A 114117-nucleotide genomic window follows, 5' to 3' on the forward strand; every position below is an offset into this window, starting at 1 on the left:
ACCGGCGGTGGGGGCGTGGGCTGAGTCGCGGGTTCGGTGGTCGAGGCGCGGAGGGATCGAGACCGGGTCTCGATCCTTCGCTGGCGCTTCGGCCTCGACCAGCGGTGGGGGCGTGGGCTGAGTCGCGGGGTTCGGTGGTCGAGGCGCGGAGCGATCGAGACCGGGTCTCGATCCTCCGCTAGCGCTTCGGCCTCGACCAGCGGTGGGGGCGGGGTTGGCGCTTCGGCCTCGACCAGCGGTGGGGGCGTGGTTGGCGCTTCGGCCTCGACCAGCGGTGGGGGCGGGGGCTGAGTCGCGGGGTTCGGTGGTCGAGGCGCGGAGCGATCGAGACCGGGTCTCGATCCTCCGCTAGCGCTCCGGCCTCGACCAGCGAAGGGGGCGGGGTTGGCGCTTCGGCCTCGACCAGCGGTGGGGGCGTGGTTGGCGCTTCGGCCTCGACCAGCGGTGGGGGCGACGCTAGCGCTTCGGCCTCGACCAGCGGAGGGGGCGGGGCTGGCGCTCCGGCCTCGACCAGCGGAGGAGGCTAGCGCAGCACGGTCAGCACGTGCGCGACTTCAGCATCGCCGCCGAGTCGCACGTAGTTGTCCTCGCCCCAGTCGAACACCTGCCCTGTGAGCTCGTCGCGTACGGCGAAGCGTTCGCCCCAGCCGATCCCGAGCGCCGGCAGGTCGAGGTGCACGGTCGTCTCGTGCGCGACGTGCGGCTCGAGGTTCGCGACGACGATCACGGCGTCGTCCCGGTGTTCGGTCAGGTGTCGCCGCGAGTAGCAGAGCACCTGGTCGGCGTCGTTCTCGTGGACGCGCAGCCGGTGCAGCTGCTGGAGGGCGGGGTGCTCGCGACGGATCTCGTTGAGCCGTGCGATGAACGGGGCGATCGAGTGCTCGACGTCGAAGTCGCGGTGCCGCACCTCGTATTTCTCGGAGTCGAGGTACTCCTCGCTGCCAGGGCGCAGCGGTGTGTGCTCGAGGATCTCGAACCCGGAGTACATGCCCCAGGTCGGCGTGCCGGTGGCGGCGAGCACGGCGCGCAGCCGGAACATCGCAGGATCCCCGGCCTGCAGGTGCGTCGGGAGGATGTCGGGTGTGTTCACCCAGAACGCGGACCGCATCACGTGCGCCTTGCGGCCGGACACCTCCTCCAGGTACGAGGAGAGCTCGTCCTTGGTCTCGCGCCAGGTGAAGTACGTGTAGGACTGGTGGAACCCGACGGTGCCGAGCGCGCGCATCATCGCGGGGCGCGTGAACGCCTCGGCGAGGAACAGGACGTCCGGGTCGGTCCGGCGCACCTCGGCGAGCAACCGCTCCCAGAAGGGCACGGGCTTCGTGTGCGGGTTGTCGACGCGGAAGATCCGGATCCCGCGGTCCATCCAGTGCCGGACGACGCGCAGCACCTCCGCGTACAGGCCCTCGGGGTCGTTGTCGAAGTTCAGCGGATAGATGTCCTGGTACTTCTTGGGTGGGTTCTCGGCGTACGCGATCGTGCCGTCGGCGCGGGTCGTGAACCACTCGGGGTGGGCAGCGACCCACGGGTGGTCCGGGGCGCACTGGAGTGCGAGGTCCAGCGCGACCTCCATGCCCCGGTCGCGGGTCGCGGCCACGAACGCGGCGAGGTCGTCGTCCGTGCCGAGCTCGGGGTGGATCGCGTCGTGCCCGCCCTCGGCGGCGCCGATCGCCCACGGGGACCCGGGGTCGCCCGGCTCGGGGTGCAGCGAGTTGTTGCGGCCCTTGCGGTTCACCCGTCCGATCGGGTGGATCGGCGGCAGGTAGACGACGTCGAACCCCATCGCCGCGACCCGGTCGAGCTGGTCGATCGCGCCGCGCAGCCCGCCGTACGAGCGGGGGAACAGCTCGTACCAGGCGCCGCTCAGCGCCCGCTCGCGGTCGGCGAAGACGGGGTACGCCTGGGTGCTCTCGAGCAGGTCGCGCACCGGGTAGCGGCTCATGATCTCGAGCACGTCGGGCGCCGTCGCGGCATCGAGCCGTGCGGCCGCGTCGACGCGCCGGTCGCGCAATGCCTTGGCGGCGGCGCGCAGCGTCGTGCGCTCGGCCGTGCGACCACGGGGGAGGGCGGTCGCTGCACGCTCGAGCAGCAGGGCGCCCTCGATCGGCATCAGCTCGGTGTCGACGTCGGCGGCGACCTTGACCGGAGCGTCGTGCAGCCAGGTGCCGAACGGGTCGGACCACGTCTCGATGCGGTACGACCATGCCCCGACCGCGTCGAGGGTGACCCACACCTCGTGGTGGTCGTTGTCCAGGTGGGGGAGCGGGATCCAGGCACGCTCGCGCCGGTCGGGACCGGTCAGGACGACTCCCGCGCCGAGCGCGTCGTGCCCTTCGCGGAAGATGCGCGCCCGGATCGGGAACGGCTCGCCCACCGCAGCCTTGGCGGCGTACGCACCGTGCTCGACGACTGGGCACACGTCCATCACCGGGATACGCAGCATGCGCGCCACGCTATCCGAACGGGCGCCGTGCCTCAGGACGCCTCCAGCAGCACGACGAGGCTGTGCGCGGCGACCCGCACCGACGCGCCGGAGTCGTACGCCCCGTCGTGCCCGAGGTCGGCTGTGTCGAGCGCGACGGCGTACTTCCACGGCCACGGGCCGTCCGGCAGCATCCAGTCGACCGGCTCGTCGCCTGAGTTGAGGAGCACGACCGCGCACGAGGCGCCCTCGCCCGCCGCCAACCCGTCGAGCGAGGCTCCGTCGAGCGCCATGCCGATCGTGCGCAGCCCGTCGTCGTGCCAGTCGCCGTCGGCCCACGGACGCCCGTCGGGGTGCAGCCAGCGGAGGTCTTCGCGGCCGTTCTCCGCGGACACTGCGCCGGTGTAGAACCGCGTCGGCCGCAGCACGGGATGCTCGGCCCGCAGCGCCGTCGCCCGCGCGACGACCTCGCGGAGGTGCTCCCAGCCGACCTCGGCGATCGGAGGCAGCCAGGTGAGAGGCGAGTCGTGGCAGTACGCGTTGTTGTTGCCGTGCTGCGTCTGGCCGAGCTCGTCGCCGGCCCTGAGCATCGGCACGCCGGCGGCGAGCAGCGTCGTCGCGACGAGGTTGGCGGCCTGGCGTCGGCGCAGCCCCAGCACGTCGACGTCGTCGGTCTCGCCCTCGACGCCGCAGTTCCAGGAGCGGTTGCCGGAATGTCCGTCGCGGTTGTCCTCACCATTGGCTTCGTTGTGCTTGTCGTCGTACGAGACGAGGTCGCGCAGCGTGAACCCGTCGTGAGCGGTGACGAAGTTCACCGACGCCTGCGGGGGGCGTCCGCTCGGCTCGAACGTCGCCGACGAGCCCGCCAGCCGCATCGCGATGCCGGCGACGCCGCCACCGTGGCCGCGCCAGAAGTCGCGCACGTCGTCGCGGAACGTGTCGTTCCACTCGCTCCAGCCCTGCGGGTAGCCGCCGACGAGGTAGCCGTCCATGCTCGCGTCCCACGGCTCGGCGATCAGCTTGACGCCTCGCAGCACGGGGTCACGGCTGATCGTCTCGATCACCGACCGCGCGACGTCGACGCGGCCGCGCCCGGTGCGTGCGAGCGCGGACGTCAGGTCGAAGCGGAACCCGTCGACGTGCATCTCGCGCACCCAGTAGCGCAGCGACTCGATGATCAGCGCGGACGCCGGGGCCGAGTCGGCGCGCAGCGTGTTGCCGCAGCCGGTGACGTCGAAGTAGTGCCCCTGGGCGTGCCGGTAGTAGCCGGTGTCGTCCAGCGCCCGCAGGTGGATCCGCGGGCCGCCCTCGCCACCCTCGGCGGTGTGGTTGTAGACGACGTCGAGGATCACCTCGAGGCCCCGCGCGTGCAGGGCGCGCACCATCTCCTTGAACTCGCTGACCGGGTCGTCGGTCGCCGCGTACGGGGCGTGCGGGGCGAGGTAGGCGACGCTGTTGTAGCCCCAGTAGTTGACGAGGCCGCGGTCGGCGACCGTCGGCTCGGTGACGAAGTGGTGCACGGGCAGCAGCTCGACCGCGGTCACCCCGAGGTCGGCGAGGCGGTCGAGGACGGCGGGGTGCGCCAGCCCGGCGTACGTGCCGCGGATCTCCTCGGGGACGTCCGGGTGCTGCATCGTCAGGCCGCGCACGTGCGCCTCGTACACGACCGTGCGGTCCCACGGCGTCCGTGGTGGCTCGTCCCCGGACCAGTCGAACGCCGGGTCGGCGACGTACGAGCGCAGCCGGGACGTGTTGCCCTCGAGTCCGCCGACGACGTGCTTCGCGTACGGGTCGAGCACCCGCACCCCGTCGACCTCGAGCGCATACTCCTGGCCCGGGCCGATCCCGCGGACCTCCACGTGCCAGATCGAGCCGGTCCGGGACTCGAGCTCGTACGTCCCGACGCCGGGAAGCACCAGTCGCACCCGCCGGGCACGGGGCGCGTGGACGGCGAAGTTGGTGCCGGACACGACGGGTTGCGACCCGAGGGGGTACGGGGTGCCCGGTGCGCTGGGGTGGCGCTCGTACGCCCAGGTCTCGACCATCCCTCCATCATGGGGCACCGGGCCGACGTGCCAAGCCTGCGGTGTGTGGCGTTCGCTACCCTCGGACCACGCGTACGTCGACAGCACGACTGTCACGACGCCCGCACAGACCGAGGCTTCACGCCCGAAGGAAGGCAGCACTCATGGGTGAGTTCGTCAGGCTCGAGGTAGCCGACGGCGTCGGGACGATCCGTCTGGACCGTCCGAAGATGAACGCGATCGGCCTGCAGCTCCAGACCGAGCTCGCCGAGTGCGCCGCGGAGGCGACTGAGCGTGCCGACGTGGCCGCCGTCGTCGTGTACGGCGGAGAGCGCGTCTTCGCCGCCGGCGCGGACATCAAGGAGATGTCCGACCTCACCTATCGCGAGATGAACGTCCGTGGCCAGGCGCTCCAGACCGCGTTCAACGCCGTCGCCGCGATCCCGAAGCCGACGGTCTCGGCGATCACCGGGTACGCCCTCGGCGGCGGTTGCGAGCTCGCGATGTGCACCGACCTCCGCTTCGCGGCCGACAACGCCAAGCTCGGGCAGCCCGAGGTCCTCCTCGGCATCATCCCGGGCGCCGGCGGCACGCAGCGCCTCCCGCGCCTCGTCGGCCCGGCCAAGGCGAAGGACATCATGTTCACCGGCCGCATGGTCGACGCCGCCGAGGCGCTCGAGATCGGCCTCGTCGACCGGCTCTTCCCGGCGGAGTCGGTGTACGACGAGGCGCTCGCGTGGGCACGGCAGTTCGTCGGCGCCGCCTCCCTCGCGCTGCGCGGCATCAAGGAGGCCACCGACCGTGGCCTCGAGGTCGACCTCGCGACCGGGCTCGAGATCGAGCGTCACGTGTTCTCGGCGCTGTTCGCGACCGAGGACCAGAAGGCCGGCATGCGGTCGTTCATCGAGAACGGGCCTGGCAAGGCCACCTTCGAGGGGAAGTAGCACCATGACCACCGACGCCGCCCCCAACCCGCACGCGTCTGCGGACCAGGTCGAGGCCGCCTGGCACGACACCAAGCTCGCACAGGTCCTGTACCACGACTGGGAAGCCCAGACGTACGACGAGAAGTGGTCGATCTCGTTCGACGAGCGCTGCATCTCCTACGCCCGCGACCGGTTCGTCGCCGTCGCAGGCGAGAGCGGCTGGCCGTACGGTCGCAGCCTCGAGATCGGCGCCGGCACCGGCTTCTTCACGCTCAACCTGATGCTCGCCGGCGTGATCGACAAGGGCACGGTCACCGACATCTCGCCGGGGATGGTCGAGGTCGCCAAGCGCAACGCCGACGGTCTCGGCTTCGCGCTCGACGGGCAGGCTGCGGACGCGGAGGAGCTGCCGTTCCCCGACGAGTCGTTCGACCTCGTCATCGGCCACGCGGTGATCCACCACATCCCCGACGTCGAGAAGGCGTTCCGCGAGATGCTGCGCGTGCTGCGTCCCGGCGGCCGCATCGTCATCTGCGGCGAGCCGACCGCGCGCGGTGACTTCGTGGCACGTCGCCTGTCGCGCCTGACCTGGTGGGCGACCACCAACGCGACGAAGCTCGGTCCGCTGCGCGAGTGGTCGCGACCGGCCGAGGAGCTCGACGAGTCGTCACGGGCGGCTGCGCTCGAGGCGGTCGTCGACCTGCACACATTCGAGCCTTCGGCGCTCGAGCGTCTCGTGCTGCGCGCCGGCGGCGTGAACGTCCGTACGGCGACCGAGGAGCTGACGGCGTCCTGGTTCGGCTGGCCGGTCCGGACGTTCGAGGCGGCGGTTCCCGAGGAGAAGCTGGGGCTGCGCTGGCGCATGTTCGCGTACAAGTCGTGGCTGCGGCTGTCCGCGCTCGACAAGGCGCTGAGCCCGGTGGTGCCCAAGGGTCTCTACTACAACGTCTCGGTGGCGGCGACCAAGCCGTGACCGCACCCCGCCAGGCGCGGTTCCTGACGCTGGACTCGCTGCGGTGGGTGCGCCGCCATCGGGCCTGGACCTGGTACCACGTCGTCCGCTACTGGCGGTTCTGGCGGTTCAAGCGCCGCCACCCGGACGTCGTCACGGAGGGCTTCGTATTCCTCGGCCGCGGCGTCGTGATCGAGACGAAGCCGCCGTACGGCCGGGTGGTCCTGGGCAGGTTCGTGCACCTGGGCGACCGTACGGCGCTGCGCGCCCACAACGGCACGCTGCGGCTCGGTGACAAGGTCGTCATGGGGTCCGACAACACCGTCAACGCGCACCTCGACATCGAGATCGGTGCGGCGACGATCGTGTCGGACTGGACCTACATCTGCGACTTCGACCACGTGACGCTCGACCTGGCGAAGCCGATCAAGGACCAGGGGCTGGTGGTCTCGCCGGTCCGTATCGGCCCTCACTCGTGGATCGGCGTGAAGGCGACCGTCCTCCGCGGGACGCGGACCGGACGTGGCGTCGTCCTCGCCGCCCACACCGTGGCCCGCGGCGAGTATCCCGACTTCGCGATCGTCGCCGGGCTGCCCGGCCGCGTGGTCAAGAGCCGTCGCGACGACCTGGAGGACTGGGTGGAGCTCCAGCGCTACACCGCCGAGGTCGCGGGCGAGCAGGCGGAGGCGCGCAGGGAGAGCTGACCCACTTTCGCTGGTCGAGCCCTTCGATATGCGCTCGTTCCTCGCGCTACTCAGGACAAGTAGCCCGGAGCGCTGGCGGACGGTGTATCGAGGCCCGTTCTGCCCTCAGCGAAGACGCTGTCGCGCGACCGCCCGGCCGTCGTAGCCTCGGGCCATGGGAGACGTCGTACGCCTCGGCCCCCGCCCGGCCGCGCCGGCCCCGCGCGCGACCGAGCCGGAGCCCCTGTGGCGGGAGGTCGTCGGTCGACGCCTGCGGGCCGCGCGCCTCGCGAGCGGCAAGCGCCTCGTCGACACCGCGGCCGCCGCGGGCATCTCTCCGCAGTACCTCTCGGAGGTCGAGCGCGGACGCAAGGAGCCGTCGAGCGAGATCCTCGCCGCCGTGTCGGGCGCCCTCGGCCTCACGCTGCTCGACCTCACGGAGCATGTCAGCGGCGACCTCCGCCGTACGGCTTCGACGTCCGTCCCGCGGGGTCCGCAGGCGCTCGCGCGAGCCATCTGACCGCTCCCTCCTGACGACGCGTCACTGCTGCGACGGCGCCATCACCGCGTCGACGAGTCCGTACGCCCGCGCCGCCTCCGCGGAGAAGACCCGGTCGCGGTCGGTGTCGTGCCGCAGTGTTGCGACGGCCTGGCCGGTGTGCGCGGAAAGGATCGCTTCCATCTCGTTGCGCACCCGGACCACCTCGTCGGCCTGGAGGATGAGGTCCGGGACGGCGCCCTGTCCGCGCACCGCCGGCTGGTGCAGCACGAAGCGGGCGTGCGGGAGCGCCGCGCGCCGGCCGGGCTCGCCACCCGCGACGAGAACGGCGCCGGCCGCGATCGCCTGACCGACGCAGAACGTGGCGATGGGCGAGCGGACGTGCTGCATCGTGTCGTACACGGCCAGCATCGCCGTCTCGTCGCCGCCCTCGCAGTTCACGTACAGGTTGATCTCGGCGTCCGGGTTGTCCGCCTCGAGGTGCAGCAGCTGGGCGATGAGCGCGTTGGCGACGCCGGCGTCGATGGCGGTGCCGAGATAGACGATGCGCTCGGTGAGCAGGTGCGAGTAGACGTCCATGATCCGCTCGCCGCGCGGGTGGTTCGCGATGACGTTCGGGATCGCGTAGGTGCTGCTCATCGCGCGCCTCCGATCCCGACCGTGCGACGCCGGTTCGGCATCACCTGGTCGAAGGTGTCGACCACGTGGTCGACGAACCCGTACGCCTTCGCCTCCGCGGCGGTGTACCAGCGGTCGTGCAGCGAGTCCTCGAAGATCCGCTCGACCGGTTGCCCGGTGTCGTCGGCGATCAGAGCGAGAACCGTGTCGCGGGTGTGGCGGAGGTCGTCGGCCTGGACCTCGATCTCGACGGCCGTGCCGCCGATGCCCGCGGAGCCCTGGTGCATGAGGATCCGCGAGTGAGGCAGCGCGAACCGTTTGCCCGGTGTCCCCGCCGAGAGCAGGAACTGGCCCGCGCTGCACGCGATGCCGAGCGCGAGCGTCGAGACGTCGCACGGGACGAGTCGTAGGACGTCGCGCAGCGCGAGCATCGCCGGGACCGAGCCGCCGGGGGAGTGGATCCAGAGGGCGACGTCGGCGGCCGGGTCGTCGGCAGCGAGCGAGAGGAGCTGGGTGGCGAGGAGGGTGCCGTTGTCGTCGTCGAGGACGCCGTCGAGGACGAGGATCCGTCGCCCGAGCAGCTGCTGCCGGCTGATGGTGTCGAAGAGCGGTGGTGCGTTGTCGTGTGCCATGCCTCCACCGTGCGTCCGTGAAGGCTGCGCGATCCAGTGGATCAGCCCGGGGCGGATCTGCCCCTGGTTGATCCGCTGACAGCAGCGGCGTGGCGCGGGGTCAGACCCGCGCCGTCACCACCAGGTCGAGGGACTCTGCCAGGTCGGCGGCTTCCCCCTCGCGCACGTCGAAGTCGTCGGTCGACACCGAGCGGACGACGTCGGCGACGGTCGTCGGCCAGAGCTCGTACGGGCCGGCGATCTGCGCGTCGACCAGCGAGCCGTGCTCCACCTCCCAGTCCGCGAGCCGTGCGCCGTGGTGCAGACCGGCCAGCGTCGTGACCGTCGCGTGCGCGGCGACGAGGTCGCGCAGCTGTTCGGGCTCGAGCTCCTTGGGGTGGTAGATGTTCCCCGGCGGGAACGTCAGCGTGTTGGGCGTGCTGATCACGAGCGTGCCGCCTGGCCGCAGCACGCGGGCGCACTCGGCGACGAAGGCGTCCTGGTTCCACAGGTGCTCGATCGTCTGCAGGCTCACGACGACGTCGAACGACGCGTCGGCGTACGGCAGGGCGACGAGGTTGCCGCGCACCACGCGGACGTCGGGGTACGCCGTACGGACGTGGCCGGTGGCGTACGCGTCGTAGTCCAGCGCGACCAGCGACGCCGCGTCCTGCTGAAGCAGGTCGGCCCCGTAGCCCTCGCCGCAGCCCGCCTCGAGCACCGCTCGTCCACGCACTACGTCACGAAGGGACTCGTACACGACCTCGTGGCGACGGAACCAGTAGTTCTCGTGCCAGATGCCCGGCACCGTCCGCTCGCCGGTGATGATCATCTGCGGCGGCGTGCTGCCCTCGTCGCTGCTCACGCCCCGAAGCGTAGGTCCACGAGCAAGGGATCACGAGCCAGGGGTCAAGCGCCGGGGTCGCGGACCGCGCGGTCGGCGGTGCCGGAGACGAGGGACGCGATCACGATGACGATCAGGACTCCGACGGCGGCGCTCGCGACCTGCTCCTCGAGCTCGGCGTCGATGGTGAACGGCAGGACGCCGACGATGACGGTCACGAGCGTCATGATCCAGCCGAAGAAGAGCCGCGGCCGCGGGGTCGTCAGCAGCAGCAGGTGCATCAGCGCCGTGGCGAGGAGGGCGGCGCCGAACGCCAGGGCGGCGTACGGGATCGTCGAGGCGACGTCCCACCTGCCGCCGCCGGACGGCACGAGGACGGCGATGTCGAAGACACCCCGGCAGACGAGGAGGCCGACGACGGCGGCAAGACCTGCCACGACGGCGGTCGCGACACCGCCTGCCCAGAGCCTGCCGGCGTTGACCGACAGTCCGCTGGGGGTGTTGGACTCGGGTACAGGGTCGGGCTGGCCCATCGGGGGTTGCTGGTACGACATCACGCCTCCTGGCATGCCGGGTGCCCGTCACGCTACCGCGCCAGGGCCCCCGGTGGGGGTCGCCGCGGCTGGCTCGTCCGGTATGACCGGTTGTCCGTAGAACGGACCAGGCGGAAGGGCGTCTCGGAGCGTGCCCTACCCTCAGGGAGTGTGACGGCGAAGCCGTGTGACCCACGCCACCCGTCGCGATCTCGTCAGCGAGGTTACCTGTCGGTAACGTGGCGGTAGCGGGATCGTCCACGGTCCCGGCACACTCGCAGCCGCCCTCGGCTGCCGCGACGCGCGTCCCGTGCGAGCGCCGTGTACGGAAGTCGATTCCACAGGAGGGCCCGAGAAGGCCATGAACATCGTCGTCTGTGTGAAGTACGTACCGGACGCTACGGCGGACCGGTCCTTTGACTCGTCGGACAGCACCGTTGACCGTGAAGGCGTCGACGGACTGCTCTCCGAGCTCGACGAGTACGCCGTCGAGCAGGCCCTGCTGGCCGCCGAGGACGGCGATGGCGAGGTGACCGTGCTGACGGTCGGCCCGGCCGACGCTGCCGACGCCGTCCGCAAGGCCCTCCAGATGGGTGCCGACAAGGGCGTCCACGTCGAGGACGACGACATCGCCGGCTCCGACGCCGTCGCGACGTCGCTCATCCTCGCCAAGGCCCTGGGCACCCTCGAGTACGACCTCGTGTTCTTCGGCATGAGCTCGACCGACGGCACCATGGGCGTCGTCCCGACCATGGTCGCCGAGCGCCTCGGCCTTCCGGCCGTGACCTACGGCTCGGAGATCACCGTCGACGGCTCCACCGTGACCGTGCGCCGTGACGGCGACGTCGCCACCGAGACCATCACCGCCACCGCGCCTGCGGTCGTGTCGGTGACCGACCAGTCCGGCGAGCCGCGCTACCCGTCCTTCAAGGGCATCATGGCGGCCAAGAAGAAGCCGGTGGAGGACCTCACCCTGTCCGACCTCGGCATCGATGCGTCCGAGGTCGGTCTCGGCGCAGCCTGGACCAAGGTCCTCTCGTTCGCGCCGCGCCCGCCGCGCAGCGCCGGCGAGATCGTCACCGACGAGGGAGACGGCGGCACCAAGCTCGCCGAGTTCCTCGCGTCGAAGAAGTTCGTCTGAGGAGCAACGACTGATGAGTGAGATTTTCGTTCTCGTCGACCACGTCGACGGCACCGTCCGCAAGACCACCGGTGAGCTCCTGACGCTCGCCCGTCGTCTCGGCACCCCGTCGGCCGTGTTCATCGGCTCCGGCGCCGACTCGGCGCAGGCCTACCTCGCCAAGTTCGGCGCGGAGAAGGTCTATGTCCTCGACGCCCCCGAGCTCACCGAGTACCTCGTCGCCCCCAAGGCCGAGGCGCTCGCCGAGCTCGTCTCCAGCAAGCAGCCCGGCGCGGTGCTGATCTCGTCCTCTGCCGAGGGCAAGGAGATCGCCGGCCGTCTCGCGATCAAGACCGAGTCCGGTCTGATCACCGACGCGGTCGACGTGCGTGCGGGTGGCGACGGCGTGGAGACCACGCAGTCCGTCTTCGCCGGCAACTTCACCGTCGAGGCGACTGTCACCAAGGGCACTCCGATCGTCGCGGTCAAGCCGAACTCCGCCGCTCCCGAGGAGTCGCCGGCCGCCGGTGCCCTCGAGCCGGTCTCGGTCACGATCTCCGACGCCGCCAAGACGGCGAAGATCACCGACTCCAAGCCGCGTGCGGCCACGGGTCGTCCGGAGCTGACCGAGGCAGCGATCGTGGTCTCGGGTGGCCGTGGCACCGGTGGCGACTTCTCGCAGGTCGAGGCGTTCGCCGACTCGCTCGGTGCGGCCGTGGGCGCCTCGCGCGCCGCGGTCGACTCCGGCTGGTACCCGCACAGCTTCCAGGTCGGCCAGACCGGCAAGACGGTCTCGCCGCAGCTGTACGTCGCCAACGGCATCTCCGGGGCGATCCAGCACCGCGCCGGCATGCAGACCTCCAAGACGATCGTCGCCGTCAACAAGGACGAGGAGGCGCCCATCTTCGAGCTGGTCGACTTCGGCGTCGTCGGTGACCTCAAGGAGGTCCTCCCGCAGGCGACCGACGAGGTCAACAAGCGCAAGGGCTGATCTGTCTGCAGCCTGCTCGACGCCGTACGGCCCTCACGGGCCTCCCTGCGGCGCAAAGCCGCCACGTCTCCCGCGAGGGGGGCGTGGCGGTTCGGCGTTCCTGCCGGGATTCCCGGACCTCCGGGATGCCGCCCGCCCCCGCGTGGTGTCCGGTTTGAGACGGTCTGATAGAACTCTGTCACGATCACAGGGCCTCGTGGTTGTAACACTTCGGTAAGTGTCTGCGCCCTTCCCTGTTCTGGTCGATGATCCCGAGCAACCATGGGTCCGCGGAAGTATTTCTGCGAGTTCCCAACACAATCAGGAGGATTCCCATGCGACTCTCCCGGCGTACTCGCCTTGGAGGCGTGGCGCTGCTCGCCGCGATCGGACTGACACTGTCCGCGTGCGGCGGCGGCGGGGGAGATGATGACAACGAGTCGAGCTCCTCGACCGATGCCGTCATCACCGCTCGTACCACCGAGCCTCAGAACCCGCTGGTTCCGCAGGCCACCAACGAGGTCGGCGGCGGCAACGTCATCGATCTGCTCTACGCGGGTCTCATCACCTACAAGGACGATGGGTCGCAGGAGCTCGAGGTCGCGGAGTCGATCACGTCCGACGACAACCTGACCTGGACCGTCAAGCTCAAGGACTGGACGTTCAGCGACGGCACGCCGGTCACGGCGAAGTCCTTCGTCGACGCGTGGAACTACGGCGCGCTGAGCACGAACGCGCAGAACGCCTCGTACTTCTACTACCCGATCAAGGGTTACGAGGCTGTCCAGGAGGAGAACCCGACCGTCAAGACGATGGAGGGTCTGAAGGTCGTCGACGACAAGACCTTCACCATCGAGCTGAACCAGCCCGAGTCGGACTTCCCGCTGCGCCTCGGCTACTCGGCCTACTACCCGCTGCCGGAGTCGGCCTACGCCGACATGAAGGCCTACGGTGAGGCCCCGGTCGGCAACGGCCCGTACAAGCTCGACGCGTGGGAGCACAACAAGGAGCTGCGCCTCGTCCCGAACGGGGAGTATGACGGCGCTCGCAAGCCCCAGAACGGCGGCGTGACCTTCGTGGTCTACACCGACACCGACGCGGCTTACACCGATGTTCAGGCCGGCAACCTCGACGTCCTGGACACCGTCCCGGACAGCGCGCTGCAGACCTTCCAGGACGACGACTCGGTCCAGGCGATCACCGCTCCGGGCTCCGTCCTCGGTGCGTTCCAGTTCCCGAGCGACCTGCCGGGCTTCACCGGTGAGGCCGGCGCTCTGCGTCGCAAGGCCGTCTCGATGGCCCTCAACCGCGAAGAGCTGACCGAGAAGCTGTTCTTCGGCACCCGCACCCCGGCGAGCGACTTCAGCGCGCCGCCGATGCCGGGCTGGACCGACGAGATCCCGGGCAACGAGGTCCTCGAGTTCAACGCCGACGAGGCCAAGAAGCTCTGGGCCGAGGCCGAGGCCATCGAGCCGTGGGGCGACAAGAAGCTCCTGATCGCGACGAACACCGACGGTGCCGGCAACAAGGCCTCCGTCGACGCGATGTCGAACCAGATCAAGAACACCCTGGGCATCGACGCCGAGCCGAAGTACTACGCCACGTTCGACGAGTTCCTCGACGACCGTGACAACAACAAGACCGGTGCGCTGTTCCGCGCCGGCTGGCAGCCGGACTACCCGTCGATCTCGAACTACCTCGGCCCGATCTACGGCACCGGAGCGGCTTCGAACGACGGCAACTACTCCAACCCGGAGTTCGACGCCGCGCTGACCAAGGCTGCGGGCGCGACGTCCGACGAGGACCGTTACCAGGACTTCGTCGACGCGCAGGCGATCCTCATGGAGGACATGCCGGGTCTGCCGATGTGGTACACCGACGGGACGGGCGCCGCTGCAACGGGCGTCGAGAACGTCAAGTTCAACTGGCAGGGCGTGCCGATCTACCAGAACATCACCAAGTAGGTCGCACACCACCGCATGCAGGGCACGCGGGGTCAGCGCCGTCACGGCGCTGCCCCCGCGTGGCCCTGCGCGGGTCAACGGCACCCGACCGGTGCCCGAGGCCTGATACCTTTTAACCATCCCGTAGGAGGCCACTGATGTGGTGGTATGCCGCGCGGCGCATCTTGCAGACGATCCCCGTCATCCTCGGGTCGACGCTGCTCATCTACGCGCTCGTCTTCCTTCGTCCGGGTGACCCGATTCGTGCGATCTTCGGCGACAAGCCCGTCTCCGACTCCGTCATCGAACAGGTCCGGGCCCAGTACAACTTCGACCAGCCGTTCCTCCTCCAGTGGTTGCTCTTCCTCAAGGGCGCGATCACCTTGGACTTCGGCCAGTCGTTCACCGGTCGCGACGTGAGCGACCTGGTGGCCGAGGCGTTCCCGGTGACCATCAAGCTCGCTCTCATGGCCCTCGTGATCGAGGCCGTCCTCGGCATCGTCGCCGGCACGATCGCCGGCCTCCGCAAGGGCAAGCTCTTCGACTCGACGATGCTCGTCACGTCGCTGCTCGTGATCGCGGTCCCGATCTTCGTCTTCGGCTTCGTCATGCAGCTGATCTTCGGTGTGAAGCTGGGGTGGTTCCCCCCGACGGTGGGCGGCAACACCTCCTTCTACAACCTGTTGCTACCAGCGATCGTCCTCGCCCTGGTGTCCTTCGCCTACATCGTGCGGCTGACACGGACCTCGGTCGCGGGCAACCTCACCGCGGACCACGTCCGGACGGCGCGCGCCAAGGGCCTGTCCGAAGGCGTGGTCGTGCGACGGCACGTGCTGCGCAACTCGCTCATCCCGACCGTGACCTTCCTCGGCGCCGATCTCGGTGCCCTCATGGCGGGCGCGATCGTGACGGAGGGCATCTTCAACATCCCGGGGATCGGCAACCTCGCGTTCAACGCGATCAAGCGCGGCGAGACGCCGACCATCGTCTCGGTGGTGACGATCATGGTGCTCGTCTACGTGCTCACCTCGCTGATCGTCGACCTGCTGTACGCCTGGCTCGACCCAAGGATCCGTTATGCCTAAGCCCACGCTCCCGGGGCAGGAGCGCTACGTCGCCCCGATCGACGAGACGCCGCTCGCGGCGGTCGACTCCGTCCAGGTGGACGAGGCGCCGGCCAGCCAGTGGAAAGAGGCGTGGAAGCAGCTCCGCAAGAACCCGATGTTCTGGGTGTCCTCCGTGCTGCTCACGATCCTCACGATCATCATCATCGCGCCCGGCCTGTTCACCAACGCCGACCCGCGCTTCTGCGAGCTCAGCAACAGCCTGGGCCCCGCCGAGGCCGGCCACCCGTTCGGCTTCGACAAGCAAGGGTGCGACGTCTGGGCTCGGACGCTCTACGGAGCGCGAGCCTCGGTCGCCGTCGGCGTGCTGACGACGCTGGTCGTGGCGCTCCTCGGCGGTCTCACCGGCGCCCTCGCGGGCTTCAAGGGGGGTCTGTCCGACACGTTCATCTCCCGTGTCAGCGACATCTTCTTCGCTATCCCGCTGCTGCTGGCCGCGATCGTCTGCCTCTCGGCCGTCAACAACTGGTTCCCCGACCGTGGCTTCTGGGGCGGCGTGCTCGCGGTCGTCGCGGCGCTGGGACTCTTCGGCTGGCCGCAGATCACCCGCATCATGCGCGGGTCGGTCCTCGAGGTGAAGAACTACGAGTTCGTCGACGCGGCGCGAGCGATCGGTGCGAGCAACCAGCGCAACCTGTGGCGCCACATCGTCCCGAACGCGATCTCGCCGGTGATCGTGACGTCGACGGTCTCGCTCGGTATCTTCATCGTCGCCGAGGCGACGCTCTCGTTCCTCGGACTGGGGCTGCCGTTCTCGGTCGTCTCCTGGGGCAACGACATCAGCTCGGCGCAGGAGCTCGTTCGTTCGGGCACCTCGCTCAACGTGATGTTCGTCCCGGTCACCGCGCTCGTCCTCACCGTGCTCAGCTTCATCCTGCTCGGTGACTCCGTCCGCGATGCCCTGGACCCGAAGGCGAGGAAGCGATGAGCCTGCAGCCCCTCCTCGAGGTCCGTGACCTCGACGTCTCCTTCTACTCCGACAAGAAGGCCATCCCCGCCGTGCGCGGCGCGAACCTGACCGTCTACCCGGGTCAGACCGTTGCCATCGTCGGCGAGTCGGGGTCAGGCAAGTCGACGACCGCGCACGCGATCATCGGCCTGCTCCCCGGCACCGGCAAGATCGTCGGCGGCGAGATCATCTTCGACGGCAAGGACATCGCGCACTCGAGCAAGAAGGGCTTCCAAGCCCTGCGCGGTGACCAGATCGGCCTGGTCCCGCAGGACCCGATGACCAACCTGAACCCGCTCTGGCGGGTCGGGGACCAGATCAAGGAAGCACTGGTCGCCAACGACATCGCCAAGGGCAGCGATGCCGACCGTCGGGTGCTCGCCCTCCTCGAGGAGGCCGGTCTCGGCGATGTCGAGCGCCGTGCACGCCAGTACCCGCACGAGTTCTCCGGCGGTATGCGGCAGCGTGCCCTCATCGCGATGGGTCTGGCGGCGCGTCCGAAGCTCCTCATCGCCGACGAGCCCACCTCGGCGCTCGACGTGACGGTGCAGAAGCAGATCCTCGACCACCTCGACGGGCTCACCGACGAGCTCGGCACGGCGGTCCTGCTCATCACGCACGACCTCGGCCTCGCTGCCGAGCGTGCCGACCACATCGTCGTGATGTACCGAGGCTCGATCGTGGAGTCGGGTCCGGCGCTCGAGATCCTCAAGAACCCCGAGCACCCGTACACGAGGCGGCTCGTCTCGTCGGCCCCGTCGATCGCGTCCCAGCGGCTCTCGTCGGTCAAGGCGCGCGAAGAGGTCCGTCAGCAGGCGGTGCAGACCGCAGGCGAGATCGCGGCCGAGATCGCCACCGCAGAGGGTGTCGTCGGCAAGGGCGAGAACGAGATCATCGTCGTCGACGGCCTGACGAAGGTCTTCATGCTGCCGGGCGACCGGCCGTGGCGGAAGACCGAGCTCCGCGCTGTCGACGACGTCAGCTTCTCGCTGCGTCGCGGCACCACGACAGCCATCGTGGGCGAGTCCGGCTCGGGCAAGTCGACGGTTGCGCGGATGGTTCTCGGGCTCCTCAAGCCGACGGCCGGCACGGTCCTGTTCGACGGGTACGACACCGCGCAGCTGAAGGGGAAGCGCCAGATGGCGCTGCGTCGGCAGATGCAGCCGGTGTTCCAGAACCCGTACGCCTCGCTCGACCCGATGTACTCGATCTACAAGTCCATCGAGGAGCCGCTCGAGACGCACAAGATCGGTTCGGCGAAGGAGCGCGAGGCCAAGGTTCGCGACCTGCTCGACAAGGTGTCGCTGCCGACCTCCTTGATGCGCCGCTACCCCAACGAGCTGTCCGGTGGTCAGCGTCAGCGTGTCGCGATCGCGCGTGCTCTGGCGCTCGAGCCGGAGGTCGTGGTCCTCGACGAGGCCGTGTCCGCGCTCGACGTGCTGGTCCAGGCTCAGATCCTGGAGCTGCTCAACGACCTTCAGGCCGAGATGGGTCTGAGCTACCTGTTCATCACGCACGACCTCGCGGTGGTCCGCCAGATCGCCGACGACGTCCTCGTGATGCAGAACGGCAAGGTCGTGGAGGCTGCGAGCGTCAACGAGGTGTTCGACAACCCGGGCGAGAGCTACACGCGCAGGCTGCTCGACGCGATCCCAGGACGGGATCTGCTCACGACCGCCTGAGCGGAGCGACTGCCTCTGGGCGCCCCAGTCGTCACCCGGTTTCCTCCGGGTCGAGGGCTGGGGCGCCTCCGTCTCACGGGCTGACCTCGAGTTGACTGCTTCGAACATGTGTTCGAACATGGAGGAGTGACGCTTCTCGACCAGCTGGCCGCTCAAGTACGCGCGATGGAGGGTCCCACCCAGGTGCGGGACCACCTCCCCGCGCTGCCTGCACTGGCACAGGTGGTGCCCGGCGGGCTGCTGCGCGGCGCCGCGTACGAAGTCAACGGATCCCTCGCGCTGGCCCTGGCCGTGGCGGCTGGACCCTCCTCGAAGGGCGCCTGGTGCGCGGTGGTGGGCGTGCCCGAGATCGGGGCGGAGGCAGCGGAGGCGTTCGGCGTCGCGCTCGACCGTACGATCCTGGTCCCTGCACCCGGCGAGCACTGGCCGCACGTGGTCAGCACCCTTGCGGACGTCACGGACGTGATCGTCGTACGCCCGCCGGCGAGCGTCCGTGACGTCGAGGCACAGCGGATCGTGGCTCGGCTCCGCCAGCATGCGACCACCCTGCTTGCCCTGACTCCGGACGCCGGGGCGTGGCCGCGTCCTGCGGGGCGCCTCGAGGTCACCGAGAGCTCCTGGACAGGACTGGGAGCGGGGCACGGGCACCTGGGGCGGCGCCAGATCACCGTCACCGCGACCGGCCGGTGGGGGCGTCCGCACCGCACCCGCCTCTGGCTGGACGCGGGCGTCGAGCCGGCCGCTCCGTCGGACACGCTCGCTCCGGTCGCTTCGTCGGACACGCTCGCTCCGGTCGCTTCGTCGGACACGCTCGCTCCGGCCTTCCCGGCGGAGACTGTCCCCGCCCTCGATCTGGTCAGGGTGGCGAGCTGATGGCACGCACGCTCGTGGTGTGGTGCCCCGACTGGCCGGTCCGAGCCGTCCGGCACAGCGGCGTCGGCATCGATCTCCCGCAAGGGGCGCCGGTCGCCCTGTTCGAGCATGGCGAGGTGCGGGCCTGCTCGGCGTCGGCGCGACGCGACGGCGTACGCCGTGGGCAGCGGATGCGTGACGCGCAGGCGCGGTGCCCCGAGCTGGTGACGCTCGACTACGACCCAGGGCTCGACGTGCGGGCGTTCGAGCCGATCGTCGCGGCGATCGAGGAGATCGCGCCCGGGGTGCAGCCGCTGCGGCCCGGCACCTGCGCCGTACGCGTGGCGGGGCCGGGGCGCTACTTCGGGGGTGAGCAGCACGCCGCGGCCGTGCTCGCCGAGCGCCTCGTGGAGCACGGTGTCGACGACGTCCGTCTCGGCATCGCCGACGCGGTGTTCGCCGCGGAGCAGGCTGCGCGGCAGGCAGTCGTCCAGGACAGCGTGGTGGTGCCTCCGGGGGAGTCGGCTGCCTTCCTTGCCGACCTACCGGTGGGAGTCCTCGAACGCCCGGCGCTGGTGAGTCTGCTGCAACGGCTCGGACTGCGGACCCTCGGCGCGTTCGCTGCCCTGCGCCCGGCTGACGTCCTGACCCGGTTCGGTCCGGACGGCGCGCTGGCTCACCGGCTGGCCAGGGGTGTCGATGACCGGCCGTTCGCCGCGCGTCGGCCTCCGTCCGACCTCGAACGCGAGGTGACGTTCGAGCCTCCGCTGGAGGACGCCGAGGCGGTCGCGTTCAGCGTCCGTCGGACTGCTGAGGCGTTCGTCGCCGGTCTCGCCGAGCGACAGCTGGTCTGCACCAGCGTCTGGGTGGAGGTGCAGACCGACCGGGGGGAGACCACCGAGCGGCAGTGGCTGCACCCGCGCTGGTTCGATGCCGGTGATCTCGTCGACCGGGTCCGCTGGCAGCTGCAGGCGAGACCAGGAGCAGGTGGTGTCGTGTCTGCGGTGTCCGCACCGGTCAGCGGGGTGAAGCTGGTGCCTGCCGACGTCGCTCCGGTGAGCGACCATGCCGAAGGGCTGTGGGGGAGCGGGCCGGACGCCCGAGTCCACCGGGCGGCATCGAAGGTGCAGAGCATCCTCGGTCGCGAGGCCGTCGTGTCGGCCGTCGTCGGGGGTGGTCGTGGGCCTGCTGACCGTCGGACGCTGGTGCCGTGGGGCGATCCGCTCGTTCCAGAGCGGGCGGTGGCGCCGCCGTGGCCGGGTGGCCTGCCGGCGCCTGCTCCGGCGACGGTGTACGACCCGCCGCGGCCGGCGCGTGTGGTCGGGGCGTCGGGGCAGCCGGTCATGGTGAGCGACCGCGGGATGGTGACGGCGGCGCCGGCGCAGTTCGGGTCGATGGGACTTGATACGGCGCAGACGCTCCAGCCTGTCGCGGCGTGGGCGGGTCCGTGGCCGGTCGACGAGCGGTGGTGGGACACCGAGCAGGCGGTGCGTGCGGCGCGTTTCCAGGTGGTCGGCGTCGACGGGAGCGCCTGGCTGCTCCGGGTGAGCGACGGCGTCTGGTGCGTGGAAGCCAGGTATGACTGATGGGCGGAGCCGACTGATGGGTTTCAACAATCCGGACATGCCATGGTCGGAGCTGGAGCGCCGGCTGTCGGGCAGGCTCCTCCCGCACGAGCGCACCGAGGCCGAGCTGGACGGCGGCGACGGGCCGGGGCTGTCACGCAAGCGCGGCCCGTACACGCCGTCGACCGACGTCGAGGCACAGCCTGACGAGCCGTTCGTCCCGTACGCGGAGCTGCACGCCCACTCCGACTTCAGCTTCCTCGACGGTGGGAGCAGCCCGGAGGCGATGGTGGAGGAGGCGGTGCGGCTCCGGTTGGCGGCGTTGGCGCTGACCGACCACGACGGCTTCTACGGGGTCGTGCGCATGGCAGAGGCTGCTGCGATGCACGGGATGCCGACGGTGTTCGGGGCGGAGCTGTCGCTGGGGCTGTCAGGACCGCAGAACGGAGCCGCCGACCCCGAGGGCACTCACCTGCTCGTCCTGGCGCGCGGTCAGGAGGGTTATCACCGGCTCGCGGGTGCGCTCACCGCTGCTCACCTCGCCGGGGGCGAGAAGGGACGCCCGGCGTACGACGTCGACGCCCTCACCGATCGGCTCGGGGGACATGCGGTGGTGCTGACCGGCTGCCGCAAGGGTGCGGTGCGGCAGGCGCTGGTCGGTCCGACGGGGACGGAGGTCGACGACGCCGCCGCCGAGAAGGAGGTGCTGTGGCTCGTCGAGCGGTTCGGGGAGGACAACGTCCTGGTGGAGCTGACCGATCTCGGCGACCCGTACGACTCGGTCCGCAACGATGCGCTCGCCGCCGTCGCGTCGCGCCTCGGCCTGCCTGTCGTGGCGACCGGCAACGTGCACGCGGCGACACCTGCCGACCGGCGGCTCGCGGGTGCGGTGGCCGCAGTCCGGGCTCGGCGCAGCCTGGACGCGATGGACGGCTGGCTGCCCGCGGCGGGACCGCCGTACCTGCGTTCCGGCGCCGAGATGGCACGCCTGTTCGCCCGTTACCCGGGTGCGGTCGAGCGGACCGTGGACGTCGCGGCCGACCTCGCGTTCGAGCTGCGCCGGGCCAAGCCGCGGCTGCCCAAGCAGAAGGTCCCCGACGGGCACACTCCGATGACGTGGCTGCGTGAGCTGGTCCGCAAGGGCGCGGCGCGGGTCTACGCGGACGCGCCGACGTCGACGTACGAGCGGCTGGAGCGCGAGCTCGCGGTGATCGAGGAGCTGGACTTCCCGGGCTACTTCCTGATCGTCCACGACATCGTCGCGTACGCGAAGTCGCGCGGGATCCTCTGCCAGGGCCGAGGCTCTGCCGCGAACTCCGCGGTCTGCTACGCCCTGGGGATCACCGCGGTCGACTCGGTGAAGTTCGACCTGCCGTTCGAGCGGTTCCTGTCGGCGACCCGCGACGAGGAGCCGGACATCGACGTGGACTTCGACTCGGATCGGCGCGAGGAGGTGATCCAGTGGGTGTACGAGCAGTACGGACGCCACAATGCCGCGCAGGTCGCCAACGTCATCTCGTACCGGCCGAAGTCCGCCGTCCGTGACATGGCCAAGGCCCTCGGCTACTCCCAGGGGCAGCAGGACGCCTGGTCCAAGCAGATCGACCGCTGGAGCAGCCTGCCGCGTGACGAGGCGACCGAGGACGTGCCTGAGCCGGTTCTCGATCTGGCCGAGCAGCTCCTCAAGGCGCCGCGCCACCTCGGGATCCACTCCGGTGGCATGGTGCTCACCGACCGGCCGGTGGGGGAGGTGTGCCCGATCGAGCACGCCCGCATGGAGAACCGCACCGTCCTCCAGTGGGACAAGGACGACTGCGCATGGATGGGGCTGGTCAAGTTCGACCTGCTCGGGCTCGGCATGCTCGGCGCGATCCAGCACACGTTCGACATCGTCGCCGAGCACATCGGCGAGCGGTGGGACCTGGCGTCGATCCCGAAGGAGGAGGCCGGCGTCTACGACCAGCTGTGCCGCGGTGACTCGGTCGGGGTGTTCCAGGTGGAGAGTCGTGCCCAGATCGGGACGCTGCCGCGCCTGAAGCCGCGACGCTTCTACGACCTGGTGTGCGAGATCGCGCTGATCCGGCCCGGCCCGATCCAGGGCGGCGCGGTGCACCCGTTCATCCGCCGCCGGACGGGCGTCGAGGAGATCACCTACCTGCACCCGGCGCTGAAGCCGGTCCTGGAGCGGACCCTCGGTGTGCCGCTGTTCCAGGAGCAGCTGATGCAGATCGCGATGCAGATCGGCGGCTGCACCGGTGATGAGGCCGACCTGCTGCGACGTGCGATGGGGTCGAAGCGCGGGGTGGAGAAGATCGAGCGGTTGCGCTCGACCTTGTACGCCGGGATGGCCGCGCACGGCATCACCGGTGACCTGGCCGACGAGATCTATCTGCGGATCGAGGCGTTCGCGAGCTTCGGGTTCGCCGAGTCGCACTCGATCAGCTTCGCGCTGATCGTGTACGCGAGCACGTGGCTGCGGCTGCACTATCCAGGGGCGTTCCTCGCCGGGCTGCTGCGGGCGCAGCCGATGGGGTTCTACTCGCCGGCGAGCCTGGTCTCCGACGCACGACGTCATGGAGTGGAGGTGCTGCGCCCGGACGTGAACCGCTCGGGGGTAGGCGCCGATCTCGAGCGTGCGGGTTCCCCGCTGGGAGAGCGTGCGGGTTCCCCGCTGGTTGAGCAAGCGGCTTCCCCGCTGGTTGAGCGTGCGGCTTCCCCGCTGGTTGGGCGTGCGGCTTCCCCGCTGGTTGAGCGAGCGAAGCGAGTCGAAACCCTCCCCACCGGCCATGACGCCTGCTTGGAGCAGGACCAGCCGCCTGTCGGCGACTTCGATGCGAGCATCCCGTTCGATCACGCGTGGCACCGGCGCGACGGACGGTTCGTCGTACGACTTGGGCTGGCCGCGGTGACCTCGGTGGGCGAGGACGCCGCGGAGCGGATCGTCGCCGAACGCGCACACGGACCGTATGCGTCGATGACCGACCTCACCCGGCGCGTCGCCCTGACTCCAGCGCAGGTGGAGGCGCTGGCGACCGCAGGGGCGTTCGAGGGGTTCGGCCTGTCACGGCGCCAGGCGCTGTGGGCTGCAGGCCCCGCTGCGCAGGAGAGCCCGGACCAGCTCGAAGGAACGGCCGTGCTCGGCGATGCTCCGACGTTGCCAGGGATGAGCGAAGCAGAGACCACCATGGCGGACCTCTGGGCCACGGCGATCGCGCCCGACAGCCACCCGATGGACCACGTCCGGGAGGCGATGGGCGCACGCGGTGTGCTGCGTGTGTCGGATCTTGCTGCCGTGGAGCCAGGTCGCCGGATCGAGGCCGCAGGCCTGGTGACTCACCGGCAGCGCCCGGCGACAGCGGGTGGCGTCACCTTCCTGAACCTCGAGGACGAGACGGGCATGCTCAACGTGATCTGCACGGCGGGGCTGTGGTCGCGCTACCGACGGATCGCCCGTGACTCGAGCGCCTTGGTGGTCCGCGGGATCGTCGAACGACGCGACGGTGCGATCAACCTGCATGCCGACAGGTTGGAACGCCTGCCCATCACGATGCGGACGACTTCGCGTGACTTTCAGTGAGTGCGGGGTCTCGGACAGGTTCGTGCTGCGCCGGGCGCGAGGCCGTAGTGCACCCGGGGAGCGAGGCTGTGCCGCACCCCGGGGAGCGAGGCCGTGCCGCACCCCGGGGAGCGAGGCCGCGCTCATTGGCGGAGGCGACCGATGAGGTGTCGGAGCTGCTGCTCGGCGACGGACACCGGCTGCCGATGCGCGTGCGTGGGACGGGCCTTCACGACCTCGTCCGTAGTGGAGCGTGAGGGGGTTCGCGAGACGACGGCCTCGGGTCCTCGGACCCCGCCCGGACGCGAGCGGTGCCCGGTGTAGCTGTGACCTGTCGGCGTACGCCACGTGACGCGGTCCACCGTGCCGCTGCCGGCGTCGACAGTCGCGCTGACACCCCACCCACGCATCTCCTTGAGGAGGTTGTCGGTCTGGCAGAGGCCATCGCCGTTGTCGGCCGTGCTCGTCCCGCCCCGGGCGTGCGCGTGGACATGGTCGATGTCGCGGACGCCGCAGTCGCACGCAGGACGCAGACATGTGTCGTCGGCCGCACGGATCAGGCGGGCGATCGCCGCCGGGAAGGTCCGACGGCGGCTGTCGATAGACGTGAGGCGCTCGCCGCCCGGCGTCGTGAACAGCCGTCGGACCCAGGCGAGATCGCGAGACGCAGCCTCTGCGGCGATGCGTCGAGCGAGTCCAGCAGGGATGGGACCGTAGTCCTCGAGCACCGCCGGTGTGTCCTCCTGGCCGAACAACACCTCGGGTCGCATGAGGAGACCGATCTCGGCGCTGGGCGGCGTCGAGGCAGCGCCGGTCGTGTCGCCACACGCCTCGTGGTCGCCGTGGCGCAGGACGCGCAGCGCCCGGTCGCACGTGATCTGCCGGTGCGTCCGTCCGTCAGCCGCGCCCGACGCCTGGTCGGACAACGCCTGGCGGGTGAGGCGTCGCCATGCTGCAACCACCTCATCGGCCGGGCCGTACACGCGCAGTGTCGCCATCGCGTCGGCGTCACGTCGCAACCCGACAGATCGTCCGGCCCGGGCACGCTCTGCTCGGGCCTCGGCGCCGTGTGGATCCAACGCCAGCGCGAGACGCCGGGCCTCCGCGCCCGCCTGCCGGACGGTGAGCTCGGGGAGGAAGTCACCGAGCGCCGCGTCAAGTCGGCGCCGATCCACCGAGGGGAGCGCGGCCGACTCGCGACAGACCGCGGCCGCCACGGGCGTACTGATGATGCCGTCGGCGAGAAGCTCGCGGGTGCGCGGATGGTCGACGAGGGCGCGTGCGAGCTCGTGACTGTGCTGGGCCGCGCCACTCGACACCCTGCGCGCCATCGAGACCTCGGCCCGGACCGACCGCTCGACCGCACGAGCAGCACGATCGACAGCGACGGGATCGACCTGGTCGACGGGAGGATGAGTTGAGCGCCGCCGCGCATCGAGCTCGGCGATCGCCTCCAGCTGCACCGCATCGAGCATGTGCCGGATGCGCTCGCACGCTGCAACGATCTCAACCTCCTGAGCCCCCGCTGCGAGGTCGTCGGCAGACGCCGAAGCGATCCTCGCGTGCATGTCGCCGATGACCAGGCCGACCCGCGAGCGCAGGTCGTCCAACGACGTCGGGGGCGTGGAATCGAACATGTGATCGATGATATCGATGGGCGCTGACAGGAGGAGATGAGTCGTTCGGTGGTGTGGGTCATGGGCCGGGACGGGTGCCTGTGGAAACTCGTTCGCGCGGCGATGCGGGCGTCGGCATACTGGCGGTCCCGCGGGATCAGGAGGTCGACGGTCGTCACTGCTCGACACCTCCGAGTCGTACCCCGCGGGGACCGTCTTCGGAACGGTTCCAGGTGGCAAGGCTGCTGCGGTGGCCGGGGTTCGAGTCCCCACTCCGCGTACGGACCAGCGCGCCTCGGCGGGAAGGGTGCGGCAGGCCATGCGAGACCGGTGTCTCCCGTCGGCCGGACCCTGGTCCGTACGCGGACCGCAGCGAGCACGACCGCCAGAGCACGACCGCCAGGGCACGACCGCCAGAGCGCGACCGCGGATACACCAAGAACACACGAGAGGAGTGACACGACATGATCACTGTGAAGCCGTACGAGCGGGTGCTGCACTACCGCCGCGGAGCCTTCGAGCAGGTGCTCCAGCCGGGCCGCCACCGCGTGCGGGGCTTCGGCAACCAGCTGGTCCGCATCGGCGTGCGCTCCGAACTCCTTGCGGTGGCCGCGCAGTCGGTGCCCACCAGCGACGGTGTGACCGTGAAGGCAACCGGTTCGATGGTCTGGCGCGTCGACGATCCGAGGCAGTGGCACGAGGCGAGCGCGTATCCCGCCGACCTCCTGCACGACGCTCTCAAGGAGGCCGTCCGGGCGCGTGTCGCGAGGTTCACCGTCGACGAGCTCACGGCGGGGATTCCGGCCGACGACGCCGCCGGTGCGCCCGCTGCCCTCGTTGAGCGGGCGGGCGCGCTCGGTGTCGCCGTCGAACGGTTCGACGTGCGTGACGTGATTGCGCCGGCCGGCATCCGTCGGGCGCGGGAGGCCCTGGTCGAGGTGCGGGCGCAGGCGCTCGCCGACCTCGAGGAGGCGCGGGCGCAGACGGCCGTGCTGCGGCACCTCGCCAACGTGGCCGGTGTCCTCGAGGATCACCCCGCGCTCGCGACGCTGAGGCTGGCTGAGACGGCGGCGAGCGCCGGCGGCACCGTGGTCATCGAACGCCCGCGGGCCTGATCCGCACGCTCCTCCGGTTCTGCTCCCCGTGACCGAATTGGGGGCAGAACCGGAGGATCTCCCGGGATACCGCTCTCGGTCAGAAGAACGTCTGGCACACTAGGGCACGTGTCCAAGATCACAAAGGGTTCCGGCGCTGCTGCGGCCCCGCTCCCGTACGCCGTCATCGGCGCCGGCCCGTCCGGCCTCGCCGCGACCCGTGCCCTGACCCGCCGCGGCATCGCCGTCTCGGGGTACGAGCTGAACGCTGACGTCGGAGGCCTGTGGGACATCGACGGTCCGCGCAGCACGATGTACGAGTCGGCGCACCTCATCTCGTCCAAGACGACGACGCAGTTCTCCGAGATGCCGATGGGTGACGACGTCGCCGACTACCCGAGCCATCGCGAGCTGAAGAAGTACTTCCACGCGTACGCCGACCGGTTCGGGCTGCGGGAGCACTACCGGTTCGAGACCGAGGTCACGCGGGTCGAGCCGCACCCGGACGGGGGATGGGTGGTGTGGTCTCGATCGCTTCGCGCCTCGACCGGCGGGGAGGGGGAGGCCTGGACCGGCGGGGACGGGGAGGCCTCGACCGGCGGGGCGTCGGGCTCCGAGATCGGCGGGGACGGCGAGCGTACGGAGCGGGTCGCCGGCGTGATCATCGCCAACGGCACCCTGTCGGAGCCGAACATCCCGCTGCTCAAGGGCGACTTCGACGGCGAGATCTTCCACACGAGCGCCTACAAGTCGGCCACCGTCTTCGCCGGCAAGCGCGTCCTCATCATCGGCGCCGGCAACTCCGGCTGCGACATCGCCGTCGACGCGGTCCACCACGCCGAGTCCGTCGACATGAGCGTGCGGCGCGGCTACTACTTCGTCCCCAAGTACTTGTTCGGCAAGCCCGCCGACACCCTCAACCAGGGCAAGCCGCTGCCGCCGCGCATCAAGCAGGCGATCGACAGCCGCGTCCTCAAGCTGTTCACCGGCGACCCGGTCAAGCTCGGCTTCCCGAAGCCGGGCTACAAGATCTACGAGTCCCACCCGATCGTGAACTCGCTGATCCTGCACCACCTCGGCCACGGCGACCTGAGCATCCGGCCCGACGTCGATCACGTCGACGGGTCGACGGTCTTCTTCCGCGGCGGTGGGAGCGGTAGCGGAGACGGGCAGAGCCGGGACGTCACCAGCCGCGACTACGACACGATCGTGCTCGCCACCGGCTACACGCTGCACTACCCGTTCATCGACCCTGCGCTGCTGCAGTGGAACGGGTGGTCGCCGCAGCTGTACCTGAACATCTTCAGCCCGCAGCGTGACGATCTCTTCGTGATGGGCATGGTCGAGGCATCGGGGCTCGGCTGGCAGGGCCGCTACGAGCAGGCGGAGCTGATCGCGTCGTACCTCGAGGCAAAGACAGAACGCCCTGCCGACGCCGCTGCGTTCACCGCGAAGACGCGCGGGCCGCTGCCGGACCTGACAGGCGGATACCACTACCTCGGGCTGGAGCGCATGAGCTACTACGTGAACAAGGACGCCTACCGTACGGCGGTGCGCGCCGCGATCGAGGAGCTCTCGTGATCACAGCCTCCGACGTCGACGCCATCACCATCTCGTTCAACGAGAGCTCGCTGACGCTCCTCAAGATCGTCCTCGGCGCCATCCTTTTCGGCGTCGCCCTGGACACGCGGTTGGAGGACTTCCGCGCCGCCGTCCGCAAGCCGGTCGCGATGGCGGTGGGGATCGGCGGCCAGTTCCTGCTGCTGCCCGCGATCACCTTCTGTCTGACCCTGGTGCTCGGGGTCCGCGGGTCGATCGCTCTCGGCATGATTCTCGTGGCCTGCTGCCCGCCCGGCAACGTCTCCAACATCCTCACCCACCGGGCGCGCGGCGACGTCGCCCTGTCCGTGTCGATGACGTCGGTCGGCAACGTGCTGGCGATCTTCCTGATGCCGCTGAACTTCGCCTTCTGGGGCGGCCTCCACCCGACCGGCCAGGACTTCCTCACCGACATCGAGGTCGGGCCCTGGGCGATGCTGAGCGAGGTCCTCCTCGTCATCGGCATCCCGTTCGTGCTCGGCCTCACCGTCGCGCGCCTGTGGCCGAACGTCGCCGCCCGCTCGCACGGTCTCGTGAGCCGGGTCGCGTCGCTGGCCCTCGGCGCGATCATCATCGTCGGGATCACCGGCAACTGGGACGTCTTCGTCAACTACATCGGCGTCGTCCTGATCGCGGTGTTCCTCCACGACGCGCTGGCACTGCTGCTCGGCTACTCGATCGCCCGCGGCGCGCGCCTGTCCGACCGAAGCACGCGCGCGATGACGTTCGAGGTCGGGATCCGCAACGCAGGCTTCGGGTTGCTGCTCGTCTTCGAGTTCTTCGACGGCCTCGGCGGCATGGCGCTGGTCGCTGCCTGGTGGGGGATCTGGGACATCATCGCGGGCTTGTTCGTCGCCACCCTCTGGGCGCGGCGACCCGTGCGGGACGAGAAGGTCGAGGTCCCGGCATGAGCGCCGACGCCCGCCGTACGCCGGACGGCCGCGGCACGCCGGACGACGGCCGTACGCCTGACGACAGCGGTACGGCGTCCGCCGGGCGCCGCGTCCTGGTGACGGGCGGCTCGGGCTTCCTGGGTTCCTCGGTGGTCCCGGGCCTCGTCGCCGACCCGGGGATCGCCCTGGTCGTCAGCGGCGACATCCGGGATCCCGGTGAGCACGTCCGCTCATCCGCCCCGGACCATGCCGTCTACGTGTCGCTCGACGTCACCGACGCCGACGCGGTGTCGCGCACCGTCGCCGAGCACAGGATCGACACGATCGTGCATCTCGCATCGATCGTGAACCCGCCGCCGGGCATGACCGACGAGGTCGCGTACAAGGTCGACGTCGAGGGCACCTGCCACGTGCTCGCCGCGGCGCTCACCCACGGCGTACGACGCCTGATCGTGTCGTCCAGCGGAGCGGCGTACGGCTACCACGCCGACAACCCCGCGTGGATCACCGAGGACCAGCCCGCACGAGGCAACGACGCGTTCGCGTACAGCCGTCACAAGCGACTCGTCGAGGAGATGCTCGCCGTTGCCCGCCACGAGCATCCCGGGCTCGAGCAGACGGTGCTGCGGATCGGCACGATCCTGGGGGACCGGGTCGACAACCAGATCACCGACCTGTTCCGCAAGAAGCGTCTGCTGAAGATCGCGGGGTCTGACTCGCCGTTCGTGTTCGTGTGGGACACCGACCTCACCGAGATCGTGGTTCGCGCCGTGACCTCGGACGTCACCGGCATCTTCAACGTCGCCGGCGACGGCGCCCTGACGATCGACGAGATCGCCGCGCGACTCGGGCGCGGGACGCTGCCGATCCCGGAGATCGTCCTTCGTACGGCGCTGGCCGTGGCGAAGCCGCTGGGGCTGACGCAGTACGGGCCGGAGCAGACGAAGTTCCTCCAGTACCGGCCCGTTCTCGACAACACCCGGCTCACCACGGTGTTCGGCTACGAGCCGGCGTACACGTCCGCGCAGGCCTTCGACGCGTGGCGGGCCGCGCAGGGCCTCTGACGCGTCGTGCGTGGCTCGTCGTCCGGTGAGGCTCGTCGTACGGTGAAGCATGGCGCAGCGGCGCGCGGTGAAATCGGTGAGGGGCTCCGAGGAGTCTCTGGTCGCGGCGACGGGTGAGTCGTACGACATGTGGTTCGCGCGCCTGGACGAGCTCGGTGCCGCGGCGGGGACGGACGGCCCGACGTGGTCGCACACGCGGATCGCCGCGTGCCTGGTCGACCTGGGCGTCGACGGCTGGTGGGCACAGCACCTGGCGGTCGCCTACGAGCAGGCGCGCGGGCTGCGGTCCCCAGGGCAGCGTGCCGACGGGACGTTCAGCGCGAGCGTGTCGCGGACGCTCGACCTCGAGGTTCCGGCCGCCGTCGCACGGGTGGTGCCCGCGGTCGCCGATGCCCTTGCGCTCGCGCCGCCGGAGCTGAACCCCGCGGCCAAGAACCCGAGCGGACGGTTCCGGCTGGACGACGGCACGATCATCGTCATCGGCTTCAGCCCGCGCGGGGAGGGCCGGAGCGTGGTGTCGCTCGAGCACGCGCGGCTCGGCGCCGACGCCGACCTCGACGCCGTGAAGGCACGGCTCCGCGAGCTGCTGAAGGGTGTCGACACCCCGACCGCTTAGGGCGCTCAGCCGCCGGTGCCGCCGCCGGCCTCCAACAGCTCCAGCGTGTAGCCGTCCGGGTCCTTCGCCAAACCCACGACGGCGTCGTCGAGCGCGGCCTGCGGTGCCGGCTCCAGGACGATCGACCCGCCCGCTGCCTCGATGGCGCGTGCGGTCGCCGTCGGATCAGGCACGTAGAAGACGAGCTTCACGGGGTTGTCCTGGTAGTCGCGCTCGCGGCCGTCCGTGTAGTGCATCAGCACGACCGCCGCGCCCCGCGTCATGTCGTCGAACCCGAGGACGATCTCGTCCATGTAGCCCGGGATCTCGAACGCCCTCAGCTCGACCATGCCGAATGCCGATCGGTAGAACTGCGACGACGCCCTGAGGTCGGCCACACCGATGCCGGCCGCACCCACGCTCGTACGGTCGGTCGCGTCCGCGGTGGCAGCCTCCGTGACGGCGGTCGGTGAGGGCGTGCGCGCTCCGGCCGGGTCGTCATCCGAGCCTGCACAGGCGACGCTGACCGACAGGACAGCCGCCACGAGCGCCAGCCGCGCAGACCGTCTGTGCTCCACGGTGCATGCCTCCCGCATCGATGCCGCGTCGTCCGGTGCACCGTCCCACGCGGGTCAGCGCCGGAGGTAGTGAGACGGCATCTCATCTCGGCATGCCGACGCCGGCCGGCCTACAGCGTCGCGGCGGGCCCCACGACATGGTCGACGACGCCGCGGACGAACCCCACGAGATCGTCCTGCTCGGGCATCACGAAGACCTCGCTGAAACCCAGCTCGGCGTACGCCGCGAGCGTCTCCGTGAACGACCCGTCGAACGGCACCGGACCGTTCCACAGGATCGTCTTGCGGATCTCGTCGTACGGCCGTCCGACGTCCTCGCAGTGCTCACGCAGGACGGCCAGCTTGTGCGCGACGCCGTCCGTCCCGTAGCCCGGCTGCGCGAACACGTTGCACGCGTCGGCGTACTGCGCGACGAGCCGCAGCGTCTTGCGCTCGCCCCCGCCGCCGACCATCACCGGCAGCGGGCCGATCGGCTTCGGCGAGCAGAGCGTCTCCTCGAGCTGGTAGAAGCGCCCCGCGTACGGCCCGTCGTCCTCGCCGAACATCTGGGCGACGATCTGCAGCGTCTCCTCGAGCCGCGCGAGCCGTTCGCCGGCCGACCACAGCGGGACCCCGAGGCCGCGCTGCTCGCGCTCGTACCAGCCGGCGCCGATACCGAGCGTGGCTCGGCCGCCGCTGAGGACGTCGAGCGACGCGACGATCTTCGCGAGCAGGCCGGGGTGCCGGTACGGGACGCCGGTGACCAGCACCTGGAGCCCGACGCGCTCGGTGCGTCCGGCCAGGAAGCCGAGCGTCGTGTACGCCTCCAGCATCGGGTCCTGGGCACCGCCGGCGTAGTGCTCCATCTGGAAGAAGTGGTCCATCACCGACAGCGACCGGATCCCGCCCCCGTCCGCGAGCGCACCGACCTCGGCGTACGTCGGCGCGACTGCTGCTGCACCCCCGATCACGTCGAAGCGGGGGAGGTGGACCGAGACGTCCACGCTCAGGCCGCCGCGTCCAGCTCGGCGACGGTGTCCGCGTCGAGCGTGAGGTCGGCCGCGGCCATGTTCTCCTCGAGGTGCGCGACCGAGCCCGTGCCCGGGATCGGCAGCATCACCGGCGAGGTCTGCAGGAGCCACGCGAGCGCGACCTGCGCGGGCGTCGCGTCGTACCGCTTCGCGGCGCTGCCGACCGGCCCGTCCGGCGCGGTGAGGTCGCCGGCGTCGACCGGCGCCCACGGGATGAAACCGATGCCGTGCTCGGTGCAGTAGTCGAGCACGTCGGCCGACGAGCGGTCGACGAGGTTGTAGCGGTTCTGCACCGTCACCACGGGCACGTACTGCTGTGCCTCCTCGATGTCGGCGACGCTGACCTGCGACAGCCCGATCGCGCGGACCTTGCCGTCCTCGCGCAGCTGCGCGAGGGTCTCGAACTGCTCCTCGCGGGGAGTCCGGCCGTCGATGCGGTGCAGCTGGAGGAGGTCGAGCACGTCGGTGCGCAGGTAGCGCCGGCTCATCTCGACCTGCTGCTGGAGGTACTCGCGGCGCCCGAGTGGCCACCACTCGTCCGGCCCGGTGCGGACCAGGCCGGCCTTCGTCGCGATCTTCACGCCGTCCGCGTACGGCGCCAGCGCTTCGCCGATGATCTGCTCGCTGACGTCGGGCCCGTACGAGTCGGCCGTGTCGATGAAGTCGACGCCCAGCTCGACGGCCCGGCGCAGCACCGATCGGGCGACCTCCCGGTCGGCGGGCTCGCCCCAGATCCCAGGGCCCGTGATCCGCATCGCGCCGAACCCGAGCCGGTTCACGGCGCCCACTCCGTCGATCGTGAAGGTGCTGTCGTGCGTGGGGGACTTGCTCATGTCACTCCTCGGTGGGTGCGTCGTCGGCGGCGAGCGTCTCGTAGTACGCCCGTCCCGCAGGGTAGTAGTCCTCCCAAGCAGGCTCGTGCTCGCCGGCGACGCGGGCGGCCAGGACTCCGGCGAGGAAGTCGCCCCGCGGCCCGCGTTCACCGAGGTCGGCGAGGTCGACCCCGTGGACGACGAGCTGGAGGTCGGTGCTGTCCTCGTCGCGGACCCGCAGCCAGCCGTCGACCACGGTGCCGCTGTCCAGGCGCACGGTCAGGTGGTCCGGCTCGTCCTCGCTGACCACCGTCACCTCGATGCTGCCGAGGGGTGTGCCTCCGGTGAGCGTCTGCCACACATCGTCGCGTCCACGGGGCAGGACGCGGGTGTAGACGAGGTCCCGGTGCTCGTCGTGCAGACGCACGCGACCCGTCGGCAGGTGCTTCATCCCTCCAGCCTGGCAGGCGGCGCGCGCACGCACACATCAGGAGGGCGACTACGCTTGGTTGCGTCATGAGTCTCATCTCCGCCCCGATCACCTACCTCGACCATGCGGCGACCACGCCGATGGTCCCCGAGGCGATCGCAGCGATGAACGCGACGATGCTCGAGGGCGGCAACCCGTCGTCCCTGCACGCCTCCGGTCGGCGGGCTCGCCGACGCGTCGAGGAGGCCCGCGAGCTCGTCGCCCAGCGGGTCGGGGCGCGTCCCAGCGAGATCGTCTTCATGTCGGGTGGGACCGAGGCCGACAACCTGGCGGTGAAGGGCCTCTACTGGGCGCGCCACCACGCCGATCCTGCCCGTCGCCGCATCCTCGCCTCGGCCGTCGAGCACCACGCGCTGCTCGACCCGCTGACGTGGCTCGAGAAGGCGGAGGGGGCGGTCGCCGACCTGATCGAGGTCGATGCGTCGTGCCGCCTCGACGTCGACGCGCTCCGCGCGGCGCTCGAGCGCGATCCGTCCGACGTCGCGCTGATCAGCTGCATGTGGGCCAACAACGAGGTCGGCACGGTCCAGCCGCTCTCCGAGGTCGTGGCGCTCGCCGCCGAGCACGGGATCCCCGTCCACAGCGATGCCGTGCAGGCGCTCGGCCACGCGCCGGTCGACTTCGCCGACAGCGGTCTGGACGCGATGACGCTGTCGTCCCACAAGCTCGGGGGGCCGACCGGCGTCGGCGCCCTCGTCGTACGCCGTGAGCTCGACGCGGTGCCCCTGCTGCACGGAGGCGGGCAGGAGCGGGACCTGCGCTCCGGCACCCTCAATACCGCGGCGATCACCGCGTTCGCTGCCGCGGTCGACGTCGCGGTGACCCGGCGGGACGAGGAGTCGAGGCGGCTCGAGGCGCTGCGGGAGCGACTGGTCGCAGGCGTCCGTACGGCGGTGCCGGACGCGGTCGTCAACGGTGCCGGTGAGCCTGGTCCCACCCACCGGCTGCCGCACGTCGCGCACGTGACGTTCCCGGGGTGCGAGGGTGACTCGCTGCTCATGCTGCTCGACGCGCAGGGGATCGAGTGCTCGACGGGCTCGGCCTGCTCGGCCGGCGTGCCGCAGGCGAGCCACGTGCTCATCGCGATGGGGATGGACGAGCTCGCCGCACGCGGGTCGCTGCGCTTCAGCCTCGGCTGGACCAGCACCGAGGCCGACGTCGACCGGCTCCTCGCCGCGCTCCCGTCGGTGCACGAGCGTGCCCGGGCTGCAGCCAAGGCGGGGCGACGCTGATGCGTGTCCTCGCCGCCATGTCCGGGGGAGTGGACTCCGCCGTCGCCGCCGCGCGCGCCAAGGATGCCGGCCACGACGTGACCGGTGTCCACCTGGCGCTGTCGCGCAACCCGCAGTCGTACCGCACGGGCGCCCGAGGCTGCTGCTCGATCGAGGACAGCAACGACGCGCGCCGCGCCGCCGACGTGATCGGCATCCCGTTCTACGTGTGGGACATGAGCGACGAGTTCCACGCGGAGGTCGTCGAGGACTTCGTCGCCGAGTACACCGCCGGTCGCACCCCCAACCCGTGCCTGCGCTGCAACGAGAAGATCAAGTTCGCCGCGGTGCTCGACCGGGCGCTCGCGCTCGGCTTCGACGCCGTCGTCACCGGTCACTACGCCCGCCTGGAAGCCGCCGCTGACGGGACGGTTGCCATGCACCGTGCCGCCGACCACGCCAAGGACCAGTCGTACGTCCTCGGCGTCCTCACCGCTGACCAGATCGCGCACTCGCTGTTCCCGCTCGGCACCGACACCAAGGACCAGGTGCGCCTCGAGGCGGAGCGCCGCGGGCTCCAGGTCGCGAACAAGCCCGACAGCCACGACATCTGCTTCGTCGCCGACGGGGACACCCCGGGTTGGCTGCACGACAAGCTCGGCACGAAGCCCGGCGTCATCGTCGACGAGGCGGGCGAGGTGCTGCGCGAGCACGAGGGTGCGTTCGCGTTCACGATCGGGCAGCGCCGCGGGCTCCGGCTCGGGCGCCCCGCCGCTGACGGCAAGCCACGTTTCGTCCTCGACATCGAGCCGGTGTCGGGGACCGTCACGGTCGGCCCGCACGCGCACCTCGCGGTCGACGCGCTGGAGGGCATCCGCCCGCTGTGGTGCGGGACGCCGCCGGACGGAGAGATCACCTGCACGGTGCAGCTGCGGGCGCACGGCGACGAGCACCGCGCGACGGCGCGGATCGAGCGGCGTGAGGACGGCGACCGGGTCCTCGTCACCCTGCACGACCCCGCGCACGGGATCGCGCCGGGCCAGGCCGTGGTGCTGTACGACGGCACCCGCGTGGTCGGTTCGGCGACGATCGCCGCCACGAGCCGCGTCGAGGCCTCCACGCCTGTCGTGCACGCATGAGGGCGACCGGTGTCGGGTCGATGCCCGGAGACGACTTCCGCGGTGTCGTCCGGTTCGTCGTCGACGAGCTGAGCCTGCCTTTCCTGCCCGAGCTGCCCGCACGCGGTGACGGCGCCGGCATGGTCGGGAGGGCCGTCGCGCTCCTCGACGGGCTCGGCGCGGACCTCCAGCCCGCCGGGTGGCGCCTCACCGACCGTGCCGGCCTCGACCAGCGGCGCGCGCGCTCGCTCCTGTCGCACGACCTCGACGTGCTCGAGGAGGAGACCCAGGGCCTGGAGGGCGACCTCAAGATCCAGGTCACCGGACCCTGGACGCTGGTGGCTGCCATGGAGCGGCCCCGCGGAGACCGGGTGCTGTCGGACCACGGCGCCCGCCGGGAGGTCGCTCAGTCGCTGGCCTCAGGCGTTGCCGCGCACGTCGACGAGGTACGCCGCCGGGTGCCGGGCGCCTCGATCGTCGTGCAGGTCGACGAACCCGGGTTGCGGGCGGTCCTCGACGGGCAGATCCCGACCGCGAGCGGGATCGGCCGACACCGCCGTGTGCACGACCCGGATGCGGACGCGTCGCTGCGCGAGGTCACCACCGCCGTACGCGCCGCAGGTGCTCGACCCGTGGTCCACAGCTGTTCTGCGGACGTCCCCGTCACGCTGCTGTCCGGAGCAGGTTTCGAGGCGATCTCGTTCGACCTCGGGCTCGTCCGCCGCGCCCAGTACGACACGTACGCCGCCGTCCTGGAGGCCGGCGTCGACCTGTGGCCGGGGGCCACCGCCGAGGACCCGACCGCGCTGCGCCGGACGATCGACCGGTTCTTCGGCGACCTGGGCTTCGGTGAGGACGCCTGGTTCCCCCGCGCGGTGCTGTCGACCTCCTGCGGACTGGCCGGTGAGAGCCCGGCGGACGCCCGTGCTGTGCTGCGCCGTGGCGCGGAGGCGACACGCCTCTGATCCTGTCCCGAGTCGCGCCGCGACACAGGTCACGTACCCTGCCTGGGGAGTGCGAAGTGCCAAAGGGGGCAGGATGAAGACATCTCGGACAAAGACCGCGCTTGCCGTCCTGCCCACGATCGCGGTCGGTCTCGTGATCGCGCCCGTCGTCGCCTGGAACCAGACCGTGACGGTCGGTACGACGCCTGACCCGACCGCGTACGCCCTCGCGTCGTACGCGGTGGAGGCCGAAGAACCGAGCACCAAGCCTCCCGTCGAGGGTGCGCTCGCGCCTGACGGGACACCCGCCCCCGCGCCCGAGGAGGAGGTCGCGACCGCCGTCGACACGCCGGTGATCCCGACCGAGGACTTCCGCGTCGCCGGCGTGACCTGGGACCGCGGCTCGGTCGACGGTCAGGTCGTCGCCTACGTCCGCACGCGCGAGGACAGCGGCTGGACCGACTGGTACCGGCTGGAGGACACCACCGACGACGGCCCGGACCCCGGGACCCGCGAGGCAGCGAACGCGCGGGCCGGTACGGCGCCGTTGATCGTCGGCAGCTCCGACGCCGTCGAGGTCACGGTCGCCACGCCTGACGGCGTCGTCCCCGACGACGTGCAGGTCGACCTGCTCGACCTCGGGACGACGACGACCAAGCACGTCGAGCCGCTCGCCGCCGCCAGCGCCGCGACACCGATGCCGTCGATCAAGTCACGCGCCGCGTGGGGCGCCGACGAACGCATCCGCGACAAGGCCGCGCCGGACTACGGGAAGGTGCAGGGCGCCGTGGTCCACCACACGGCCGGCTCCAACTCGTACTCGAAGGCCGAGGTCCCCTCGGTGATCCGGGCGATCTACGCGTACCACGTGAAGGCGCTCAAGTGGCGCGACATCGGCTACAACGTCGTCGTCGACAAGTGGGGGCAGGCCTGGGAGGGGCGCTGGGGCGGTCTCACCCGCAACGTCGTCGGCGCCCACGCCCTCAACAACAACTCGACGACCTTCGGGATCTCGGTGCTCGGCAACTTCGAGTCGGCCGCGGCGTCGTCCGCCGTGGTCGAGACCGTCTCGCGCGTCATCGCCTGGAATTTCTCGCTCAACCACGTCGTCCCCACCGGCACCCGGACCTTCACCACGAACACCGGCAAGAAGGTCACCCGGACCAAGATCGTCGGGCACCGCGACGTCGGTCAGACCGCCTGCCCGGGACGGAACCTGTACGCCAAGATGCCGACGATCCGCACCCGCGTCGGCTCGCTCATGAAGAACGCCGGCATCACGCCCTCGATCGCCGTGTCAGCCGCGCCGCTGGCGTACACCGTCGGTGGCGACCGCGTCGACGCTGCCATCACCGTCACCGCCGCAGGACGCGTGCCGACGGGTACGGTCCAGGTCGTCGACACCGACCGCGGCGACGTGCTCGGCGAGGCCGCGCTGGACGCCGCCGGGAAGGCGTCGATCAAGCTCCCGAAGCTCATGTACGCCGGCACGCGCCGGCTCGCGGTCCTCTACAGCGGCGACGTCGCCGTCGCTTGGCGCCAGGGGGCGCCGTTCTCGGTGGCGGTCACGAAGGCCAGGACCTCCACCGTCGCCACGTACGACGCCACGTCCGTCACCTCCGGAGACCAGGTGACCGCGCGTGTGACGGTCGCAGGCGCGAACGTCGTCCCGCGCGGCACCGTCAGCATCCTGTCCGGCGCGACGCTGCTCGGCCGCGCCACGGTCTCGCAGGTCGGTGACCAGTCGGCTGCCGCGACCGTCCGGCTCCGGCGCGACCTGGCCGGCAAGACGCACAGCCTCGTCGCCCGCTACGACGGGCACTACGCGATCGCCAGCTCGTCCGCACCGGGCGCCAGGCTCGTCGTCGCGAAGGCGGCCAGCGCCCTCTCGGCCGGCTTCGTCGCCCCGCCGCGATGGCGCGACTGGCCGGTCCTGCGGGTCCGTGCCACCGCCCCCGGCCAGGCCCCGACCGGCACCGTCGTCGTCCGGGAGAACGGCGTGGTCGTCGGCTCTCGTGCGTTGTCGCGTGGCTACGCCGACGTCCGCCTGACCCAGAACCGCAGCAAGCGCCGTACGCTCACGATCTCCTACGCCGGCTCGGCCAACCTGCGGCCCGCCGCGACGATCTCGCGGTCGTCCCGGATCTACCGGGCGAAGCTGCGGGTCACCCGCAAGCTGAGCGCGAAGAAGGTCAAGCGGGGCAAGAAGGTGTGGCTCCGCGTGCGCGCGACGGCGCCCGGCTACAGCCGCATCACCGGGACGGTCTCGGTGTACCGGGGCAGCCGCATGATCCGCTCGGCCCAGCTGACGAAGAAGCTCAGCGGCCGCGTCTCGATCCGGATCCCGACCGGCACGAAGGGCACCCGCAAGCTCCGCGTACGGATCAGCCCGCGTGGATACGTCTACCCGTACCGCTCGAAGACGCTGACGCTCAAGGTGCGTTGACGGCGACGCCGACGGAGAGGGCAGCGAAGAACTTCGGCGCACCCTCCTCGTAGAAGACGTCGACCTCGGCGATCTCGAACCCTGCGCCGGCGATGCTGTCGACGATCTCGCGGGTGAGGTGGCATCCGCCGGCGACCCGCTTCTGGACCGGTTCCAGCCGGCGTTGCCAGCGGCGTACGGACTCGTCCGGGGCGAGACCGTGCTCGGCGAAGTGGAGCGTGCCGCCCGGACGCAGCACCCGCCGGAGCTCGGCGAGCGCGGCGTCGAGGTCGGGAATCGTGCACATCGTCCAGGTGCTCAGCGCGGCGTCCACCGAGTCGTCCTCCAGCGGCAACGACTCACCGACGAGGCCGACACGCCGGATCGGGACCGTCGACGCCTCCATCCGGGGCCTCGCCATCCGCCAGGCCAGGTCGGCCGGTTCGACGGCGGCGACCGAGCGGACCGCCGGCGGGTAGAAGCGGGTGTTGAGGCCGCTGCCGAACCCGATCTCGACGACGTCGCCCGACAGCCCCGCGCACGCGCGCTCGCGGGTGGCGTCGGTCTGCCGCGCGCCGCAGACCACGTCGACGATGCGCGGGACCACGTGCTCGCCGTACCAGCCCATGGGTGCCTCCTCCGGCCCCATTCTCGTCCTCACCCTGTCCGTGTCCAGGGGTAGATTGTCGCCCGTGCCCAGTCATGACGAGCCACTCTCTGACCAGTCGAGCCCTGAGCAGCCGCGCTCAGACGACTCCATCGAGAGCCCACCCGACGAGGCCGCTGCCCGCGGACGGCACGCCGAGCTGAGCGAGGTCATCGAGCAGGCCCGCACCCGCTACTTCGTCGACGACACCCCGACGATCTCCGACGCCGAGTACGACCGCCACATGGTCGAGCTGCGCGAGCTCGAGGACGCGTTCCCCCAGCTGCGCACCCCCGACTCGCCGACGCAGACCGTCGGCGGCACCGTCTCCGAGGCGTTCTCGGCCGTGCGTCATCGCCGCCGCATGGAGAGCCTCGACAACTGTTTCTCGTTCGACGAGCTCGCCGCGTGGGGGGCGCGCGTCGAGAAGGAGGCCGGCGCCGAGTCCGACTTCCTGGTCGAGCTCAAGGTCGACGGACTGGCGATCAACCTCACGTACGAGGCGGGGCGCCTGGTGCGTGCCGCGACGCGCGGTGACGGCACGGTCGGCGAGGACGTCACCGCCAACGTCCGCACCATCGAGGGCATCCCGCACCGGCTGACACCGTCCGACCAGTTCCCGACGCCGGCGCTGCTCGAGGTCCGGGGCGAGATCTACTTCCCGACGAAGGCGTTCGAGGAGTTCAACGCCGCCTGGAGCGAGGCCGGCAACACCCCGCTCTCCAACCCGCGCAACGCCGCGGCCGGGTCGCTGCGCCAGAAGGACCCGCGGGTCACGGCGAGCCGCCCGCTGCGGATGGTCTGCCACGGCATCGGTGACCGCGAGGGCTACGTCCCGGAGCGGCAGTCCGAAGCCTACGAAGCCCTCAAGGCCTGGGGTCTGCCGACCAGCGACCGTGTCCGGGTGCTGCCCACGATGGGCAAGGTCGAGGAGTTCATCACCTACTACGGCGAGCACCGTCACGACGTCGAGCACGACATCGACGGCATCGTCGTCAAGGTCGACCAGATCTCGCTCCAGCGGGCGCTCGGGTCGACCTCGCGCGCGCCGCGCTGGGCGATCGCCTTCAAGTACCCGCCCGAGGAGGTCAACACGGTCCTCCTCGACATCCGGGTCAACGTGGGCCGCACGGGCCGGGTCACCCCGTACGGCGTCATGCAGCCGGTCCTCGTCTCCGGCTCCACCGTGGAGATGGCCACCCTGCACAACGCGTCGGAGGTCGCCCGCAAGAACGTCCGCCCCGGTGACACCGTGGTCCTCCGCAAGGCGGGAGACGTCATCCCGGAGATCGTCGGGCCGGTGCTCGCGCTGCGCCCCGACGACGCCGAGGCGTGGGTCATGCCGACGCAGTGCCCGTCGTGCGGCACCACGCTCGCGCCGTCCAAGGAGGGCGACGCCGACCTCCGCTGCCCCAACACGCGCTCGTGCCCGGCACAGCTGCGCGAGCGCCTCTTCCACGTCGGGAGCCGAGGTGCGCTCGACATCGAGGTCCTCGGCTACGAAGCCGCCAGCGCGCTGCTCGACGCGGAGGTCCTCGCCGACGAGGGGGGCCTGTTCGCGCTCGGCGACGACGACCTGCTCCAGGTCCCGCTGTTCACCCGCGCCGCCAAGAAGGCCGAGAAGGAGGCCGGTGCCGGAGATCGCGTGATCTCCGCGAACGGCCGTCGCTTCCTCGACAACCTCGGCAAGGCCAAGGAGCAGCCGCTGTGGCGCGTGCTCGTCGCGCTGTCGATCCGGCACGTCGGACCGACGGCCGCGCGTGCGCTGGCCTCCGAGCTCGGGAGCGTCGAGGCGATCCGTGCTGCCGACCTCGAGTCGCTGGCCGCGGTGGAGGGCGTCGGCCCCACGATCGCGGCGTCGGTGGTCGAGTGGTTCGCGGTCGACTGGCACCGTGACATCGTCGAGCAGTGGGCCGCATCCGGGGTCCGGATGGCTGACGAGCGCGACGAGTCGATCGAGCGGACGCTCGAGGGCCTCACCCTCGTCGTCACGGGGTCGTTGCAGGGCTTCACCCGCGACGAGGCCCGAGAGGCGATCCTCGCCCGAGGCGGCAAGGCCTCGGGGTCGGTCTCCAAGAAGACGAGCTATGTCGTGGTCGGCGAGGCAGCCGGCTCGAAGGCCGCCAAGGCAGAGGAGCTCGGCGTGCCCGTCCTGGACGAGGACGGGTTTGCCGAGCTCCTGCGCGACGGACCACCCGCCGGCGCTGACGAGCCGGGCGCCGACGAGTAGGCCTGGTCGAGCAGCGGCGTCACGGCCTGCGGCGCCCCTGCTCGACCAGGCGGACGGATCAGCGCTTGACGACCTTCACGACGACCGTGCGCTTCGATGCCTTGAGCGTCTTGCTCCCGGAGTACACGACGCGGAGCTTGTGCTTGCCCGCCTTCAGCGCCTTCTTGCGCACCGTCAGGGTCGCGCGGCCGTCGCGGAGCACCTTGGTGCCGAGGAGCCGCTTCCCCTTGTAGACCCGCACCGTGCCGGTGGCGCCGGCCGACGGGCGTACGCGCACCTTGACCTTGCCTGCCTTGCCCCAGACGACCTTCTTCGCGGAGGCGTTGATCGCCGACGCCTTCAGGGTCGCCTTGACGGCCGGGGCCGGGGCCGGAGCAGGCGCAGGCGCCGGTGCTGGGCTGGCGGCTCCCGAGATCGGTCCGACCATGAGGTCGAGCGTGTTGCCCTCACCACCCATGAGCGTGTTGAGCGCCCAGCTGCTGAGCGGGATCCAGAGGAACGTCGGGCACCCGCTGATCTTGGGGATCGTGAAGGTGGCCTTCATCGGAAGGGCCTCGGTCAGACTGAAAGGCTTGGTGCTGGTCAGCGTCGTCGTGATGACGTCGGTCTTGCAGTCCGGGCCGCCGAGGTTGAGCTTGTCGGCAAGCGGCAGGTCGCTGCGCACCTCGGGCAGGGCGATCCGGAAGCTGGTCTCCGCCGTGACGATGCCGCCCTCGATCGTCCGTGCCTTGGTCTTGCCGACGGGCTCGAGGACCACGGTCGACGTGGTGTCGCCGAGCACGGGGATGTTGAGGGCGCGGACCTTCGCCGTGATCGGCGGGATGAGCATGTCGCCCTCGATCAAGGGGTCGCGCAGGAGATCGAGGTCGCCGACGAGCTTCGCGCCGGCGGGCATGGTGAGGACGGCGCCCCCGGCGAGGGGGTTGGCGAGCGACGTCGTGCCTGTGATCGGCAGGACGACCTGGGTGCCGGCGCTCGCGGCGGAGGCGCCGCCGAGTCCGGTGGTCACGAGTGCGGCGGCCGCGAGGGCGGCGACGACTGGTCTGCGCATCGGGGTTCCCTCCCAAGAACGAGTGCGAACGCGAGGTTACTGCCGGGTTGCACGAGTTGTCACCGGGTTGACACGAGCCCGGTGACATGCAGCGGACCGCCGTGGTCCACCATGAAGCCCCCTGATCCGGAGTACGCCCATGCCTGACACCGACCTCACACCTCGCCGATCGAGGCTGGTCATCACCCTGGCCGTCGCAGTCGCGACGGTCGTCGCCCTGACGGCGGCCGTGGTCGGCTCCGTGCTCGTCGGCGCAGCAGCCAGCTGGGTGCGCGATCCGGCAGGCGACGGCGTGAACGTGGATGCGCCGATGTCGTACGACAGCGTCACCACCCTGTGGAACTCCCTCCAGGAGGATCCGTGGTGGTGCTACGAGCCGGTGGCCACGGAGGTCGTCCGCTGCCACTGGCTCGTCCCCGGTGATGTGCCGGAGCGGGCGACGCTCCGCATCGACATGGCCGACGGTGGAGAGCGCGTGGCGCGGGTGACGCTCGACGCTGGCGAGGCGCCGGCCGATGTCCGTGAGGCCGCCGCCCGCCAGGTCGGGAACGCGCTGCTCGACAACCAGGGCGACACGGTCGCGGCGGCAGTCGTCGCTGGGCGCTCGCTCGGCGTGGCGGAGCTCGGGGTGCCCGTGCACATCGAGCCGACCGAGGATGGCTTCGAGCTGCGAGACCCGGCGTACGAGGGCCTGCACCACGACGCACCTGCGCCGCCCTCGGCGGCGAAGGTCACCGAGACCCTGCGGGAGCGCGAGTTCGCGTGCGACCCCGACGGGGCGGACTGCCGCAAGAGCGACGGCTATGTCGAGTTCCGCGTCGTCACCGACGGTGAAGGTGCCTCTGCGCGCTGGACCGTACAGGCCCGCGAGCGCGACGGGTTCGGGAACGACCCCAGCGAGCTCACGACCGAGCTCAGCGGCATCCTCCTCGTCCTCGGGTTGGTGGACGACGAGGGGTTCTCGTTCGTCGAGAGCGCCGAGGACGGCGAGGTCGGCGACCTCGCTGGCGTACGCCTCGAGGTCGGTCTCGACCCGGGCACCGCCGAGGTGCTCCCGGTCGCCTCGGTGACGGCGATCCCGCTCCGCTGAGGGGTCCGCCGGGGCGTGAACCACCGTCCTCCATAATGAAGCGCCACGCTTCCCCGGAGGACCTGATGTCGCACCCGCACGGCCCGCAGCCGCCCGTCCCGCCGCAGGGACCTCCGCCCGGACAGGGACCGTACGGGCCGCCGCCCGGACAAGGGCCGTACGGCGGGCCGCCGCAGGGGCCTCCTCCGGGTTGGGCACCCCCGCCGCAGCAGGGACCGCCGCCGGGTTGGGCGCCTCCGACGCAGCAGGGGCCTCCTCCGGGTTGGGCGCCTCCGCCGCAGCAGGGACCGCCTCCGCCGGGATGGGCACCGCAGCAGAACGGCCCGCAGTCGAACCCCGCGTACGGCCCGACCGGCCCGACCGGCCCGACCGGCCCCGGCGGCGGGAACCGCGGCCGTACCCTCGCGCTGGTGATCGGCGGTGTCGTCGTCGTCCTCGCACTGGTGGTCGCGATGGTCGTCGTCGGGCTGCGGATGACCGGTGACGATGGTGGGAGCGACGAACCCGACGCAGCGGACTCCTCGGAGGCGGCCGACACCCCCGACTCCGACACCCCCGACTCCGACGGCGCCGACGCGGGGCTCACCGCCGACGGAGTCGCCCTCCTGACGAAGTCGCTCGGGGAGCAGGAGAACTGGACCTGCTACAACACCGTGGAGGGCGTCCTTGCGCGGTGCCACTATTTCGTCGCGGGTGAGAGCGCACAGCGTGCGTCCCTGCGCATCGACCTCGCCGACGGCGCTGTCACGCACGTCACCTTCGCCGCCTACCTCGTGGACGATCCCGCGCCCGTGACCGCCGTCGCGGCCGAGGCCGTCGGCGAGACGCTGTTCGACGGAGCAGGTCGCGAGCTCGCCGACGCCGTCGCGGCGGAGGAGGGACTCGGCCCGGACGAGCTCGACGTCGACGCATCGTTCACGTCCTACGGCGACGGCTTCCAGATCCAGCGCACCGACGCGAGCGGGCAACCGCCCGCGCCGCCGTCGCCCGCCGACATCGCGACGATGAAGCCCAAGCTCGCCGCCGCCGGCTACACCTGCACGCCGACCGACGCGACCTCGCTCTCCTGCGAGCTCACGGACGGCCGCGTCACGGTGCGGGTGATCGGGATCGACCACGCGGAGTCGGCGGCCTGGAACGTGGCCGTCACCGGCGCGTCGTACGACGCCCCGCTCGACGAGGCGTCGGTGCGCCAGCGGCTCGGTGCCGAGCTGGTGAAGCTCGGGCTGACCGACGACGCCGGAGCGACGTTCGTCGGTGCGTCCACCGACCGGCAGTTCGGGGACTTCGCCGGGCTCCAGGTCGAGATGACGGTGTACGAGGGTGGTGCCGACGCGCACATCGCGGCGATGGTCACCCAGGTGCGGTGACCGCGGACGCACAGCACCCGGGACCGACGGCCTAGGATGGATCGGTAACCCCACCCACGCTCGAAGGGACTTTCCGTTGTCCGACGGGATCTCGCGTGCCGACGTCGCCCACCTCGCGAACCTCGCACGCATCGACCTCTCCGACGCCGAGCTCGACCGGTTGACGCCTGAGCTCACGGTCATCCTCGAGTCGGTCGCCCAGGTCGCCGCAATCGCGTCCGCCGACGTGCCGCCGACCTCCCACGCCGTGCCGCTCTCCAACGTGTTCCGCGAGGACGTCGTCACGCCCGGGCTCACCCCGGAGCAGGCGCTCGCCGGTGCGCCGGCAGTCGAGCAGCAGCGCTTCGCGGTGCCGCGGATCCTCGGGGAGGACGCATGAGCACGATCCGCCTGAGCGCCGCCGAGATCGCTGAGAAGCTGGCCGCGGGCGAGGTCTCGTCCGCCGAGGTCACGCAGGACCACCTCGACCGGATCGCCGCCGTCGACGGCGACGTCAACGCCTTCCTCGCGCTCGACGGGGAGGGGGCACTCGAGACCGCACGCGACGTCGACGCACGCCGCGCCGCGGGGGAGACCCTCCACCCGCTCGCCGGTGTGCCGATCGCCGTGAAGGACGTCGTCGCGACCGAGGGCATCGTCACCACGGCGGGGTCGCGGATCCTCGAGGGCTGGGTGCCGCCGTACGACGCGTTCCTGACCCGCCGCCTCCGCGCCGCGGGCCTCCCGATCCTCGGCAAGACCAACATGGACGAGTTCGCGATGGGGTCGTCGACGGAGCACTCCGCCTACGGCCCGACCCACAACCCGTGGGACCTCGACCGCATCCCCGGCGGTTCGGGGGGTGGCTCGGCCGCAGCGGTCGGAGCGTACGAGGCTCCGCTCGCGATCGGCACCGACACCGGCGGCTCGATCCGCCAGCCTGCGGCCGTCACCGGCACGGTCGGCGTGAAGCCGACGTACGGCGGGGTGTCCCGCTACGGCCTGATCGCTCTGGCCTCGTCGCTGGACCAGGCCGGTCCCGTCACCCGCTCCGTGCTCGACGCAGCGCTGCTGCACGAGCTGATCGGCGGCCACGACCCGCTCGACTCGACCAGCATCGACGCGCCGGTGCCGCCCGTCGTCGAGGCCGCCCGCCGGGCCGACGTGTCCGGGCTGCGCATCGGCATCGTGCGCGAGCTCGGCGGTGAGGGCTACCAGGCAGGTGTGCGCGCACGCTTCGACGAGGCCGTCACGCTGCTCACCAAGGCCGGCGCCGAGATCGTCGAGGTCTCGTGCCCCAGCTTCGAGTACGCCCTGTCGACGTACTACCTGATCCTGCCGGCCGAGGCGAGCAGCAATCTCGCGAAGTTCGACGCGATGCGCTACGGCCTGCGGGTCGGACCGCACGGCGTCGCCGACCCGAGCGCCGAGCAGGTGATGGCAGCAACGCGTGAGGCGGGCTTCGGCGACGAGGTCAAGCGCCGCATCATCATCGGCACGTACGCCCTGTCGAGCGGCTACTACGACGCCTACTACGGGTCCGCGCAGAAGGTCCGGACGCTCATCGCCCAGGACTTCGCCCGGGCGTTCGAGCAGGTCGACGTGCTGATCTCCCCGACGTCGCCGACCACGGCGTTCCGGCTGGGCAGCAAGCTCGACGACCCGATGTCGATGTACCTCCAGGACGTCGCGACCATCCCCGCGAACCTCGCCGGTATCCCCGGCCTGTCGCTCCCGGTCGGCGTGGCCGAGGAGGACGGGCTCCCTGTCGGGCTCCAGGTGCTGGCTCCCGCGATGGCCGACGACCGCCTCTACAACGTGGGCGCCGCGCTGGAGCGCCTGCTGCTCGAGCAGTGGGGCGCGCCCCTGCTGTCGAAGGCGCCCGAGCTTGCCACGAAGGAGGCAACCAAGTGACCGCCACGCGCACCGAGCTGGTCCCGTTCGACGCGGCGCTCGAGACGTACGACCCGGCGATGGGCCTCGAGGTCCACGTCGAGCTCAACACGGCGTCCAAGATGTTCTGCGGCTGCTCCACGGTCTTCGGCGCCGAGCCCAACACGCAGGTGTGCCCCACGTGCCTCGGCCTGCCGGGCGCGCTGCCGGTCGTCAACGGCAAGGCCGTCGAGTCGGCGATCCGCATCGGCCTGGCACTCAACTGCTCGATCGCGCCGTGGTCGCGGTTCGCCCGGAAGAACTACTTCTACCCGGACATGCCGAAGAACTTCCAGACGTCGCAGTACGACGAGCCGATCGCGTACGACGGCTGGACCGAGGTGACCGTCGAGACCGACGAGGGCCCGCGGGTCTTCCGGATCGACATCGAGCGCGCCCACATGGAGGAGGACACCGGCAAGTCGCTGCACGTCGGCGGCTCGACCGGACGCATCCACGGGGCCGACCACTCGCTGGTCGACTACAACCGTGCGGGCATCCCGCTGATCGAGGTCGTCACCAAGCCGATCCTCGGCGCCGGCAAGTACGCCCCGTTGGTGGCCCGCGCGTACGTCGCGTCGTTGCGCGAGCTCGTCAAGGCGCTCGACGTCTCCGACGCCCGCATGGAGCAGGGCTCGATGCGCTGCGACGTCAACCTGTCCCTCGCCCCGTCCGGCAGCGACGTCCTCGGCACCCGGTCGGAGACCAAGAACGTCAACTCGCTGCGTTCGGTCGAGCGGGCGGTGCGCTACGAGGTCGAGCGTCACGCCGGCATCCTGGACGCAGGCCAGAAGGTCGTCCAGGAGACGCGTCACTGGCACGAGGACACCGGCGTCACGACGTCGGGTCGCGAGAAGTCGGACGCCGAGGACTACCGCTACTTCCCCGAGCCTGACCTCGTTCCGGTCGCGCCTTCGGACGCGTGGGTCGAGGAGCTGCGTGCCACCCTTCCCGAGCCGCCGGCCGAGCGCCGCGCGCGCCTGCAGGCGGAGTGGGGCTACTCCGACCTGGAGATGCGCGACGTCGTCGGTGCGGGCGCGATCGACCTGATCGAGGCCACGATCTCCGCCGGCGCGACGCCGACCGCCGCGCGCAAGTGGTGGCTCGGCGATCTCGCCCGTCGCGCGAACGACACCGCGACGCCGATCGACGAGCTCGGCGTCACGCCGACGCAGGTCGCCGAGGTGCAGGCGCTGGTCGACGCGAAGCGGATCAACGACAAGCTCGCCCGCCAGGTCTTCGACGGCCTCGTTGCGGGTGAGGGCACGCCGGAGGAGATCGTGGCCGCGCGCGGGCTCGAGGTGGTCTCCGACGACGGTGCGCTCGCTGCGGCCGTCGACCGGGCCATCGAGGCCAACCCGGACGTCGCCGACAAGATCCGCGACGGCAAGGTGGCCGCCGCCGGTGCTCTGATCGGCGCGGTGATGAAGGACATGCGGGGGCAGGCCGATGCAGGCCGCGTCCGAGAGCTGATCATCGAGAAGCTCTCCTGAGCCCTTCCCCGGGTCACGGTCCGGTGCCGCTGGGTCACTGATTGGCGTTCCCGGGTCATTCACAGTGACCCGGGGACGCTGGAAGTGATCCCGCGAGGTTTAGACGATCGAGATGCCGATCGCGATCCCGCCGACGACGGCCAGCACCGCGACGACCGCGGTCAGCGCGCTCGTCATGGTCACGCTCGCGGCCCGTACGGCAGGAGTACGGCGCCCGAGCACGTTCACGCTGCCTGGTAGGCGCGACTTCCACTGCTGACGGGATCGCACTGACGGGTCGACGTCATACCCGCACTGTTGTGCGATCGCCATCAGCTGATCGTCGCGCCACACGTCGGTGTCGACACGGAGCACGCGGCGGTTGTCAGCGTCGACGATGATGAGCACCGGCGGCCCGCGCCTCCCGAACGAGCCGACGAGACCGCGTGTCTGCGCGACCTCGGCGACGACCCGCCACCCGGTGAACCGCGTGTACTGGAGCCGGCCGTCGACCACCTCGATCCGCGTTGTCCGGATCGTCAGGGCGGCGAGGGCGAGCGTGAACGCCCACACCGCGGCGACGCCGCCGAGCACGCTTACCAGCCCTTCCGACGCCGAGAACGGATCCAGTGCCCTCAGTGCGGCGACCAGCGCGATGGCGAACATCCGGCCATGGGCCCGGTTCCAGCATGTGCGGGCATCAGCCCGGAGGAGGAGCCGCTCCGGTCCGGATGGGTCGTGAGGCGGGTCCGACGGATCATCATGCACGGGCGAGATGATATAGAGTTCGGCCCAGCGGTCGCACCTGGGGCGCGCGTCCGCGGCCTTGCGACGAGGTAGCCTGCCTCAGTCGAGCAGTGCGAGCAGCTCGGCGTGGACCTCGTCCGGGTGCTCCAGCGCGACGAAGTGCGACGCGTTCAGCCGGACGTACCGTGCTCCCGGGATCCTCTCGGCGGCGCTGCGCATCTGCCGTGCGCCGGCGAGCACGTCCCACCGTCCGGCGACGAACGTCACGGGTTGGGTCACTCGCGACAGGCTCACGCGCTCGTGGCGGGACGCGTGGACAGCGAGGTGCATGTACCAGCGCCAGTCGACGTCGAGGAACGCCTGCACCGTCGCGGCCGCGGCAGTGCGGTCCGCGCGCGGGAGCATGAGGCCGCTGTGGCGGATGACGTCGGCCAGGTACGGCAGGTGGCGAAGGCGCTGGACCACCGGGGTGAGGACGGGGCCGGCGATCCCCACCGAGCGTGCGGCGGACACCGTCGCCGTACGCGCGATCGGCCCCGGAACGCGGGCCGGTCCGAGCATCGTCGCGAACGTGTCTCCAGGGACGCCCGCGACGGCGAGCACGGCGTCGACCTTCTCGGGTGAGCGTACGGCGAGCTCGAACGCGAGATTGACTCCGAGGGACCACCCGACGAGCGTCGCGCGGTCCAGCCCGGCCGCCTGCATGACCGCGTGCGCGTCCTCGAGGTGTGCGTCGACGTCGACACGCCGCGGATCGCCCGGACGCGCAGACCCGCCGATGCCGCGGTGGAACCACGAGACGACCCGCGCGCCGCAGTCGGGACGCAGCAGGGCGGGCCACGCGTACGGGCTGGTGCCGAGGCCGTTGCAGAGGAGCACCGGCGGGCCGTCTGCGTCGTTGGTCCAGGCGCGGATCCGCGTGCCGTCGCTGCTGATCACGTCGAAGTAGCGCACGACGGGACGTGAGGAGGTGGAGGACTTCACTGTGACATTGTCGCTGGCACAGTGAAGGTGTCAACGACGGCCCCTCATCTCGGCGTGCGATGCGGGCCCTAGGCTTCCCGTCATGACCGTGGTCCTCGCTCCCTTCGCCGCCGACGAGCTCACCCCGCCCGACGGGCTCACCGTGGTGCGGTTCTCCGGATCTGCTGAGGACCTGCCACCGGACGAGGTGCTGGAGCAGGTCGAGCTCTGGGTGCTGCCGTACTCGCTGGCGTTCCCGCTCGGCGAGCTCGCGGCACGGATGCCGAGGCTGCGGGTGATCCAGGCGCAGTCCGCCGGCACCGACGGCATCGTCGCGCAGGTGCCCGACGGGGTCGTGCTCTGCAACGCGCGCGGGGTTCACGACGCCGCGACCGCCGAGCTGGGTGTCGGGCTCATCATCGCGTCGCTGCGCGGCATCCCGTCCTTCGTCCGAGCGCAGGACGAGGGGCGGTGGGCGGCGTGGCAGTGGTGGCCCGCGTTGGCGGACCGGAGGGTCATGATCCTCGGATACGGCAGCATCGGCGAGGCGCTCGAGCGGCGGCTCGCCGGGTTCGAGACCGAGATCGTCCGGGTCGCGAGCCGTCCGCGCGACGGTGTGCACGGCGTCGCTGAGCTGCCCGACCTGCTGCCGGAGGTCGACGTGGTCGTCGTCCTCACGCCGCTCACCGACGCGACGCGGCACCTGGTCGGCACGGACTTCCTCGCCGCGATGAAGGATCACGCGCTTCTCGTGAACCTCGCCCGCGGGCCGGTCGTCGACACCGCCGCGCTGCTGGTCGAGCTGCAGTCCGGCCGGCTCCGTGCAGCGCTGGACGTCACCGATCCCGAGCCCTTGCCCGACGGTCACCCGCTGTTCAGTGCTCCGAACACGCTGATCACCCCGCACGTCGCAGGCGGCACCTCGGCGATGCGTCCGCGCGTCGTCGCTCTCGTGCGCGACCAGCTGCGCCGCTTCGTCGCCGGTGAGGACCTCGCCAACCGCGTGTCACGCTGACGGTCGCATCGCCCACCGGATCGTCCGGGTCGCCACCGCTCCCGCCGGCCGCAGGGCCACGGTCTCGGCGACCGGGAGCCAGGGCAGCCGTAGTGGCGTTCGCGCCCAGCGGGGGAGCAGCCCGACCGCGGCGCCCGCCAGCGCCGCGTACCCGGGACGGAGCGGCCAGTCGACGGGCGGCGTGAGAAGCAGGAACCGGGCAGTCCTCCGAGCCGCCTCGGTCGAGGCGAGCTCGGGCTGGTACGCCGCGAGCCGGGCGGCGAGACCGGCGGTGTCCGTCGGCGGGTCCTCCGCACCCAGTGCCACGGCCACCTCGGCGGCCTGCGCCACGTAGATGTCGCGCTCGTGCGTGCTCAGCGGTCGCACGCCGTACCGGTCGTGCGCCCGGAGGAAGCTGTCGACCTCGGCGACGTGGACCCAGGTGAGCAGGTGCGGGTCGTCGGCGGCGTACGGGCGCCCGTCCGGCGCCGTGCCGTGGACGCGCCCGTGGATCGCGCGGACGATCCGGACGGCCCGTTCGGCAGTCTCGACCGTCCCGAAGGTCGTCTCGGCGATGAATCCGCTGGTGCGCTGGAGGCGTCCCCACGGATCACCGCGGTAGCCGGAGTGCTGGTCGACCGCCGCCATCGCGAGCGGGTGCAACGACTGCAGGAGCAGCGCGCGGATCCCGCCGACGAACATCGACGCGTCGCCGTGCACCCGCTGGATCGGGTCGTCGGGCCCGAACCTGCGCCGGCCGTCAGCGCCGTGGATGCGTTCGCGGCGTCCAGCACCGTCGTCACCGGCCACGCGCGCGAACAGCACCTCTCCGAGCCGTTCGCGCACCCCCATGGTGCGAGCCTAGACCCGCCCGAGGGAGTTCACGGCAGAGGTGACGGCGGAGGCGAACCGCTCGGCCGCACCGTCGACGTACGGGAGGAACAGCGACGGCTCGGTGAGCTCGAGCTCGATGACCTGCGGTGCACCGTCGGGGCCTGCGACGAGGTCGACCCTGGCATAGAGGAGATCCAGCCCACCGCCCAGCGCCTCGCCTGCAGCCCGCAGCGCCCGGCGGGCGACGTCGACCTGAGCGTCGGAGGCGGTCGTCGGGGTGATCTTCTCGCGGGAGTCGCGGTCGTCCCGGATGCCCTCGCCCGGCGCGAGCATCGCTCCCTTGACGACAGCGTGGGACAGCTCGCCACCCACGAACAGCACCGCCGTCTCGCCGTGGGCGTCGACCGAGTCGACGTACGGCTGCAGCATCGCTGTCCGCCCGCTCTCGACCAGCGCCCGGCTGTGCGTGAGCGCGTCGTCGGTGTCGGTCCACCGCGCGGTGTCGCGCGATCCCGCGGAGACCGCCGGCTTCACGACCCACTCGGTCGCGTCGGCATCTACGCCCCAGGCCTCGGCGTGCTTCGCGAGCGTGTCCTGGTCGGTGACGTCCCAGGCGGTCGGGATGACCGGGCAGCCGAGGCGGGCGAGATCACGGAGGTAGGTCTTGTGGGTGTTCCAGGCGATGACGTCCGACCGGTTGCGCAGGCGCGGGACGCGGCGGGTCCACGCGAGGAACTCGTCGTGGTGGTCGGTGTAGTCCCAGGTCGTGCGGATGACCGTGAGCGCGAAGTCGTGCCAGTCCACGGCGTCGTCGTCCCACACCTCGACGGTGACGTCGTGCCCGAGGTTGCCCACTGCGCGGCGCAGGAGGTCGAGCTCGGAGTCGTCCACGTACGAGGCGGAGCTGGCGAGGGCGATTCGGGCCACGGGGTTCCCTTCGGTGGACGACGGCCGCTTCGACCGTACGCGACGCCGGATCACCCCTCGTCCGCGGCTCCACGCTCGCGGACGTCGGCCGCGACCGCGGACTCGTTCGCGAAGTAGGCGAGGCCCCAGTCGGCGACGGTCGCGGGCGAGCGCAGGCGGGGGTCGTCGCCGAGCATCTCGCGTACGGCGCGGAGGTCGGCGGTGCGTTGCTCGAGCTGCGCGATGTAGGTGTCGAGCCACCGCTGGACGTGCTCGGGGCCGACCATGTGGGCGAACATCAGTCGCAGCGCGACCGGGTGCTTCAGCACGGGGAACGCCGGCTCGGACGTCTCGAGCCAGGCCAGCAGCGCCGTACGCCCGGAGTCGCTGAGGGCGTAGCGCCGGGTGTTGCGTCGGCCGTTGGGTGCGTCCGTGGTGTCGACGAGGCCGAGGCGGGCGAGTCGGGCGAGCTCCGTGTAGACCTGGCTGGTCGCGGGGGAGACCCAGTAGTAGCGCATGGTGAGGTCGCAGCGCTGCTTCAGCTCGTAGCCGGTGAGGCCTTCCGGGGCGTCGGCCGGGTCGAGCGCGAGGAGGCCGAGAAGCGCGTACGAGGTCGTTGACAGGTCCGCCGTCATGTCCCTAGCGTAGCCAGTATTCCAGTTAGGAAGATTCCGCTTCAGGGATTATCGGATCGGGGAACGCCATGGACGCGATGCTGCTCATCGGGACGCGCAAGGGCCTGTGGATCGGCCGCTCGACCGACCGCACGTCGTGGAAGCTCACCGGTCCGATCTTTCCGATGACGGCCGTCTACTCGGCCTGCATCGACACGCGTGGGTCCTCGCCCCGGCTTCTCGTCGGCACCATGAGCGAGCACTGGGGTCCGCAGGTGAGCTGGTCCGACGACCTCGGCGAGACGTGGTCGGAGAAGCAGGGCGGTGGCATCCGCTTCCCGGAGGACGCCGGCGCCGCGGTCGAGCAGGTGTGGCAGCTGACCCCGGGGTCACGTCCCGACGAGGTGTGGGCAGGGACGCAGCCGTCGGCGCTGTTCCGCTCCACCGACCGCGGCGAGACCTTCGAGCTCGTCCGCCCGCTGTGGGACCACCCCCACCGCCCGAACTGGGACGCGGGCTACGGCGGTCAGGCGATCCACACGATCGTGCCGCACCCCACGGACCTCGAGCGCGTGACCGTCGCGATGTCGACCGGTGGCGTCTATCGCACCGAGGACGGCGGTGCCAGCTGGGCGCCGCACAACGTCGGCATCAAGGCGTACTTCTTCCCCGATCCGTGGCCCGAGTACGGCCAGTGCGTCCACAAGGTCGCGGCACACCCGGACCGGCCCGAGCAGATGTACGCCCAGAACCACCACGGCGTCTACCGGTCCGACGACGGCGGAGACAGCTGGACGTCGATCGCCGACGGGCTGCCGAGCGACTTCGGCTTCCCGATCGTCGTGCACCCCGCGAACCCGGACACGGTGTACGTGTTCCCGCTGGTCGCGGACTCCGACCGGATGCCCCCGGGTGCCCAGCCGCGGGTCTGGCGCTCCGACGACGCCGGACGGACCTGGCGCGACCTCGGCAAGGGTCTGCCCGACCCGTACTACGCCGCCGTCATGCGGGACGCGTTCCGCGCCGACGACGCCACGGCGTACGGGCAGCCCGCAGGGCTCTACCTCGGCGGCCGCGACGGCAGCGTCTTCGCGAGCGCGGACGAGGGGGAGACGTGGGACGAGGTGGCGACGCACCTCCCGGACGTCATGTGCGTCCGGGCTGCCATGGTGGGCTGACGTACATCAAGGCTCAATGCTTGACTTCTCGTACTCAGTGATGCAGCCTTGATTACAGGGAATCAGCCCTGAGGCCTTGATCGGGGGCGACGTCATGTACGTGATGACGCTCGACCAGCGACGCAGCCGCAGCGAGCCGGACGCCGTGCCGGAGCTGCTCACCGCCTTCGCCGCGCTCGTCGAGCCCGTCCGCGCGTTCGAGCGCACGGCCGGCGACGAGGTGCAGGGCCTGCTCGACGATCCCGAGCAGGTCACCGAGCTCACGGCGTACGCGCTGCGCGACGGCCGCTGGTGGATCGGGATCGGAGCCGGTGTCGTCGACGGGCCGCTGCCCGAGACGACCCGTGCCGGGCGCGGCGCCGCGTACGTCCACGCCCGAGAAGCCGTCGAGCGCGCGAAGGCCGAGCCCCAGCCCGTCTGCGTCCGAGCCGACGAGCGGCAGTCGGCCGACGACGCGGAGGCTGCGCTGTGGCTCTTGTCGAGCCTGCTGGCCCGCCGGACGGACGCCGGCTGGGAGGCCGTCGACGCGATGGCGAGCGGCGGCACCCAGCGCGCGGCGGCTGCCGACCTCAAGATCACCGCGCAGGCGATCAGCGGCCGGCTCGCCGTCGCAGGATGGACGGAGGAGCGTCGAGGTCGTACGCTCGCGGCGCACCTGCTGGCCGCCTGCGATCCCGAGCAGAAGGCCATCCCGAGCTGAAGGCGTGGAGATGACGACGTACGTCCTGGTGATCGCGGCCGCGTGCCTCGCCCTCGTCGGATCCGCGTTCGCGCGCAGCGACATCGCTCAGCGCATCGTCGGCGCGATCCTCGCAGTCGCTCTCGCGTTCTGCGTCGTCGCGACGATCTTCGAGGATCCGGTGACCGGGATGCAGCACGACGTCCTCGTCCTCTTCGCGCTCGTGCTCGCCGTCGCCGGCGGCGGCATCGTCACGAGCGCGGCGTTCGAGACGATCGACTCGTCCCGCACCGAGGACACCTACGGCCGTACGGTGACCGCTGCTGCCGCGGTCCTGCGCGGAGGCGCGTGGGTCGGGGCGCTCGAGCGGCTCGCGGTGTTCGGGGCACTCGCCGCACGCTGGCCCGAGGGAGTTGCCATCGTCCTCGCGGTCAAGGGGCTCGGTCGCTACCCGGAGCTCAAGATCCAGGGCAGCTCCGGCGCCGCCGAGCGCTTCATCATCGGCACGATGATCAGCGTCATCTGGGCCGTGGCGTGCGTCTACGTGGTGTTCGCCCCGTACATCGTCCCTGCGCGCTGAGTGGTGCGACGAGGCCGGGGCCTGCTCGGGCTGGCAGGTCCGGCGCCCCACGTACAGGCGCCGGACCCGTCCGTCACGCTGCGCCGAGCGAGCGCCAGTAGGCGTTCAGGGCGCCGTTGGTCTTGACGAACCACACGATGGGGCCGACCAGGATGATGCTTCCCGGGAAGTACCACAGGCCCGTCGCGCCGCCGACCGGCTTGCGCTGGCCGCGACGCTCGTACAGGCCGCCGACCTCGCTCGACGTGATGTAGGCCAGCACGAACGGCACGAAGATCGCGAGCAGGAGGGCGACGCCGCCGTCGACCCCGGTGCCGCTGTGGCGCTTGAGCTCGCTGTGGGTCTTGTACCACCACACCCAGGTGTAGATGCCGAACGTCACGACCGTCAGCAGGATGCAGACGCCGGTGGAGCGGATAGAGCCGGTCGGGCCGGTCGGGGCGAACTGGGTCGGGGCGGTCTGGCCGAACTGGGTCTGGGCGGCCGGGAAGCCGGCGGGGACGGCGCCCGCGGAGACGCCTCCGGCGGCGGTCGGGGGAGCGGGCGGGTACGCGTTCTGGGCAGGCTGGTCGTTCACTGTCGTCCTTCGTCGAGCTTCATGGTCGGACGGAGCATAGGGTCGAGCAGGGGGCGCGGGGGAGGGTTTTCCGCAGTGCGGGTTCTCGCGGAGTGGTCCCTGCCGTACGACGCGGCCGGCGCGGTCGTAATCTTGCACGCATGGCGTCCGAGACCCCCGACATCAAGCCCCGCAGCCGCGACGTGACCGATGGCCTGGAGAGCACCGCCTCGCGCGGCATGCTCCGTGCCGTCGGCATGGGCGACGACGACTGGGAGAAGCCCCAGATCGGCGTCGCGTCGAGCTGGAACGAGATCACGCCCTGCAACCTGTCGCTCGACCGGCTGTCGGACGCGGTGAAGAACGGCGTGCACGGCGCCGGCGGCTACCCGCTCGAGTTCGGGACGATCTCGGTCTCCGACGGCATCTCGATGGGCCACGAGGGCATGCACTACTCGCTGGTGTCGCGCGAGGTCATCGCCGACTCGGTGGAGACGGTGATGATGGCCGAGCGGCTCGACGGCTCGGTCCTGCTCGCCGGCTGCGACAAGAGCCTCCCGGGCATGCTGATGGCCGCTGCCCGGCTCGACCTGTCGAGCGTCTTCCTGTACGCGGGCTCCACGATGCCCGGCCAGGTCGACGGCAAGGACGTGACGATCATCGACGCCTTCGAGGCTGTCGGCGCATGCGTCAAGGGCCTGATCACGCGCGACGAGGTCGACCGCATCGAGCGTGCGATCTGTCCGGGAGAGGGCGCCTGCGGCGGCATGTACACCGCCAACACCATGGCCTCGGTCGCCGAGGCGCTCGGCATGTCGCTGCCCGGCTCGGCCGCGCCTCCGGCCGTCGACAGCCGACGTGACGGTTTCGCCCGCCGCTCCGGCGAGGCGGTCGTCAACCTGCTCCGCGAGGGCATCACCGCGCGCCAGATCATGACGAAGCCTGCCTTCGAGAACGCGATCGCGGTCGTCATGGCTCTCGGTGGCTCGACCAACGCGGTGCTCCACCTGCTCGCGATCGCGCGCGAGGCCGAGGTCGACCTGACGCTCGACGACTTCGTCCGCATCGGCGAGAAGGTTCCGCACCTCGGTGACCTCAAGCCGTTCGGTCGCTACGTCATGACCGACGTCGACAAGGTCGGCGGCATCCCGGTCATCATGAAGGCGCTTCTCGACGCAGGTCTGATGAACGGCGACACCCTCACCGTCACGGGCAAGACGATGGCAGAGAACCTCGACGCGCTGGTCAAGACCGCGGTCGACGGGGACGTCATCCGCAAGCTCGACAACCCGATCCACGCGACCGGTGGCCTCACGATCCTCGAGGGCACGCTGGCTCCGAAGGGCGCGGTCGTCAAGAGCGCGGGCTTCGACGAGTCGGTCTTCACCGGCACCGCGCGAGTCTTCGACGGCGAGCGTGCGGCGATGGACGCACTGGAGGACGGGACGGTCGTCGCCGGCGACGTCGTCGTCATCCGCTACGAGGGTCCGAAGGGCGGCCCGGGGATGCGCGAGATGCTCGCGATCACCGGTGCCATCAAGGGTGCGGGCCTCGGCAAGGACGTGCTGCTGCTGACCGACGGCCGATTCTCCGGCGGGACGACGGGCCTCTGCGTCGGGCACGTCGCGCCCGAGGCGGTCGACGGCGGTCCCATCGCGTTCGTGCGAGACGGCGACCCGATCACCCTCGACGTCGCCAACCGCCGCCTCGACGTCGAGATCGATCCCGAGGACCTCGAGCAGCGCAAGGTCGGCTGGCAGCCGAAGCTGCCGGTGGTGCCGCCGCGGGGCGTGCTCGCGAAGTACGCGAAGCTCGTCGGGTCTGCGGCCGACGGCGCCGTCCTCGGCTGACTTGTACGACGAAGCGTCGCGACGATGCGATTCGACCGTGCGCGGTTGGATCGCATCGTCGGCGGGGTTTGCGCCGCGATATGGGACGGCGGTCTCAGAATATGAGACTGGCTGGACCCTGGCTTGACCCCCGCCAGCGCGTCGCGCAGTCTTGACTCGTGCGCAACATTCTTCTCGTACGTCACTGACGCGCGACCGGCAGTCCGGTCCCGCGTCACCCCTCGAATGCCCAAGCGGGCCGAGGGGTTTTTTCTTGTACAGCACAACCCGGGCAGCCGCCCGACCCGAACGATCCGGCACCGCAGCCGGTCAGCATGAAGGGACAGTGATGAGCGAGCAGATCACGGGGGCCCAGAGCCTCGTCCGGTCGCTGGAGCACGCCGGCGTCGAGGTCGTGTTCGGCATTCCGGGCGGCGCGATCCTTCCGGCGTACGACCCGTTGATGGACTCCCAGAAGATCCGCCACATCCTCGTCCGTCACGAGCAGGGCGCCGGGCACGCCGCCCAGGGCTACGCGGTCGCGAGCGGGCGGGTCGGCGTGTGCATGGCAACCTCGGGCCCCGGTGCGACGAACCTCGTCACCGCGATCGCCGACGCCTACATGGACTCGGTCCCGATGGTCGCCGTCACCGGCCAGGTCGCCAGCAGGGCGATCGGCACGGACGCCTTCCAAGAGGCCGACATCCGCGGCATCACGATGCCGATCACCAAGCACAGCTACCTCGTGACCGATCCGGCGGAGATCCCCCGCGCCGTCGCCGAGGCCTTCCACATCGCCGCGACCGGCCGCCCCGGTCCGGTCCTCGTCGACGTCTCGAAGGACGCCCTCCAGGCGATGACCACGTTCTCGTGGCCGACCGACGTGCAGCTGCCGGGCTACCGCCCGACGACCAAGCCGCACGGCAAGCAGGTCCGCGAGGCCGCCCGCCTGATCGCCGAGTCGCAGCGGCCCGTCCTGTACGTCGGTGGCGGCGTCGTCAAGGCCAATGCGTCGACCGAGCTGCGGGTGCTCGCCGAGATGACGGGGATCCCGCTCGTGACCACGCTGATGGCACGCGGCGCGTTCCCGGACAGCCACGACCTGCACCTGGGCATGCCGGGGATGCACGGCACGGTTGCCGCGGTGGCCGCGCTCCAGAAGAGCGACCTCCTGATCTCGCTCGGCGCCCGCTTCGACGACCGGGTGACCGGTGAGCTCTCGTCGTTCGCGCCCGGCGCCAAGGTGATCCACGCCGACATCGACCCAGCCGAGATCTCCAAGAACCGTACGGCCGACGTGCCGATCGTCGGCGACTGCCGCGAGGTCATCGCTGACCTCGTGGTGGCGCTCCAGGCGCTCTACGCGCAGCAGCCCGGTGACGCCGACCGCCCGGACCACTCGGCGTGGCGCGAGCAGATGCAGGCGCTGCGGTCGCGCTACCCGCTCGGCTACGACGAGCCCGAGGACGGCACGCTGTCCCCGCAGCGCGTCATCCAGCGCATCAGCGAGGTCGCCGGACCCGACGCCACCTACACCGCCGGTGTCGGCCAGCACCAGATGTGGGCCGCGAACTTCATCCAGCACGAGCGTCCCGCCCGCTGGATCAACTCCGGCGGCATGGGCACGATGGGGTTCTCGGTCCCGGCGGCGATGGGGGCCCAGGTCGCCCGTGCCGGCGAGGTCGTGTGGGCGATCGACGGCGACGGCTGCTTCCAGATGACCAACCAGGAGCTCGCCACCTGTGCTCTGGAGGGCATCCCGATCAAGGTCGCCGTCATCAACAACTCGTCGCTCGGCATGGTCCGCCAATGGCAGACCCTGTTCTACGAGGGTCGCTACTCCAACACCGACCTGCAGACCGGCTCCGACGCGGCGCGCATCCCGGACTTCGTGAAGCTCGCCGACGCCTACGGCTGCGTCGGCCTGAGGTGCGAGCGTGTCGAGGACCTGGACGACGTGATCGCGAAGGCGATGTCGATCACCGACGTCCCGGTGGTCATCGACTTCGTGGTGCACCGCGACGCCATGGTGTGGCCGATGGTCCCCGCCGGCACCAGCAACGACATGATCCAGATCGCGCGCGACATGGCGCCCGACTTCGGTGACGAGGAGCTCTAGGTGGCCGCCAGCGAGCCACGCAGGATGCCCGAGCGAAAGGCACAGCACTCATGACGAAGCACACCCTGTCCGTCCTGGTCGAGAACACCCCCGGTGTCCTCGCGCGGGTCGCCAGCCTGTTCATGCGGCGCGGCTTCAACATCGAGTCGCTCGCGGTCGGCGAGACCGAGATCCCCGAGATCTCGCGGATGACGATCGTCGTGAACGTCGACGAGCTGCCCCTCGAGCAGGTCACCAAGCAGCTCAACAAGCTCGTCAACGTCCTCAAGATCGTCGAGCTCGAGCCGGCTCACGCCGTCGAGCGCGAGCTGATGCTCATCAAGGTGCGCGCCGACGCTCAGACCCGCGGCCAGGTCCTCGAGACCGTCCAGCTCTTCCGAGCGAAGGTCGTCGACGTCGCCGTCGATGCGGTCACGATCGAGGCCACCGGCGACCCGGGCAAGCTCGCGGCGATGCTGCGGGTCCTCGAGCCGTTCGGGATCCGCGAGATCGCCCAGTCCGGTCGTGTCGCGATCGGCCGCGGCGGTCGTTCGATCACCGACCGCACCCTCCGTACCGTCCCCGGATCTTCCACCCAGTCCGCCTGAGCGTACGGTCGTACACGGCCGCACCTCTTGCAAAACGGCACCACACCGGTGCCACTCGGCACCACGAGAAGGAGTAACCCCGTGCCTGAGCTGTTCTATGACGACGACGCCGACCTGAGCGTCATCCAGGGCCGCAGCGTGGCCGTCCTCGGCTACGGCAGCCAGGGCCACGCCCACGCGCTGTCGCTGCGCGACTCCGGCGTCGACGTCCGCGTCGGCCTGCCCGAGGGCTCGAAGAGCCGCGTCAAGGCCGAGAACGAGGGCCTTCGCGTGCTCACCCCGGCCGAGGCGTGCGCCGAGGCCGACGTCATCGTCGTCCTCGCTCCGGACCCGGCGCAGCGCTCGCTGTACGCCGAGGCGATCGAGCCGAACCTGAACGACGGCGACACGCTGATCTTCGGCCACGGCTTCAACATCCGCTACGGCTACGTGAAGCCGCCGGCCGGTGTCGACGTGGGCATGATCGCCCCCAAGGGCCCGGGTCACCTGGTCCGTCGCGAGTACGTCGAGGGTCGCGGTGTGCCGGTGCTCGTCGCCGTCGAGCAGGACGCGACCGGCAACGCCTGGCCGCTCGTCCTCTCGTACGCGAAGGCGATCGGTGGCCTGCGCGCCGGCGGCATCAAGACGACCTTCACCGAGGAGACCGAGACGGATCTCTTCGGCGAGCAGGCCGTCCTCTGCGGTGGCGTCTCGGCGCTCGTCCAGGCCGGTTTCGAGACCCTGACCGAGGCCGGCTACCAGCCCGAGGTCGCCTACTTCGAGTGCCTGCACGAGCTGAAGCTGATCGTCGACCTCATGTACGAGGGCGGCATCGCCAAGCAGCGCTGGTCGGTCTCCGACACCGCCGAGTACGGCGACTACGTCTCCGGCCCGCGGGTCGTCGACGCGCGCGTCAAGGAGAACATGCAGGCTGTCCTCAACGACATCCAGAACGGCGCGTTCGCCGAGCGCTTCATCGCCGACCAGGATGCCGGCGCGCCGGAGTTCAAGAAGCTCCGTGCCGAGGGCGAGCAGCACCCGATCGAGGAGACCGGTCGCGAGCTGCGCAAGCTCATGGCGTGGGTCAAGAGCTCGGACGACGACTACACCGAGGGCACGGCAGCACGCTGACCCTCGCACGACCCGACCGGCGGTGAGTCCGGTCCCACGATGCTTCGGCACGGTGGGACCAGGCTCACCGCCGTCGGCGTTCTACGGCGTACGGCGGTGGCGGCGGCTCACCGCCGTCGGCGTTCTACGGCGTACGGCGGTGGCTCAGGGCGCCTCGTCCCGCTTGCGCGGGGGGCGCGGGATCTCTCCGGGATAGACGAGCCGGGCGAGCCACCGGCGGGACGCGAGGTAGACCTCGCGAGCACCGCCTCGGCGGTAGGCGCGGCGGACGCGGCGAGCGCGGTGCATGGCGTACTCCTCGGGGGATGGAGCCGGGCCGGGTCCCCGCACCGTACCGGTCCCACGAGGGTCCCCGAAAGGCTTGACTTCGCTCTGTTATCGTCTCCAGCAACTGCACGGCCGGGGTGCCCACGAGGCTGAGAACACACCCGACGAACCTGATCCGGGTCATACCGGCGAGAGGGAGCCTGATGCTCGATCCACAGACTGCTGTCCACGTCCACGACCGGCTGCGGTCCAGCGGCCCGCTGGTGCAGGTCATCACGAACTACGTCTCGATGGACATCGCCGCCAACCTGCTCAACGCAGCGGGCGCGTCCCCGGCGATGGTCCACGACGCACGCGAGGCCGGTGAGTTCGCGGGGATCGCGCAGGCGGTCGTCGCCAACATCGGCACGCTGTCGCCGCCGTGGGTCGACGGGATGCTCGCCGCGGTCGAGGTCGCGAGCGCTGCCGGCAAGCCGTGGGTCCTGGACCCGGTCGCTGTCGGTGCCACCGCCTACCGTCGCGAGACGGCGGCGCTGCTCGTGGAGCACCGTCCGACCGTCATCCGCGGCAACGCGAGCGAGATCCTCTCGATCGCGACGTCGACCGGCGCCGGGCGCGGGGTCGACGCCGATGCGGACACGGCAGACGTTCGCGCGGACGCCGAGGCGCTCGCCTCGAAGCTCGACACGGTCGTCGCCATGACCGGTGTGGTCGACGTCGTGACCGACGGCACGCGTACGGCGCACGTCATCGGGGGTGACGACCGCGCGCCCATGATCACCGCGCTGGGCTGCTCGGCGAGCGCCCTCGTCGCCGCGTGCTGCGCGGTCCACGACGACGCGTTCGAGGCGTCGACGGCCGCACTCGCGATCCTCACCGCCGCCATCGAGCAGGCGGGCGCGCTCGCCGAGGGGCCGGGCTCGCTGCGGTGGCGCCTGATGGACGCGCTCTCGACGCTTCCGTCGTCGGCCGTCGCCGACGTCGTCGCGCGCCGATGACCGCAGGCCCCGGCGTGGGCGCCGACGCCGCAGGTCGCCCCGACCTCCGGCTCTACCTCGTCACGGGCGACGTGCCTGCAGGTGCGGACCTCGCGGACGTGGTCTCTGCCGCCGTCGAGGGGGGAGTGACGACCCTTCAGCTGCGCGACAAGTCCGGCACGCGCGACGATGTGATCCGCGTCGGCACGCGCCTCGTCGAGCGGCTCGCCGGCACCGGGGTCACGTTCATCGTCAACGACGACGTGGACGCCGCCCGAGCGATCCCCGGCGCCGGTCTGCACGTCGGTCCGGACGACCTCCACCCGGCCGACGCACGTTCCTCGCTCGGCGACGCCGCGGTGATCGGCTGGTCGATCCACGACGTCGCGCAGCTGGACGACGCGGCGGCGCTGGAGGCCTGCGACTACCTGGCGGTGAGCCCCGTGTGGCCGACACCGACGAAGCCCGACACCACCACGCCCTGGGGACTCGACGGCGTACGCCGTCTGCGCGACGCGGTGCCCGCACGGCTCCCGCTGGTCGCGATCGGCGGCATCACCGCGGCCAACGCGGCGTCGGTCGTCGGGGCCGGCGCGGATGGAGTGTGCGTCGTGTCCGCGATCTGCTCGGCGGCCGATCCGCAGGCGGCCGCCCACACGCTCCGCGCTCAGGTGGACGCGGCGCTCGGACGCGCACCAGGATGGTCGCCATGACCGATGTCCCTGTGATGCTGTCGATCGCCGGCTCGGACCCCTCCGGCGGCGCCGGGATCCAGGCCGACCTCAAGACGGCGACGGCGCTCGGAGCGTACGGCGCTGCTGTCATCACCGCGCTCACGGTGCAGAACACGCTCGGGGTGACCGGCATCCACGCCGTCCCGCCGGACTTCGTCGCTGCCCAGATCCGGTCGGTCCTCGACGACCTCGACGTCGGCGCCGTGAAGATCGGCATGCTCGGGACCGCGGACGCCGTGGTCGAGGTGGCGGTCGCGCTCGGGTCGGCGGACGTGCCGATCGTCCTCGACCCGGTGATGGTCGCGACGTCCGGCGACCGCCTCGTGCCGCCGGACGCGGTGGACGCGATCCGTACGATGCTGCTCCCGCTCGCGACGGTCGTCACCCCGAACGTCCCCGAGGCGGCGGTGCTCGTCGGCGCCGATCCTGCGAAGGACGTCGACGGGCTCGCGGAGGCGGCGTACGCGCTCCGCGGCATCGGTGCTTCGGCTGCGCTGGTGAAGGGCGGGCACCTCGGCGGCGACCTCAGCGTGGACGTGCTCGCCGACGCCGACGGCGTACGCACGTACGAGGCGCCGCGCGTCGCCACCGCCAACACGCACGGCACTGGCTGCACGCTCTCGTCGGCGATCGCCGCGGGCCTCGCGCTCGGGCTCCCGCTGCGCGACGCGGTCGCAGACGCGAAGGACTACCTCACGGGCGCCCTGCGCGGCGGCGCCGACCAGCACCTCGGGCACGGCAGCGGCCCGGTCGACCACCTCTGGAGACAGCGATCATGAAGGAATGCCGGTGACGAGCTTCTCGGAGGCAGCGTGGACGCACGTCGGCGACTGGTACGACGCGATCCTCGCCCACCCGTTCGTGACGGGACTGGCTGAGGGGACCCTCCCGCAGGAGGTGTTCGCCCGGTACCTCCTGGACGACGCCCACTACCTCGCCCAGTACGCGAGCACGCTCGCGATGCTGTCGGCGCGGGCCGGCGACCCGGCGCTGGCCGCAGAGCTCGCTCGCGCCGCTGCGGAGTCGGTCGAGGCCGAGCGGCTGCTGCACCAGGGCTTCCTCGGCCCGCTCGGGATCGATCCCGACGCCCCGGACGTCGCCGAGCCGACGCCGACCTGCCGGGCGTACGTCGGCACTCTCCTCGCCGATGCGGCGTACGCGCCCGTCGAGGTCGGGATCGCCGGCGTCCTGCCGTGCTTCCGCGTCTATCTCGAGGTCGGGCGTGCGATCGCCGCCCAGGCCGACGACCCTGCACACCCGTTCCGGACCTGGATCGACACGTACTCCGATCCCGCGTTCGACGCGGCCGTCACCCGGATGGAGACCTGGGTCGACCGCCTCGCCGACGAGGCCACGGAGGCGCGGCGCGACGCGATGCTGGAAGCGTACGCACGAGCGACGCGGTTCGAGTGGATGTTCTGGGACGCCTCGTGGCGCGGGGAGACCTGGCCGAAGCCCTGAGCGCTCGGCCCTGTCCACGCTGCGCGAGCGGCCCTGTCCGTGCGTCGGTGTCTCAGCGTCCACCGCGTCGCGGCTGGTGGACGCTGAGGCGCCGACGGGTGGCGTCGTTCGTCAGCGGCAGCCGAAGTGCTCTCGGGAGGTGACGGCGCTGCCGCCGGCGTCGATCTCGTCGGCGACCTGCCGCACGATGTCTGCGTACGCGCCCTCGGCGTCCATCGGCTTCAGCAGCGGCCAGTCACGTGCTCCGACGATCGCCCTTGTCGCCGTACGCCGAGCTGTCGCGTCGTCGTCGGACTCGGCGCGCTCCAGGGCACCGAGCCACCCGCACACCACCGCGTCGAGGATGTGGACGCTCGTCTGGTAGCGGTCGTTCGTCCCGGGGACGTCCAGGTCCTCCCGAGCGAGGCCAGGCGGGAGCGGTACGCCGGTGAGGAGTTCGTCGACCACCTGCGTCGTCTTCTCCGGGGTGACGATCTCCGGCGGCATGGCGGCGAGCCAGTCCTCGACCGATGCCGCCCGGATCGTCCGCAGGACGGCGACGATCTCGGCACGATCGCGCCATCCGCCGATGCCGGTCCGGATCTCGGCGAACGTGTTGCCCGACGGCCGGAGCATCACGGCGATGTCGTGGGACGAGTACTGGAACTCGCTCCCGTCCTGGCCGTCGATCGAGAACGGTCGCGGCGCCGAGACATCGCGACGGTCGACGAGGTATCCGTCGTACTGGTCGGCTGCGTACCAGTTGAACTCGAGCTGGCGCTTGCCCTTCTTGAACACGACGGTTCCTTCGTCCTCGGCGAATCCGTACACATTGGTCGCCCGCCAGCCGGGCTCGCCGATCAGCAGCCTCGGGTTGCGGCGCGCGGCGTCGACGACCGCCGACGCGTAGCGGATCGGAGCCTCGATCGTCGTCGGACCCGACGTCTCTGCGGACGGAGCGCGGTCGCGCGCGGTGTCGTCTGCACCGCTTCCGTCGGGCGGGGTGTCGCGCCAGGACGGGACGACCAGGGCGGCGACGAGCACCGCGAACGCAGCGGCGCCCAAGGTCAACGAGAGTCGTCGACGCACTGGTCGCCGTGCGGGGGTGGGCACCGGCACGGGGGGTGGGTCTTGCGGGGGCGTGGACACGATCTCCTCCAAGAGGTAGCGCTCAGCCCCGTGCAGGTCACCCACGAGTCCAGGCGCGCCGGGGTCGGCGGCTCGCAGCATGCGGGTGAGGTTGTCGTCGGTCATCGTCCCTCCTCGGGGCTGAGCTTCATGCGGATGCCCCTTTCATGTCCGGGTGCCACCACTTCGTCACCGGGCGATCCGTCGCCGAGCACGTCACGTAGCCGCCGTCGGGCCCGCAGGAGCCGAGTCCTCGCAGCGCTCGTACGGATGCCGAGGACCTCGGCGATCTCACGAGGTTCAAGGCCTTCCCATGCCGACAGCATGAGGAGCTCGCGGTCGGTGTCGCCCAGTCGTTGCAGCGCTTCGCGTACGACGGTCTGCGCGGTGACCTCTGTCGCGTGGTCGGGCACGACTCTCACCGACAGGTCCTCCCGGAGGCGCTCGCCGAGTCGTGCGCGGCGGCGCGCGCCTCGCTCGGCGTTCGCACGGACGTGGCGCGCCACCACGTACAGCCACAGCCGGCTCTCCTCTCCGGGCGTCAGCTCGTCGAGCCGGCGCCAGGCGACCAGGAACGTGTCGGCGACGAGGTCTGCCGCGTCGTCGGGATGGCGTGTGCGGCGCACGGCGTAGGCGAGCAGCGCGTCGAAGTGGGCGGTGTACAGCGCGCGGAAACGCTCCTCGCGATGCCGTTCTGGAGTCGTCACGTGGGAATCATGTCCGGCAACCGGCCGATCGTGACAGACCTGAGGTGCTGCGTATCGACACGTGACCGGACCCGCGCCGCACGGGAAGGCGCGGGCCTGCCCGGTCAGGCCGTGAGGGCCGGGCGGCGCCGCGTCGACGGTGGCGCGGCACGGCCTGCGACGACGGCATCCCATGCGAGCGCGAGACGGTCCACACCGTCCGCGAGGTGCTCGGCGCTGCGGGCGTAGGGCAGGCGCAGCGACGTCTCGCCTCCGCCGTCGGCGAAGAAGCGCGGTCCGGCGGTCAGGAGCAGGTCGTGCGCCTCCGCGGCGACCACGAGGCGGCTCGAGGCGCGTGCGGGCAGCCGGACCCACAGCGACAGGCCACCCACCGGCGCGTTGAGCCCCCAGTCCGGGAGCCGCTCTCGCAGGGCGACGACGAGCTCGTCGCGGCGTGCGCGGAGGCGCTCACGCCGTCCGTCGAGCACCTCGCGGCGGACGCGCAGCAGCTCGGCGACCGCCAGCTGCTCGAGGATCGGCGTGCCGATGTCGACGGTCTCGCGTGCTGCGACCAGGCGGGGTACGACCGCGTGCGGGGCGCGGATCCAGCCGATCCGCAGGCCGCCCCAGAACGTCTTGCTCGCCGACCCCAGCGTGATCGCGCCCGGGTGGTGCGCGGCGAGGGGGACCGGCATCGCCTGCTCGTCGACGTCGAGGCACAGCTCGGCCATCGTCTCGTCGACGATGGGCGTCGTCGTCGAGCGGCGCAGGATCGAGGCGACGTCGTGACGGGTCACGTCGTCCATCAGCGTGCCGGTCGGGTTCTGGAAGTCGGGGATGAGGTACGCCCAGGCGACCGGCGCAGCGCGGACGGAGGCGGCGAGCGCGTCGAGGTCCAGACGGTGGCCGTCGTGCGGGACGCCGAGCACGCGGAGACCGCTGCGGCGCAGAGCGTCGATCGCGTTCGGGTACGTCGGGCTCTCGACCGCGACCCGCTCACCGCGTGCGGCCAGGGTGCGGGCGAGGAGCGTGAGCGCGGACTGGGCCCCGGACGTGATGATGATCTGGTCGGGGTCGGTGGGAAGCCCGCGCTCGAGGTAGCGCTGCGCGACCAGCTCCCGCAGGACCGGCACGCCGGTGGTCTCGTACCCCGTCTCGTTGAGGTACTCGGGGAGCTGCTCCAGCGCGCGGCCGTACGCGAGCCCGACGCCCGGCGCGGCGTGCCCCGCGGCGATGGTCCATCCGACCATCGTCGACCCGGGAGCGGGCATGAACGGCGGACGGCTGCCGCGGGGGAGTGCGACGACGCTGCCGGAGCCGCGGCGCGAGACGAGCAGCCCGGCGTCGCGCAGCGTCGCGTACGCGCGAGTGACGGTCGTACGGCTGACCGGCAGCGCGGCGGTGAGGTCTCGTTCGCTGGGGAGGCGCGTGCCGGCAGGGATGCGCCCGTCGAGGACCAGGAGCCGGATCAGGTCCGCGAGCTCCCGGTAGCCCGGCGGATCGTCAGCCGAGACGTCGACCAGCGCGCGGAGTCGATCGGCAGACAGGACGGAAGTCGGGGCCATGTAGGCCACTATTCCACGATTGGCTATCGAAACGTAGTCCAATCGGCGGCAAACTAGGCTGTATGGCTCGCCCCGCATACACCCCTGTGTCTGTCTCTCCGGTCGCTCAGCTGCGGACCGGTCGACTCGTACGCCGCCTCCCGCAGCTCGTCTTCGGGCTCATGCTCTACGGATGGTCGATGGCGTTGATGGTCGAGGCCGGCCTCGGGCTCGATCCCTGGGACGTGTTCCACGAGGGGCTGACCAAGTACCTCCCGCTGACGTTCGGCCAGATCACCATGGTCGTCGGTGCGGTCGTGCTCATCCTCTGGATTCCGCTGCGGCAGTGGCCGGGGGTCGGGACGGTGCTGAACGTGCTGCTGATCGGTATCGCGGTGGACCAGGGGATCGCGCTGTTCGAGCAGCCGGACTCGCTGGTGCTGCGCGCGGTGATGCTGGTGTCGGGCGTCGTGCTCAACGGGCTCGCCGGCGCCCTGTACATCGGCGCGCACCTGGGCCCCGGGCCGCGCGACGGGCTCTTCCTCGGCCTCGTCCGGCGCACCGGCTACAGCGTCCGTCTGATGCGGACCTCGGTGGAGATCACCGTGCTCGCGCTCGGCTGGCTGCTCGGCGGCACCGTGGGTGTCGGGACCGTCCTGTACGCGTTGGCCATCGGCCCGATCGTGCAGGCATTCCTCCCGCTCGTCCAGGTGCGGCTGCCCGAGGCGGCGGCAGCGCCCGAGCCTGCGCCGGCCCCCTAGACACGTTGGTGCGTGGGTCGTCACCGTGCGGGGGTCGGTGACTACCCACGCACCAACGCGCGCGGTTGACTCAGACCCGCGTCGCGAGGATCACGGACGCGTCGGGCGCGACCATCACCTCGACGGCGACGAAGCGCTCGTCGGTGAGCCACTGCTCGCGCACCACGTCCACGCGGCCCTCGTAGATCGGGGGCCACGTGTACGACGGGGTGAAGTCGTCGAGCACCGCGATGCCCCCGTGCTCCATGAGGTCGGCGACGAGGTCGACGCTGCGCTTGACGTCGCGGACGTCCACGAACAGCAGCGAGAACGGGGCGTACCTCTCGAGCGCGCTCCAGTCTCCCGAGGTGACCTCGACCGAGGGCGTGTCCGAGAAGAGGTCCTGAACGGCTTCGGCGAGCTTCGGGTCGAGCTCGGCGCTGACGATGCGCGCGCCCTCGGCGACGCCGCTGGAGAGCCACGCGGAACCGACCCCGCACCCGGTCCCGAGCTCGGCCAGGGTGCCGGTGCGGGAGGCGGCGAGCGTCGCCAGGAGGCGGCCCGTCTCGTGGCGGGTCGCCGTGATGAAGCCGCGGCGCCGTGAGAGGTCGAGGGCTCGCGAGACGAGGGGCGGAACTTCGGTGGGGGCGCTCACGGCTCGAGTCTGTCACACCGCCACAGTCCGGACGTCGGTCTCAATCAGCGAGATCGATTGTCGAACCGGTAGCGCGATGCGGAATCGCGACGTACGGTCGACCCATCATGCGGATTAACGTCGTATTCCTCGACTGCCGCGGCGAGGCCTCTTAGGCCGACACCTCGCCGCGGAGCTTGGCGTTGGCCGACGACCCGCAGCGAGGATCCCGCACCGCACTTCTTCCTCCCGTCCGGAGACTCGGTCCGCCCGGTTCCACGGCTCGCCACAGGCATCCGTGAAGCAACCGATTCAAAGGACTGGACCGATGTACGAGATGAACTACTCCGAGTGGGGCCCGAGCCGCCACTGGAACGAGGACAGCCGCGACGAGGGGCCTCGCAACCCCATCCAGACAGCGCTGGACCTGCGCGACAACGGCGGCCCTCGACCGGACGACAACTGACGTCTCGACTCGCTTCGCCCGCTCGTCCGGGCGGCGTCGCGAATCCACCATCCGAGATCCCAGTATCAGATGCTGGGACGCCGTGAGTAGAGTACGAGCCATGACACGAAGCTTCTCCCTGGCCGTGATCCCTGGAGACGGGATCGGTCCCGAGGTCGTCGCCGAGGCGACCCGCGTCCTCGACGAGGTCGCACGCATCCACGACGTGACGTTCGAGCAGACGCCGTACGTCCTGGGTGCCGAGCACTACATCGAGACGGGAGAGGTCCTTCCCGACGCGACGCTGGCCGAGATCCGCGGCCACGACGCGATCCTTCTCGGAGCGATCGGCGGCAAGCCGGGCGATCCCCGCCTCCCCGCCGGACTCCTGGAGCGCAACCTCCTGCTGCGGCTGCGCTTCCAGCTCGACCACTACGTGAACCTGCGCCCCACCAAGACGTACCCGCAGGTCAACTCCCCGCTGCGTGATGCCGAGGGTGTCGACTTCGTGGTCGTCCGCGAGGGCACCGAAGGCCCGTACGTCGGCAACGGCGGTCGGCTGCGTGCCGACACACCGCACGAGGTCGCGACCGAGGTCAGCCTCAACACGGCCTTCGGCGTCGAGCGGGTCGTCCGCGACGCGTTCGCCCGCGCGCAGGCGCGTCGCAAGAAGCTCACCCTCGTCCACAAGACGAACGTCCTCGTCCACTCGGGTGCCGTCTGGTCGCGCATCGTCGACGCTGTCGCGCCGGAGTTCCCCGAGGTCACCGTCGACTACCTCCACGTCGACGCTGCCACGATCTTCCTGGTCACCGACCCGGCGCGGTTCGACGTGATCGTCACCGACAACCTGTTCGGCGACATCCTCACCGACCTCGCCGGCGCCATCTCCGGGGGCATCGGTCTGGCCGCGAGCGGCAACATCAACCCCGACCGTACGGCGCCGAGCATGTTCGAGCCCGTCCACGGCTCCGCGCCCGACATCGCCGGCCAGGGCATCGCAGACCCCACCGCCGCGATCGGCTCGGTCGCGCTGCTCCTCGAGCACCTCGGGCTGCCTGAGGCCGCCGCGCAGATCGACCGCGCGATCGCCGCCGACATCACTGCCCGCACGGGGCAGCGCACCACCAAGGAGGTGGGGGAGGCCATCGCGGCGCGCGTGGCCGGTGACGTAGGCGGGGCATGACTCAACCCCCCTCGTCTCCGTCCGAAAGGTCAAGTACCGTGCCCCTCATGACCACCTCTACCGACGCCTTCTCCTACGCGTTGGAGCCCAGCCCCGCTCCGGTCTCCGACGAGCGCCGCGCAGAGATCCTCGCCAACCCCGGCTTCGGGGTCCACTTCACCGACCACATGTTCACGTCGGAGTGGACGCCCGAGACAGGCTGGGCCGACCCGACGGTGAAGCCGTACGGTCCGCTCATGCTGGATCCGGCCACCGCGGTCCTGCACTACGCACAGGAGATCTTCGAGGGGCTGAAGGCGTACGCCCACGCCGACGGCTCGATCTGGACCTTCCGCCCCGACGCGAACGCCGCCCGTTTCCAGCGCTCCGCTCACCGCCTCGCGCTGCCGGAGCTGCCGGAGGACTGGTTCATCGGCTCGATCGACGCCCTGGTCACCACCGACCGGTCGTGGGTGCCGACCGGTGGTGAGACCAGCCTCTACCTGCGCCCCTTCATGTACGCGTCGGAGGCGTTCCTCGGTGTGCGCCCGAGCAAGCACGTCACCTACTGCGTGATCGCCTCGCCGGCGGGCGCCTACTTCGCCGGTGGCATGAAGCCGGTCAACATCTGGCTGTCCCGCGAGTACGCCCGCGCCGGCTCCGGCGGCACGGGTGCCGCGAAGTGCGGGGGCAACTACGCCTCCAGCCTCCTGCCGCAGCAGATCGCCGCCGAGCACGGCTGCGACCAGGTGGTCTTCCTCGACTCCGAGGAGCACCAGTGGATCGAAGAGCTCGGCGGCATGAACCTCTACTTCGTGCACGACGACGGCACGATCGTGACGCCGGCGAGCGACTCGATCCTCGAAGGCATCACGCGCGACGCGATCGGCACCATCGCCGGCGACCTCGGCTACAAGGTCGAGCAGCGGCGCTTCGGCATCGACGAGTGGATCGACGGAGTCGCCAGCGGCCACGTCACCGAGGTCTTCGCCTGCGGGACGGCTGCGGTCGTGACGCAGGTCGGTGCGCTGCGGTGGCCCGACGGTGAGGCCGTGACCGACGTCGATGGCGCCGGGTCGGTGACGATGGCGATCCGCGAGGCCCTGATCGACGTCCAGTACGGCCGTGCGGAGGACAAGCACGGCTGGATGCACCGCATCGCGTGACGCCCGCGGGGGCGTGACGCGTACGAGGCGCGGCCGCAGGGGCGTGACGCCCGCAGAGGTGTCCGTACGGCGCTCCCGTACGGCGGGTCGGCTCAGCTCCCGACGGTGACGACGACCTTCCCGCGGTTGTGGCCCGCCATCAGGCGCGCGAACGCAGCGGGAGCGGACGCGAGACCGACGTGGCGCTCCTCGTGCAGCGTGAGGGTGCCGTCGGCGATCAGCGCGGCGACCTCCTCGTGCTGGGCGCCTGCGAGGTCGCCGTGGTCGTACACGACCATGCCGTGCACCACCGCGCGCGCCATCATGACCGCGCCGACCGGGAGCATGGTGGGCGGGCCGTCGTTGTACTGGTCCATCAACCCGCACAGCGACACCCGTGCGCCGGGGGCGAGCAGACTGACGGCGGTGTGCAGCGTCGGCATGTCGCCCATGTGCAGGTAGCCGTCGATGCCGTCGGGACACGCCGCCGCCAGCGCCGCCTCCCAGCGGTCACGGCCACGGACCACGGCGGCCGCATAGCCGAGTCGCTGTGTCGCGTCCGCGGCCTTGTCGTCGTCGCCGACGATCGCGACGGTCCGTGCCCCGCGGTGCCGGAGCATGGCTCCGGCGACCGAGCCGACGCCGCCGGTGGCGGAGCCGACGACGACGGTCTCGCCCGGCCGCGGAACGAGCTGGCGGACGACGGCGGCGTACGCGGTGAGACCGGGCATCCCGAACGCCCCGAGCGCGGCCGAGGCGGGGATGCCCTCGGGTACACGCACGGGTGTGGCCGCCTTGGCCGGGATGACGGCCTCCGCGCGCCAGCCCGTCTCGGCGAGGACGAGGGTGCCGTCGGGTACGTCGGCGGCGCGCGACGCGACGACGCGACCGATCGCGCGACCCGGGACGACGTCGCCGATCGCCAGAGGGGCATCGCCGAGGTGACGACCGGCGAGGGTCGACCGCAGGTAGGGGTCGAGCGAGAGGTCGAGCACGGCGACGCGGACGTCGCCGTCGGCGAGCTCAGGCACCTCCACCTCGGCGAGGCCGAGGTCGTCGGGCTGGGGGAGCCCGCTCGGACGACGGCGGATCACGATGGCGGGGACGCGTGGCTGGGCGTTCATCGAGGGAGGGTCTCTTTCGCGTCGACAAGGGTGACGGCCATAATGGAACACCATTCCATCTCACGCGTCGGCGGGTCGACACCGTTCGGCGCACCGCGTCGGAAGGAGCGTCGGTGCCCCGCTCTGGCTCCCGCCTGTACGGTCCGCTCGTCTCGACCGGCGACCTCTCCGAACAGCGACGTCTCTTCGCCGCCCTCGGGATGGAGGTCCGCGGCGAAACTGTGCTTCAGCCCGGAGACGCCGAGGCGCTGCTCGGAGCAGGAGCGGGCGAGACGATGCTGCTCGCGCTGCAGACACCGGGAGTCGTCGCCGGGGCCGTCGTGTGCCGGTACGCCGAGCCGTCGGACCAGACGGTCCGCGACCTGGCGGCACCGCTGGACCGCGACGCCTTCAAGGTCGTGGACTTCCACGCGCCGGATCTCGTCGCCGCAGCCGCGGACGCCGCCGCAGCCGGGTTCGACGTGTCGACGCCGGACGGCGAGTACGACATGGCGGGCACCGGGCTGCGCGAGGCGCACATCCGAGGCGCGGACGGGCTGACGGTCGCACTGCTCGGGGGTGCGCCCGGCGCGCTCGACCCGTACGTGAGCGTGACCGACCGCGCCGTCAGCGAGGTGCTCGGCATCACCGCGCCCGTGACCGACGTCGAGGCGGCCGAGTCGTTCTACGCCGACGTCTTCGGGTGGAAGGTGGTGCACGAGTACGCGGTCGACGGTGCCTCCGTCGAGAACCTGGTCGGGGCCGGGACGCGCGTGCGGATGGCCGGACGCTGCATCGGGACGGCCGCCGACGAGCCGTACGTCGGTCTGGTCACCTACGAGGTCGAGGCCGGCGGCGCAGTCGGCAGCTCGCGGCTCGGGCGTACGGTGCCGCCGTACCGCGGGCTGCTCGGTGGGGTGGTCGTCACCGACGACCTCGACGGCGTCCGCGCTCGCGCGGCGACCGCTGCCGGGGACGCGGTGGCGTTGACTCTCGCACCGTTCGGCGCTGCGCGCGCCGCCGTCGTACGCCCGCCGTCCGGGATCCCGCACCTCGTCGTCGAGCCGGGGAAGGATTCGGCATGAGCGCCGCAGACGCGTACGACGTGGTCGTGGTGGGCGCGGGCACGGCCGGCATCCCGTGCGCGGTGAATGCCGCCGATGCCGGCGCCCGCGTGCTGCTCGTCGAGAAGGACTCCCGCATCGGCGGGACGCTCCACGTCAGCGGCGGGCACCTGGCCGCAGCCGGGACCCGTCGCCAGCGCGAGCGCGGCATCGAGGACTCGCCGCAGGCGCACCGTGCCGACATCGCCCGCATCAGCCACGGGACGGCACGCGACGACCTCGTCGACCTCCTCGTGGCCGAAGCCGCGACGACGATCGACTGGCTCGACGAGCGCGGGTTCGCCTTCGCGCCGGAGACACCGCGCATCGTGTACGGCCACGAGCCCTACACGACGGCGCGCACGTACTACGGCACGGACGAGGGCCTGTCCGTGCTCGAGGTGCTCCGCCCCGAGCTGGAGCGGGCGTGCGCCGAGCGCGACCTGACACTGTGGACGAACGCGCCGGTGACCGAGCTGCTGACCGGCGCCGACGGGACAGTCACGGGCATCAGCGTCTACCGGGACGGCCGCGAGACGACCGTCCGTGCGGACGCGGTCGTGCTCGCCACCGGCGGGTACGGAGCCGATCCCGACCTGTTCCTGGAGCTCGAGGGCGCACCGCTCGTCTCGGCAACCTCCCGCACCGCGACCGGCGACGGCCTGCACCTCGGCAGGTCGGTCGGCGCGCGTCTCCAGGGCGCGGGGAGCTCGCTGCCGACGTTCGGCGGGCTTCCCGACCCGCGGACGCCCGGCCGCGCGAACTGGTCCGACCGGCAGCGGCTGACCAGCGAGCGTCCGCCGTGGGAGATCTACGTGGACCGTGCCGGCAGCCGGTGGGTCGCCGAGGACGAGGACTCCATCGACGTGAAGGAGCGGGCACTCGCCGAGGTGACCGACCGTACCTTCTGGACGGTGTTCGACGACGCCGCGCTCACCCAGGCGACCGGGACGATGCGGCAGATGGTCGTCGGCCACGAGCCCGACGCCGTACGCGCGATGATGAACACCCGACCTGGCGTGCACTGCGCCGGGACGCTCGCCGGGCTCGCGGAGCTGGCCGGTATCGACGCGCCGGGCCTCGAGCGGACGGTCTCCGCGTACAACGGCGCCGTGGAGGCCGGCAGCGACCCCGCGTTCGGCCGGACGTTCCTGCCTGCGCCGATCGCCACGGCGCCGTTCTACGCGATCCGTAACCACGCGATCACGCTCGTGACGTTCCAGGGGCTGGACGTCGACGGCTCGTTCGCCGTACGCGACGAGGCGGGCCGGGCGATCACCGGACTCTACGCCGTCGGCGAGGTGATCGGTGCGGGAGCGACGAGCGGGAACAGCTTCTGCTCCGGCATGCTCGTCACCCCCGCCCTCACCTTCGGGCGCCTCCTCGGCGCCGCGCTCGGCACCGCAGCCAGGAAGGGCACCGCAGCCAGTGAGAGCGCGGAGGTCAGGGAGCGAACAGCGCCGTAGCCGGGTCGTCGTGCAACGTGACGGCGAGGCGGTCGGCGTCGGCGTCGTACGCGAGCGTGACGTCGATGCTGCGGGTCAGCGTCGGGTCGTCGCCGCCGGCGGACGCATCGCCGTACCCACGGGCGACGTCGCGCAGCGTGACCGTCGCCGGCCCGACCGGATCGTTGTCCGGCCACTCCTCGATCACGCGCTGGGCGATCCCCGTCAGCACCGCGTCGACCATCGGCAGCGCGGCGTCGCCCGTGTCGGCGACGTACAGCTCGGGAAGCCCGAAGCGTGCCAGACCGTGGGTCGCGGTGGTCGTCTCTTCGGGCCGCTCCAGCACGAACCACTCGCCGGCCCGCAGGACGTCGGGGTGCGGCCCCTGCGGACCGAGGAGGCGTGGCACCGCGGCGTCGACGACGACACCGACGTGCTCGGCCGCGAGCGCACGTGCTGCCGCCTGCGTCTGCCGCTGCAGCGTGAGCGCGTCGCTCAGGTCGCCCTCCGCCGACACCGCCGTCGCGTAGGTCAGAGACTCGGCGAAGCGTACGGCCTTGGGGCTCGACCCCCGAGCCAGCAGCAGGCTCGGCGGAGGCACCGGGGGAGCGGGCAGGTCGGACTCGATCGGCTCGTCGGTGAGGACGACGTACAGGGCGGCGACCGTGCGGGGCACCGGGACCGGGCGGGTCACGGGTTGGTCGGGTCCGCGCCGACCTGCACCACGAGCTTGCCGAAGTTCGTGCCGCGCAGCATGCCGAGGAATGCCTCGGGCGCCTTCTCGAGGCCGTCGACGACATCCTCGCGGTAGCGGACGCGGCCGTCGGCGATCCAACCCGCCATGTCATCCTGGAACTGGCGGTAGTGAGCCTTCACGAACTCGCGCTGGATGAAGCCGCGGACGGTGAGGCTGCGCGTGAGGATGCGGCTCAGCAGCGCGGGTGAGCGGTCCGGGCCGTCCGGGAGCCTGGTGGCGTTGTACTGGGAGATCAGGCCGCACAGCGGGATGCGGCCGAACTCGTTCATCCGGGGGAGGACCGCGTCGAAGACGGCGCCGCCGACGTTCTCGAAGTAGACGTCGATGCCCTCGGGCGTGGCCGCCGCCAGCTCGTCGACGAAGTCGGGGGAGCGGTGGTCGAGCGCGACGTCGAAGCCGAGCTCGTCCTTCACGTAGGCGACCTTCTCCGGGCCCCCGGCGATGCCGACGGCGCGGGCGCCCTTGATCTGCGCGATCTGCCCGACCGCGGAGCCGACCGGACCGGCAGCTGCCGCGACGACGACCGTCTCGGTCGGCTGAGGACGCCCGATCTCGAGCAGACCGGCGTACGCGGTGAAGCCAGGCATGCCGAGGACGCCGAGGGCCGTCGACAAGGGAGCGCGCGTCGGGTCCAAGCGGCGCACCGCCTTCGCGTGCACCACGGCGTACTCCTGCCACCCGGTAAGGGCGAGGACGACGTCGCCGACCGCGACGAGATCGCTGTTGGACGCCACCACCTCCGAGACGGTGCCGCCGGTCATCACACCGCCGACGGGGACGGGGGCGTCGTACGACTCGGCGTCCGACATGCGGCCACGCATGTAGGGGTCGAGGGACAGGTAGATGGTCCTCAGCAGGACCTCGTCCGGTCCGGGCTCCGGGACGGCGGTGCGCTCGAGGGTGAAGTTGTCGGGCGTCGGCTCGCCGTGCGGCCGGCTCGCCAGGAGGACGCTCAGGTGGGTCGTGGGGGCCGGGGCTGCGGTGGAAGTCATGGTCGGGCCAGTCTAAGGTGGGCGTATGCACCGCGTGACCGACGTCATCATTAGTCAGCGCGTCTGACCCACCTCCCGGGTCCGACGCGCCAGCCTCTCGTATCCCCGAGGGGCATTTTTTATGTCCGGGAGGACCCGACGCCGCACCCGAGCAGGAGATGACGATGACGACCGATCCGACCTTCCACGTGTACGACACCACGCTGCGCGACGGCGCGCAGCAGGAGGGGCTGAACCTCTCCGTCGCCGACAAGCTGGTGATCTCGCGCCACCTCGACGACCTCGGCGTCGGCTACATCGAGGGCGGCTGGCCGGGCTCCAACCCGAAGGACACCGAGTTCTTCGCCCGCGCCCGTACCGAGCTGACGCTGAAGCACGCGACCCTGGCGGCGTTCGGGGCCACGCGGCGGGCCGGCTCGAACGCCGCCGACGACCCGCTCGTCGCCGCGCTGCGCGACTCCGGGGCGTCGGTCGTCACCCTGGTCGCGAAGAGCCACGACCGCCACGTCGAGCTGGCGCTGCGGACCACGCTGGAGGAGAACCTCGCGATGGTCCGTGACACCGTCGAGTACCTGCGCGAGCACGGGCAGCGCGTGTTCGTGGACTGCGAGCACTTCTTCGACGGCTATCGCCGCAACCGTGACTACGCGCTCGACGTCGTCCGTACGGCCGCCGAGGCCGGAGCCGAGGTCGTCATCCTGTGCGACACCAACGGCGGGATGCTTCCGCACTGGGTCGGCGAGATCGTCGCCGACGTCGCCGCCTCCACCGGCGCACGCCTCGGCATCCACGCGCACAACGACACCGGCTGCGCGGTCGCCAACTCCGTCGCCGCCGTCCAGGCCGGTGCGACGCACCTTCAGGGATGCATCAACGGGTACGGCGAGCGCACCGGCAACGCCGACCTGATCGCCTGCGTCGCGAACCTCGAGCTGAAGCTGGGCCAGAAGGTGATGCCGACGGGCGCGCTGCGCGAGGCCAGCCGCATCGCGCACGCCGTCGCGGAGGTCACGAACTACCCGCCCGCCGCGCGGCAGCCGTACACCGGTGTCTCGGCCTTCGCGCACAAGGCCGGCCTGCACGCCAGCGCCATCCGGGTCGATCCCGACCTCTACCAGCACATCGATCCCGAGCTGGTCGGCAACGACATGCGGCTGCTCGTCTCCGAGATGGCGGGGCGGGCCACGATCGAGCTCAAGGGCAAGGAGCTCGGGTTCGACCTGAGCGGCGACGCCGAGACCCTCGCGCTGGTGACCGACGTGGTCAAGGAGCGCGAGCAGGCGGGCTACACGTTCGAGGCCGCCGACGCCTCGTTCGAGCTGCTGCTCGCCGAGATGGTCGAGGGCGAGCGGCCGTCGTACTTCGACGTCCAGTCGTGGCGTGTCATCACCGAGTCGAGCCAGGCCGCGGGCGAGGAAGCCCAGTCGGAGGCCACGCTGAAGATCGTGGCCGGAGGGCAGCGCTATGTCGTGACCGGTGAGGGCAACGGCCCGGTCTCGGCGCTCGACCACGCGCTTCGCCAGGCGATCGAGCGGGCGTTCCCGGACGTCGAGACCTTCGGCCTGAACGACTACCGGGTGCGGATCCTCAACGAGTCCGGCGGCACCGACGCCCGCATCAGAGTCATGATCGGCACGACCGACGGCGTCGACACGTGGACCACGGTCGGCGTCGGGCACAACATCGTCGAGGCGTCGTGGGAGGCGCTGCTCGACGCGTTCACCTACGGCCTCCGCCGCCACCGCCCCTGATGACGAAGGACTCGACATCCCCGTCGCCCGAGCGACGGGAATGTCGAGTCCTTCGTAGGGTCGAGGGGTACGTCACCAGTTGGTGGCGCCCCTGGGGAGCTTCTTGCCCGGAGGCCGGTAGAGGTACGAGACTCCGCCGGTCGAGTCCTGCCAGACCTTCTCGAAGTTCTCACGGGTGTAGACGTTGCGGACCGCGTCGTTGCTGCTCGACGCAGGGTCGTTGAGGATCGGGTCGCCGTCGGCGGTGAAGCCGATGATGACCATGAGGTGGCCGTCGGTGTCGTACCCCGCCTCGGGCATCTCCTCGAGGTCCCACGACAGCGAGGTGATCACCGGGATGCCGGCCGCGACCAGCTTCTCGGCCTCGGCGAGCGAGCGGAGACGAGTGACGAACGTGTCGAGCCCGAACGTGTGCGCGTACGCGGCGTTGAAGGGCCAGTTGCCGGCACCTTCGTACGTGTAGTCCCACGTCTTGATTGCCGCGTAGTCGACCTGCGGGTCACCGTTGGGAGCGACGATGTCGCGCAGCTCGCGCTGCGGCACCTCGTACTTCTTGCCCCAGTAGTACTGCACCATCGTCGTGGACGTGGGGGAGCACCAGACCTGACCGCCGCCGCCGAACTCCGGGTACTCGCCCTTGTGGATGTTCTGCGAGAACCGGGGGACGGCGAGCTCGACGTGGCGGCCGAGGGTGAACTCGCTGGTGACGCCGTCGTCGCCGGAGAGCAGCTCGTTGGTCATCGTCGTGACGCCGTCGAGCCGCGGGCTCTTGCGGGTGCCCTCGGGCCGGAGGAGCGTCACGCGGGTCTGGTACGCGACCGGCTCGTGCCCGGTGCGTGCCGAGAAGGTGTCGGTCCAGATGTTCGCGTTGGCGTCGCCCTGTCCGTCGAGCGACGTGCGGTGGATGTCGCCGGCGGCGAAGTCGTCGCCCGAGGCCCAGCGGCCCATCACGTACCACTTCGTCCAGGTCCCGTCGGCGAGCTTGCCGCGGAACGTGGTCTCGACGAACGTGCCGGTCGGCGTGCGTGCGTTCCACGACGTGATCGACTCGTCGATGGCGTAGCCCGGCGTCACGACCGGCGACGTCCAGCGGCCGTACGTGTACGACTTCTCCGTCCCGTCGCCGAACGGATCGGTGTACGTGGTGGTGCGCTTCGACAGCGGACTGATCACCAGGCTCCCGTCGAGCGCCGGGACGACGCCCTCCCACGAGCCGTGCGCGAAGTCGAGCAGGTTGTCCCAGTGCTTCACGCTGATGGCGGGTCCGGGCGGAGCGACGTCCTCCGCGGCTGAGGCGGTCGAGACCGGGGATGAGGCGACCGCGACGATGGAAAGACTTGCGATACCTATCAAGATCTGACGGAACATGCTGCTCCTCGGGCTAGTGGCTGCGAAGATCCTCTCGCACGGCCAGCCTGTCAGGGAACAGCACGTCTCGCCCCTCGGGAACACTCGTCATTGTGTCGAGGGTTGGTCGGTGAGATGCGTTACCTATCTGTCTCAGGCAGGTTGCAGCCTCGCTGTCGTCAGGTCGCCCGGCGCGCCCGACGTGCCCGACGTGCCCGGCGCGCCCGACGTGCCCGACGTGCCGGGCGTGACCGGCCGGGTTCGCGGACGACGGGTGCTCCGCGACCGACGCTGCTGCCGCTCGTGCCGCTCGAGGGCGCCGATCGGGTCCCGGTACAACGGGCCCAGCGCGATCGCCGTCGCCGCCGCAGCCTGCACCTCCGCGCCGAAGCGCGACAGCGTGATGGGCACCGGCCCGAGCCCGGTCGTACGGCGGAACGCCTCCAGCACGACCGACGCGGCCGGCGGGTAGGCGGTGAACGCCTGCCCTGCCAGGACGACCCGGTTCGGGTCGAGGAGGTCGCGCACGACGCCGACGGCACGGCCGAGGTGGTCGGCTCGCTCGATGAGCAGGGCGTGGGCGTCGGCGTCGCCGGCGAGCGCCGCGGCGTGGACGAGCTCGACGTCGGGCCGCGAGACGATCCCGGCGGCGTGCGCCGCCGGGCCGATCGCCGCGACGGTGGCGCCGAGGCACCCGCGGGCGCCGCACGCGCACGGTGTGTCGGAGAGGGTCGGAAGGTGGGTGACGCTCCCCGTACGCCGCCCGCCGGACGGCACCACGCCGTCGTGGATGGTCGCCACCCCGACCGTCTCGCGTGCGTAGACGTAGGCGGTCGTGCCCTGCGCGTGGTCCGGCGAGGACAGCAGGTCGGCGGCGGCGACGGCGGCGACGTGGTCGGCGGTCGCGGTGGGAAGGTCTGTGACATCGCGAAGGGTGCGTCCGGCGGTGATGGGCGACCGGTCGATCGCCTCCCACGGGGCGACCACCGCGGCGGTCACGAGCCGTCGGTCGCCGATGCCCGCGTCCAGGCCAAGGAGTCGCCTGCCGGCGGCGACGACGAGCTCACGGTCGTCGCCGCGGGTCGGCAGGTGGGCGATCGCGAGGACCCGACCCCGCAGGTCGGACACCGCCACCGTGGTGACGAGCCGGCCGATGTGCACCGCTGCCGCGGACAGGCGCCGGTCGTCGACCTCGACCGGGATGGTCGGCCGTCCGACGTGTCCGGCGCGGGTGCAGTCGGGACGTTCCTGGAGCAGGCCGTGCTGGACCAGCGACGTGACCTGGCGGCCGATGGTCGCGGCGCTCAGTCCGGTGTGCTCGGCGATCTGGTCGCGAAAGGCCACGCCGTGGCGAAGCACCGTGCGGAGCACGATCCCGGCGGTCGAGCTGTCCTGCGCGAACGTGTTCACGAGCCCTCGTTTCGTCGTGTCGGCATCTGCAGCAAATAGATAAAGTCAAGTAACTAGGACGACATTAGCCGGTCAACCCGCGTCTTCGCTGCTTTCTCGCCCTCTGGGACGACGAGTCGGTTGAAGTCAGGCTGACCGCAAACCTTCGCTCCTGGCCCGCTCACCGTCACCGTGGTGTGAGGACGCCACCCGACCAGGAAGGCCGCACGTCATGACCTCGACCCTCAGCGACCCCGCGCCCGCGGACCCCGCGGTCGGGTCACGGAGCCCGCGACACGAGCGCATCGCGGTCCACCGGATCGGCGGACGCATCGGCGCACGCATCGAGGGAGTGCAGCTCTCGGGTGCCCTCGACGCGCAGACGGTCGCCGAGATCCGGACGGCGCTGCTGCGTCACAAGGTCGTGTTCTTCCGTGGTCAGGACCACCTCGACGACGAGCAGCAGATCGCGTTCGCCGGGCTGCTCGGCCCGCTCACCAGTGCACACCCGACCATCAGCACCGGCTCGTCCCGCGTGCTCACGATCAAGACCCGCAACGGCCAGGCCGCCAACTCGTGGCACACCGACGTGTCGTTCGTCGACAAGGTCCCGGCGATCAGCGTCCTCCGTGGTGTCGAGGTGACCGAGTACGGCGGCACGACCTCGTGGGCCAACACCGTCACCGCGTACGAGGCCCTGCCCGAGCCGCTGCGGGTGCTGGCCGACCGGCTGTGGGCGGTGCACAGCAACCTGTACGACTACGCGGCGATGAACGAGCTGGGTGACGCGGACCCGGACGACCCGGAGGTCGCCGAGTACCGCAAGCAGTTCGGCCGCATCCCGTTCGAGACCGAGCACCCGGTGGTGCGCGTCCACCCGGAGACCGGCGAGCGTGCACTGCTCCTCGGGCAGTTCTTCCAGAGGTTCGTCGGCCTTAACACCTATGAGTCCCACGAGATCTTCGAGCTCCTCCAGACCCGCATCACCAAGCTCGAGAACACGGTCCGCTGGACGTGGGCGCCGGGTGACGTCGCCATCTGGGACAACCGCGCCACGCAGCACTACGCCGTCGCCGACTTCGACGACCAGCCGCGCGAGGTACGGCGCGTGACCGTCGCCGGCGACGTGCCGGTGAGCATCGACGGCCGCACCAGCGTCGTACGCTCCGGGAGCTCGGCGGACTTCGTCGACATCGACTCGCTGATCAGCTGATCACGCATCGCTGATCGGTGGCCCGACGCGCGGGTGGAGGGCAGACGGCGGCCCTCCACCCGCGCAACCTTCAACCGAACGACAGGACGTGCTCGTAGTCGGCGAGCAGCCGCGCCCGCAGGACCGCCGCCCGCTCGGCGTGCGCGCGCTGCAGGCGGACGTACTCCGCCTTGCCGTCGGCCGTCTCGATCCGCACCGGCTCGTAGCCGAGCCCGCTCAGGTCGTACGGCGCCGCGCGCATGTCGAGCTCGCGGACGTCGCGCGCCAGCGCGAAGCAGTCGAGCAGCAGGTCGGAGTCGCCGTACGGAGCCAGCTTGCTCGCCCACTTGTAGAGGTCCATGTTGGCGTGCAGGCAGCCCGGCTGCTCGAGCGTCCGCTGGGTCGCACGCGTCGGGGTGAGCGAGTTCAGCGGTGCGGCGGGGGGAGTGAAGAACCGGTACGCGTCGATGTGCGTGCAGCGGAGCTGGTGCGCCTCGACCACCGCGTCCGTGCCGCCCGCGCCGAGCCGCAGCGGCCAGTCGTGCCGCACCTCGCCCGGCGGCTGCCGATAGACCATCGCCCACTCGTGCAGCCCGAAGCAGTCCGTACGAGCGGGTCGCGTGGCCGTCATCGTGAGGAGTCCACGGATCCACTCCATGCCCTCGCGGCGGCCGGCGAGACGGTTGAGATCGGCGCCGACACCCGCGGCGTACGTCGTGTACGCCCCCAGCGCCGCGTAGTCCGACGCGTCACCGCCGAGCAGCACCCCCGCGCCCGGGTGCCAGCGCGACAGACGCGCGGGTGAGTAGCCGTAGTACTCGAACAGGAAGTCGTCGACGGGATGCTTCTCGCCCCGCGCCCGTCGCTCGCGACGTCCGGCGACGAACGGCTCTGCGCGCTCGGAGTGGCGTACGGCGCGCTCGCGCCAGTCGTCCTCGTCGAGCGTCACCCACACTGGTCGCAGGTCCCGAAGAGCTCGAGGGTGTGCGCCATCTGCCGGAACCCGTGCTCGGCGCCGACCTGCTCGACCCACCGTTCGAGAGCCGGGCCCTGCACCTCGACCGTGCGACCGCACTCGCGGCACACCAGGTGGTGGTGATGGTTGTCGGTGATGCAGCGCCGGTAGAGGACCTCGCCCTCGTCGTTTCGCAGCTGGTCCACCTCCGCGGCGTCGGCCAGCGCCTGCAGGTTGCGGTAGACGGTCGACAGCCCCACCGACTCGCCGCGGTCGCGCAGCGCGTCGTGGATCTCCCGCGCGCTCGCGAAGCGGTCGAGGTCGTCCATCACAGCGGCGACGGCGCGCCGCTGGCGGGTCGTACGGATCGGGGTCTCGGTCATGCTGCCTCCTCCACCGGGTCGTTCGTGCTGGACAGGCGCCGTCGCGTCGATCGGACGAGGTGCCCGACCGGGGCGAGCGCCAGGAAGATCCCCAGCGCCACGATGACGATCGTCGGTCCGGGCTGGGTGTCGATCTCGTAGCTGCCGAGCACGCCGGCGAGCGCGGCGAACGTGCCGATACCCATCGCGAGGACGAACGTGCCTCGGAAGCTGCGGGTCAGCTGCTGCGCAGCGGCGACCGGGACGACCATCAACGCGGACACCAGCAGGAGGCCGACGGTCCGCATGGAGACGGTCACGGTCACGGCGGCGAGGACGGCGATGAGGATGCCGTACGCCTGGACCGGCACGCCGGAGACGCGGGCGTGCTCCTCGTCCTGGCACACCGCGAACAGCTGCGGCGACAGTCCCACGGACAGCAGCAGCACGACGGCGCCGAGCACCGCCACGATGACCAGGTCGCTTGGTGAGACGCTCAGGATCGAGCCGAACAGATAGCTGTTGAGCTGCGCGGCGGAGCCTCCCGCAAGGTTGACGAGCAGGACACCGCCCGCGATGCCGCCGTAGAACAGCAGCGCCAGCGCCACGTCACCGCTGGTGCGTCCATAGGTCCGCAGCAGCTCGATCGCGACCGCGCCGAGGATGCTGACGACGACCGCGGTCACCAGCGGCTGGGTGCCGGTGAGGAGACCGGCGGCGACCCCGGTCAGAGCGATGTGGCCGATGCCGTCGCCGAGGAGCGCGAGGCGGCGCTGCACCAGGTACGTGCCGATGGCGGGCGCGGTCAGACCGGTGACGATCGCGGCCACGAGTGCCCGCTGCATGAAGTCGTAGGTGAGGATGTCGTTCATGCGCCCCACGCCCCCGTCCCGTCGATCCCGACGTGCGGGCCTGGCTCGACCAGGTGCGGGTGATGCTGGTTGTGGGGTTCGGAGGCTGCCGCGAGGTCGCCGCCGGTGCACGGGCCGTCGTACGAGACCTTCCCGGAGCGCAGCACGACCGCCCGGTCGATCATCGGCTCGAACGGGCCGAGCTCGTGGGCGACCATGAAGATCGCGCGGCCCTCTCCGAGGAGCCGCCCGAACAGCTCCGCCAGCGCGACCTGACTGCGGGCATCGACCCCGGCCGTCGGCTCGTCGAGCACGAGCAGGTCTGGCCGCGACGCGAGCCCGCGAGCGAGCATCACGCGCTGCTGCTGTCCGCCCGAGAGCTCGGCCGCCGGCTGCGTGGCGTAATCCTCGAGGTCGACCAGCGCGATCGCCTCCGCCACGGCGCTCCGGTCATCCCGCGACGAGCGCCCCGCGTGCGGACGGCGGGACAGGCGGCCGCTCATGACCACCTCGCGCACGGTCGACGGGACGCCGGCGGCGGCCGTCGAGCGTTGCGGGACGTAGCCGATGCGCTGGCGGTCGCGGAACCGCCGCAGCGGTGTCCCGAACAGGCGCACCTGGCCGGCGGCGATCGGGATCACGCCCATCGCCGCCCGCATCAGCGTCGTCTTGCCGGAGCCGTTGCTCCCGAGCAGCACCACGAACTCCGACGGGTGGACCGCCAGCGAGACACCGCGCACGACCTCGCGCCCGCCGAGGGCGACGTGGACGTCGTCGACCACGAGCGGGTCGGCGCCGGTGGAGCGGGCGCTGGCTGATCGGGTGCTGGCTGAACGGGTCATGGGCAGTCGTTAGCCTTCTGGAGTGCGGCGAGGTTCTGGCGCATGAGCGTCAGGTAGGTCTCGTCGCTGGTGTCGTCGGTGAGGCCCTCGATGGGGGAGAGTACGGCAGTGGTCACGCCGGCCTCACGGGCGATCGTCTCTGCCGTGCGCGGGCTGCTGAGCTCCTCGGTGAACACGGTGGTGATGCCCTCGGTCTCCACAAGTCCCGTGATCTCGGCGAGCTGCTGGGTCGACGGCTCCGTGTTGGGGTCGATGCCGGCGATCGGGATCTGCTCGAGGTCGTAGGCGTCGGCGAGGTAGCCGAAGGCGGCGTGGCTCGTGACGAAGCTGCGGATGCGGCACTGGGCGAGGCCGGTGTCGAAATCCTTGTCGAGGGCGGTGAGCTCGGCGTCGAGGGCGTCGGCGTTCTTGCGGTACTCGGCGGCGTTGTCCGGGTCGAGAGTGGAGAGCCGGTCGGCGACGGCGTCGGAGACCATCAGCATGCGCTCGGGGTCGAGCCAGACGTGCGGATCGATCCCACCGTGGTCGTGCCCGTGGTCGTCCTCGCCCTCCTCGTGGTCGTGGTCGGCGTGCTCCTCGGTGTGGCCGTCGGCCGAGCTCTCGAGGAGCGGCACGACGTCGGCGAGGTCGAGGACCGCGTCGTCGGCGAGGTCGGACTGGTTGATCGCGTCGTCGACCTGCGGCTGGAAGCCGTCGAGCGTGACGACGAGGTCCGCGTCCACGATGGAGCCGAGCTGCTGTGCCGTCAGCTCGACGTCGTGGGGCTCGACGCCGGGCTGGGTGAGGTTGTCCACGCTCACCATGGTGCCCCCGATCTGCTCCGCGACGTACGCGAAGGGGTACGCGCCAGCGACGACGGAGAGGCGGTCGTCGGAGTCGCCCGAGCCGTCGGACCCGCACGCGACCAGGGTCAGGAGGAGCGGGGCGAGGGCGGCGGCAGCGAGCGTACGGCGCCGGTGCGAGACGGAGGAGGGCATGACGGCCACATTATTGCGTTTGAGAACCATTCTCAAACTCGGGTCGCGTGACGCCGCTCTCTCCGACCGATCAGCCGAGTACGGCGGTCAGGAACCGGCCCACGAGCAGCGCGACCAGGATCCCGACGACCAGCACGCGGATCCTGGCGAGGCCGGACGTCTGGTCGGGGGAGCGCTGCGCGAGCCACACCACGAACGCGACGAGGACCGCGAGTGCCGGGATGCCGATCCACGCCGGCGCCGCCAGGCCGGCGACGAGCAGCAGCGCCCCCAGGAGCGGGATCACCAGCCGCGCCCGACGCGACGCCTGCAGACGGTCGTACGAGTCGCTCATGGCCGTCATCCTGCCCTACGGATCTGCGGGCGACTAGGCTGCGCGCGTGCTCGTCATCACGCGATTCCGCGTCCCGCCCGCGGCGAACGACGACTTCACGGCCGACCTGCGAGCCGTCGTCGACGCACTCGCCGCACGCCCCGGCCTCGTCGACTCCTACGTCGGCCGCAACCTCGACGAGCCGACCCTGTGGACGCTCACCACCCGGTGGCAGAGCGTCGGCGCCTACCGGCGCGCACTCTCGGCGTACGACGTCAAGCTCGCCACTGCTCGCCCGTACGCCTTCGCGCTCGAGGAGCCGAGCGCGTACACGGACACGTTTGACGATGTGGTCGCCGACGATGTGGTCGACGACACGAACCCGTCCCCCGGCGCGCCGCGACGGGGGAATAGGTGAACCACGAGACGGATTGGCCGACGACATGAGCCTCAAGAGCATCGACCTCGGAGACGGGCTGCACGTCAGCCCGCAGGGATTCGGCGGCATGGCGCTGACCGCCGTCTACGGCGGCGCAGACCCCGACACCGCGCTCGCGACGCTGGAGCATGCGCTCGACCTCGGCGTCACCTTCGTCGACACCGCGGACGTGTACGGCAACGGCACCAACGAGGAGCTCATCGCCCGCCTCCTCGCGGGCCGGCGCGACGAGGTCCAGATCGCGACGAAGTTCGGCGTCTCCGGCAACATCCGCACCGGCGAGAAGGAGGTCCGCGGCGACGCCGCGTACGTCCGCGCCTGCATCGACGCCTCGTTGACGCGGCTCGGGACGGATGTCGTCGACCTCTACTACATGCACCGCATCGACACCCGCGTCGAGATCGAGGAGACCGTCGGCGCGATGGCCGAGCTGGTCGCCGCCGGCAAGGTGCGTCACCTCGGTCTGTCGGAGGTGACGGCCACCGAGCTGCGCCGTGCGCACGCCGTGCACCCGATCGCCGCGGTGCAGAGCGAGTGGTCGATCTGGAGCCGAGACGTGGAGGCGCATGTCGTCCCGACCGCTGCCGAGCTGGGAGTCGGCTTCGTCGCCTACTCACCGCTCGGGCGCGGGTTCCTCGCCGGAGCGGCGACGGCCGACCTGCCCGCCGGGGACATGCGGCACACCTTCCCGCGGTTCGACGCCGACAACCAGCAGGCCAACCAGGTCGTCGTCGACACCGTGCGCGCGGTCGCCGCCCGCCTCGACGTGACACCGGCTCAGGTCGCCCTGGCCTGGGTCTACGAGCAGGGTCGCCGCGCGGGTCTGCCGGTCGTTCCCATCCCGGGGACGCGCCGCGCCCAGCGGGTCGACGAGAACGTCGCGGCTCTCGCCGTCTCGCTGGACGCCGAGGCCCTGGCGGCGCTGGACGCGGTCTCCGACGCCGTGGCGGGCGCGCGGTCCGCGGACCCGACCTGGGTGTCCTCGGGACGCGAGTAGGCGAGGGGCTGCCTCGACCAACGGCTGCGGTCAGGCGCACGCGGCCCTCGGGTAGCCTGGACCCGCCAACTCGGGCGCGGACGCCACGGCGTCCGCTGATGCCCGCCGACACCCAGCCGGAAACGGAGCACTCCTGTGCCTGCCTCTGCGATCGACAACGTCGTCAGCCTCTCCAAGCGCCGCGGGTTCGTGTTCCCGTCCGGCGAGATCTACGGAGGCACGCGCTCCGCGTGGGACTACGGTCCGCTGGGCGTCGAGCTCAAGGAGAACATCAAGCGTCAGTGGTGGCGCTCGATGGTGCAGAGCCGTGACGACATCGTCGGCCTCGACTCGTCGGTGATCCTGCCGCGCGCGGTCTGGGAGGCGTCCGGCCACGTCGACGTGTTCACCGACCCGCTGATCGAGTGCCAGCACTGCCACAAGCGGTTCCGTGAGGACCACCTCCAGGAGGCGTACGCCGAGAAGAAGGGCCTCGACAACCCCGACGACGTCCCGATGACCGACGTCGCGTGCCCGAACTGCGGCACCCGGGGCCAGTGGACCGAGCCGCGCCAGTTCTCCGGCCTGCTCAAGACGTTCCTCGGCCCGGTCGACTCTGAGGAGGGCATGCACTACCTCCGTCCGGAGACCGCGCAGGGCATCTTCGTGAACTTCGCTCTCGTGATGGCTGCCGCGCGCAAGAAGCCGCCGTTCGGCATCGCGCAGATGGGCAAGTCGTTCCGCAACGAGATCACGCCCGGCAACTTCATCTTCCGGACGCGCGAGTTCGAGCAGATGGAGATGGAGTTCTTCGTCAAGCCCGGCTCGGACGAGGAGTGGCACCAGTACTGGATCGACGAGCGCATGTCCTGGTACACGAAGCTCGGCGTCTCCGCCGACAACCTGCGCCTCTACGAGCACCCGGCCGAGAAGCTCTCCCACTACTCCAAGCGCACCGTCGACATCGAGTACCGGTTCCGCTTCGCCGGCTCCGAGTGGGGCGAGCTCGAGGGCATCGCGAACCGCACCGACTTCGACCTCGGCACGCACTCGAAGCACTCGGGCAACGATCTCTCGTACTTCGACCAGGAGCTCGGCGAGCGCTGGACCCCGTACGTCATCGAGCCCGCAGCCGGCGTGAACCGGTCGATGATGGCGTTCCTCGTCGATGCCTACCGTGAGGACGAGGCGCCCAACGCCAAGGGCGGCGTCGACAAGCGCACCCTGCTGGCGCTCGACCCGCGCCTGTCGCCGGTCAAGGCCGCGGTGCTGCCGCTGTCGCGCAACGAGCGGCTGAGCCCGGCGGCACGGGACCTCGCCGCGGAGCTGCGCCAGAGCTGGAGCGTCGACTTCGACGACGCCGGCGCGATCGGCCGTCGCTACCGCCGTCAGGACGAGATCGGCACACCGTTCTGCATCACGGTCGACTTCGACACCCTTGACGACAACGCGGTGACGATCCGCGAGCGCGACACGATGGCGCAGGAGCGGGTCTCACTGGACCAGGTCCCCGCCTACCTCGCTGCGCGCCTGATCGGCGCATGACCCGCAGTCGAGCGGCAGTCACGGCACCTCGTACGCCCTGGCGGGCGGCGGCGGTCGCGGTGACCGTCGCGGCGGGCCTGGTGCTCGCCGGGTGCAGCGGCGACGACGAACCCGAGGCGAAGACGACGGCCGAGGCGACCTCGGCGGTGGAGCTCCCGGAGGGCGTGACGCTGACCGAGGCCGGCTCGGAGATCGCGATGGGGCAGCCGGCGACCGTCGGATACCCGGTCGGCGAGGCGGCGAGCGCCATCACGGTCACGGTCACGTCGGTGAAGCCCGGCCGGATCTCGGACCTGTCGGGCTACGTGCTCGACAAGGCCTCGGCTGCATCCACGCCGTACTACGCCACCGTGTCGGTCCGCAACGACGGTCCCGACCCGCTCGGCGGGGCCGCGGTTCCGGTCTTCGGGTTCGACTCGACTCCTGCGTTCTTCCCTCCGACGACGTTCGCCGGCGAGAAGTACGCGAAGTGCCCGGGCGGTGCCCTGCCCAAGTCCTTCGCGGCGGGGGCGACCTGGCAGGGGTGCTTCGTCCTCCTCGTCCCGCAGGGCGCGAAGCTCACGTCGGTCCAGGTGCGGACCTCCGATCTCGCGACGCCGGTGTCCTGGCCCGTCGCGTGACCCGCGGGCCGGGGGCCGATCCGCGCTGGCATGCTTAGGGCATGCGCGAGGTGATGCAGTCCACGAAGCTGTCCGACGTCCTGTACGACATCAGGGGCCCGGTGCTGGACGAGGCCAAGCGTCTCGAGGACGAGGGCCACCGCATCCTCAAGCTCAACATCGGCAACCCGGCACCGTTCGGCTTCGACGCGCCCGACGAGATCCTCGTCGACATCATCGCGAACCTCCACCAGGCCCAGGGATACAGCGACTCCAAGGGCCTGATGCCGGCCCGTCGCGCCATCGTGCAGCACTACGAGGAGCGGATCCCCGGCGTCGACGTCGAGGACGTCTACATCGGCAACGGTGTCTCGGAGCTCATCGTGATGGCGATGCAGGCGCTGCTCGACGACGGCGACGAGGTTCTCGTGCCGATGCCGGACTACCCGCTGTGGACAGCGGCGGTCAGCCTCGCTGGAGGGACGGCCGTCCACTACCGGTGCGACGAGGCGTCCGACTGGAACCCCGACATCGACGACCTCCGGGCGAAGGTCACCGACCGCACCAAGGCCGTCGTCGTGATCAACCCGAACAACCCGACCGGCGCCGTCTACGCTCCGGAGGTCCTGGAGCAGATCGCGCAGCTCGCCCGCGAGCGCGAGCTGATCGTCTACGCCGACGAGATCTACGACAAGATCCTGTACGACGACGCGCAGCACACCCTGATGGCGTCGGTCGCCGACGACGTCCTGTGCGTGACCTTCAACGGTCTCTCCAAGGCGTACCGTGTGGCGGGATTCCGCAGCGGATGGATGATGCTGACGGGCCCGAAGCACCACGCGCACAGCTACATCGAGGGCCTCAACATGCTCGCGAACATGCGGCTGTGCCCCAACGTGCCGTCGCAGTACGCGATCGCGACCGCCCTCGGCGGACGCCAGTCGATCAACGACCTGATCCTGCCCGGCGGTCGCCTGCTCGAGCAGCGCGACCGGGCGTACGAGCTGCTGACGGCGATCCCCGGCGTCAGCGTGGTCAAGCCGAAGGGGGCGCTCTACATGTTCCCGCGGCTCGATCCTGAGGTGTACCCGATCGCCGACGACGAGAAGTTCGCCTACGAGCTGCTGCGCGAGCAGAAGCTGCTCGTCGTGCAGGGGACCGGGTTCAACTGGCCGACGCCGGACCACTTCCGGCTCGTCACGCTGCCCCGGGTGGAGGATCTCGAGGACGCCATCGGCCGGATCGCGCACTTCCTGGAGACGTACGCCGCCTGAGGCCGCCCGCCCCGTCCCCGATTCGTGGGATTTGGCAAGGAATTGCGGCCCTGATTCCTTGCGCAGTCCCACAGATCGGGGACGGGACGGCGCTTGCTCGTGCCTGAGAGAATGGACGCCATGCTCACCGCTCCCGCACGACCGCTGCGCCTCGGCAGCCTCGAGGTCGCGACGCCGGTCGTGCTCGCGCCGATGGCGGGGGTCACCAACGCGGCGTTCCGGCAGCTCTGCGCCGAGCAGGGTGCGGGCCTGTACGTCTGCGAGATGATCACGTCCCGCGGCATCGTCGAGGGCGACCCCATCAGCCTGCGGATGCTGAGCTTCGCCGAGGCCGAGACAGTGCGGTCGGTGCAGCTGTACGGCATCGATCCCGTCTACATCGGCAAGGCCGTCCGGATCCTGTGCGACGAGTACGGCGTCGGCCACGTCGACCTGAACTTCGGCTGCCCGGTACCCAAGATCACCCGCAAGGGCGGGGGTGCGGCGCTGCCGTGGAAGGCGACGCTGCTCGGCGAGATCCTGACCGAGGCCGTCAGCGCCGCGAAGCCGTACGACGTCCCGGTGACGATGAAGACCCGCAAGGGCATCGACGACGACCACCTGACCTACCTCGACGCGGGCCGCATCGCGCAGGACGCCGGGTGTGCCGCGATCGCGCTGCACGGGCGTACGGCGGCCCAGCACTACTCGGGCACCGCTGACTGGGACTCGATCGCGACCCTGAAGCAGGCCGTCGACATCCCGGTCCTCGGCAACGGCGACATCTGGGAGGCGTCCGACGCGATCGCCATGGTCGAGAAGACCGGCGTCGACGGCGTCGTCGTCGGGCGAGGCTGCCTCGGTCGGCCGTGGCTCTTCCGGGACCTGGCGGCAGCGTTCGCCGGCGACGACGCGATCGCGCTCCCGACGCTCGGCGAGGTCGCCGGGTGGATGCGCCGGCACGTCGAGCTGCTGGCCGCGGACATGGGTGAGGAGCGCGGCTGCATCGAGTTCCGCAAGCACGTCGCCTGGTACCTCAAGGGCTTCCGCGCCGGAGGTCGCATGCGGCACGCCCTCGCCACGATCAGCTCGCTCGCCGACCTCGACACGCTGCTCGCCGACCTGGACCACGACGAGCCGTACCCGGTCGGCGAGCTCGGCACCCCCCGCGGGCGGCAGGGGAGCCCGAAGCGCGTCGCGCTGCCCGACGGCTGGCTGTCGTCGCGCGAGGTCACCCGCATCGACCCGGCCGCCGAGGACGCTACATCCGGAGGCTGAGCCCGCCTGCATCGGGGACGGAACCCACCGGGACGCCTGCCTTGACGACGGTCCGCGGGCGCGACCGGTCCCAGAGCACCTCGACGTCGTCGATCGGGTCGGCGGCCAGCACGATGAGGTCGGCGGGAGTCCCGACCGCGAGACGACCGAGCTCCGGACGCCCGAACAGCGCCGCGTTGACGGTCGTGATCGAGCAGAGCAGCTCCGCAGGGGTCTGCACCTCGGCCTGGAGCTGCAGCCCGCGCAGCTGGTCGTCCTCGAGGTCACCCATCAGATCGCTGCCGAACCCGACCGGGACGCCCGCGGCGGTTGCCAGAGCGATCGCCTGCCGTCCCGAGTCGAGAACCTCGGCGTTCTTGGCACGTCCTGTCGCCGACAGCCCGACCTCGTCGGCGCGGCGCGCCATGGAGTCGTACGTGACGAGCGTGGGCACGAGGTAGGCACCGTGCTCGGCCATCGCCTGCGCCGCGGCGTCGTCGATGAGGTTGCCGTGCTCGATCGAACGGACACCGTGGGTCACCGAGTGGATGACGGCCTCGCTCGAGTAGGCGTGCGCGGCGACGTAGCTGCCACGCCGCGTCGCCTCGTCGACGACGGCGGCGACCTCCTCGGCGGAGTACTGCGGGATGCGGATCGGGTCGACCGGCGACACGACTCCGCCCGACGTCATGATCTTGATGACGTGGGCTCCCTGCTGGAAGCGGCGACGCACAGCGCGGCGGAGATCGTCGACGCCGTCCACGATCTCGTTCATGTGTCCCTCGTGGAAGCACACGTCCAGGTCCGCGGGACGGGGATCACCGTGGCCGCCGGTCTGGCTGAGGGCGGGCCCGCTGTAGAGGTAGCGCGGTGCCGGCACCAGCTGCTGGTCGAGCGCCTGAGCGAGCCCGGCGTCGCCGCCGGCCACGTCGCGGACCGTGGTGAACCCACGGGCGAGACAGGCGCCCAGGCGCCTCGTCGCGTTGATGGCGACGAAGCTCATCGCGCGGCGCTCGAGCTCGAGGCCGCCCATGCAGGTGCTGTACGCGTGGAAGTGCGCGTCGAGGAATCCTGGTACGACGGTGCCGCCGCCGCAGTCGAGCACCGGCGCGTCGGTGGGACCGACGTCGCCGATCTCGCTGATCATGCCGTCCTCGACCAGGAGGTCGCCCTCGACGACGGTGCCGCCCTCGGGGTCACGGAAGCGCCCGTCGCGCAGGACGAGAGAGGTGCTCCGGTCGTACGCCATCCCTGCATCGTACGGGGCCACGTCCCGAGGACGAGGCAGCGGCGAGCGGAGCGGTCAGCCTTCGCCGAGCGCCTCTCGTGCCTGCCGTGCCAGGGCCAGCTGCGTGGTCGCGAGACCGCGTACGTCCGTCGCGTCGAGCGAGCGCGCGTGTGCTGCGACCGGCCCGTCCGGCGTGTGGACCTCGATGTCGGCGACCCCACGCAGGCGCTGCAGCGGACCCTGCTTGATCGCCACGGACTGCGTCTTCGCGTGCGGGAGCACATCGGTGCGGTGCATGATCCAGCCCGACTCGGCGACGAACCCGTGGGCGTCCGAGCCCGCGGCGCGGAAACGCCACCCGACCGGCGCGAACAGCCACGACCTTCCTGGTGCGCGCACGCGAGGGACGCGAGCGTGGTCGACGTCGGCGAACAGCTCGCCGATCACCATCCGGACCTCGCCCGGCGTCGCGACCGGGACGAGCGTCGCACTGCCCGAGTCGTCGGAGTCGTTGGACCCGCCGGCGACGGTGACCTCGGCGCGCTCGAGCCGAAGCGGCCGCCACAACGCGGCCTGTCGGACGACGACCGCCTGCACCCGGTCGTACGGGACGGTCTGCGAGATCCGCGACAGCAGCCCGCGCGTGACGTGCAGGCCGGTGGGTGCCCGCCGCAGCGTGAAGTCCCACTGGGCGATGACCCTCGACATGATCACCTGGCCGGCCCACAGGAGCAGCGGCACCACGCCGAACACGATCACGCCCGGGAACACGACACCTCCGACGACCAGCGCCGTCAGGAATGCGGCCGGGACGAGGAACTCCGCCGACGCGACCGTGGAGACCACCAGCCGGGTCGGGGGCACGACGAGGATCGGCGGCGTCTGGTCGAGGTGCCAGGCTCCCGGCACCGGCACCGGCACCGGCGCGGCGCCGGCCTCGGTCGGGTCGGCCGCCACGGGGCCACTCCCTGCGGGGGGCGCGGCGAACTCCCGCACCGCCTGGGACCCCGCCTCGTACGCGCGTTGGAGCAGGATCGCGCGCAGGCGGTCGGCCTCGCTGTGGCGGAGGTACTGGAGGGAGACCCGTGAGTCGTCGCCGCCGGCCAGCTCGATGCGCAGCTCGCAGAGGCGGAAGACGCGGGCGGCGAACGGCTCGGCGATGTCGACGGACTGGATCCGCTCGTACGGCGCTCGCCGCGACGTGCGCGTCAGGATGCCGCGTTCGATGCGGATCTCGCGTCCGTCGATGAAGTAGCGGGTGAACCGCCACGAGAGGTAGCCGAACGCGACACCGAGGAGCGCAGCCGCACCGACGATCGCCAGGCCGATCCACAGCATCGACAGCAGACTGCGGCTCTCGCCGCCCTCGACGACGTCGCGCCCGAACGCGACCAGGCCGGCAGCGACCCAGATCCACACCCGGACGAGCGCGCTCGCCGGGTGCGTCCGCTCGCCGACCGCCTCCGGGGCGCCCGAGGACGGGAGCGGTGCCTGCTCAGATCCCGGAGCCACGAGTCTTCCCGAGCTCGGTGAGGCGGTCGCGCAGACGGGTGGCCTCGTCGGCCGGGACCCCGGGGATGACGGCCGAGGTCTGCGAGCTGGCGGTGTGCAGCGAGACGGTGGCGATGCCGTACGACCGCTCGAGCGGCCCTGCGGCCACGTCGACGTACTGGACACGTCCGTACGGGACCGCGACGATCTGCCGCCACGCGACGCCGTGGCGGATCCACAGGTCCTCGGCGTTCTCGGCGTAGCCCCACGCCGCCTGGTTGCGTGCGGACCACAGCCAGCCCCAGACGATCACGACGGTGGCGGCGAACACGATCAGCGCCACCAGCCACCACCACTGGAGGACGAGAGCGACCACGGCGGCGACGACGATCGCGATGACGAGCGTCCAGACGACGAACAGCAGCCGGTGCAGCGTACGGAGCTTGGTCGAGACCGGGTGCCAGGACTCGGCGGGTGGTGCGAAGAGGGGGTCCACAGGTCCGACCCTACCGAGGGTCGTCGCCCGCTCCTGCCGAGGCGAAGGACGACGCGGTGACGGGCGCAGGTCGCTCACCCGCGGGTGGGTCGTCCCCGGCGGGAGCCGTCGGTGCACGCAGGGATCCGTACCGTTCCATCCGCTGCCACCGCAGCCGCACGCCGGCGAGCGACGTCCACACCGACTGGATGACGACGAGGTACATCAGCTGGCGGTAGACGACCTGCTGGAGCGCGAGCGTCCACAGCGGCGCGAGACGCTCGCCGTCGAGGCGGAACGCGTACACGCTCGTCGCCAGCTGCAGCCCCAGGAACGCGAGCCACAGGCCGATCACACGGGGCGGGTCGAGGAAGATCAGCCCGTAGATCGCGAACACGTCGACGACCGGTGCGAGCAGCGGGAGCAGCACCTGGAAGAGCATCAGGTACGTGAGGCCGCGGCGGCCGAAACGGCCGGCGCGGCCGCCCTGGGTGTAGGCGCCGCGGTGCTTCCACATCGCCTGCAGGGTGCCGTAGCACCAGCGGTAGCGCTGCCGCCACAACGCCCCGAGGGTCGCGGGAGCCTCGGTCCAGGCACGGGCCTCCTCCTGGTAGACGACGCGCCACCCGTCGCGCAGCAGCGCCATCGTGAGGTCGGTGTCCTCGGCCAGCGTCGCGTCGCTGACCCCGCCGACGGCGACCAGCGCGGAACGACGGAACGCGCCGATCGCACCAGGCACGGTCGGCATGCACTCGGCGAGATCGAACAGGCGGCGGTCGAGGTTGAACCCGACGACGTACTCGATGTGCTGCCAGCGACCGAGGAGGCCGCCCCGGTTGGCGACCTTGGCGTTCCCCGAGACGGCCCCGATCTCGGGGTCACGGAACGGGAGCACCAGGTGGCGGATCGTGGCCGGCTCGAAGACCGTGTCGCCGTCGACCATCACGATGATCTCGTGCGACGCGGCGGCGATGCCGGTGTTGAGCGCGGCGGGCTTGCCGGCGTTCGGCTGACGGATGAGCCGCACCCCGGGCAGGGCCATCCGTTCGACGACGGCAGCCGTGTCGTCGGTCGAGCCGTCGTCCACGACGATGACCTCGACCGCGACGTCGGAGGCCACCAGCGAGCGTACGGCGGCCTCGATGCCTGCACTCTCGTTGAACGCAGGCACGACCACCGTGACCGGCGGGCACTCGGCGGGCGTCGGGACAGGCCCCCAGCGGTCCACGCTGCGGCGACGGTGACGCCGAGCGGCCACCACCAGGAGGAGCGAGCGCCCGACCGCAAGGACTCCGGCGGCGAGGAGCGCCACGCTGAGGATGCGGAGGATCCACGTGCTGGCCCCGAACGCGAACAGGAGCGCGCGGCCCTGCCACGTCTGGACCGGAGAGGCTGCGCCAGCGGTGCCGGTGAGGCCGGTGGTCTCGCCGACACTGCCGACCGTGACCCCGTCGGTCTTCAGCTGCGGGAGCAGCTCGTCGAGCGCAGCCACGGTCTGGCTGCGGTCGCCGCCGGCGTCGTGCAGCAGGAGGACCTCGCCGGCGTCGCCCTCGGGCGTCGAGTTCGCGACGATCGCGTCGACGCCTGGACGGCGCCAGTCCTGGCTGTCGAGCGTGGAGAGTACGGCGACATAGCCGTCCCCGGACACCTCGCGGAGCACCGCCCACTGGCCGTCGTCGACGGCGTCGTTCGTCGACGAGTACGGGGGGCGCAGCAGCGCGCTCGTCGTCCCGGTGGCTCCGTTGAGGACCAGCTGTGACTCCCGCAGCTCGAGACTGCGCCGCCACGCCGGCACCGCGTCCAGCTCGGCGTGCGAGAAGGTGTGCATCCCGATCTCGTGGCCTTCGTCGAGGATGCGACGGGTCAGTCGAGGATGGTCGGCCACCTGGGTGCCGACGACGAAGAAGGTGGCGTGGACGCCGTGCTCCTTCAGCACGTCGAGGATCTCGGGCGTCCAGCGGGGGTCCGGGCCGTCGTCGAACGTCAGCGCGACCGACCTCGGGCCGGGCGACAGCGTACGGACCGTGTCGCCGCGCGCGTCGACGACCGGACCGCCTTCCACGACCTCGGCCGGCACACCGTCCGACGAGCCGGAGCCGGTCACCGCTCCGTCCGGGGTCGACCCGAACATGTGGCGCGCGTACCCCTGCACGAGCAGAGCCGCTGCCAGGGTCGGCAGCAGGACCGCGAGGAGCACCCAGTGCGCGCGCGGCCGGATGTCGCGCACCGTGCGGTGGCGGGGCGTGCCGGAGGTCATGTCAGGGGGTGGCCGTGGCCTTGGCCTTGCCGGGCGCCGTCGACGACGAGCCGCGCTCCTCGGCCGGCTTCTTGTGCTCCGCCTGGGCCTCGTCGCTGTTCCCCGGCGACGTGGGCCGGCCGGGGGTCGGCGAGGGAGCAGACGTCGTGGGTGCCGGCGTGGTCGGGGCCGGTGCCGTCACCTGCTCCGTGGGCGACGGCGTGGACGGGCGGTCGTCGGACCCGTCATCGCTCGACCCGTCGTCGTTCGACCCGTCGTCGTTCGAGCTGGACGGGTCATCGCTCGCGGGATCGTCGTTCGTCGTGCCGTTCGAAGGAGCCGCCGAGTCCGTGTCGCCGTCGCCCGCGGAGGTGCCGCGGTCGGGCTCGGGGGAGCGGGGCTGCGCAGGCTGTGCCGCCTCCGGGACCGTCGGCGGCAGGAGCGCCGACGGGAGCGTCGGGCCGCCGAGGACGCTGCTGCCGAGCGCGATCACGTACGCCGCAGCCGGGAGGGCGACGATCAGGGCCCAGCGGCGAGCGCGGCCGGCTCGTCGGCCGGACGCGTCGACGAACACCGGCTCGGAGGCCGGGCCGTGCGGGGCGGGGGGCGGGGTCACAGCGGCCGAATCTATCAGCGGCGGCAAGACCCTCGGAAGCGTCGCGTGCCCGATGGTCCATAACGGTTCGGGCAGACCCATGGACGGATATGTCTTCCTCGGCAACAATAGGCGCAGGCCCGGCCCCGGGTCGTCTCCACTTCACTCGGATCGTGCGGCACGTTCCTGCCGCTGAAGGGATGTAGTACGCCATGGCATCAGTCAGTTTCCAGAAGGCAACCCGCGTCTTCGCCGGCCAGGAGCGCCCGGCAGTCGACCAGCTCGAGCTCGAGGTCGCGGACGGTGAGTTCCTCGTCCTCGTCGGCCCGTCGGGCTGCGGCAAGTCCACCTCCCTGCGCATGCTCGCAGGGCTCGAGGACGTCGACGCCGGTCGGATCCTCATCGGTGACCGCGACGTCACCGACCTCCCCCCGAAGTCCCGCGACATCGCGATGGTCTTCCAGAACTACGCGCTCTACCCGCACATGTCCGTGGGCGAGAACATGGGCTTCGCGCTCAAGATCGCGGGCACTTCGAAGTCCGAGATCAAGCAGCGCGTGGCCGAGGCCGCCGAGATGCTCGGTCTCACCGAGTACCTCGACCGCAAGCCGAAGGCGCTCTCCGGCGGTCAGCGTCAGCGCGTCGCCATGGGTCGCGCGATCGTCCGCTCGCCGCAGGTCTTCCTCATGGACGAGCCGCTCTCGAACCTCGACGCCAAGCTCCGTGTCCAGACCCGTGCGCAGATCGCGCAGCTGCAGCGGCGCCTCGGCACCACGACGGTCTACGTCACCCACGACCAGGTCGAGGCCATGACGCTCGGTGACCGGGTCGCAGTGATGAAGGACGGCGTGCTCCAGCAGATCGACACCCCGCGCGCGACGTACGACAGGCCGAACAACGTGTTCGTCGCGGGCTTCCTCGGCTCGCCTGCCATGAACCTCTTCGACGTCGACGTCACCGAGGGTGGCGTGAAGGTCGGCGACACGGTCGTGCCGATCTCGCGCGAGGTGCTCTCGCAGACCGACGCGTCGGTCGTCACGCTCGGCGTCCGCCCGGAGGACATGGCGCTCGGCGACCACGGCATCGCGACCGTCGTCGACGTCGTCGAGGAGCTCGGCTCGGACGCGTTCGCGTACGGCCACATGAAGCACGGCGGTCTGGATCAGGCGCTGGTCAGCCGCGTCAACTGGCGGACCCCGCCGCGCATCGGTGAGGTCGTCCACCTGACCGTCGACCCGGAGCGCCTGCACGTGTTCTCGAAGGAGACCGGGCTGCGTCTCGGCTGACGCCCGCATACATCGCCCTCCGGCGGCGCCAGGGCCGACCCCTCCGCGCTGTCGAGCAAACCGACCGAATCCCTCATTGGATTCGGTCGGTTTGCTTTAACCGGCGCGGGCGGGCGCCCGCGGAGCGAGGCAGCGCGGTTGTGCGCGACTGTCATTGCAAGAATGCGCCGGTGGGCTATTGGACGACGGGCATCTCCGGGAACGCGGCGGGCCGCGCGCTACTGGTCGAGGTCACCAGCATGCCGAAGCGCAAGCAACTCAAGCCGCACTTGCGCGACGCCATGGCCCCGCTGCTGGAGCGCGGCGCGAGCGCGACCGGTGATGAACGCGACCGTGCTGTGGCGGCAGCCGTCCTCGCGAGCACCACACGCGGTGGCACGTACGGCGTCGACGAGCTCGATGACGTCTGCGGCTGCGGTTGGCCGCGCAGCTGGACGGCAGGTGACGGCACGCTCCGCCGGGCACGCGCGGTCATCGCTGCCGTCATCGAGGCAGGCGAGCGGCCGGACGATGCTGAGCTGCGCGACTTGCTCGCGGACATCGACGCGGAGTTCGTCAGGTTGCCGGAACCAGGCGACTTCACCACGTCCACGACTCGGGACGGGAGTCTGCTGGCACACCTCGCAGAGCGCTGGCCGACTTCTGACGAGCTGACGGCAATCGTCGATGCGTCGATGCACCTGGCCCTCACGCCACCACGCGGCGCGGAGAACCTGGACCCGTTGCTTCCGCTCGCCGCCCACCTACGGTGGCTGTCGCTGGGCGAGACCGCGATCGACCTTCGCGCGCTCGGATCGTTCACCGAGCTCCGAGAGCTGAGGATGCTGGGCGCGCGTCCCCGCCACAACGTCGACCTCTCCGGTCTCGCCGCGCTGCACACGCTGCACAGTCGGGCACCACACGCCGTATCGGGCCTCGTGCTGCCGTCGTTGCGCTGCCTGTTCGTCGCCGCGGTCGATGACGAGATGCTGAGCCGGGTCACGGGTCACCTGAGGGTCTTCCGTGCTGACCTGTCGCGGCGGTTGACGCGGATCCCGTCATCGCCGGCCTTCGCGAGCATGGAAGAGCTGACGCTCAACTCGGTGGGACCGTTCGATCTTTCGTCGCTGGCCGGTCACAAAACGCTGCGGGTGATTCAGCTTCTTCACTCCCCGAGCGTGGTCGGTGTCGAGGCACTGGCCACGATCCGGACGCTCGAGGAGGTGGTCATCGTCGCCGATGCGATCGGCGGCTGGGAAGCCCTTCTCGACTCCGACATCGCCATGCTCCACCTCGGCTCGCCATCGTTGCCGAACAGGCCGGCGCAGCTCATCCCATCGTCGCGTCGCGATGCGTGGAGTCTCCGACGATCGGTCCGCAGCTGATCGCGCCGCACAGCGCGACGGGCCAGAGCGAGGACAGGCGCTCCGGAGGCCCCGAGCGGCCGGTCAGAAGCCCTGCCACTCCGGCTTGTGGGCGAGGGCGTGGCGGTAGTAGTCGGCGAACTCGAGCTCGGACGCCGCCGCCTCGTCCACGAACACCGTGGCGTGCTGGTGCCACTGCAGGATCGACGCCGGGCAGCGTGCCGAGAGCGGGCCCTCGACCGCGGCAGCGACCGCCTCCGCCTTCGCGGTCCCCGTCGCGACCATGACGAGGTGGCGAGCGGTGCCGATCGTGCCGAGACCCTGCGTCAGGACGTGCCGCGGCACCTCGTCGACCGACCCGAAGAACCGTGCGTTGTCGTCACGCGTCTGCTGCGTCAACGTCTTCGGCCGGGTCCGCGACGACAGCGACGACATCGGTTCGTTGAAGCCGATGTGCCCGTCGGTGCCGATCCCGAGCAGCTGCACGTGCACGCCGCCGGCCGCGCCGATCGCCGCGTCGTAGCGCGCGCACTCGGCGGGAAGGTCGGCCGCGCCCCCGTCGGGGGAGTGGACGTCGGCCGGATCGATGTCGACGTGTTCGGTGAGCTCGCGGCGGATCACCGCGGCGTACGACTCGGGGTGCCCCGCGGGGAGGCCGACGTACTCGTCGAGCAGGAACGCGGTCGTACCGGCGAACGAGAGCCCGTCCTCCCGGTGCCGGCGGATGAGCTCCTGGTACGCGACGAGGGGAGACGATCCCGTCGCCAGCCCGATCACCGGGGCTGGCCCGCGCAGCACCGCCGCGAACACGTCGGCGACGTGCCGCCCGATCTCCTCGGCGGACTCGCAGATCACGACCTCCACGTCGACGTTCCTTCCGTGCTCGTTGTCTCGTCTGCAGGCTGCGTCGCAGCCGGCTCGTGCGTGCCTGTCGTCGCCAGCTCGGCCGCCCCGAGAGCAGCGGCCGGGTAGTCGACCGGGAGCGCGACGATGCGCTCCCGCAGGCGCAGGCTCGCCACGAACGGCGAGACTGCCTCGTCGGAGTCCAGCTGCGCGAACAGCGGCTCCATGATGCGCTCCCCGAGTCGCATCACGCCGCCTGTGAGCACCACCCGCGCCGGGTCGACGCTGAGTGCCACGATGCGGATCGCCTCGCACAGCCAGTGCACGAACGTCTCACGGATCGCGATCGCGCGTTCGTCGCCGGCGTCGGCGGCATCGAACACGGCGACCGGCTGCGGGCCTGGACCGACGTACGGCCACTGGCGTGCCAGCCCACGCCCCGACGCGTACAGCTCGATGCAGCCGTGCTGCCCGCAGGTGCACCGCGGCCCGTCGGCGACGACGGACAGGTGACCGACCTCGCCGACCACGCCGTACGCTCCGCGGCGCAGTCGCCCGTCGAGCACGAAGCCTGCGGCGAGCCCGGTGCCCACCGACAGGAGCGCGACGTCCTCGCGCTCTCCCTGCGACCGCAGCCACGTCGCGACACCGCGGGCGGCGGCGTTCACGTCGTTGTTCACGGTGACCGGGACACCGAGGGCGCTGGCGAGCGCCCCACGGAGGTCGAGCGGCTCGGTGATGTCGAGATTGACCGCGTTGGTGAGGATCCCGTCGGCGTCGACGGCGCCGGGGATGCCAGCACCGACCGCGACGATCTCGGTCGTGGCCGGGAGGGCGTCGACGAGGCGCTTCACGACCTCGAGCGTCGTCGCGACGACGCCGGCCGGACCGAGGACGGTGGGCGTGCGGACGTCGGCCAGCACCTCGTCAGGGCGTACGGCGTCGGCCGCGATGCCGTGGACCTTCGTGCCGCCGATGTCGAGTCCGATCCTGACGGCGCTCATCGTCCTTCTCCGGTGGGTCCGGGCGTCGCGCCGGAAGCGGGTGCTGATGCGGCCAGGATGGCCTCGCCGACCGCGCGTGACGGGGGGAGCGCCGAACCCCAGCCCCGGACGACGTGGGGGAGGGCCTCCACCTCCGGCGACGGCCAGCCGAGCTCGACGAGCAGCGTGTCCGGGCGAGCCGCGACGAGCGCGGTGAGCCAGTCCCAGGCTCGCGGGTCCGCGGCGGCAGCGCGTGCGACCACGACGACGGGACCGTCGTGGCCGACGAGCTCGTCGATCACCGGCGCGTCGTCGGTGACTGTCAGGACCGTCGCGCCGGGCAGCCCCAGCTCGCCCCAGGCCGCGTCGCCGACGGCCATGTTCGAGCCGGTGTCGAGCCGCACGACGAGCGGTGTGCCGGCCGGGAGCGTGTCGATCGCGTCGACGGCCTCAGCAGCCGCGCGCCGGCCGGCGACGAGGCCCGCCTCGACCACCGACGGGTCCGCGGGGACCTGTCCGGTCGCGTAGGTCGCCGCGAGGGCGTCGACGCGGCCGGCTGCGTCGTGGAGGCGCGCGGCGGAGAGCGTCCCGTCCTCGACGGCTGCGACGACCGCCTCGACCACGTCGAGGATGTCGTCGGCGCCGCGTCCACGCAGCGAAGGACCGATGCACAGCAGGTCGGCGCCGGCAGCGAGCGAGGCGACCGCGGCGGCCGGGATGCCGATCGTGGCACTCGCTCCCGCCATGTCGAGGGCGTCGGTGACGATGACGCCGTCGAACCCGAGCTCGTCGCGCAGCAGCCCGGTCAGGATGGCCGGGCTGAGCGTCGCCGGGAGGAACGGGTCGAGCGCGCTCAGGACGATGTGCGAGGTCATGATCGTCGCCGCACCTGCCTCGATCGCGGCGACGAACGGGACCAGCTCACGCGTACGGAGCGTGTCGAGGTCGGCGTCGACCCGGGGGAGCGCGAGGTGCGAGTCGGCTGCTGTGTCGCCGTGACCCGGGAAGTGCTTGACGCACGCGGCGACACCCTGGCCCTGCAGACCCCGCACCCACGCAGCGGTGTGCCGGGCGACGAGAGCCGTGTCGGCGCCGAAGCTCCGGGTGCCGATGACGGGGTTGCGGGGGTTCGAGTTGATGTCGGCGTCGGGCGCGAGATCAAGCCAGATCCCCGCCGACTTCAGCTCGGCGCCGATCGCGGCGGCGACTGCCGTGGTCGTCGCGAGGTCGTCGGCGCGGCCGAGGACGGCGTTGCCCGGGTACGGACTGCCCGTCGCGTAGTCGAGCCGCGTCACGTCGCCGCCCTCCTCGTCGAGCGTGAGGACGAGCGACGGCGCAGCCAGGCTCAGCGCCTGAGCGAGCGCGACGACGTCGGCGGGGTCAGCGGTCAGGTTGTTGCCGTACAGGCAGATCCCGCCGAGGCCGTCCTCCACCAGGCCCGGGAGCCAGGCTGGCACCTCGGTGCCCTCGAACGCACCGAGGACGACCCGGTGCGCGCTGCGTCGCACGGCGACGTCGGCCGTCATCCCTTGACCGCCCCCGACACCATGCCGCTGGTCATCTTGCTCTGGACGAACATGAACAGCCCGATGACGGGGATCGCGACCAGCGTCGCTCCCGCCATCACGGCCGGCCAGTCGATGGCCTGGTTGGACACCGTGGTCATGCCCTGCAGCCACAGCGGGATCGTCCGGTTCGACGGGTCCATCACGACCGTGGCGAGGGTGATCTCGTTCCAGCACTGCAGGAAGCCGTACACGCCCGAGGCCACCAGGCCCGGAGCGAGCAGCGGGAAGGTGATCGTGAAGAACGCCCGGAACCGGCTGCAGCCGTCGACCATCGCTGCCTCCTCGAGCTCTGCCGGGACGCCCGCGACGAAGCCCCGCAGCATCCAGATCGTGAACGGCAGGATCATCGCCAGGTAGAGAAGTGTCAAGCCCGCGACCGTGTTGAACAGGCCCCATCCCGACAGCATCTTGTACTGGGAGATGAACAGCGCCTCGGCCGGGATCATCTGCACGATGAGGATGACGACGATGAACGCGGTCTTGCCGCGGATGCGGAACCGCGAGATCGCCAGCGCCGCGAGGAACGCGAACACCAGACCCGCTCCGACCGCGAGCAGCGTGACCGTCAGGCTGAGCTGCATGGCGTCCCAGAAGGACGCGTCCGCCACGCGCCCGTACGCGTCGGGGCTGGTGTCGCCGCCGAACGGGAGCCACGCGGGCTCGGGGGAGCGGAGCCGCCCGAGGGTCTGGAACGAGCTGTTGACCATCCAGTAGACGGGGAAAGCCCACACGGCGGCGATCACGATCGCCAGCGTGCTCAGCAGCGTACGACCGGGGCGACGGCGCGTACGGGTGGTGGTCGTCGTCATGATGCGCGCTCCTCACGCAGCAGGGAGCGGACGTAGCCGAAGGTCAGGCCGAGCGTGAGCAGCAGCATCACCATGGCGACCGCGGACGCGACGCCGTACTCGCTCTGGGCGATGCCGAGCTGGTACAGGTACGTGCCGAGCAGGTTCGTCTCGCTGACGGTGCCGCCGGCTCCCTGGAGGTACTTGATCTGGGCGAACACCCGCAGGTCCCACACGATCTGGAGAAGCATCACGATCGAGAGGACGGGGCGGATGGTCGGGACGATGATGTGACGGAACCGCTGCGTGCGCGACGCGCCGTCGAGCTGTGCCGCCTCGAGGGTCTCCTCGGGCACCTGGGTCAGCGCCGCGTACAGGCTGAAGGCCACGAACGGCACGCTCATCCAGACGACGATGACGCCGGCGACCAGGAAGAAGGTCCACGGGTTCGCGAGCCAGGAGTAGCCCTCCATGCCCTCGAAGCCGATCTTGACGAGCAGCCAGTTCACGACGCCGTAGCGCGTGTCGAACAGCCAGTTCCAGACCGTCAGGCTCGCGATGAGCGGCGTCGCCCAGGCAGCGAGCATCGAGACCTGCAGGATCAGCCGCGCCACGGTGGAGATCGAGCGCATCAGCAGCGCGACACCCATGCCGATCACCAGCGTCAGCGACGCGGCGGCGAAGCAGAACACGACCGATCGGGCGATCACCGCCCAGGTCGTCGGGTCGCTGAGGATCTCGACGTAGTTGTCGAACCCGATCCAGCCCGGGTCGGCCGTGCCGAACTGCTGCGCGAGGCCGAACTCCTGGAACGACATCGCGACCTGCCGGACCAGCGGGTAGCCGAGGCCGAGGAGCAGGGTGGCGAGGGCCGGGACGAGCAGGAGGTACGGCGCGGGGCGCCGCCGGCGGTTCCGCACCGGTGGAGGCGCGGTCGCAGGGACCCCGGGGGGCGCTTCGGTGTCTGTCATCGCCTGAGCCATCGTCTGCCTGTCGTGTGGAAGGGGATGCGGAGCCCGTCGCGCCGGGGGAAGGTCGCGACGGGCTCCGCACGCCTGTGTTGCGTCCGGGACGGGTCCCGGGCCTTGCGTGTCGAGCCTCGACTACTTGTTCAGGATCTCGGCGAGCTTGGCGTCGTAGTCGGCGGCCGTCTTCGCGATGTCGGCGCCGCCGGCGATCTTGCCGAAGAACTCCTCCATGACCTGGCTGGTCTCGACCTCGGTCCAGTTCGGCGAGGTCGGGGTCAGCTTCGAGTTCGAGGCCGCGTCGACCGCGGACTTCGCGAACTCGTCCTCACCCATCTTGGCGGTGAACTCCGGGTTGGCCGGGCCGAGGCCGTTCTCTGCCAGCAGCGACTGGTACTCGTCGCTGTAGATGAGCTGGAGCAGCGCGAATGCCTCGTCCTGGTTCTTGGACTTCGCCGAGATGCCGATGTTCGAGCCGCCGGCGAACACCGGAGCCGCAGCGCCGTCGTTGCCCGGCAGCGCGAAGCCGCCGAGGTCGGCAGCCATCTCCTCGGGGACGCTCCAGCGCGCCCAGCCCGGAGCCATGAACGCCGCGGCCTCGCCGTTGTTGAAGGGGACCCACGCCTCGGCGTCGAGGCCGTCCTTCGGAGCGGCGCTGGCGTTGTCGGAGAGGTTCTTCCAGGCCTCGAGGCCCTTGACGCTCTCGGCCGAGGACAGCTTGCCGACCCAGGAGTCACCCTCCTGGACGGCGATGTCGCCACCGTTGGCGAAGATCCACGAGATGCCGTTGCGCCAGTCCTGGCCGGGCACCCAGAAGCCGGAGTAGTTCTTGTCGCCCGACTTCTTCTTCAGCTCCACGACCGCGGTGTTGAACGCGTCGAGGGTCGTCGGGAGGGCGATGCCGGCGTCGGCGAACGCCTTCTTGCTGTAGAAGACGTAGCGCGAGCCCCAGTAGTAGGGAACGGCGAACTGCTTGCCGTCGTACGCGCCCGCCTCGACGAAGCTCTCCGGGCCGATGTCGTCACCGAGCTCGCCGACCTTGTCGGTGAGATCCGTGAAGGCGCCCACCGAGGTGAACGTCGGCGACTGCGTGTTGCCGACCTCGAAGACGTCCGGCGTCTGGTTCTCGTCGCTCAGGGCGGTCTGCAGGCGCGGGACGAGCTGACCCCAGTCGATGTGCTCGATCTTGAGGTCGGTGCCCTCGTTGTCTGCCTCGTACTCCTTCTCGAGCCACTTCGTCAGTGCCTCGGGGGTGTCGGTCTCGCCGGCGAGCCAGAGCTTGATGACCTTGTCGCCCGACGCGGAGTCGTCGGAGTCCGAGCTGCCGCAGGCGGTCAGCGCGAGAGCCGAGGCCACGCCCAGCACCGCAAGGCGGGTGAGATTCTTCATGGTTGCTTCCTTCGGGGGTGAGGGCTCCACGGGGGCGGGAGGCCTACTGGGGGTGAGGAGAGGGTGTGATGGCAGTCGTTGGAGACATCGGCGTCAGACCACCCCTAGCTGGGTGAAGCGGACGTGCGCCGCCGCACCCGTGAGAACGACGTCGCGTGCCAGCGATGCCATCCGCACGTCGAGATGCTCAGCGACGACCGGCATGCTCCGCTCGGCCACCGCGGCACGGACGGCCCCCAGGAGGGGACCGTCGAGCAGCTCGGCGGGGCCGTAGAGCACGACATCGGTGATGCCGAGCGTGGTGACGATGGGTGCGAGGACCGCGCCCAGCGTCGTGCCGACCGCCTCCAGCTCGGAGGCGACGGCGTCGGGGGTGACCGCGGCGAGGCGGTCACGCAGGTGAGGGACGGCCAGCACCGTCTCGAGGCAGCCGCGGTTCCCGCAGGCGCACGGAGCGCCGCCCGGCTCGACGACGACGTGGCCGATCTCGCCCGCCGACAGCAGGGGGCCGCCCAGCATCGCGCCGTCCATGAGGATGCCGCCGCCGACGCCGTGCCCGATCGCGACGAGCATCAGGCCGTCGGGGTTGCCGGCGCCGAAGGTGCACTCGGCGAGCGCGGCGATGTTGGCGTCGTTGGAGATCGAGACCGGCAGCCCGACGCGCGCGCCGACCGCTTCGGCGAGCGGCAGCTCGTACCAGCCGAGGTTGGGCGCCTGGCGGACGACTCCCTTGTCGTCCACGACGCCGGGAGTGCCGATGCCGACGCCGAGGACCGGGCGCTCGGACGTGGCGACGAGACGCTGGACGAGGGCGACGACGAGGTCCACGGCGGCGTCACCGCGTGCCGACCCGAGCTCGACGGCGTCCCGGGTGACGATCTCGCCGTGCAGGTCGATGAGGGCGCCCTGCAGGACGGTGTCGTCCGACAGGTCGAGGGCGACGATGAGGACGGCGTCGTGGACCAGACCGAGCAGCGTCGCCGGCTTGCCCGGGCGCGCACCCGGCTTGGTCCCGAGCTCGGCGACGAGGCCGTCCGCCAGCAGCTCCGCCACGAGGTCGGACACCGTCACCCGGGTCAGCGAGGTGGCGCGAGCGAGGTCGGCGCGGCTGAGGGGCCCGGTGTCGGCGAGGCACTGGAGGAGGAGCGAGAGGTGGTGGCGGCGGGTGTCCGCGGGCAGCATCTTCTCCGACGACCGGCGCGCAGAACGCGGGCGCAGCGGCGTCGTGCCGCGTGCGTCGCCGGGGTCTGTCGTACGTCCGATCACGTTGTTAGTTCACCCTACTAACAAACATCGGTCAAGCCTCGTTAGCCATTCGTTACCTGATGGCGGCCGACAGCGGCGGCCAGGCCGGCGTACGCCCGAGATTGACCCGGTTGGGGGACGGTGCGACACTGGGAGACGGCGGATTCCGTCCCATCCTCACCTTGTCGTCCTGACATCTTGGATGCGGAGGATGCGCCCATCCCAATCACTCCCGATGAGAAGGACTCCGATGGCCAAGGCTCTCCTCGGCTACGTGGCGACGCCGAACGTCCACCAGGCCCGCGAGGCTCAGCTCCGCCGACGCATCGCCGATCTGGAAGCAGAGGTGATCCGGCTCAAGCACGAGAACGACGAGCTGGTTGCCTCGCCCGGGCTCGCACCCGTGGACCTCTCGACCGCTGACCTGCTCGAGCCCGCGACATCCTGACCTGACCGGCCTGACCCGGCCTCGGTCGTTCTGGGCCCGACACACACCCCCGCCTGCCCGGGCGTGGCGCGTCGTCCGACCCGCGTCGGTCGCCTACGCTGAGAGCGGCATCCTTCCCCGCTGCCTGCAGTCCCGCCGACGTGGCGTTTCTGCCTCGGCGCCATCGTCCTCACCGGGACACAGTCTGAGACAGCTCGTCTTGAGCCGAATGCGTGAAGGAGCACTGGCTTGCACCTCAAGAGCCTGACGCTGCGTGGGTTCAAGTCCTTCGCCTCTGCCACCCACCTCCAGCTCGAGCCCGGCATCACCTGCGTGGTCGGTCCCAACGGCTCCGGCAAGTCCAACGTCGTCGACGCCCTCGCCTGGGTGATGGGCGAGCAGGGCGCCAAGTCGCTGCGCGGCGGCAAGATGGAGGACGTCATCTTCGCCGGTACGTCCGGCCGCGCGCCGCTCGGCCGAGCCGAGGTCGTCCTCACCATCGACAACTCCGACGGCGCCCTCCCGATCGACTACGCCGAGGTGACGATCTCGCGGACGATGTTCCGCAACGGCGGCTCCGAGTACGCCATCAACGGCAGCTCGTGCCGGCTCCTCGACGTCCAGGAGCTCCTCAGCGACTCCGGTATCGGCCGCGAGATGCACGTCATCGTCGGCCAGGGCCAGCTCGACTCGGTGCTGCAGGCGTCGCCCGAGGACCGCCGTGGCTTCATCGAGGAGGCCGCAGGCGTCCTGAAGCACCGCAAGCGCAAGGAGAAGGCGCTCCGCAAGCTGGACGCCACCGAGGGCAACCTGACCCGGCTCCAGGACCTGCTCGCCGAGATCCGCCGCCAGCTCAAGCCGCTCGGACGCCAGGCCGAGGTCGCTCGCAAGGCCGCCGTCGTCCAGGCGGACGTGCGCGACGCCCGCGCCCGGTTGCTCGCCGACGACGTCCTCCGCTCCCGCGAGCAGCTGCAGACCGAGCTCGCCGACGAGGAGGCGCTGCGGCTCAAGCGCTCCGCGGTCGAGGGCGCGGTCCACCAGAAGCGTACCGAGGAGGCCGCCCTCGAGGACGCGCTGCGCTCCGACGCCCCGCGACTGCAGGAGGCGCAGGACACCTGGTACGGCCTCAACAGCATGCGCGAGCGCGTCCAGGGCACCGCCGGGCTCGCCGCGGAGCGGGTCCGCAACGCCGCCGCGCTCCCGCCCGACGACCGCCGCGGGCGGGACCCGGAGGAGCTCGAGGAGGAGGCGACGCGCTTCGAGGCACAGGAGAAGGCGATCACCGAGGAGGTGACCGCCGCGGAGAAGGGCCTCCAGGACGTGATCGCGGCACGCAAGGGCGCCGAGGAGGCGTACCAGGCCGAGGAGCGCAGGCTCGCCGACCTCCTGCGCGCCGCGTCCGACCGTCGTGAAGGCCTCGCACGCCTGACCGGGCAGGTCAACACCCTCCGTACGCGCGTGCTCGCCGCGGAGGAGGAGATCGGCCGCCTCGAGGAGAACCGCCTCCTCGCGGAGCAGCGTGCCGAGCGCGCCCAGCACGAGTTCACCGGCGCCGAGACCCAGGTCGCCGGCCTGGACTCGGGCGAGACCGGCGTGGCCGCGGAGATCGACGCCGCCGAGGCCGCGCTCGAGGACGCGAGCGACCGGCTCGCGAAGACCACCGACGCCGTCCACGCCGCCGACCGCGAGCGCGCCGGGCTCGAGGCTCGCAAGGAAGCGCTCGAGATGGGTCTGGCGCGCAAGGACGGCGCCGGAGCCGTGCTCGGCGCCTCAGAACGCCTCGGGGGAGTGCTCGGGTCCGTCGCCGCCGTGGTCACGGTCGACGCCGGGTACGAGACCGCGATCGCCGCCGCCCTCGGGCCCGCGGCCGACGCCGTCGCCGTCGACACCCTCGCCACCGCCATCGGTGCGGTCGAGTCCCTGAAGGCATCCGAGGACGGCCGGGCAGGTCTGCTCGTCGGGTCCGCGGCCGCGCTGGAGCGTGGTGGATGGCCGTCGCTCCCGCCGGGGACGACGTACGCCGTCGACGTCGTCGCCGCACCCGAGGGCGTGATGGCGGCCCTGGAGCGGATGCTCGACAGGGTCGCCGTCGTCGCGAGCATCGCCGACGCGCG

105 protein-coding genes and 1 riboswitch (1 of these 106 only partly in view) are annotated in these 114117 nt (G+C 71.1%); of the genes, 58 read left to right on the top strand and 47 right to left on the bottom strand.

The window, feature by feature from the left end; all coding sequences use genetic code 11:
* Positions 1–523 precede the first annotated feature (523 nt).
* Entirely contained in the window at positions 524–2443 is a 1920-nt protein-coding gene (locus GH747_RS15450; RefSeq protein WP_149770527.1) for an alpha-1,4-glucan--maltose-1-phosphate maltosyltransferase, read from the bottom strand.
* 32 nt (positions 2444–2475) lie between these two features.
* Entirely contained in the window at positions 2476–4467 is a 1992-nt protein-coding gene (gene glgX / locus GH747_RS15455) for a glycogen debranching protein GlgX (RefSeq protein WP_149770528.1), read from the bottom strand.
* A 143-nt stretch (positions 4468–4610) separates the two neighbouring features.
* On the opposite strand from glgX, the gene GH747_RS15460 reads away from it, so the two are divergent.
* The 4 genes from GH747_RS15460 (at position 4611) to GH747_RS15475 (ending at position 7527) form a co-directional block, all read left to right on the top strand.
* Positions 4611–5390: an enoyl-CoA hydratase/isomerase family protein gene (locus GH747_RS15460; RefSeq protein WP_149770529.1), complete on the top strand. Its 780-nt coding sequence runs from the start codon at positions 4611–4613 to the stop codon at positions 5388–5390.
* Positions 5391–5394: 4 nt separating this feature from the next.
* Positions 5395–6345, top strand: coding sequence for a class I SAM-dependent methyltransferase (locus tag GH747_RS15465; RefSeq protein ID WP_149770530.1), 951 nt, complete (start codon positions 5395–5397; stop codon positions 6343–6345).
* Positions 6342–7028 carry an acyltransferase gene (locus tag GH747_RS15470; RefSeq protein ID WP_205602977.1) on the top strand — a complete coding sequence of 229 codons (687 nt, stop codon included), beginning with the start codon at positions 6342–6344 and terminating at the stop codon, positions 7026–7028. The genes GH747_RS15465 and GH747_RS15470 overlap by 4 nt, the downstream gene beginning before the upstream one ends.
* Positions 7029–7182: 154 nt before the next feature.
* Entirely contained in the window at positions 7183–7527 is a 345-nt protein-coding gene (locus GH747_RS15475; protein ID WP_149770532.1) for a helix-turn-helix domain-containing protein, read from the top strand.
* A 21-nt stretch (positions 7528–7548) separates the two neighbouring features.
* Here the strand turns inward: GH747_RS15475 and GH747_RS15480 are convergent, their stop codons facing one another.
* The 4 genes from GH747_RS15480 to GH747_RS15495 form a co-directional block, all read right to left on the bottom strand.
* Positions 7549–8145, bottom strand: a complete 597-nt coding sequence (locus tag GH747_RS15480) for a ClpP family protease (RefSeq protein WP_149770533.1) — start codon at positions 8143–8145, stop codon at positions 7549–7551.
* Complete coding sequence (locus tag GH747_RS15485) at positions 8142–8756, bottom strand: ClpP family protease (RefSeq protein WP_149770534.1); 615 nt, start codon at positions 8754–8756, stop codon at positions 8142–8144. The genes GH747_RS15480 and GH747_RS15485 overlap by 4 nt, the downstream gene beginning before the upstream one ends.
* A 100-nt stretch (positions 8757–8856) precedes the next feature.
* Positions 8857–9600, bottom strand: coding sequence for a class I SAM-dependent methyltransferase (locus tag GH747_RS15490; protein WP_228552954.1), 744 nt, complete (start codon positions 9598–9600; stop codon positions 8857–8859).
* Positions 9601–9644: 44 nt separating this feature from the next.
* Positions 9645–10133: a DUF6069 family protein gene (locus tag GH747_RS15495; RefSeq protein ID WP_194842923.1), complete on the bottom strand. Its 489-nt coding sequence runs from the start codon at positions 10131–10133 to the stop codon at positions 9645–9647.
* A 340-nt stretch (positions 10134–10473) separates the two neighbouring features.
* On the opposite strand from GH747_RS15495, the gene GH747_RS15500 reads away from it, so the two are divergent.
* The 9 genes from GH747_RS15500 (at position 10474) to GH747_RS15540 (ending at position 23894) form a co-directional block, all read left to right on the top strand.
* Positions 10474–11253: an electron transfer flavoprotein subunit beta/FixA family protein gene (locus GH747_RS15500; protein WP_149770535.1), complete on the top strand. Its 780-nt coding sequence runs from the start codon at positions 10474–10476 to the stop codon at positions 11251–11253.
* Positions 11254–11266: 13 nt separating this feature from the next.
* Positions 11267–12223, top strand: coding sequence for an electron transfer flavoprotein subunit alpha/FixB family protein (locus GH747_RS15505; RefSeq protein ID WP_149770536.1), 957 nt, complete (start codon positions 11267–11269; stop codon positions 12221–12223).
* A gap of 314 nt (positions 12224–12537) precedes the next feature.
* Positions 12538–14166: a peptide ABC transporter substrate-binding protein gene (locus GH747_RS15510; RefSeq protein ID WP_149770537.1), complete on the top strand. Its 1629-nt coding sequence runs from the start codon at positions 12538–12540 to the stop codon at positions 14164–14166.
* Positions 14167–14303: 137 nt separating this feature from the next.
* Positions 14304–15230: an ABC transporter permease gene (locus GH747_RS15515; RefSeq protein ID WP_149770538.1), complete on the top strand. Its 927-nt coding sequence runs from the start codon at positions 14304–14306 to the stop codon at positions 15228–15230.
* A complete protein-coding gene (locus GH747_RS15520) occupies positions 15223–16197 on the top strand; it encodes an ABC transporter permease (RefSeq protein WP_149770539.1) in 975 nt (324 codons plus the stop codon). The genes GH747_RS15515 and GH747_RS15520 overlap by 8 nt, the downstream gene beginning before the upstream one ends.
* Positions 16194–17900 carry a dipeptide ABC transporter ATP-binding protein gene (locus tag GH747_RS15525; RefSeq protein WP_149770540.1) on the top strand — a complete coding sequence of 569 codons (1707 nt, stop codon included), beginning with the start codon at positions 16194–16196 and terminating at the stop codon, positions 17898–17900. The genes GH747_RS15520 and GH747_RS15525 overlap by 4 nt, the downstream gene beginning before the upstream one ends.
* A gap of 126 nt (positions 17901–18026) precedes the next feature.
* Entirely contained in the window at positions 18027–18773 is a 747-nt protein-coding gene (locus GH747_RS15530) for a hypothetical protein (RefSeq protein WP_149770541.1), read from the top strand.
* A complete protein-coding gene (locus tag GH747_RS15535; RefSeq protein WP_149770542.1) occupies positions 18773–20338 on the top strand; it encodes a Y-family DNA polymerase in 1566 nt (521 codons plus the stop codon). Before GH747_RS15530 ends, GH747_RS15535 begins: the two co-directional genes overlap by 1 nt.
* Positions 20339–20354: 16 nt before the next feature.
* Entirely contained in the window at positions 20355–23894 is a 3540-nt protein-coding gene (locus GH747_RS15540) for an error-prone DNA polymerase (RefSeq protein WP_149770543.1), read from the top strand.
* A 122-nt stretch (positions 23895–24016) separates the two neighbouring features.
* Here the strand turns inward: GH747_RS15540 and GH747_RS15545 are convergent, their stop codons facing one another.
* Complete coding sequence (locus GH747_RS15545; protein WP_149770544.1) at positions 24017–25510, bottom strand: 13E12 repeat family protein; 1494 nt, start codon at positions 25508–25510, stop codon at positions 24017–24019.
* A gap of 443 nt (positions 25511–25953) precedes the next feature.
* On the opposite strand from GH747_RS15545, the gene GH747_RS15550 reads away from it, so the two are divergent.
* The 5 genes from GH747_RS15550 to GH747_RS15570 all read left to right on the top strand — a co-directional run bounded on the left by GH747_RS15550 (position 25954) and on the right by GH747_RS15570 (position 30755).
* Entirely contained in the window at positions 25954–26604 is a 651-nt protein-coding gene (locus tag GH747_RS15550) for an SPFH domain-containing protein (RefSeq protein WP_149770545.1), read from the top strand.
* Between the two features lie 108 nt (positions 26605–26712).
* A complete protein-coding gene (locus GH747_RS15555; RefSeq protein ID WP_205602978.1) occupies positions 26713–28164 on the top strand; it encodes a flavin-containing monooxygenase in 1452 nt (483 codons plus the stop codon).
* Entirely contained in the window at positions 28161–29093 is a 933-nt protein-coding gene (locus tag GH747_RS15560) for a bile acid:sodium symporter family protein (protein ID WP_149770546.1), read from the top strand. Before GH747_RS15555 ends, GH747_RS15560 begins: the two co-directional genes overlap by 4 nt.
* The gene (locus GH747_RS15565) at positions 29090–30139 is read left to right on the top strand and encodes an SDR family oxidoreductase (protein WP_149770547.1); all 1050 of its coding nucleotides are present in this window, start codon (positions 29090–29092) and stop codon (positions 30137–30139) included. Before GH747_RS15560 ends, GH747_RS15565 begins: the two co-directional genes overlap by 4 nt.
* Before the next feature lie 76 nt (positions 30140–30215).
* Positions 30216–30755, top strand: a complete 540-nt coding sequence (locus GH747_RS15570; protein WP_149770548.1) for a hypothetical protein — start codon at positions 30216–30218, stop codon at positions 30753–30755.
* A 5-nt stretch (positions 30756–30760) separates the two neighbouring features.
* Here GH747_RS15570 and GH747_RS15575 read toward each other — a convergent pair whose 3' ends face one another.
* The 4 genes from GH747_RS15575 to GH747_RS15590 all read right to left on the bottom strand — a co-directional run bounded on the left by GH747_RS15575 (position 30761) and on the right by GH747_RS15590 (position 33585).
* Positions 30761–31312, bottom strand: a complete 552-nt coding sequence (locus tag GH747_RS15575; RefSeq protein WP_163695672.1) for a VOC family protein — start codon at positions 31310–31312, stop codon at positions 30761–30763.
* 110 nt (positions 31313–31422) lie between these two features.
* The gene (locus tag GH747_RS15580; RefSeq protein ID WP_149770550.1) at positions 31423–32295 is read right to left on the bottom strand and encodes an LLM class F420-dependent oxidoreductase; all 873 of its coding nucleotides are present in this window, start codon (positions 32293–32295) and stop codon (positions 31423–31425) included.
* 2 nt (positions 32296–32297) lie between these two features.
* Positions 32298–33155, bottom strand: a complete 858-nt coding sequence (locus GH747_RS15585; RefSeq protein WP_149770551.1) for an aldo/keto reductase — start codon at positions 33153–33155, stop codon at positions 32298–32300.
* Position 33156: 1 nt separating this feature from the next.
* Positions 33157–33585: a hypothetical protein gene (locus GH747_RS15590; RefSeq protein WP_149770552.1), complete on the bottom strand. Its 429-nt coding sequence runs from the start codon at positions 33583–33585 to the stop codon at positions 33157–33159.
* Positions 33586–33650: 65 nt separating this feature from the next.
* On the opposite strand from GH747_RS15590, the gene GH747_RS15595 reads away from it, so the two are divergent.
* The 4 genes from GH747_RS15595 (at position 33651) to GH747_RS15610 (ending at position 39343) form a co-directional block, all read left to right on the top strand.
* The gene (locus tag GH747_RS15595; RefSeq protein ID WP_194842924.1) at positions 33651–34856 is read left to right on the top strand and encodes a cysteine desulfurase family protein; all 1206 of its coding nucleotides are present in this window, start codon (positions 33651–33653) and stop codon (positions 34854–34856) included.
* Entirely contained in the window at positions 34856–35974 is a 1119-nt protein-coding gene (mnmA, locus tag GH747_RS15600; protein WP_149770553.1) for a tRNA 2-thiouridine(34) synthase MnmA, read from the top strand. Before GH747_RS15595 ends, mnmA begins: the two co-directional genes overlap by 1 nt.
* Positions 35971–36918, top strand: coding sequence for a uroporphyrinogen decarboxylase/cobalamine-independent methonine synthase family protein (locus GH747_RS15605; RefSeq protein ID WP_149770554.1), 948 nt, complete (start codon positions 35971–35973; stop codon positions 36916–36918). The genes mnmA and GH747_RS15605 overlap by 4 nt, the downstream gene beginning before the upstream one ends.
* A gap of 73 nt (positions 36919–36991) precedes the next feature.
* A complete protein-coding gene (locus GH747_RS15610; protein WP_149770555.1) occupies positions 36992–39343 on the top strand; it encodes an Ig-like domain repeat protein in 2352 nt (783 codons plus the stop codon).
* Here GH747_RS15610 and GH747_RS15615 read toward each other — a convergent pair.
* Positions 39330–39950: a class I SAM-dependent methyltransferase gene (locus GH747_RS15615; RefSeq protein ID WP_149770556.1), complete on the bottom strand. Its 621-nt coding sequence runs from the start codon at positions 39948–39950 to the stop codon at positions 39330–39332. The genes GH747_RS15610 and GH747_RS15615 overlap by 14 nt on opposite strands.
* A 130-nt stretch (positions 39951–40080) precedes the next feature.
* On the opposite strand from GH747_RS15615, the gene ligA reads away from it, so the two are divergent.
* The gene (gene ligA, locus GH747_RS15620; RefSeq protein ID WP_228552974.1) at positions 40081–42198 is read left to right on the top strand and encodes an NAD-dependent DNA ligase LigA; all 2118 of its coding nucleotides are present in this window, start codon (positions 40081–40083) and stop codon (positions 42196–42198) included.
* Between the two features lie 58 nt (positions 42199–42256).
* Here ligA and GH747_RS15625 read toward each other — a convergent pair whose 3' ends face one another.
* Complete coding sequence (locus GH747_RS15625) at positions 42257–43249, bottom strand: Ig-like domain-containing protein (protein ID WP_149770558.1); 993 nt, start codon at positions 43247–43249, stop codon at positions 42257–42259.
* A gap of 139 nt (positions 43250–43388) precedes the next feature.
* On the opposite strand from GH747_RS15625, the gene GH747_RS15630 reads away from it, so the two are divergent.
* The 5 genes from GH747_RS15630 to gatB all read left to right on the top strand — a co-directional run bounded on the left by GH747_RS15630 (position 43389) and on the right by gatB (position 49113).
* Positions 43389–44339, top strand: coding sequence for a hypothetical protein (locus tag GH747_RS15630; RefSeq protein WP_149770559.1), 951 nt, complete (start codon positions 43389–43391; stop codon positions 44337–44339).
* A 410-nt stretch (positions 44340–44749) separates the two neighbouring features.
* On the top strand, positions 44750–45709 hold the full coding sequence (locus GH747_RS15640; protein WP_153816631.1) for a hypothetical protein: 960 nt from the start codon (positions 44750–44752) through the stop codon (positions 45707–45709).
* 76 nt (positions 45710–45785) lie between these two features.
* Positions 45786–46088 carry an Asp-tRNA(Asn)/Glu-tRNA(Gln) amidotransferase subunit GatC gene (gatC, locus tag GH747_RS15645; protein ID WP_149770560.1) on the top strand — a complete coding sequence of 101 codons (303 nt, stop codon included), beginning with the start codon at positions 45786–45788 and terminating at the stop codon, positions 46086–46088.
* Positions 46085–47602 carry an Asp-tRNA(Asn)/Glu-tRNA(Gln) amidotransferase subunit GatA gene (gene gatA, locus GH747_RS15650; RefSeq protein ID WP_149770561.1) on the top strand — a complete coding sequence of 506 codons (1518 nt, stop codon included), beginning with the start codon at positions 46085–46087 and terminating at the stop codon, positions 47600–47602. Before gatC ends, gatA begins: the two co-directional genes overlap by 4 nt.
* Entirely contained in the window at positions 47599–49113 is a 1515-nt protein-coding gene (gatB, locus tag GH747_RS15655) for an Asp-tRNA(Asn)/Glu-tRNA(Gln) amidotransferase subunit GatB (RefSeq protein ID WP_149770562.1), read from the top strand. The genes gatA and gatB overlap by 4 nt, the downstream gene beginning before the upstream one ends.
* 99 nt (positions 49114–49212) lie before the next feature.
* Here gatB and GH747_RS15660 read toward each other — a convergent pair whose 3' ends face one another.
* Positions 49213–49758 (bottom strand): hypothetical protein, encoded by a 546-nt coding sequence (locus GH747_RS15660; RefSeq protein WP_149770563.1) that lies wholly within the window; start codon positions 49756–49758, stop codon positions 49213–49215.
* A 180-nt stretch (positions 49759–49938) separates the two neighbouring features.
* Positions 49939–50823, bottom strand: coding sequence for an alpha/beta fold hydrolase (locus GH747_RS15665; RefSeq protein WP_149770564.1), 885 nt, complete (start codon positions 50821–50823; stop codon positions 49939–49941).
* A gap of 82 nt (positions 50824–50905) precedes the next feature.
* On the opposite strand from GH747_RS15665, the gene GH747_RS15670 reads away from it, so the two are divergent.
* Positions 50906–51817, top strand: coding sequence for a 2-hydroxyacid dehydrogenase (locus tag GH747_RS15670; protein ID WP_149770565.1), 912 nt, complete (start codon positions 50906–50908; stop codon positions 51815–51817).
* On the opposite strand, the gene GH747_RS15675 is transcribed toward GH747_RS15670, so the two are convergent.
* Genes GH747_RS15675 through GH747_RS15685 form a run of 3 tightly spaced genes read right to left on the bottom strand, consistent with a single transcriptional unit; the run spans position 51809 to position 54171 of the window.
* Positions 51809–52648 carry an oxygenase MpaB family protein gene (locus tag GH747_RS15675; protein WP_149770566.1) on the bottom strand — a complete coding sequence of 280 codons (840 nt, stop codon included), beginning with the start codon at positions 52646–52648 and terminating at the stop codon, positions 51809–51811. The two genes, GH747_RS15670 and GH747_RS15675, sit on opposite strands and share 9 nt — an antisense overlap.
* A gap of 9 nt (positions 52649–52657) precedes the next feature.
* A complete protein-coding gene (locus GH747_RS15680; RefSeq protein WP_149770567.1) occupies positions 52658–53557 on the bottom strand; it encodes an ATP-grasp domain-containing protein in 900 nt (299 codons plus the stop codon).
* A gap of 50 nt (positions 53558–53607) precedes the next feature.
* Positions 53608–54171 carry a PadR family transcriptional regulator gene (locus tag GH747_RS15685; protein ID WP_149770568.1) on the bottom strand — a complete coding sequence of 188 codons (564 nt, stop codon included), beginning with the start codon at positions 54169–54171 and terminating at the stop codon, positions 53608–53610.
* A gap of 68 nt (positions 54172–54239) precedes the next feature.
* Between GH747_RS15685 and GH747_RS15690 the strand changes: the two genes are divergently transcribed.
* The 3 genes from GH747_RS15690 (at position 54240) to GH747_RS15700 (ending at position 56587) form a co-directional block, all read left to right on the top strand.
* On the top strand, positions 54240–55328 hold the full coding sequence (locus GH747_RS15690) for a WD40/YVTN/BNR-like repeat-containing protein (RefSeq protein ID WP_149770569.1): 1089 nt from the start codon (positions 54240–54242) through the stop codon (positions 55326–55328).
* Positions 55329–55422: 94 nt separating this feature from the next.
* Entirely contained in the window at positions 55423–56028 is a 606-nt protein-coding gene (locus GH747_RS15695; protein ID WP_149770570.1) for a hypothetical protein, read from the top strand.
* Positions 56029–56038: 10 nt separating this feature from the next.
* The gene (locus GH747_RS15700) at positions 56039–56587 is read left to right on the top strand and encodes a hypothetical protein (protein ID WP_149770571.1); all 549 of its coding nucleotides are present in this window, start codon (positions 56039–56041) and stop codon (positions 56585–56587) included.
* Positions 56588–56660: 73 nt separating this feature from the next.
* Here the strand turns inward: GH747_RS15700 and GH747_RS15705 are convergent, their stop codons facing one another.
* Complete coding sequence (locus GH747_RS15705) at positions 56661–57164, bottom strand: DUF4234 domain-containing protein (RefSeq protein ID WP_205602979.1); 504 nt, start codon at positions 57162–57164, stop codon at positions 56661–56663.
* A gap of 140 nt (positions 57165–57304) precedes the next feature.
* On the opposite strand from GH747_RS15705, the gene ilvD reads away from it, so the two are divergent.
* The 4 genes from ilvD to ilvC all read left to right on the top strand — a co-directional run bounded on the left by ilvD (position 57305) and on the right by ilvC (position 62788).
* On the top strand, positions 57305–58993 hold the full coding sequence (gene ilvD, locus GH747_RS15710; protein ID WP_149770572.1) for a dihydroxy-acid dehydratase: 1689 nt from the start codon (positions 57305–57307) through the stop codon (positions 58991–58993).
* Positions 58994–59321: 328 nt separating this feature from the next.
* Complete coding sequence (locus GH747_RS15715; RefSeq protein ID WP_149770573.1) at positions 59322–61091, top strand: acetolactate synthase large subunit; 1770 nt, start codon at positions 59322–59324, stop codon at positions 61089–61091.
* A 50-nt stretch (positions 61092–61141) separates the two neighbouring features.
* Positions 61142–61678 carry an acetolactate synthase small subunit gene (gene ilvN, locus GH747_RS15720; protein ID WP_149770574.1) on the top strand — a complete coding sequence of 179 codons (537 nt, stop codon included), beginning with the start codon at positions 61142–61144 and terminating at the stop codon, positions 61676–61678.
* 81 nt (positions 61679–61759) lie between these two features.
* Positions 61760–62788 (top strand): ketol-acid reductoisomerase, encoded by a 1029-nt coding sequence (gene ilvC / locus GH747_RS15725; protein WP_149770575.1) that lies wholly within the window; start codon positions 61760–61762, stop codon positions 62786–62788.
* A gap of 144 nt (positions 62789–62932) precedes the next feature.
* Here the strand turns inward: ilvC and GH747_RS15730 are convergent, their stop codons facing one another.
* Positions 62933–63076, bottom strand: coding sequence for a hypothetical protein (locus GH747_RS15730; protein WP_153816632.1), 144 nt, complete (start codon positions 63074–63076; stop codon positions 62933–62935).
* Between the two features lie 102 nt (positions 63077–63178).
* Positions 63179–63270, top strand: a riboswitch (TPP riboswitch).
* Between GH747_RS15730 and thiM the strand changes: the two genes are divergently transcribed.
* The 4 genes from thiM to GH747_RS15750 all read left to right on the top strand — a co-directional run bounded on the left by thiM (position 63259) and on the right by GH747_RS15750 (position 66227).
* A complete protein-coding gene (gene thiM / locus GH747_RS15735; protein WP_149770576.1) occupies positions 63259–64053 on the top strand; it encodes a hydroxyethylthiazole kinase in 795 nt (264 codons plus the stop codon). It overlaps the preceding riboswitch by 12 nt.
* Positions 64050–64745 (top strand): thiamine phosphate synthase, encoded by a 696-nt coding sequence (gene thiE / locus GH747_RS15740; RefSeq protein WP_149770577.1) that lies wholly within the window; start codon positions 64050–64052, stop codon positions 64743–64745. The genes thiM and thiE overlap by 4 nt, the downstream gene beginning before the upstream one ends.
* Positions 64742–65545, top strand: a complete 804-nt coding sequence (gene thiD, locus GH747_RS15745; protein ID WP_149770578.1) for a bifunctional hydroxymethylpyrimidine kinase/phosphomethylpyrimidine kinase — start codon at positions 64742–64744, stop codon at positions 65543–65545. Before thiE ends, thiD begins: the two co-directional genes overlap by 4 nt.
* A gap of 10 nt (positions 65546–65555) precedes the next feature.
* Positions 65556–66227: a TenA family protein gene (locus GH747_RS15750; protein ID WP_163695676.1), complete on the top strand. Its 672-nt coding sequence runs from the start codon at positions 65556–65558 to the stop codon at positions 66225–66227.
* Positions 66228–66338: 111 nt separating this feature from the next.
* On the opposite strand, the gene GH747_RS15755 is transcribed toward GH747_RS15750, so the two are convergent.
* The 3 genes from GH747_RS15755 to yczR form a co-directional block, all read right to left on the bottom strand.
* Positions 66339–67460, bottom strand: a complete 1122-nt coding sequence (locus GH747_RS15755; protein WP_149770580.1) for a hypothetical protein — start codon at positions 67458–67460, stop codon at positions 66339–66341.
* Positions 67457–68041 carry an RNA polymerase sigma factor gene (locus GH747_RS15760; protein WP_228552956.1) on the bottom strand — a complete coding sequence of 195 codons (585 nt, stop codon included), beginning with the start codon at positions 68039–68041 and terminating at the stop codon, positions 67457–67459. Before GH747_RS15760 ends, GH747_RS15755 begins: the two co-directional genes overlap by 4 nt.
* 104 nt (positions 68042–68145) lie before the next feature.
* Positions 68146–69585: a MocR-like transcription factor YczR gene (gene yczR, locus GH747_RS15765; protein ID WP_163695679.1), complete on the bottom strand. Its 1440-nt coding sequence runs from the start codon at positions 69583–69585 to the stop codon at positions 68146–68148.
* A 62-nt stretch (positions 69586–69647) separates the two neighbouring features.
* On the opposite strand from yczR, the gene yczE reads away from it, so the two are divergent.
* Positions 69648–70325, top strand: a complete 678-nt coding sequence (yczE, locus tag GH747_RS15770) for a membrane protein YczE (protein ID WP_149770583.1) — start codon at positions 69648–69650, stop codon at positions 70323–70325.
* A 70-nt stretch (positions 70326–70395) separates the two neighbouring features.
* Here yczE and GH747_RS15775 read toward each other — a convergent pair whose 3' ends face one another.
* On the bottom strand, positions 70396–70959 hold the full coding sequence (locus GH747_RS15775; protein ID WP_149770584.1) for an O-methyltransferase: 564 nt from the start codon (positions 70957–70959) through the stop codon (positions 70396–70398).
* A gap of 307 nt (positions 70960–71266) precedes the next feature.
* Here GH747_RS15775 and GH747_RS15780 point away from each other — a divergent pair, with 307 nt between their 5' ends.
* The 3 genes from GH747_RS15780 to GH747_RS15790 all read left to right on the top strand — a co-directional run bounded on the left by GH747_RS15780 (position 71267) and on the right by GH747_RS15790 (position 73714).
* Positions 71267–71404, top strand: a complete 138-nt coding sequence (locus GH747_RS15780) for a hypothetical protein (protein ID WP_153816633.1) — start codon at positions 71267–71269, stop codon at positions 71402–71404.
* Between the two features lie 100 nt (positions 71405–71504).
* On the top strand, positions 71505–72569 hold the full coding sequence (locus GH747_RS15785) for a 3-isopropylmalate dehydrogenase (protein WP_149770585.1): 1065 nt from the start codon (positions 71505–71507) through the stop codon (positions 72567–72569).
* Positions 72570–72616: 47 nt separating this feature from the next.
* Positions 72617–73714, top strand: coding sequence for a branched-chain amino acid aminotransferase (locus GH747_RS15790; protein WP_149770586.1), 1098 nt, complete (start codon positions 72617–72619; stop codon positions 73712–73714).
* 92 nt (positions 73715–73806) lie between these two features.
* On the opposite strand, the gene GH747_RS15795 is transcribed toward GH747_RS15790, so the two are convergent.
* Complete coding sequence (locus GH747_RS15795; protein WP_163695681.1) at positions 73807–74817, bottom strand: MDR family NADP-dependent oxidoreductase; 1011 nt, start codon at positions 74815–74817, stop codon at positions 73807–73809.
* Between the two features lie 113 nt (positions 74818–74930).
* Between GH747_RS15795 and GH747_RS15800 the strand changes: the two genes are divergently transcribed.
* Both GH747_RS15800 and GH747_RS15805 read left to right on the top strand, forming a co-directional pair.
* Positions 74931–75881, top strand: coding sequence for a VOC family protein (locus GH747_RS15800; protein ID WP_149770588.1), 951 nt, complete (start codon positions 74931–74933; stop codon positions 75879–75881).
* Positions 75878–77365 carry an FAD-dependent oxidoreductase gene (locus tag GH747_RS15805; RefSeq protein ID WP_149770589.1) on the top strand — a complete coding sequence of 496 codons (1488 nt, stop codon included), beginning with the start codon at positions 75878–75880 and terminating at the stop codon, positions 77363–77365. Before GH747_RS15800 ends, GH747_RS15805 begins: the two co-directional genes overlap by 4 nt.
* Here GH747_RS15805 and GH747_RS15810 read toward each other — a convergent pair.
* Positions 77343–78038, bottom strand: a complete 696-nt coding sequence (locus GH747_RS15810; RefSeq protein WP_149770590.1) for a hypothetical protein — start codon at positions 78036–78038, stop codon at positions 77343–77345. The two genes, GH747_RS15805 and GH747_RS15810, sit on opposite strands and share 23 nt — an antisense overlap.
* Entirely contained in the window at positions 78035–79093 is a 1059-nt protein-coding gene (locus GH747_RS15815) for an NADP-dependent oxidoreductase (RefSeq protein ID WP_149770591.1), read from the bottom strand. Before GH747_RS15815 ends, GH747_RS15810 begins: the two co-directional genes overlap by 4 nt.
* A gap of 164 nt (positions 79094–79257) precedes the next feature.
* Here GH747_RS15815 and cimA point away from each other — a divergent pair, with 164 nt between their 5' ends.
* Complete coding sequence (cimA, locus tag GH747_RS15820; RefSeq protein ID WP_205602980.1) at positions 79258–80844, top strand: citramalate synthase; 1587 nt, start codon at positions 79258–79260, stop codon at positions 80842–80844.
* Positions 80845–80916: 72 nt separating this feature from the next.
* On the opposite strand, the gene GH747_RS15825 is transcribed toward cimA, so the two are convergent.
* Together GH747_RS15825 and GH747_RS15830 are read right to left on the bottom strand one after the other, a co-directional pair.
* On the bottom strand, positions 80917–82212 hold the full coding sequence (locus tag GH747_RS15825; RefSeq protein WP_149770593.1) for a C39 family peptidase: 1296 nt from the start codon (positions 82210–82212) through the stop codon (positions 80917–80919).
* Positions 82213–82344: 132 nt separating this feature from the next.
* Entirely contained in the window at positions 82345–83601 is a 1257-nt protein-coding gene (locus GH747_RS15830; protein WP_149770594.1) for an ROK family transcriptional regulator, read from the bottom strand.
* Between the two features lie 211 nt (positions 83602–83812).
* Between GH747_RS15830 and GH747_RS15835 the strand changes: the two genes are divergently transcribed.
* Entirely contained in the window at positions 83813–84793 is a 981-nt protein-coding gene (locus GH747_RS15835) for a TauD/TfdA dioxygenase family protein (RefSeq protein WP_149770595.1), read from the top strand.
* Between the two features lie 70 nt (positions 84794–84863).
* Here GH747_RS15835 and GH747_RS15840 read toward each other — a convergent pair whose 3' ends face one another.
* The 6 genes from GH747_RS15840 to GH747_RS15865 form a co-directional block, all read right to left on the bottom strand.
* Complete coding sequence (locus GH747_RS15840) at positions 84864–85721, bottom strand: 3-methyladenine DNA glycosylase (protein ID WP_205602981.1); 858 nt, start codon at positions 85719–85721, stop codon at positions 84864–84866.
* Positions 85718–86110 (bottom strand): Fur family transcriptional regulator, encoded by a 393-nt coding sequence (locus GH747_RS15845; RefSeq protein WP_149770596.1) that lies wholly within the window; start codon positions 86108–86110, stop codon positions 85718–85720. Before GH747_RS15845 ends, GH747_RS15840 begins: the two co-directional genes overlap by 4 nt.
* Complete coding sequence (locus GH747_RS15850) at positions 86107–86961, bottom strand: metal ABC transporter permease (RefSeq protein ID WP_149770597.1); 855 nt, start codon at positions 86959–86961, stop codon at positions 86107–86109. The genes GH747_RS15845 and GH747_RS15850 overlap by 4 nt, the downstream gene beginning before the upstream one ends.
* Positions 86958–87782, bottom strand: a complete 825-nt coding sequence (locus GH747_RS15855; RefSeq protein ID WP_149770598.1) for a metal ABC transporter ATP-binding protein — start codon at positions 87780–87782, stop codon at positions 86958–86960. Before GH747_RS15855 ends, GH747_RS15850 begins: the two co-directional genes overlap by 4 nt.
* On the bottom strand, positions 87779–88759 hold the full coding sequence (locus GH747_RS15860; RefSeq protein ID WP_149770599.1) for a metal ABC transporter substrate-binding protein: 981 nt from the start codon (positions 88757–88759) through the stop codon (positions 87779–87781). Before GH747_RS15860 ends, GH747_RS15855 begins: the two co-directional genes overlap by 4 nt.
* Positions 88760–88829: 70 nt before the next feature.
* The gene (locus GH747_RS15865; RefSeq protein ID WP_149770600.1) at positions 88830–89093 is read right to left on the bottom strand and encodes a DUF6703 family protein; all 264 of its coding nucleotides are present in this window, start codon (positions 89091–89093) and stop codon (positions 88830–88832) included.
* A 46-nt stretch (positions 89094–89139) separates the two neighbouring features.
* On the opposite strand from GH747_RS15865, the gene GH747_RS15870 reads away from it, so the two are divergent.
* From GH747_RS15870 to dusB, 6 genes are all read left to right on the top strand, one after another.
* Complete coding sequence (locus GH747_RS15870) at positions 89140–89490, top strand: antibiotic biosynthesis monooxygenase family protein (protein WP_149770601.1); 351 nt, start codon at positions 89140–89142, stop codon at positions 89488–89490.
* A gap of 25 nt (positions 89491–89515) precedes the next feature.
* The gene (locus GH747_RS15875) at positions 89516–90508 is read left to right on the top strand and encodes an aldo/keto reductase (protein WP_149770602.1); all 993 of its coding nucleotides are present in this window, start codon (positions 89516–89518) and stop codon (positions 90506–90508) included.
* Positions 90509–90643: 135 nt separating this feature from the next.
* Positions 90644–92032 (top strand): glycine--tRNA ligase, encoded by a 1389-nt coding sequence (locus GH747_RS15880; RefSeq protein WP_149770603.1) that lies wholly within the window; start codon positions 90644–90646, stop codon positions 92030–92032.
* On the top strand, positions 92029–92652 hold the full coding sequence (locus GH747_RS15885; RefSeq protein ID WP_149770604.1) for a hypothetical protein: 624 nt from the start codon (positions 92029–92031) through the stop codon (positions 92650–92652). The genes GH747_RS15880 and GH747_RS15885 overlap by 4 nt, the downstream gene beginning before the upstream one ends.
* A 41-nt stretch (positions 92653–92693) precedes the next feature.
* Positions 92694–93905, top strand: coding sequence for a pyridoxal phosphate-dependent aminotransferase (locus tag GH747_RS15890; RefSeq protein WP_149770605.1), 1212 nt, complete (start codon positions 92694–92696; stop codon positions 93903–93905).
* Positions 93906–94025: 120 nt separating this feature from the next.
* Entirely contained in the window at positions 94026–95162 is a 1137-nt protein-coding gene (dusB, locus tag GH747_RS15895) for a tRNA dihydrouridine synthase DusB (RefSeq protein ID WP_149770606.1), read from the top strand.
* Here the strand turns inward: dusB and GH747_RS15900 are convergent.
* The 5 genes from GH747_RS15900 to GH747_RS15920 are packed head-to-tail and all read right to left on the bottom strand — an operon-like array spanning position 95146 to position 101187.
* Positions 95146–96390, bottom strand: coding sequence for a metal-dependent hydrolase family protein (locus GH747_RS15900; RefSeq protein ID WP_149770607.1), 1245 nt, complete (start codon positions 96388–96390; stop codon positions 95146–95148). The two genes, dusB and GH747_RS15900, sit on opposite strands and share 17 nt — an antisense overlap.
* Positions 96391–96444: 54 nt before the next feature.
* Positions 96445–97881 (bottom strand): PH domain-containing protein, encoded by a 1437-nt coding sequence (locus tag GH747_RS15905; protein WP_149770608.1) that lies wholly within the window; start codon positions 97879–97881, stop codon positions 96445–96447.
* Positions 97865–98356 (bottom strand): PH domain-containing protein, encoded by a 492-nt coding sequence (locus tag GH747_RS15910; protein ID WP_149770609.1) that lies wholly within the window; start codon positions 98354–98356, stop codon positions 97865–97867. The genes GH747_RS15905 and GH747_RS15910 overlap by 17 nt, the downstream gene beginning before the upstream one ends.
* A 10-nt stretch (positions 98357–98366) precedes the next feature.
* Complete coding sequence (locus GH747_RS15915) at positions 98367–100592, bottom strand: bifunctional polysaccharide deacetylase/glycosyltransferase family 2 protein (protein ID WP_149770610.1); 2226 nt, start codon at positions 100590–100592, stop codon at positions 98367–98369.
* Position 100593: 1 nt separating this feature from the next.
* A complete protein-coding gene (locus GH747_RS15920; protein WP_149770611.1) occupies positions 100594–101187 on the bottom strand; it encodes a hypothetical protein in 594 nt (197 codons plus the stop codon).
* Positions 101188–101378: 191 nt separating this feature from the next.
* Here GH747_RS15920 and GH747_RS15925 point away from each other — a divergent pair, with 191 nt between their 5' ends.
* Positions 101379–102452 carry an ABC transporter ATP-binding protein gene (locus GH747_RS15925; RefSeq protein WP_149770612.1) on the top strand — a complete coding sequence of 358 codons (1074 nt, stop codon included), beginning with the start codon at positions 101379–101381 and terminating at the stop codon, positions 102450–102452.
* A gap of 170 nt (positions 102453–102622) precedes the next feature.
* Positions 102623–103816 carry a hypothetical protein gene (locus GH747_RS15930; protein ID WP_149770613.1) on the top strand — a complete coding sequence of 398 codons (1194 nt, stop codon included), beginning with the start codon at positions 102623–102625 and terminating at the stop codon, positions 103814–103816.
* 63 nt (positions 103817–103879) lie between these two features.
* Here GH747_RS15930 and nagB read toward each other — a convergent pair whose 3' ends face one another.
* The 7 genes from nagB to GH747_RS15965 all read right to left on the bottom strand — a co-directional run bounded on the left by nagB (position 103880) and on the right by GH747_RS15965 (position 111597).
* The gene (gene nagB / locus GH747_RS15935; protein WP_149770614.1) at positions 103880–104659 is read right to left on the bottom strand and encodes a glucosamine-6-phosphate deaminase; all 780 of its coding nucleotides are present in this window, start codon (positions 104657–104659) and stop codon (positions 103880–103882) included.
* On the bottom strand, positions 104647–105642 hold the full coding sequence (locus GH747_RS15940) for an ROK family protein (protein WP_149770615.1): 996 nt from the start codon (positions 105640–105642) through the stop codon (positions 104647–104649). Before GH747_RS15940 ends, nagB begins: the two co-directional genes overlap by 13 nt.
* Positions 105639–107147 carry a glycoside hydrolase family 3 protein gene (locus GH747_RS15945; protein WP_149770616.1) on the bottom strand — a complete coding sequence of 503 codons (1509 nt, stop codon included), beginning with the start codon at positions 107145–107147 and terminating at the stop codon, positions 105639–105641. Before GH747_RS15945 ends, GH747_RS15940 begins: the two co-directional genes overlap by 4 nt.
* A complete protein-coding gene (locus tag GH747_RS15950) occupies positions 107144–107998 on the bottom strand; it encodes a carbohydrate ABC transporter permease (RefSeq protein WP_149770617.1) in 855 nt (284 codons plus the stop codon). Before GH747_RS15950 ends, GH747_RS15945 begins: the two co-directional genes overlap by 4 nt.
* Positions 107995–108948, bottom strand: a complete 954-nt coding sequence (locus GH747_RS15955) for a carbohydrate ABC transporter permease (RefSeq protein WP_149770618.1) — start codon at positions 108946–108948, stop codon at positions 107995–107997. The genes GH747_RS15950 and GH747_RS15955 overlap by 4 nt, the downstream gene beginning before the upstream one ends.
* 132 nt (positions 108949–109080) lie before the next feature.
* Complete coding sequence (locus tag GH747_RS15960) at positions 109081–110331, bottom strand: extracellular solute-binding protein (protein WP_149770619.1); 1251 nt, start codon at positions 110329–110331, stop codon at positions 109081–109083.
* A 93-nt stretch (positions 110332–110424) separates the two neighbouring features.
* Complete coding sequence (locus tag GH747_RS15965; RefSeq protein ID WP_228552957.1) at positions 110425–111597, bottom strand: ROK family transcriptional regulator; 1173 nt, start codon at positions 111595–111597, stop codon at positions 110425–110427.
* Between the two features lie 229 nt (positions 111598–111826).
* Here GH747_RS15965 and GH747_RS15970 point away from each other — a divergent pair, with 229 nt between their 5' ends.
* Together GH747_RS15970 and smc are read left to right on the top strand one after the other, a co-directional pair.
* Entirely contained in the window at positions 111827–112024 is a 198-nt protein-coding gene (locus GH747_RS15970) for a hypothetical protein (protein ID WP_149770620.1), read from the top strand.
* A 228-nt stretch (positions 112025–112252) separates the two neighbouring features.
* Positions 112253–114117, top strand: partial view of a chromosome segregation protein SMC gene (gene smc, locus GH747_RS15975; protein WP_149770621.1) — the 5' portion only. It continues 1693 nt past the right edge of the window; 1865 of the gene's 3558 nt are visible here — the first part of the coding sequence; the start codon lies at positions 112253–112255; its stop codon lies off the right edge, out of view.

It is taken from the genome of Mumia xiangluensis (genome assembly GCF_010994095.1).
Classification (GTDB): Bacteria; Actinomycetota; Actinomycetes; order Propionibacteriales; family Nocardioidaceae; genus Mumia; species Mumia xiangluensis.

Bases quoted from the DNA above. Each gene is read 5' to 3' on its own strand.
- GH747_RS15940 (WP_149770615.1), bottom strand. From the start codon at position 105,642: ATGAGCGCCGTCAGGATCGGACTCGACATCGGCGGCACGAAGGTCCAC.
- GH747_RS15535 (WP_149770542.1), top strand. From the start codon at position 18,773: ATGGCACGCACGCTCGTGGTGTGGTGCCCCGACTGGCCGGTCCGAGCC.
- GH747_RS15970 (WP_149770620.1), top strand. From the start codon at position 111,827: ATGGCCAAGGCTCTCCTCGGCTACGTGGCGACGCCGAACGTCCACCAG.
- GH747_RS15605 (WP_149770554.1), top strand. From the start codon at position 35,971: ATGAGGGCGACCGGTGTCGGGTCGATGCCCGGAGACGACTTCCGCGGT.
- glgX (WP_149770528.1), bottom strand. From the start codon at position 4,467: ATGGTCGAGACCTGGGCGTACGAGCGCCACCCCAGCGCACCGGGCACC.
- GH747_RS15890 (WP_149770605.1), top strand. From the start codon at position 92,694: ATGCGCGAGGTGATGCAGTCCACGAAGCTGTCCGACGTCCTGTACGAC.
- GH747_RS15900 (WP_149770607.1), bottom strand. From the start codon at position 96,390: ATGGCGTACGACCGGAGCACCTCTCTCGTCCTGCGCGACGGGCGCTTC.
- GH747_RS15950 (WP_149770617.1), bottom strand. From the start codon at position 107,998: ATGACGACGACCACCACCCGTACGCGCCGTCGCCCCGGTCGTACGCTG.
- GH747_RS15835 (WP_149770595.1), top strand. From the start codon at position 83,813: ATGACCTCGACCCTCAGCGACCCCGCGCCCGCGGACCCCGCGGTCGGG.
- GH747_RS15660 (WP_149770563.1), bottom strand. From the start codon at position 49,758: ATGTTCGCCATCGCGCTGGTCGCCGCACTGAGGGCACTGGATCCGTTC.
- GH747_RS15610 (WP_149770555.1), top strand. From the start codon at position 36,992: ATGAAGACATCTCGGACAAAGACCGCGCTTGCCGTCCTGCCCACGATC.
- GH747_RS15540 (WP_149770543.1), top strand. From the start codon at position 20,355: ATGGGTTTCAACAATCCGGACATGCCATGGTCGGAGCTGGAGCGCCGG.
- thiD (WP_149770578.1), top strand. From the start codon at position 64,742: ATGACCGATGTCCCTGTGATGCTGTCGATCGCCGGCTCGGACCCCTCC.
- GH747_RS15845 (WP_149770596.1), bottom strand. From the start codon at position 86,110: ATGACCGAGACCCCGATCCGTACGACCCGCCAGCGGCGCGCCGTCGCC.
- GH747_RS15885 (WP_149770604.1), top strand. From the start codon at position 92,029: ATGACCCGCAGTCGAGCGGCAGTCACGGCACCTCGTACGCCCTGGCGG.
- thiE (WP_149770577.1), top strand. From the start codon at position 64,050: ATGACCGCAGGCCCCGGCGTGGGCGCCGACGCCGCAGGTCGCCCCGAC.
- ilvN (WP_149770574.1), top strand. From the start codon at position 61,142: ATGACGAAGCACACCCTGTCCGTCCTGGTCGAGAACACCCCCGGTGTC.
- GH747_RS15460 (WP_149770529.1), top strand. From the start codon at position 4,611: ATGGGTGAGTTCGTCAGGCTCGAGGTAGCCGACGGCGTCGGGACGATC.
- cimA (WP_205602980.1), top strand. From the start codon at position 79,258: ATGACGACCGATCCGACCTTCCACGTGTACGACACCACGCTGCGCGAC.
- GH747_RS15500 (WP_149770535.1), top strand. From the start codon at position 10,474: ATGAACATCGTCGTCTGTGTGAAGTACGTACCGGACGCTACGGCGGAC.
- GH747_RS15585 (WP_149770551.1), bottom strand. From the start codon at position 33,155: ATGAGCAAGTCCCCCACGCACGACAGCACCTTCACGATCGACGGAGTG.
- GH747_RS15565 (WP_149770547.1), top strand. From the start codon at position 29,090: ATGAGCGCCGACGCCCGCCGTACGCCGGACGGCCGCGGCACGCCGGAC.
- GH747_RS15495 (WP_194842923.1), bottom strand. From the start codon at position 10,133: ATGTCGTACCAGCAACCCCCGATGGGCCAGCCCGACCCTGTACCCGAG.
- GH747_RS15480 (WP_149770533.1), bottom strand. From the start codon at position 8,145: ATGAGCAGCACCTACGCGATCCCGAACGTCATCGCGAACCACCCGCGC.
- yczR (WP_163695679.1), bottom strand. From the start codon at position 69,585: ATGGCCCCGACTTCCGTCCTGTCTGCCGATCGACTCCGCGCGCTGGTC.
- GH747_RS15510 (WP_149770537.1), top strand. From the start codon at position 12,538: ATGCGACTCTCCCGGCGTACTCGCCTTGGAGGCGTGGCGCTGCTCGCC.
- GH747_RS15715 (WP_149770573.1), top strand. From the start codon at position 59,322: ATGAGCGAGCAGATCACGGGGGCCCAGAGCCTCGTCCGGTCGCTGGAG.
- GH747_RS15550 (WP_149770545.1), top strand. From the start codon at position 25,954: ATGATCACTGTGAAGCCGTACGAGCGGGTGCTGCACTACCGCCGCGGA.
- GH747_RS15690 (WP_149770569.1), top strand. From the start codon at position 54,240: ATGGACGCGATGCTGCTCATCGGGACGCGCAAGGGCCTGTGGATCGGC.
- GH747_RS15615 (WP_149770556.1), bottom strand. From the start codon at position 39,950: ATGGGCTGGTACGGCGAGCACGTGGTCCCGCGCATCGTCGACGTGGTC.
- dusB (WP_149770606.1), top strand. From the start codon at position 94,026: ATGCTCACCGCTCCCGCACGACCGCTGCGCCTCGGCAGCCTCGAGGTC.
- GH747_RS15630 (WP_149770559.1), top strand. From the start codon at position 43,389: ATGCCTGACACCGACCTCACACCTCGCCGATCGAGGCTGGTCATCACC.
- gatA (WP_149770561.1), top strand. From the start codon at position 46,085: ATGAGCACGATCCGCCTGAGCGCCGCCGAGATCGCTGAGAAGCTGGCC.
- GH747_RS15850 (WP_149770597.1), bottom strand. From the start codon at position 86,961: ATGAACGACATCCTCACCTACGACTTCATGCAGCGGGCACTCGTGGCC.
- yczE (WP_149770583.1), top strand. From the start codon at position 69,648: ATGGCTCGCCCCGCATACACCCCTGTGTCTGTCTCTCCGGTCGCTCAG.
- GH747_RS15860 (WP_149770599.1), bottom strand. From the start codon at position 88,759: ATGCCCTCCTCCGTCTCGCACCGGCGCCGTACGCTCGCTGCCGCCGCC.
- GH747_RS15955 (WP_149770618.1), bottom strand. From the start codon at position 108,948: ATGACAGACACCGAAGCGCCCCCCGGGGTCCCTGCGACCGCGCCTCCA.
- GH747_RS15945 (WP_149770616.1), bottom strand. From the start codon at position 107,147: ATGACGGCCGACGTCGCCGTGCGACGCAGCGCGCACCGGGTCGTCCTC.
- GH747_RS15790 (WP_149770586.1), top strand. From the start codon at position 72,617: ATGACCACCTCTACCGACGCCTTCTCCTACGCGTTGGAGCCCAGCCCC.
- GH747_RS15695 (WP_149770570.1), top strand. From the start codon at position 55,423: ATGTACGTGATGACGCTCGACCAGCGACGCAGCCGCAGCGAGCCGGAC.
- GH747_RS15960 (WP_149770619.1), bottom strand. From the start codon at position 110,331: ATGAAGAATCTCACCCGCCTTGCGGTGCTGGGCGTGGCCTCGGCTCTC.
- GH747_RS15450 (WP_149770527.1), bottom strand. From the start codon at position 2,443: ATGCTGCGTATCCCGGTGATGGACGTGTGCCCAGTCGTCGAGCACGGT.
- GH747_RS15520 (WP_149770539.1), top strand. From the start codon at position 15,223: ATGCCTAAGCCCACGCTCCCGGGGCAGGAGCGCTACGTCGCCCCGATC.
- GH747_RS15675 (WP_149770566.1), bottom strand. From the start codon at position 52,648: ATGGGGGTGCGCGAACGGCTCGGAGAGGTGCTGTTCGCGCGCGTGGCC.
- GH747_RS15700 (WP_149770571.1), top strand. From the start codon at position 56,039: ATGACGACGTACGTCCTGGTGATCGCGGCCGCGTGCCTCGCCCTCGTC.
- GH747_RS15465 (WP_149770530.1), top strand. From the start codon at position 5,395: ATGACCACCGACGCCGCCCCCAACCCGCACGCGTCTGCGGACCAGGTC.
- GH747_RS15485 (WP_149770534.1), bottom strand. From the start codon at position 8,756: ATGGCACACGACAACGCACCACCGCTCTTCGACACCATCAGCCGGCAG.
- ilvD (WP_149770572.1), top strand. From the start codon at position 57,305: ATGGCGTCCGAGACCCCCGACATCAAGCCCCGCAGCCGCGACGTGACC.
- GH747_RS15865 (WP_149770600.1), bottom strand. From the start codon at position 89,093: ATGAGCGACTCGTACGACCGTCTGCAGGCGTCGCGTCGGGCGCGGCTG.
- GH747_RS15805 (WP_149770589.1), top strand. From the start codon at position 75,878: ATGAGCGCCGCAGACGCGTACGACGTGGTCGTGGTGGGCGCGGGCACG.
- GH747_RS15595 (WP_194842924.1), top strand. From the start codon at position 33,651: ATGAGTCTCATCTCCGCCCCGATCACCTACCTCGACCATGCGGCGACC.
- GH747_RS15780 (WP_153816633.1), top strand. From the start codon at position 71,267: ATGTACGAGATGAACTACTCCGAGTGGGGCCCGAGCCGCCACTGGAAC.
- GH747_RS15475 (WP_149770532.1), top strand. From the start codon at position 7,183: ATGGGAGACGTCGTACGCCTCGGCCCCCGCCCGGCCGCGCCGGCCCCG.
- GH747_RS15545 (WP_149770544.1), bottom strand. From the start codon at position 25,510: ATGTTCGATTCCACGCCCCCGACGTCGTTGGACGACCTGCGCTCGCGG.
- GH747_RS15795 (WP_163695681.1), bottom strand. From the start codon at position 74,817: ATGAACGCCCAGCCACGCGTCCCCGCCATCGTGATCCGCCGTCGTCCG.
- GH747_RS15825 (WP_149770593.1), bottom strand. From the start codon at position 82,212: ATGTTCCGTCAGATCTTGATAGGTATCGCAAGTCTTTCCATCGTCGCG.
- GH747_RS15785 (WP_149770585.1), top strand. From the start codon at position 71,505: ATGACACGAAGCTTCTCCCTGGCCGTGATCCCTGGAGACGGGATCGGT.
- GH747_RS15525 (WP_149770540.1), top strand. From the start codon at position 16,194: ATGAGCCTGCAGCCCCTCCTCGAGGTCCGTGACCTCGACGTCTCCTTC.
- mnmA (WP_149770553.1), top strand. From the start codon at position 34,856: ATGCGTGTCCTCGCCGCCATGTCCGGGGGAGTGGACTCCGCCGTCGCC.
- GH747_RS15755 (WP_149770580.1), bottom strand. From the start codon at position 67,460: ATGACCGACGACAACCTCACCCGCATGCTGCGAGCCGCCGACCCCGGC.
- GH747_RS15815 (WP_149770591.1), bottom strand. From the start codon at position 79,093: ATGACTTCCACCGCAGCCCCGGCCCCCACGACCCACCTGAGCGTCCTC.
- GH747_RS15875 (WP_149770602.1), top strand. From the start codon at position 89,516: ATGAGCCTCAAGAGCATCGACCTCGGAGACGGGCTGCACGTCAGCCCG.
- GH747_RS15855 (WP_149770598.1), bottom strand. From the start codon at position 87,782: ATGACCCGTTCAGCCAGCACCCGATCAGCCAGCGCCCGCTCCACCGGC.
- GH747_RS15670 (WP_149770565.1), top strand. From the start codon at position 50,906: ATGACCGTGGTCCTCGCTCCCTTCGCCGCCGACGAGCTCACCCCGCCC.
- GH747_RS15590 (WP_149770552.1), bottom strand. From the start codon at position 33,585: ATGAAGCACCTGCCGACGGGTCGCGTGCGTCTGCACGACGAGCACCGG.
- GH747_RS15505 (WP_149770536.1), top strand. From the start codon at position 11,267: ATGAGTGAGATTTTCGTTCTCGTCGACCACGTCGACGGCACCGTCCGC.
- GH747_RS15730 (WP_153816632.1), bottom strand. From the start codon at position 63,076: ATGCACCGCGCTCGCCGCGTCCGCCGCGCCTACCGCCGAGGCGGTGCT.
- GH747_RS15515 (WP_149770538.1), top strand. From the start codon at position 14,304: ATGTGGTGGTATGCCGCGCGGCGCATCTTGCAGACGATCCCCGTCATC.
- thiM (WP_149770576.1), top strand. From the start codon at position 63,259: ATGCTCGATCCACAGACTGCTGTCCACGTCCACGACCGGCTGCGGTCC.
- GH747_RS15925 (WP_149770612.1), top strand. From the start codon at position 101,379: ATGGCATCAGTCAGTTTCCAGAAGGCAACCCGCGTCTTCGCCGGCCAG.
- GH747_RS15915 (WP_149770610.1), bottom strand. From the start codon at position 100,592: ATGACCTCCGGCACGCCCCGCCACCGCACGGTGCGCGACATCCGGCCG.
- GH747_RS15685 (WP_149770568.1), bottom strand. From the start codon at position 54,171: ATGACGGCGGACCTGTCAACGACCTCGTACGCGCTTCTCGGCCTCCTC.
- GH747_RS15625 (WP_149770558.1), bottom strand. From the start codon at position 43,249: ATGCGCAGACCAGTCGTCGCCGCCCTCGCGGCCGCCGCACTCGTGACC.